88 protein-coding genes and 1 tRNA gene are annotated in these 105,090 nt (G+C 66.5%); 47 read left to right on the top strand and 42 right to left on the bottom strand.

All coding sequences use genetic code 11. From position 1 onward, the window contains the following. A partial coding sequence (locus B2747_RS12070; protein WP_291161073.1) for a hypothetical protein occupies positions 1 to 910 on the bottom strand: 910 nt, incomplete at its 3' end. Positions 911 to 1,018: 108 nt separating this feature from the next. Here B2747_RS12070 and B2747_RS12065 point away from each other — a divergent pair. After that, positions 1,019 to 1,264 carry a (4Fe-4S)-binding protein gene (locus B2747_RS12065; RefSeq protein WP_291161070.1) on the top strand — a complete coding sequence of 82 codons (246 nt, stop codon included), beginning with the start codon at positions 1,019 to 1,021 and terminating at the stop codon, positions 1,262 to 1,264. A gap of 1 nt (position 1,265) precedes the next feature. On the opposite strand, the gene msrA is transcribed toward B2747_RS12065, so the two are convergent. The 3 genes from msrA to B2747_RS12050 are packed head-to-tail and all read right to left on the bottom strand — an operon-like array spanning position 1,266 to position 3,065. Further along, entirely contained in the window at positions 1,266 to 1,778 is a 513-nt protein-coding gene (gene msrA, locus B2747_RS12060; protein WP_291161068.1) for a peptide-methionine (S)-S-oxide reductase MsrA, read from the bottom strand. Next, positions 1,771 to 2,280, bottom strand: a complete 510-nt coding sequence (gene msrB / locus B2747_RS12055) for a peptide-methionine (R)-S-oxide reductase MsrB (protein WP_291161064.1) — start codon at positions 2,278 to 2,280, stop codon at positions 1,771 to 1,773. Before msrB ends, msrA begins: the two co-directional genes overlap by 8 nt. 38 nt (positions 2,281 to 2,318) lie before the next feature. Beyond that, on the bottom strand, positions 2,319 to 3,065 hold the full coding sequence (locus B2747_RS12050; protein ID WP_291161060.1) for a copper resistance protein NlpE N-terminal domain-containing protein: 747 nt from the start codon (positions 3,063 to 3,065) through the stop codon (positions 2,319 to 2,321). A gap of 42 nt (positions 3,066 to 3,107) precedes the next feature. On the opposite strand from B2747_RS12050, the gene B2747_RS12045 reads away from it, so the two are divergent. Next, positions 3,108 to 4,688: a protein adenylyltransferase SelO gene (locus tag B2747_RS12045; protein WP_291161057.1), complete on the top strand. Its 1,581-nt coding sequence runs from the start codon at positions 3,108 to 3,110 to the stop codon at positions 4,686 to 4,688. A 30-nt stretch (positions 4,689 to 4,718) separates the two neighbouring features. Here B2747_RS12045 and B2747_RS12040 read toward each other — a convergent pair whose 3' ends face one another. Next, positions 4,719 to 5,276 carry a hypothetical protein gene (locus B2747_RS12040; RefSeq protein WP_291161054.1) on the bottom strand — a complete coding sequence of 186 codons (558 nt, stop codon included), beginning with the start codon at positions 5,274 to 5,276 and terminating at the stop codon, positions 4,719 to 4,721. Positions 5,277 to 5,308: 32 nt separating this feature from the next. After that, entirely contained in the window at positions 5,309 to 5,734 is a 426-nt protein-coding gene (locus B2747_RS12035; RefSeq protein ID WP_291161051.1) for a hypothetical protein, read from the bottom strand. 72 nt (positions 5,735 to 5,806) lie between these two features. Here B2747_RS12035 and B2747_RS12030 point away from each other — a divergent pair, with 72 nt between their 5' ends. The 3 genes from B2747_RS12030 to B2747_RS12020 are packed head-to-tail and all read left to right on the top strand — an operon-like array spanning position 5,807 to position 9,666. After that, a complete protein-coding gene (locus tag B2747_RS12030) occupies positions 5,807 to 8,122 on the top strand; it encodes a xanthine dehydrogenase family protein molybdopterin-binding subunit (RefSeq protein ID WP_291161048.1) in 2,316 nt (771 codons plus the stop codon). Beyond that, a complete protein-coding gene (locus B2747_RS12025) occupies positions 8,119 to 8,649 on the top strand; it encodes a (2Fe-2S)-binding protein (RefSeq protein WP_291161045.1) in 531 nt (176 codons plus the stop codon). The genes B2747_RS12030 and B2747_RS12025 overlap by 4 nt, the downstream gene beginning before the upstream one ends. Positions 8,650 to 8,658: 9 nt before the next feature. Further along, on the top strand, positions 8,659 to 9,666 hold the full coding sequence (locus B2747_RS12020; RefSeq protein ID WP_291161043.1) for a 3-keto-disaccharide hydrolase: 1,008 nt from the start codon (positions 8,659 to 8,661) through the stop codon (positions 9,664 to 9,666). Positions 9,667 to 9,826: 160 nt separating this feature from the next. Here the strand turns inward: B2747_RS12020 and B2747_RS12015 are convergent, their stop codons facing one another. Further along, entirely contained in the window at positions 9,827 to 10,477 is a 651-nt protein-coding gene (locus tag B2747_RS12015; protein ID WP_291161040.1) for a DUF4126 domain-containing protein, read from the bottom strand. Between the two features lie 57 nt (positions 10,478 to 10,534). Here B2747_RS12015 and B2747_RS12010 point away from each other — a divergent pair, with 57 nt between their 5' ends. Then, on the top strand, positions 10,535 to 11,068 hold the full coding sequence (locus B2747_RS12010) for a hypothetical protein (protein ID WP_291161037.1): 534 nt from the start codon (positions 10,535 to 10,537) through the stop codon (positions 11,066 to 11,068). Positions 11,069 to 11,111: 43 nt separating this feature from the next. Then, a complete protein-coding gene (locus tag B2747_RS12005) occupies positions 11,112 to 11,543 on the top strand; it encodes a DUF6524 family protein (RefSeq protein WP_291161035.1) in 432 nt (143 codons plus the stop codon). A gap of 38 nt (positions 11,544 to 11,581) precedes the next feature. Here the strand turns inward: B2747_RS12005 and B2747_RS12000 are convergent, their stop codons facing one another. Next, positions 11,582 to 12,250, bottom strand: coding sequence for a hypothetical protein (locus B2747_RS12000; RefSeq protein ID WP_291161032.1), 669 nt, complete (start codon positions 12,248 to 12,250; stop codon positions 11,582 to 11,584). A 211-nt stretch (positions 12,251 to 12,461) separates the two neighbouring features. Here B2747_RS12000 and B2747_RS11995 point away from each other — a divergent pair, with 211 nt between their 5' ends. From B2747_RS11995 to B2747_RS11985, 3 genes are read left to right on the top strand one after another with little or no spacing between them, the layout of a single operon-like run. Beyond that, positions 12,462 to 14,258 carry a trypsin-like peptidase domain-containing protein gene (locus B2747_RS11995; RefSeq protein ID WP_291161031.1) on the top strand — a complete coding sequence of 599 codons (1,797 nt, stop codon included), beginning with the start codon at positions 12,462 to 12,464 and terminating at the stop codon, positions 14,256 to 14,258. After that, positions 14,255 to 15,088 carry a Stp1/IreP family PP2C-type Ser/Thr phosphatase gene (locus B2747_RS11990; protein WP_291161026.1) on the top strand — a complete coding sequence of 278 codons (834 nt, stop codon included), beginning with the start codon at positions 14,255 to 14,257 and terminating at the stop codon, positions 15,086 to 15,088. The genes B2747_RS11995 and B2747_RS11990 overlap by 4 nt, the downstream gene beginning before the upstream one ends. Then, positions 15,085 to 16,773, top strand: coding sequence for a serine/threonine-protein kinase (locus B2747_RS11985; protein WP_291161022.1), 1,689 nt, complete (start codon positions 15,085 to 15,087; stop codon positions 16,771 to 16,773). The genes B2747_RS11990 and B2747_RS11985 overlap by 4 nt, the downstream gene beginning before the upstream one ends. Before the next feature lie 92 nt (positions 16,774 to 16,865). Here the strand turns inward: B2747_RS11985 and B2747_RS11980 are convergent, their stop codons facing one another. The 3 genes from B2747_RS11980 to B2747_RS11970 form a co-directional block, all read right to left on the bottom strand. Beyond that, complete coding sequence (locus tag B2747_RS11980) at positions 16,866 to 17,222, bottom strand: hypothetical protein (RefSeq protein ID WP_291161019.1); 357 nt, start codon at positions 17,220 to 17,222, stop codon at positions 16,866 to 16,868. A 101-nt stretch (positions 17,223 to 17,323) separates the two neighbouring features. Next, complete coding sequence (locus tag B2747_RS11975; RefSeq protein WP_291161016.1) at positions 17,324 to 20,746, bottom strand: Ig-like domain-containing protein; 3,423 nt, start codon at positions 20,744 to 20,746, stop codon at positions 17,324 to 17,326. A gap of 190 nt (positions 20,747 to 20,936) precedes the next feature. Further along, entirely contained in the window at positions 20,937 to 21,506 is a 570-nt protein-coding gene (locus tag B2747_RS11970; protein ID WP_291161014.1) for a sigma-70 family RNA polymerase sigma factor, read from the bottom strand. A gap of 82 nt (positions 21,507 to 21,588) precedes the next feature. Between B2747_RS11970 and B2747_RS11965 the strand changes: the two genes are divergently transcribed. Genes B2747_RS11965 through B2747_RS11950 form a run of 4 tightly spaced genes read left to right on the top strand, consistent with a single transcriptional unit; the run spans position 21,589 to position 26,090 of the window. After that, positions 21,589 to 22,743, top strand: a complete 1,155-nt coding sequence (locus B2747_RS11965) for a GIY-YIG nuclease family protein (protein ID WP_291161009.1) — start codon at positions 21,589 to 21,591, stop codon at positions 22,741 to 22,743. A gap of 3 nt (positions 22,744 to 22,746) precedes the next feature. Then, positions 22,747 to 23,427: a response regulator transcription factor gene (locus B2747_RS11960; protein WP_291161004.1), complete on the top strand. Its 681-nt coding sequence runs from the start codon at positions 22,747 to 22,749 to the stop codon at positions 23,425 to 23,427. A 6-nt stretch (positions 23,428 to 23,433) separates the two neighbouring features. Then, complete coding sequence (locus tag B2747_RS11955; RefSeq protein WP_291161001.1) at positions 23,434 to 25,026, top strand: sensor histidine kinase; 1,593 nt, start codon at positions 23,434 to 23,436, stop codon at positions 25,024 to 25,026. Beyond that, positions 25,023 to 26,090, top strand: a complete 1,068-nt coding sequence (locus tag B2747_RS11950) for a virginiamycin B lyase family protein (protein WP_291160998.1) — start codon at positions 25,023 to 25,025, stop codon at positions 26,088 to 26,090. The genes B2747_RS11955 and B2747_RS11950 overlap by 4 nt, the downstream gene beginning before the upstream one ends. A gap of 29 nt (positions 26,091 to 26,119) precedes the next feature. On the opposite strand, the gene B2747_RS11945 is transcribed toward B2747_RS11950, so the two are convergent. Together B2747_RS11945 and aroF are read right to left on the bottom strand one after the other, a co-directional pair. Next, positions 26,120 to 26,476, bottom strand: a complete 357-nt coding sequence (locus B2747_RS11945) for a chorismate mutase (protein ID WP_291160995.1) — start codon at positions 26,474 to 26,476, stop codon at positions 26,120 to 26,122. Beyond that, a complete protein-coding gene (gene aroF / locus B2747_RS11940; protein ID WP_291160993.1) occupies positions 26,473 to 27,519 on the bottom strand; it encodes a 3-deoxy-7-phosphoheptulonate synthase in 1,047 nt (348 codons plus the stop codon). Before aroF ends, B2747_RS11945 begins: the two co-directional genes overlap by 4 nt. Before the next feature lie 262 nt (positions 27,520 to 27,781). Between aroF and B2747_RS11935 the strand changes: the two genes are divergently transcribed. The 4 genes from B2747_RS11935 to hemJ all read left to right on the top strand — a co-directional run bounded on the left by B2747_RS11935 (position 27,782) and on the right by hemJ (position 33,362). Continuing rightward, the gene (locus B2747_RS11935) at positions 27,782 to 30,100 is read left to right on the top strand and encodes a prephenate dehydratase domain-containing protein (protein ID WP_291160990.1); all 2,319 of its coding nucleotides are present in this window, start codon (positions 27,782 to 27,784) and stop codon (positions 30,098 to 30,100) included. Between the two features lie 290 nt (positions 30,101 to 30,390). Next, complete coding sequence (locus tag B2747_RS11930; protein WP_291160986.1) at positions 30,391 to 31,488, top strand: hypothetical protein; 1,098 nt, start codon at positions 30,391 to 30,393, stop codon at positions 31,486 to 31,488. A gap of 31 nt (positions 31,489 to 31,519) precedes the next feature. Then, on the top strand, positions 31,520 to 32,902 hold the full coding sequence (gene hemN, locus B2747_RS11925; RefSeq protein WP_291160983.1) for an oxygen-independent coproporphyrinogen III oxidase: 1,383 nt from the start codon (positions 31,520 to 31,522) through the stop codon (positions 32,900 to 32,902). A 25-nt stretch (positions 32,903 to 32,927) separates the two neighbouring features. Then, the gene (gene hemJ / locus B2747_RS11920; protein ID WP_291160980.1) at positions 32,928 to 33,362 is read left to right on the top strand and encodes a protoporphyrinogen oxidase HemJ; all 435 of its coding nucleotides are present in this window, start codon (positions 32,928 to 32,930) and stop codon (positions 33,360 to 33,362) included. On the opposite strand, the gene B2747_RS11915 is transcribed toward hemJ, so the two are convergent. Further along, positions 33,343 to 34,173, bottom strand: coding sequence for a hypothetical protein (locus B2747_RS11915; protein WP_291160977.1), 831 nt, complete (start codon positions 34,171 to 34,173; stop codon positions 33,343 to 33,345). The genes hemJ and B2747_RS11915 overlap by 20 nt on opposite strands. 191 nt (positions 34,174 to 34,364) lie before the next feature. Here B2747_RS11915 and B2747_RS11910 point away from each other — a divergent pair, with 191 nt between their 5' ends. After that, complete coding sequence (locus B2747_RS11910) at positions 34,365 to 38,135, top strand: carboxypeptidase-like regulatory domain-containing protein (protein WP_291160974.1); 3,771 nt, start codon at positions 34,365 to 34,367, stop codon at positions 38,133 to 38,135. Positions 38,136 to 38,140: 5 nt separating this feature from the next. Here the strand turns inward: B2747_RS11910 and B2747_RS11905 are convergent, their stop codons facing one another. The 4 genes from B2747_RS11905 to B2747_RS11890 form a co-directional block, all read right to left on the bottom strand. Beyond that, on the bottom strand, positions 38,141 to 39,595 hold the full coding sequence (locus B2747_RS11905) for a carboxypeptidase-like regulatory domain-containing protein (protein ID WP_291160971.1): 1,455 nt from the start codon (positions 39,593 to 39,595) through the stop codon (positions 38,141 to 38,143). A gap of 9 nt (positions 39,596 to 39,604) precedes the next feature. Beyond that, positions 39,605 to 41,044, bottom strand: a complete 1,440-nt coding sequence (locus B2747_RS11900) for a carboxypeptidase-like regulatory domain-containing protein (RefSeq protein ID WP_291160968.1) — start codon at positions 41,042 to 41,044, stop codon at positions 39,605 to 39,607. A gap of 168 nt (positions 41,045 to 41,212) precedes the next feature. Then, a complete protein-coding gene (gene ahcY, locus B2747_RS11895; protein WP_343125898.1) occupies positions 41,213 to 42,688 on the bottom strand; it encodes an adenosylhomocysteinase in 1,476 nt (491 codons plus the stop codon). Positions 42,689 to 42,858: 170 nt separating this feature from the next. Continuing rightward, entirely contained in the window at positions 42,859 to 43,824 is a 966-nt protein-coding gene (locus B2747_RS11890) for an ArsR/SmtB family transcription factor (RefSeq protein ID WP_291160962.1), read from the bottom strand. 182 nt (positions 43,825 to 44,006) lie between these two features. Between B2747_RS11890 and B2747_RS11885 the strand changes: the two genes are divergently transcribed. From B2747_RS11885 to B2747_RS11875, 3 genes are read left to right on the top strand one after another with little or no spacing between them, the layout of a single operon-like run. Next, positions 44,007 to 45,293 (top strand): MgtC/SapB family protein, encoded by a 1,287-nt coding sequence (locus tag B2747_RS11885; protein WP_291160959.1) that lies wholly within the window; start codon positions 44,007 to 44,009, stop codon positions 45,291 to 45,293. After that, positions 45,290 to 46,090 (top strand): MlaE family ABC transporter permease, encoded by an 801-nt coding sequence (locus tag B2747_RS11880; protein ID WP_291160956.1) that lies wholly within the window; start codon positions 45,290 to 45,292, stop codon positions 46,088 to 46,090. The genes B2747_RS11885 and B2747_RS11880 overlap by 4 nt, the downstream gene beginning before the upstream one ends. Continuing rightward, entirely contained in the window at positions 46,087 to 47,100 is a 1,014-nt protein-coding gene (locus tag B2747_RS11875; RefSeq protein ID WP_291160953.1) for an MlaD family protein, read from the top strand. The genes B2747_RS11880 and B2747_RS11875 overlap by 4 nt, the downstream gene beginning before the upstream one ends. Before the next feature lie 98 nt (positions 47,101 to 47,198). Here B2747_RS11875 and B2747_RS11870 read toward each other — a convergent pair whose 3' ends face one another. From B2747_RS11870 to B2747_RS11860, 3 genes are all read right to left on the bottom strand, one after another. Continuing rightward, a complete protein-coding gene (locus B2747_RS11870; RefSeq protein WP_291160950.1) occupies positions 47,199 to 48,134 on the bottom strand; it encodes a universal stress protein in 936 nt (311 codons plus the stop codon). A gap of 168 nt (positions 48,135 to 48,302) precedes the next feature. Continuing rightward, positions 48,303 to 49,781 (bottom strand): phospholipase D-like domain-containing protein, encoded by a 1,479-nt coding sequence (locus tag B2747_RS11865; RefSeq protein WP_291160947.1) that lies wholly within the window; start codon positions 49,779 to 49,781, stop codon positions 48,303 to 48,305. A 6-nt stretch (positions 49,782 to 49,787) separates the two neighbouring features. After that, positions 49,788 to 50,246 carry a hypothetical protein gene (locus B2747_RS11860; RefSeq protein WP_291160944.1) on the bottom strand — a complete coding sequence of 153 codons (459 nt, stop codon included), beginning with the start codon at positions 50,244 to 50,246 and terminating at the stop codon, positions 49,788 to 49,790. A 45-nt stretch (positions 50,247 to 50,291) separates the two neighbouring features. On the opposite strand from B2747_RS11860, the gene B2747_RS11855 reads away from it, so the two are divergent. Beyond that, positions 50,292 to 51,467, top strand: a complete 1,176-nt coding sequence (locus B2747_RS11855; protein WP_291160941.1) for an MFS transporter — start codon at positions 50,292 to 50,294, stop codon at positions 51,465 to 51,467. Positions 51,468 to 51,486: 19 nt separating this feature from the next. On the opposite strand, the gene B2747_RS11850 is transcribed toward B2747_RS11855, so the two are convergent. Beyond that, a complete protein-coding gene (locus B2747_RS11850; protein ID WP_291160938.1) occupies positions 51,487 to 52,917 on the bottom strand; it encodes a M48 family metalloprotease in 1,431 nt (476 codons plus the stop codon). Between the two features lie 249 nt (positions 52,918 to 53,166). On the opposite strand from B2747_RS11850, the gene B2747_RS11845 reads away from it, so the two are divergent. Genes B2747_RS11845 through B2747_RS11835 form a run of 3 tightly spaced genes read left to right on the top strand, consistent with a single transcriptional unit; the run spans position 53,167 to position 58,136 of the window. Continuing rightward, positions 53,167 to 54,126, top strand: a complete 960-nt coding sequence (locus B2747_RS11845; protein WP_291160935.1) for a CsgG/HfaB family protein — start codon at positions 53,167 to 53,169, stop codon at positions 54,124 to 54,126. Continuing rightward, positions 54,123 to 55,373, top strand: coding sequence for a hypothetical protein (locus B2747_RS11840; RefSeq protein ID WP_291160932.1), 1,251 nt, complete (start codon positions 54,123 to 54,125; stop codon positions 55,371 to 55,373). The genes B2747_RS11845 and B2747_RS11840 overlap by 4 nt, the downstream gene beginning before the upstream one ends. A gap of 15 nt (positions 55,374 to 55,388) precedes the next feature. After that, on the top strand, positions 55,389 to 58,136 hold the full coding sequence (locus B2747_RS11835; protein WP_291160929.1) for an InlB B-repeat-containing protein: 2,748 nt from the start codon (positions 55,389 to 55,391) through the stop codon (positions 58,134 to 58,136). A gap of 116 nt (positions 58,137 to 58,252) precedes the next feature. On the opposite strand, the gene B2747_RS11830 is transcribed toward B2747_RS11835, so the two are convergent. Next, positions 58,253 to 59,029, bottom strand: coding sequence for a CsgG/HfaB family protein (locus B2747_RS11830; protein WP_291160926.1), 777 nt, complete (start codon positions 59,027 to 59,029; stop codon positions 58,253 to 58,255). Between the two features lie 51 nt (positions 59,030 to 59,080). On the opposite strand from B2747_RS11830, the gene B2747_RS11825 reads away from it, so the two are divergent. Beyond that, the gene (locus B2747_RS11825) at positions 59,081 to 60,964 is read left to right on the top strand and encodes a serine/threonine-protein kinase (protein WP_291160924.1); all 1,884 of its coding nucleotides are present in this window, start codon (positions 59,081 to 59,083) and stop codon (positions 60,962 to 60,964) included. An 80-nt stretch (positions 60,965 to 61,044) separates the two neighbouring features. On the opposite strand, the gene B2747_RS11820 is transcribed toward B2747_RS11825, so the two are convergent. Genes B2747_RS11820 through tssK (B2747_RS11810) form a run of 3 tightly spaced genes read right to left on the bottom strand, consistent with a single transcriptional unit; the run spans position 61,045 to position 66,718 of the window. Then, positions 61,045 to 64,590 carry an ImcF-related family protein gene (locus tag B2747_RS11820; RefSeq protein ID WP_291160921.1) on the bottom strand — a complete coding sequence of 1,182 codons (3,546 nt, stop codon included), beginning with the start codon at positions 64,588 to 64,590 and terminating at the stop codon, positions 61,045 to 61,047. Positions 64,591 to 64,613: 23 nt separating this feature from the next. After that, positions 64,614 to 65,321, bottom strand: coding sequence for a DotU family type IV/VI secretion system protein (locus B2747_RS11815; RefSeq protein WP_291160919.1), 708 nt, complete (start codon positions 65,319 to 65,321; stop codon positions 64,614 to 64,616). Between the two features lie 20 nt (positions 65,322 to 65,341). Next, positions 65,342 to 66,718, bottom strand: a complete 1,377-nt coding sequence (gene tssK / locus B2747_RS11810) for a type VI secretion system baseplate subunit TssK (RefSeq protein ID WP_291160917.1) — start codon at positions 66,716 to 66,718, stop codon at positions 65,342 to 65,344. A gap of 198 nt (positions 66,719 to 66,916) precedes the next feature. On the opposite strand from tssK (B2747_RS11810), the gene B2747_RS11805 reads away from it, so the two are divergent. Beyond that, positions 66,917 to 68,614 (top strand): hypothetical protein, encoded by a 1,698-nt coding sequence (locus B2747_RS11805; protein ID WP_291160914.1) that lies wholly within the window; start codon positions 66,917 to 66,919, stop codon positions 68,612 to 68,614. A 10-nt stretch (positions 68,615 to 68,624) separates the two neighbouring features. On the opposite strand, the gene tssK (B2747_RS11800) is transcribed toward B2747_RS11805, so the two are convergent. After that, positions 68,625 to 69,971, bottom strand: a complete 1,347-nt coding sequence (tssK, locus tag B2747_RS11800; protein WP_291160911.1) for a type VI secretion system baseplate subunit TssK — start codon at positions 69,969 to 69,971, stop codon at positions 68,625 to 68,627. Between the two features lie 231 nt (positions 69,972 to 70,202). Here tssK (B2747_RS11800) and tssB point away from each other — a divergent pair, with 231 nt between their 5' ends. From tssB to B2747_RS11740, 12 genes are all read left to right on the top strand, one after another. Further along, entirely contained in the window at positions 70,203 to 70,709 is a 507-nt protein-coding gene (gene tssB, locus B2747_RS11795) for a type VI secretion system contractile sheath small subunit (protein ID WP_291160908.1), read from the top strand. A gap of 3 nt (positions 70,710 to 70,712) precedes the next feature. Beyond that, positions 70,713 to 72,191, top strand: coding sequence for a type VI secretion system contractile sheath large subunit (gene tssC, locus B2747_RS11790; RefSeq protein ID WP_291160905.1), 1,479 nt, complete (start codon positions 70,713 to 70,715; stop codon positions 72,189 to 72,191). A gap of 59 nt (positions 72,192 to 72,250) precedes the next feature. Next, complete coding sequence (locus tag B2747_RS11785; RefSeq protein ID WP_291160902.1) at positions 72,251 to 72,733, top strand: type VI secretion system tube protein Hcp; 483 nt, start codon at positions 72,251 to 72,253, stop codon at positions 72,731 to 72,733. Between the two features lie 99 nt (positions 72,734 to 72,832). Continuing rightward, the gene (locus B2747_RS11780) at positions 72,833 to 73,534 is read left to right on the top strand and encodes a type VI secretion system accessory protein TagJ (RefSeq protein WP_291160893.1); all 702 of its coding nucleotides are present in this window, start codon (positions 72,833 to 72,835) and stop codon (positions 73,532 to 73,534) included. 31 nt (positions 73,535 to 73,565) lie between these two features. After that, positions 73,566 to 75,416, top strand: a complete 1,851-nt coding sequence (gene tssA, locus B2747_RS11775) for a type VI secretion system protein TssA (RefSeq protein ID WP_291160889.1) — start codon at positions 73,566 to 73,568, stop codon at positions 75,414 to 75,416. A 25-nt stretch (positions 75,417 to 75,441) separates the two neighbouring features. Further along, a complete protein-coding gene (tssE, locus tag B2747_RS11770) occupies positions 75,442 to 75,933 on the top strand; it encodes a type VI secretion system baseplate subunit TssE (RefSeq protein ID WP_291160886.1) in 492 nt (163 codons plus the stop codon). A 2-nt stretch (positions 75,934 to 75,935) separates the two neighbouring features. Then, on the top strand, positions 75,936 to 77,780 hold the full coding sequence (gene tssF / locus B2747_RS11765) for a type VI secretion system baseplate subunit TssF (protein ID WP_291160882.1): 1,845 nt from the start codon (positions 75,936 to 75,938) through the stop codon (positions 77,778 to 77,780). Between the two features lie 10 nt (positions 77,781 to 77,790). After that, the gene (gene tssG, locus B2747_RS11760; protein ID WP_291160880.1) at positions 77,791 to 78,792 is read left to right on the top strand and encodes a type VI secretion system baseplate subunit TssG; all 1,002 of its coding nucleotides are present in this window, start codon (positions 77,791 to 77,793) and stop codon (positions 78,790 to 78,792) included. An 83-nt stretch (positions 78,793 to 78,875) separates the two neighbouring features. Continuing rightward, the gene (tssH, locus tag B2747_RS11755) at positions 78,876 to 81,542 is read left to right on the top strand and encodes a type VI secretion system ATPase TssH (protein ID WP_291160878.1); all 2,667 of its coding nucleotides are present in this window, start codon (positions 78,876 to 78,878) and stop codon (positions 81,540 to 81,542) included. Between the two features lie 46 nt (positions 81,543 to 81,588). Next, positions 81,589 to 83,763, top strand: coding sequence for a type VI secretion system Vgr family protein (locus tag B2747_RS11750; RefSeq protein ID WP_291160876.1), 2,175 nt, complete (start codon positions 81,589 to 81,591; stop codon positions 83,761 to 83,763). 10 nt (positions 83,764 to 83,773) lie between these two features. Next, the gene (locus B2747_RS11745; protein ID WP_291160874.1) at positions 83,774 to 84,466 is read left to right on the top strand and encodes a DUF6931 family protein; all 693 of its coding nucleotides are present in this window, start codon (positions 83,774 to 83,776) and stop codon (positions 84,464 to 84,466) included. Positions 84,467 to 84,469: 3 nt separating this feature from the next. After that, positions 84,470 to 84,772 (top strand): PAAR domain-containing protein, encoded by a 303-nt coding sequence (locus tag B2747_RS11740; protein ID WP_291160873.1) that lies wholly within the window; start codon positions 84,470 to 84,472, stop codon positions 84,770 to 84,772. A gap of 97 nt (positions 84,773 to 84,869) precedes the next feature. Here B2747_RS11740 and B2747_RS11735 read toward each other — a convergent pair whose 3' ends face one another. The 4 genes from B2747_RS11735 to B2747_RS11720 all read right to left on the bottom strand — a co-directional run bounded on the left by B2747_RS11735 (position 84,870) and on the right by B2747_RS11720 (position 89,465). Beyond that, a complete protein-coding gene (locus tag B2747_RS11735; RefSeq protein WP_291160869.1) occupies positions 84,870 to 85,445 on the bottom strand; it encodes a hypothetical protein in 576 nt (191 codons plus the stop codon). Between the two features lie 109 nt (positions 85,446 to 85,554). Then, entirely contained in the window at positions 85,555 to 88,002 is a 2,448-nt protein-coding gene (locus B2747_RS11730) for a TonB-dependent receptor (protein WP_291160866.1), read from the bottom strand. A gap of 123 nt (positions 88,003 to 88,125) precedes the next feature. Beyond that, the gene (gene queD / locus B2747_RS11725; RefSeq protein ID WP_291160863.1) at positions 88,126 to 88,491 is read right to left on the bottom strand and encodes a 6-carboxytetrahydropterin synthase QueD; all 366 of its coding nucleotides are present in this window, start codon (positions 88,489 to 88,491) and stop codon (positions 88,126 to 88,128) included. Between the two features lie 68 nt (positions 88,492 to 88,559). Then, positions 88,560 to 89,465, bottom strand: coding sequence for a PEP-CTERM sorting domain-containing protein (locus B2747_RS11720; RefSeq protein WP_291160856.1), 906 nt, complete (start codon positions 89,463 to 89,465; stop codon positions 88,560 to 88,562). Positions 89,466 to 89,632: 167 nt separating this feature from the next. Here B2747_RS11720 and B2747_RS11715 point away from each other — a divergent pair, with 167 nt between their 5' ends. Further along, on the top strand, positions 89,633 to 91,561 hold the full coding sequence (locus tag B2747_RS11715; protein WP_291160853.1) for a tetratricopeptide repeat protein: 1,929 nt from the start codon (positions 89,633 to 89,635) through the stop codon (positions 91,559 to 91,561). On the opposite strand, the gene B2747_RS11710 is transcribed toward B2747_RS11715, so the two are convergent. Then, positions 91,444 to 92,085 (bottom strand): GNAT family N-acetyltransferase, encoded by a 642-nt coding sequence (locus B2747_RS11710; RefSeq protein ID WP_291160851.1) that lies wholly within the window; start codon positions 92,083 to 92,085, stop codon positions 91,444 to 91,446. The two genes, B2747_RS11715 and B2747_RS11710, sit on opposite strands and share 118 nt — an antisense overlap. Positions 92,086 to 92,145: 60 nt before the next feature. Between B2747_RS11710 and B2747_RS11705 the strand changes: the two genes are divergently transcribed. After that, positions 92,146 to 93,072: a hypothetical protein gene (locus B2747_RS11705; protein WP_291160849.1), complete on the top strand. Its 927-nt coding sequence runs from the start codon at positions 92,146 to 92,148 to the stop codon at positions 93,070 to 93,072. Between the two features lie 62 nt (positions 93,073 to 93,134). Here the strand turns inward: B2747_RS11705 and B2747_RS11700 are convergent, their stop codons facing one another. The 10 genes from B2747_RS11700 to B2747_RS11655 all read right to left on the bottom strand — a co-directional run bounded on the left by B2747_RS11700 (position 93,135) and on the right by B2747_RS11655 (position 101,155). Next, positions 93,135 to 94,034: an AraC family transcriptional regulator gene (locus B2747_RS11700; protein ID WP_291160846.1), complete on the bottom strand. Its 900-nt coding sequence runs from the start codon at positions 94,032 to 94,034 to the stop codon at positions 93,135 to 93,137. Between the two features lie 115 nt (positions 94,035 to 94,149). Next, positions 94,150 to 95,475, bottom strand: a complete 1,326-nt coding sequence (locus B2747_RS11695; protein WP_291160842.1) for an AAA family ATPase — start codon at positions 95,473 to 95,475, stop codon at positions 94,150 to 94,152. Positions 95,476 to 95,749: 274 nt separating this feature from the next. Continuing rightward, positions 95,750 to 95,822, bottom strand: a tRNA-Phe gene (locus tag B2747_RS11690). A gap of 101 nt (positions 95,823 to 95,923) precedes the next feature. Beyond that, positions 95,924 to 96,604 carry a hypothetical protein gene (locus B2747_RS11685; RefSeq protein WP_291160839.1) on the bottom strand — a complete coding sequence of 227 codons (681 nt, stop codon included), beginning with the start codon at positions 96,602 to 96,604 and terminating at the stop codon, positions 95,924 to 95,926. Between the two features lie 65 nt (positions 96,605 to 96,669). Continuing rightward, positions 96,670 to 97,203 carry a hypothetical protein gene (locus B2747_RS11680; protein WP_291160836.1) on the bottom strand — a complete coding sequence of 178 codons (534 nt, stop codon included), beginning with the start codon at positions 97,201 to 97,203 and terminating at the stop codon, positions 96,670 to 96,672. A 187-nt stretch (positions 97,204 to 97,390) separates the two neighbouring features. Further along, on the bottom strand, positions 97,391 to 98,233 hold the full coding sequence (locus B2747_RS11675; RefSeq protein WP_291160833.1) for a helix-turn-helix domain-containing protein: 843 nt from the start codon (positions 98,231 to 98,233) through the stop codon (positions 97,391 to 97,393). A 7-nt stretch (positions 98,234 to 98,240) separates the two neighbouring features. After that, complete coding sequence (gene queF, locus B2747_RS11670; protein ID WP_291160830.1) at positions 98,241 to 98,633, bottom strand: preQ(1) synthase; 393 nt, start codon at positions 98,631 to 98,633, stop codon at positions 98,241 to 98,243. Positions 98,634 to 98,708: 75 nt separating this feature from the next. Then, on the bottom strand, positions 98,709 to 99,632 hold the full coding sequence (locus B2747_RS11665) for a rhomboid family intramembrane serine protease (RefSeq protein ID WP_291160827.1): 924 nt from the start codon (positions 99,630 to 99,632) through the stop codon (positions 98,709 to 98,711). A 47-nt stretch (positions 99,633 to 99,679) separates the two neighbouring features. Further along, complete coding sequence (locus B2747_RS11660) at positions 99,680 to 100,762, bottom strand: D-alanine--D-alanine ligase (protein ID WP_291160824.1); 1,083 nt, start codon at positions 100,760 to 100,762, stop codon at positions 99,680 to 99,682. A 72-nt stretch (positions 100,763 to 100,834) separates the two neighbouring features. After that, positions 100,835 to 101,155 (bottom strand): hypothetical protein, encoded by a 321-nt coding sequence (locus B2747_RS11655; RefSeq protein ID WP_291160820.1) that lies wholly within the window; start codon positions 101,153 to 101,155, stop codon positions 100,835 to 100,837. A 203-nt stretch (positions 101,156 to 101,358) separates the two neighbouring features. On the opposite strand from B2747_RS11655, the gene B2747_RS11650 reads away from it, so the two are divergent. Genes B2747_RS11650 through B2747_RS11630 form a run of 5 tightly spaced genes read left to right on the top strand, consistent with a single transcriptional unit; the run spans position 101,359 to position 105,027 of the window. Further along, positions 101,359 to 101,799 (top strand): hypothetical protein, encoded by a 441-nt coding sequence (locus B2747_RS11650; protein WP_291160816.1) that lies wholly within the window; start codon positions 101,359 to 101,361, stop codon positions 101,797 to 101,799. Between the two features lie 41 nt (positions 101,800 to 101,840). Then, a complete protein-coding gene (locus tag B2747_RS11645; protein ID WP_291160814.1) occupies positions 101,841 to 102,401 on the top strand; it encodes an RNA polymerase sigma factor in 561 nt (186 codons plus the stop codon). Continuing rightward, positions 102,394 to 103,089, top strand: a complete 696-nt coding sequence (locus B2747_RS11640) for a hypothetical protein (RefSeq protein WP_291160812.1) — start codon at positions 102,394 to 102,396, stop codon at positions 103,087 to 103,089. The genes B2747_RS11645 and B2747_RS11640 overlap by 8 nt, the downstream gene beginning before the upstream one ends. Positions 103,090 to 103,100: 11 nt before the next feature. Beyond that, complete coding sequence (locus B2747_RS11635) at positions 103,101 to 103,793, top strand: hypothetical protein (RefSeq protein WP_291160809.1); 693 nt, start codon at positions 103,101 to 103,103, stop codon at positions 103,791 to 103,793. A gap of 34 nt (positions 103,794 to 103,827) precedes the next feature. Next, positions 103,828 to 105,027, top strand: a complete 1,200-nt coding sequence (locus B2747_RS11630; protein WP_291160806.1) for a hypothetical protein — start codon at positions 103,828 to 103,830, stop codon at positions 105,025 to 105,027. Positions 105,028 to 105,090: the final 63 nt, after the last annotated feature.

The following is a 105,090-nucleotide window of genomic DNA, read 5'->3' as shown; positions in this document are numbered from 1 at the left end:
CCCCTACAAGTGGGGGGATTACCCAAAGTTCCTCCTCGGCAACAGTTAGAATTTCGTATCTCTTCTCTTGATCCGCTTGATATGCGACAACGCAGGCCTCAACGAACTCGCAGTATTCTTTCGGACTTATGCCAAGCAATACAGGAAGCCACACTTTGGCGCAATGGTCCAGTTCGAGGAGTGAGCCAGAGTGCGAGTACTCCGGAAAGAATGCGTTTATCACCCGAGACGGTAACACATGAATCAAGAATGAAGAGGTAAAAGGATTGGTGCTAACCACCCAAACGTGGTTCTCTCGAAATCCACTATATCCGGATCCCCCAAGCCCAGGAATCAGGCGATAGAAGGTACCCGCCATTCTTGCTACGCGATCTCGGGTGGCAACCTCATTCCAAACCAGAACAAACTGGCCCTGGTGCTTTGCCCAATCGATGCTTGATGGCAGTACGCTACCGCAAAAGATGATCCGATCCACTCGACGCACAGGTGAACGGTTGACCCACATATATGAGAGATAGCTTCCGAAGCTGTGCGCAACCATTGACGGCCTCTCCATTCCGTTGGTGCCGTCGCCGACAAAAGCACAGAACTTTTCCACCTCGATCTGAAATCGGCGTCTTGAAAGAACCCACCCGAGGCAGGGCAACACAACGACTATTGACCAGTACAACCATGAGGCGTGAAGAGAGGGAGTGATAATGCCAAACGCGATCAAGAGAATCGACAACGCCATAACCCTCCACTCAATGGCTATGTCGAGTATCCGGATACCCCGAAAGTGCCCATGCTTGTATGGACGGCAATCAAAGAATGATGAAAGCAACTTCGATGCGCTTTCTTGCCAGTCACCATCGGAGTTAATTCCGTGCGCAAGTATAAGCGGCTTCTTTGATGGACGGTTATTGATCATGTCGACGATGTGGTTTTTTTGGAGCAATTGACTTTCGATCGTTCGGATCCTTTGTCAATTTCAACTCCTAAAGACTAGACTTGTCAACCACCGCCACTTGGAGATCGCATGGCCGACACTCCCGCTCCAACCGATCCGCAGGCCATCACCCGCGTTTACCCGGCCGGGCAGCTGGCCATTGAATGGCGCCAGGGGCTCTGCCAGCACAGCGGCAACTGCGTCAAGGCCAACGCCCGCGTCTTCAACCCCCGTCGAACACCATGGATTGAAACGGAACAGGCCACCGACGACGAATTGCGCGCCGCGGTGGCCCGTTGTCCCTCAGGGGCGCTCCGTATCCGGGAAGTCGGCTGAGTCAGCGCATCCAGTGGCAGGTGTAACCACCGGGATTCTTCTGCAGATAATCCTGGTGGTACCCCTCCGCCGTCCACCACCGCGCTTCCGGTACGATTTCGGTGGTGATGGGCTTGGTCCAGAGGCCACTCTGTTGCACACGCGCCTTCACACGTTCCGCGGTCTCACGCTGCGCCTCGCTGGTGTAGAAGATGGCGCTGCGGTACTGCGTGCCGAGATCGTTGCCCTGACGATTCAGCGTGGTAGGGTCATGCATGCGGAAGAACCAGTCTTCGAGCAACGTCTCGTACGTCAGCACCGTCGGATCGAACACGATGCGCACACTCTCTGCGTGTCCGCTCTTGCTGTCGTGCGTGTCGTGATACGTCGGGTTCTCCAACCAGCCGCCCGTGTAGCCCACCTCGGTCTCCAGCACACCGGGAATGTGACGGAGAATCTCCTCCATTCCCCAGAAGCAGCCACCGGCCAGAATAGCCACGTCGGTGACACGGTCACCCGCCACTGATTCAGCCATGGGCGCTGCCTCCTTCGAAGACCACACGATAGGCACCGTAACCGGCCGCTTCGAGTTCTGCGAGCGGAATGAATCGCAGTGACGCCGAGTTGATGCAGTAGCGCATGCCACCGGCCTCACGCGGCCCATCAGGGAAAACGTGACCGAGGTGTGAATCGGCGTGCTTGCTGCGCACCTCCACGCGCCGCATGCCGTAGCTGCGGTCTTCGACTTCAGTCACGTTGGGTGCCACCGGCTGCGTGAAGCTCGGCCATCCGGTCCCGCTGTCGAACTTGTGAATGCTGGCAAAGAGCGGCTCGCCGCTCACCACATCCACATACAGCCCCGCTTCGTGGTTGTCCCAGAATGCATTCTGAAATGGCGGTTCGGTGCCGCACTGCTGTGTGACGGCATACTGCTCAGGCGTGAGCGTGCTCTTGAGCGTGTCAGGTGACGGTTTGCCGTAGGGCGTGCCGGCATTGCCCGAACCACCGGCGTTCTGCTGAAGATCAGTGTTGGCCATACCTCTACAAGTCCAGGGGTTCTGAGGCAGTTCCCGGCTCAACGACAGCCGGGATTGGCCGATGGACCCACATAGGACACGATCTCCACTACGTCGCGGTCGCGCGGGCCTTCCATGTCAGCCGGCCGTTCGAGAAAGCGAGCGCGCACTTCCACCTGCTGACCACTGCCCGGTGGAAGCTTGGCGGCCAGAAACGCGCGTTCGAGCTTGCGGTAGTCACCACGCATGAGCACCGGATAGGTCTGTCCCGAACCGCATTCGCGGAAGGTAGGCGCATCGGCCATGTACTCGAAGGTGCCGGTGAACGCGGCCGGCTCGCGCAGGCTATTCATGGAGGCGGAGCGCTGCAGCGAATAGTTGAGCGACGAGGCAATCGGCTGACCCTGCTGGTCCAGCAGGGTGAGGGTATCGTCCCCCACGCGACGGTACAGGATGGGAATGCCGTTGTCGGTCTCGAGCGACACCACCGACTCGCTGAGTCGCCACCGCCCCATCGTCACCACGGGCGTGGTCGACTTGCCCTCATACGTCTGCGCGAGGCGATACACACTGTCGGGCCAGATGGCCAGCACGGTGCGGAGTCCGGAACAGTCCGCGCAGGGCAACGTACCCTCGTACGATGCCGGGGCCACCGCCGAAAGCGTGACCTCCGGAAACGGATTCACGGTCACCACGCTATCCGGAACGTTGGACTTGGACTCGCCACCGCATGCGGCCACCAGCAGCACACTCGCCAACGTCAGCCACGCGGCCGGGCGCGCGCGCAGGGAAGCAGAAACGGTCATGACCATCAGGATCTCCGATGTGGGGAGGCTAGATTGCACCACGTGACAACTTCACTCCGCCCCCTCGTCTTCGACAACCGCTTCGTGCGCGAACTGCCCGGCGACCCGGACCCGGTCAACACGCGCCGACAGGTGCTGGGCGCGGCCTGGAGCGCCGTGGAGCCCACGCCCGTTGCCGCGCCCTCGCTGCTGGCGCACGCGGCCGACGTGGCCGAACTGGTGGGCTTTGCCCCTGGCGATCCCATCCACCCCGACTTTGCGCGGGTGTTCGGTGGCAACGCGCTCATGCCCGGCATGCAGCCCTACGCCGCCTGCTATGGTGGCCACCAGTTCGGGCACTGGGCCGGTCAATTGGGAGACGGGCGCGCCATCACGCTGGGCGAGGCGCTCAATGCCCGCGGCGAGCGCTGGGAACTGCAGCTCAAGGGCGCCGGCCCCACACCGTACTCGCGCACGGCCGACGGACGCGCGGTCCTGCGCTCGAGCCTGCGCGAGTTTCTCTGCAGTGAGGCCATGCACCACCTGGGTGTGCCCACCACCCGCGCACTCAGTCTCGTGCGCACGGGCGACGTGGTGCTGCGCGACATGTTCTACAACGGCAACGCGGCGCTCGAACCCGGCGCCATTGTCTGTCGCGTGGCGCCCTCCTTCATTCGCTTCGGCAACTTCGAGATCTTTGCGGCACGCGACGACGTGACTCTGCTCACGCGCCTCGTCGATTTCACCATCGCACGGGACTTTCCGCATCTCGAAGGCGAGGCGAGCGCCAAGCGGGTTGCCTGGCTACACGAGGTAGCCGAGCGCACCGCGCAGCTCATGGTGCACTGGATGCGCGTGGGCTTCGTGCATGGCGTCATGAACACCGACAACATGTCCATCCTCGGGCTCACCATCGACTACGGGCCTTACGGTTGGGTGGACAACTTCGATCCGGGCTGGACACCCAATACCACCGACGCACAGGGTCGACGCTATCGCTTCGGCCAGCAGCCGCTCATCGCGCAGTGGAATCTGGTGCGATTGGCCGAGGCGCTCATCCCCGTCATTCCTGACGAGGCCACGCTGCAATCGGCCATCGACCACTACGCCACGGTGTACGCGCGTGAGTACGAGGCCATGAACCGCGCCAAGTTCGGACTGCTGCCGGGCGACGCGGAGGCTGACGACATTGTGCGCGAGGGCTACGCGCTGCTCTACGACGCAGAAATGGATTTCACGCGCTTCTTCCGCGCGCTGGGCAACGTGGACAACGTGCTGCCGGATGGTGATCCACTCCGCGCATTGGGCGACGTGTTCTACGATGACGCACGGCGCGACGCGGCGCGCGAACGTCTGGCTGCCTGGCTCGCGAAATGGCAGCGCACGGTGAGTGCGCAGTCTCGCTCAGTCGCCGAGCGACGCGCCGCCATGCATGCTGTCAATCCATGGTTCGTCCTGCGCAACTACGTGGCGCAGCAGGCCATCGACGCCGCGACCACCGGCGACGATGCACTGGTGCACACACTGCTCGAGGTAATGCGCACACCATACGTGGAACAACCAGCCCATGCCGCGCTGGCGGAGCGGCGGCCCGACTGGGCGCGTCACAAAGCTGGCTGCTCCATGCTGAGCTGCAGCTCCTGACCTGCGCGACTGCGGCGCCGGCCGCCATGGCTACATGGCGGTTCGGCGGGCCTGCGCCGCCCGCACGGCGTCGATGAACCGTGTGGCGTCCTCTTCGGTGAAGGCCCCACCGTTGCTCTTGCCGTTGCTGATGGTGTTGGCGCTGTCGCCGTTGCTGGACTTGACCTTCACGTTCGGACCGCCGTCCACGTCGAAGCGCAAGTTGCCGCTCTCGTAGCGCAGATTGGTGACGTTCTCGGCCGGCACACGTATCGAGATGCCAAGCGCGGCGTTCACGGCGGCGCCCACGGCATTGCCAATCATCGCACCCAGACGACCGGCATCGGCGGCCTCGTTCTGAATGTCACTCCGCACCGCCTGCCTGACACTGTCGGACATCTGAATGACCACCGAATCGCCGATGACCGCGAGAATCAGCGCGCCATCGGTGCTGGTGATGCGCACATCGCCGTCCGCCAGAGGCTCGGTGGCAGTGGAGTCGCCGGCGAAACTGACGCGTCCACCACGGTCACTTCCGCATCCCCCCACGCTGAACGCCGAAAGGACCACACCAAGAATCAACCAGTTGCGCATCGTCGAACGCGACATCGTTGTATCCGGCGTAAGAGGTGAACCCGCCACTACGGAGTCTTGCCCGCCATTTCGATCTGATTCTGGCGATCGAGCACCACGGCCACGAACTGCAGTGCATCGGCCTGGCGGAAGGTGGCCCCCTCCTTGCCGTCACCCACCTCGAACATCTTCATGCCGATGCCCTTGATGTCGAAGCGCAGACGGCCGTCCGCGTAGCGCACATTCTCGATGTGCGTGGCCGGCACACGAATGGTGCTGTTTTCGTGAAACACATGCACGGAATCCCCGATGATCTCCAAGGCTGTGCGACCGTCGGTACTCACGATCTGCACATCATCCGGGGCCAGCACCTGGGTGCGCTCGGCAATGCGCGCAGCCGCCTCGGCCACCTTGGTCTGTTCGTCCTTGCAGGCGGAGAACGCGGTCAGGCTGAACAGCACAAGGCCAGCAGAAAGGCGGCGGGACACGGTCATGGCAGGATATCGCAGCGAAAAGGAAGGATCGGTGGGTGCCGGACGTCGCGTCGGCCTCCATCTTCCTTGAATATGAGACGACGGACCTTCCTGCTGACAGGGCTGGGCGCCACCGGGGCCCTGATTCTGGGCTGGTCGATCTCGCCGCCGCGCCAACGGCTGCGGGCGGGACACACGCCGTCCCTCGAGCCCGGCTATGTGGCGCTGAACGGCTGGCTGGCGCTGGCCCCCGATGACACGGTCACCATCATCTCGCCCAAGAGTGAGATGGGGCAGGGCATCCACACAGCCCTGGCCATGATCGTGGCCGAGGAGCTGGACTGCGACTGGAGCCGCGTGCGCACCGTGCCCGCCCCCATCGATCGCATCTACCACAACGTGGCGGCCGTGGTGGACGGCCTGCCACTGCACCCCGACGACGAGCATACAGCGCCCGCGCGCGCCCTGCGCTGGTTTGCGGCCAAGGCGGCGCGTGAGGTGGGCCTGATGATGACCAGCGCGTCGTCGAGTGTGCGCGACGTGTGGGACGTGGCCCGCGATGCCGGCGCCACCGCCCGTGCGCAGTTGCTGGCCGCCGCCGCTGCACGGTGGAACGTCCCGGTGGCCACGCTGCGCACCGAGCGGGGTTACGTCGTATCGGGCACCACCCGCGCGCGCTATGGTGAACTGGTCGCGGATGCCGTGCTGCAGCGTCCCACGCAGGTGCAGCGCAAGGATCCCGCCACCTATTCGGTGGTGGGGCAGACGCGTGTGCGACTGGACGCGAAAGACGCGGCCACGGGGGAACTGCAGTTTGGCATGGATCAACTGCCGGCAGGCACGCGCTATGCCGCGGTGATCATGCCGCCGGTACTGGGCAGTCGCGTGCGCGCATATGACGGCGAGGCTGCGCGCGCGCGCCCCGGTGTGCGCACCGTCGTGCCGCTCCCGGGTTCGGACTATGGGGATGCACCAGGCGTAGCCGTGGTGGCAGACAGCTGGTGGCAGGCGCAGCAGGCACTGAGCGCGCTCAACGTGCAATGGACCGACAGCCCGCACGCGGCGCTGTCATCGGAGGGCATTCGCACCACACTACGCAGTGTCGCGCGCAACGACGCCGGACTGCCACACCGCTTTCGCGGCAATGCCGAGGACGCGTTGCAGGCGGCCCACACCGTGCACGAGGCCACGTACGATGCGCCCTATCTCGCGCACGCCACCATGGAGCCGCCCAACGCCACGGTGCTGGTGACTGACACCGCCGTGACGGTATGGACCGGAACACAGATGCCCGACGTCACGCGTCGTGCCGTCGCCGAGGTGCTGGAGCGTGACGAAGCGCAGATCGTCGTGCACCAACGACGGCTCGGCGGCGGCTTTGGCCGTCGACTCGAGGCTGACGTGGTGGCGCAGGCGGCGCGCATTGCGGCCGCAACACCCGGTGTGCCGGTGTGCACAATCTGGTCGCGCGGCGATGATCTGCAGCACGACATCTATCGACCGGCATGCGCAGCGCTGTTGCGCGCCGGCCTGGATACATCCGGGCAGCCCACGGCCATCACGGCGCAAACGGCGTCGCAGTCTCCCTTCAAGGCCTTCTCGCGTCGCGTGAAATTTCCGTGGACCACACACACGCCGGATCGCACGGCCGCCGAAGGCCTTTGGGATCAACCCTACGAGTGGCCGACACTGCGCGTGGGTCATCGCGAGCTCGAGTTCCCCGTGCCGGTGGGACTGTGGCGCAGCGTGGGGCATTCGCACCATGCGTTCTTTCTCGAGTCGTTCATCGATGAACTGGCCGAACGCGCGGGCAGCGATCCACTGCAGTATCGACTGCGTCTGTTGCAGCGACACACACGGGCGGCCCGCGTACTCGAAACGGCGGCGCGCGAAGCCGAGTGGTCGGATGCACCGCGCCGCGCCCCCGACGGCCGCCCCGCGGCATTGGGTCTGGCCTTGCACGAGGCGTTTGGCACCGTGGTCGCGCAGGTTGCCACGGTGTCGGTATCGGATACCCTGCAGCTTCGAGTACACCGCGTGGTGGTGGCGGTCGATTGTGGTGTGGCCGTGCATCCCGATGGCGTGCGCCAGCAGATGGAAGGTGGCGTGGTATTTGGTCTCACGGCCGCGCTGCACGGGGCCGTTCCCATGGAGGCCGGACGCATGACGCCGCGCAACTTTCACGAGTATCCGTTGCTGGCTCTGCGCGATACCCCACACATCGACGTGCACATCGTGCCAAGCGGCGAAACACCGGGTGGGGTGGGCGAACCGGGCGTACCGCCCATCGCGCCCGCCGTGGCCAATGCGCTGGCGCGATTGACCGGTGAACGCCTCCGCAGCCTGCCACTGCGCCCCACACGCTCATCACGCTTTGTGGCCCGGGAAACGGAGCAGCGGCCAACATGAGTCAACCTGTCGCTCACACCGTGCTCGTGAATGGCGAGCGGCACAGCGTTACCGTGCAGCCGGAGATGCCGCTGCTCTGGGTATTGCGCGAAGTCCTGCAGTTGCCGGGCACACGCTTTGGCTGCGGCATGGCGCTCTGCGGAACCTGCACCGTGTGGCTGGACGGTGTGCCATCACGCGCCTGCGTCCTGCCCATCGGCCGCGTTGGCACGCGGCATGTCGTCACCATTGAAGGCCTGCACGCGCCCGTGCACACCCCCGAGGTGGCACGCGTGACGCACGCCGTGGAAGCGGCGTGGACCGATGGCAACGTCGCGCAGTGCGGCTACTGTCAGTCGGGTCAGGTCATGACCGCCGTGGCGCTGTTGCGCGACAACCCTGCACCCACCGATGCCGATATCGATCGGGCGTTTGACGGGGTACTCTGCCGCTGTGGTACGTCGCCCCGCGTTCGCGCCGCCGTACGTGCGGCGGCGTTGTCGGCAGCCGAGAGTCTCAAGACCGATGCCCCTCCCTCCTCCACCTGACCAATTCGCATGCGTTACTCTGCCCTGCGGCGCGCCAGCCAACTGCGTCGCGCTACATGCACCGGCGTTCTGCTGACAGCAACACTGATGGCTGGCGTACCGACGACGCCATCAGTGCTGGAGGCACAGGCACCCGCTTCGGCCAGCGCCGCGGTCATCGGTCGATGGGATCTCACGGTCGAAGGTGACGGTCGACGCTATCCGTCGTGGCTCGAAGTCACGTTGTCGGGCAATCGCACGTTGGTCGGCCGCTTTGTCGCTGGTGGCGGCAGCGCCCGGCCCATTGCGCGCGTGAACGTCGACGGCAGCACCCTGCGCTTTGCCATCCCTCCACAGTGGGAAGCCGGTACCAATGATCTGCAGATGGAGGCCACGCTCAGCGACGATCGACTGCAGGGCACCCTGACCCTGCCCAATGGTGCCGTGCATCGCGTGAACGGCACGCGTGCGCCGGTGCTGCGACGCAACGCGGCACCGGTGTGGGGCCAGGAAATCGTGCTCTTTGGCGGAACCGCCATGGACGCGTGGGAACCCCTGCCCGGTGCGCGCAACAACTGGAGTGTGGTGAACGGCCTGCTCACCAATGCACGCTCTGGCGCCAACCTCGCCACGAAGCAGCGTTTCACCGATTTCCGCCTGCACGTGGAGTTCCGCTATCCCAAGGGTGGCAATAGCGGCATCTATCTGCGCGGCCGCCATGAAGTGCAGATCGAAGACAGCGGTGCGCAGGAGCCGTCATCGCTGCATCTGGGTGGCGTCTACGGATTCCTCGTACCCAATGAGAACGCGTCACGCGGTCCCGGAGAGTGGCAGACCTTCGACATCACACTTGTCGGTCGACGCGTGACCGTGGTGCTGAATGGCAGAACCATCATCGCCGATCAGACCATTCCGGGCATTACGGGTGGGGCGCTCGACAGCAATGAAGGTGAGCCGGGGCCCATTTACCTGCAGGGCGATCACACGGCGGTGGAGTTTCGGCGGATTGTTCTGGTGCCAGCTACCGGTTCGCGGTAGTCCGCCGGCGTCGTTGGAACAGAAGGTGTGAGGATAAGAGGATCCGGGGATTGGAGGGGCGGGCGTCGGGGACTCCAGTTGTACGGGGCCCCCGACGCCCGCCTCTCTGATCCCCAGATCCTCTTATCCTCACACCGTCAGTTCTCCAACCCTCCAATCCTCAGCCAGGCCCCCTCGGCACCCGCGGCCTCGCCCCCGGTGTCACCTCGTCTGCCGCACCCGCCCGCAGTCCACCACCTCGGCCAAACACCACACCGTGCACGCGCCGTGTGAAGAACACGAGCAGGAGCAGCACGGCCACCAAGGTCAGCAGCGGCAGGAAAATCGCGAGCGCGCTCGTGACCACCGCGCTTACCAGCTCGAGTGCCGACACCACGGGATTGCCAAGGCCTCCGGTGAGCGTGGTGCTCTTGAAGCGCGTGAACACCGTCGCCCCCTGCGTCATCCCGGCCGCACCGCCGGCCAGCACCACGGCGGTCCACTTGAGCACCGGTGGCAGGTCCACCACCACGCTGGCGGCCGCCAGCATGCCGGCAGCCACCGCCGTTGGCGTGGCAATGACGTCGAGCAACTGATCGAGCCACGGCACCGAGTAGGCGCCGACCTCGAGAATCGTGGCCGTGCCCAGTGCCGCCAGCGCCGGCGTACTGGCCAGCCATACGAACCCCGGTGAGAGCTCCAACACGCCGGCTTTTGCAGCCACACCGGCGGCCAGCAACGGCACGAACATCCGAAATCCGGCCGCTGCCGCCAGACCGAAGCCCACGGCGATACCCAGCACCGCCTCCCAGGGAATGACCGAAAGGTCCATGGCGAACGCTAGCACCTCACCGTTCCGCACGCGAATGTCCGGTGCTAGGCTCCTGTCATGCGACTGCTGGGATGGCTTTTCTGGGCGACACTCTCGCCCATCCTCTTCATTCAACTCCTGGGCATCGGGGCGCCACTCGAGCAGCCTGGTGTGCCCTGGGGCATTGTCAGCCTCGAACTCGCCTTCACGGCGTCGCGCGCGTCAGAAATTCTCGGCATCTGGAAGAGTGCCGGTGTATCCGAAAGCGCGCTCGTCAGTCTGGGTGTCGACGGCGCTTTTCTCGTGGCCTACCCCATGCTGCTCTTCACCAGCCTGCGGCTGCTGCTCACCCACGCGGTACCGACGCCGGCGCCACTGCACCAGACGGGTGCCCGACTGGCCTGGGCCACGCTGGCCTGTATTCCGCTTGACGCGCTCGAGAACCTGCTGCTCTGGCGTCTTGTCGTTCGCGGCGTGGCGCAAGATGTCTCGAGCTCAACCGTCCTGCTTGCCGGAATCGCCGCAAGCCTCAAGTTCTTTCTCATCGCAGCGGCCATCGTCTGGATGGTCGCCGCGCTGCTCCAATGGCGCCGGGCCCGATCGGGCGCCTGACGCGACAGCGCGAGCCACCCTTTGTCACTTTCCTCAACGACTCATGGCCAACGGACCCGGATTTGGCGGCATCGCAGCCCGTGCAGTGAGCGCTCTCGTGCTCGTGTTTGCCACCTACAATCCTGAAGGCCTGTCGTTTTATCACTGGGCCATCGCCCCGCTGCGCACCGGTGTCAGCACCTCGGGCCCGACTTCGCTCAAGTTCCTGCTCGGGCTCGCGCTCATGGGCGGCTGGGCCGTGTTCCTCAATGCCACGCGCCGCTCCATCGGACTCGGCGGCGCGTTGCTCGTGCTGGCCATCTCGGGTGGGCTGGTGTGGCTGCTGATCGACGTGGGCATCGTGAGCGCGCGCTCCTCACGTGGCATCACGCACGTCGTGCTCATCTGCACCGCACTGCTGCTGGCCGTTGGCATGAACTGGTCCCATCTCTCGCGACGACTGAGCGGCCAGGTGGACATGGACCCGAGCGAGTAACTCCTCACGGCGGCAACGCATCGGGCCGTCTCAGGCCACTACTTGCCGAGACCGATGGCGAGGCCCGCGCGCAACACGAGATTCTGGCCGGTGCCACTGGTACCGGCCACGTTCGATTGACCGAATCCCGGCACGTTCACCAGCACGTCGCCAAAACGAATGACTCCGTAGGTAGCGCCCAGGTCGAGATTGACACGCGGCGAGAGACGCACCAGCAGACCGCCGCCGGCGTTGACCTGGGCACCACTGGCCTCGGCGTTCACATCCAGCACCGACACGCCATCACTGAGGGTGAAGTCGATGGTTTGCTGCAGATAGGCGAGTCGCGCCGACAGATAGGGTGCGACACGACTGCTGCCAATGTCGACCACCCGACGCGGTTCGATGAATGCGCCCTGCAACATGACGGTCTGTCCATCGAAGCCCGCGCCCGTGGTGCCGTGGCTCGACGCCTGCCCGCCAACCCCGAATGACCAGACGCCCGGTGTGAAACGCAGCTGCACTTCGCCGCCAAGGCCGGCCTTGAGTCCTTCGTACGCGTCGCCGAACACACCCACGTGCAGTCCGGATGCCTGCACGGACCACCGTTGGGCCGACTGAGCCTGCGCCGCCCGCAGCGGCAGCGTCGTCAGCAGTCCGGCGACAAGGAACGCCGTGGCGTGAAGTGCTGAGGACAGCGGACGACGAAACGGACGGCAGCGCAGCATGGACAGCTCCTGATTGGTCGGGCGGCGTGAGGAACCTCGAAGTGGACAGCGACGGGAATGGGGACTGTCCGCTTCAACACGCGCAGCCCCGCGCCTTCGTGGCTCATGAGCCGGAATGCGCGCCGCCTGCGCGTGGTGAAGTGATGCCCGTTGCGCGGGCCTTTCCTTCCGCTCGTTCACTCGCTCGTCAGCCGCCCGGAGACCACCACCCATGGATCGCGTCGTCCTGCACCACCTCAGAGGATCGAAAGCCAATCAGCGCGAGGAGTTTCCTCTCGCCAACGTCCGCACGCTGACCTTCGGCCGCGACCCCTCGTGTGAGGTGCGATTCGATCCCGACCGCGATGATCTCGTGGGACGTCAGCATGCCCGCATCAGTCGCGATGGCAGCGATCCGGCGCGCTTTGTGCTCAGTGATCTTGCCAGTCGCAACGGCACCTTCGTCAACAAGGTGCGTCTCATGGGCGAGCACGTCCTCACACCCGGCGACGTCATTCAACTTGGCGCCGGAGGTCCGGAGATCGAGTTTGATCTCGATCCCCGGCCCGCGGGGTCCGTGAAGGCCACACGCATTGGCAGCTTTGAGGTGGTGGAGACACGACTGGGTGCGCCTGCGGTCGGCATCGCTGCCGGTGCAGCAGCTGCGGGAGCCGCTCCAGGAGGCGCTTCGGGTGGCAAGCACGATGGCGGATCAGCGCAGCCAGGCGCCAAAGGCCAGCCCGCGCCGGGCGCCGTTGGCAAGGCCACGGTGGAGCGGCTCATCGGCGAGACCCGCTCGCAGTCTCAGCGCAACATGCTGCTGGGTATGGCTGGGGTGCTTGTGGTCGCGTTGGGCGTGGTTGGCTTCAATCGCTGGCAGACCGCGCAGGAGCTTGCATCCGGCACGGCCGCAGCGGCGAGTGGTCTCGACAGCCTGCGGCGCGAGGGATCGCGCGCCAACGCGTTGTCTCAGCAACTGCAGCCCGCCGAAATTGCGGCGCGCAACGCACCAGCCATTGTGCAAGTGGACTTCAGTTGGAAGCTCACTTACCGCGGGACGGGCGGTCAGGTGTATCACCGCCTGGTTCCCAACGAGTATCGCGTGAAGGGACAGAAGCGCCGCATCCTCGACAATGGGCAGGATGTCGTGCCGGCATACGTACAAGTGCAGAACAGCATCGAGCCGGCCCTCACGCTCGATCAGTATGCGGGACGCCCCATTGGCGTGAGCTCACGCGGTTCGGGCTTCGTGGTGTCGGAGAACGGCTTCATCCTCACCAACCGCCACGTGGCCTACAATTGGCAAACCTGGTATCGCTTTGATGCGGAAGACGTGGGACCACTCATTGATCCCAGCTCCGGTCAGCCAATGCTCGACGCCAGCGGTCAGCCCATCATCACCCGGCCTCCGCAGCAGTGGATTCCCTCAGAAACGCGGCAGGCCGGTCCCAAGGGCGACATCGGCGATTTCCAGGCGCGGGTGGAATATCTGTACGTGCGCTTCCCCAAGGACCCTACGCCCTTTGAAGCCAGCAACGTGCGCCCCTCGCAGCGACACGACGTGGCGCTCATCAAGGTGGACGCCCCGCAGGCGCTGCCGTTCGTCACCATGTCGGACACCTACGATCAGACGCGTCAGGGCGATGCCGTGACAGTCATGGGATATCCGGGTGTGTCAGAGGAGGTCATCACGGTCATCAAGTCGCGTGACATGTTCAACCGCGAGATGCAGCAGCGCACGCTGCCTGATCCCACGTTGTCGGCCGGCAACATCGGCAAGATTCTGCGCGCCGCCGATGCCGAAGTGCGCGATGGGTTCATGACCTACGCGCCAAGTGGTGACACCTACCAGCTCACGATCAATTCCACCGGCGGTGGCAACAGCGGCGGGCCCATGTTCGATGTGTCGGGCAACGTCGTCGGCATCTACTTCGCAGGCAAGACTGCCGATGTGCAGGTGTCGTTCGCCATCCCCATCCGCTACGGCATGGAACTGCTGCGGATCGGCGACCCGACCACGCAGCGATGAAGCCGGCTGACGCCATCCGGCGCACCAACGACCAATGGCGAGTGGCGGCCCTCGGGCGGCAGCGGCAGTATCACGCCGCGGCCGCCACCGACGTGGGCTGCGTGCGCAGCATCAACGAAGACGCGGTCGCGCTGCGCGTGGACAGCCGAGCCGATGACCTGCAGGGGCTGGCGGTGGTGTGCGACGGCATGGGAGGACATGAGGCCGGCGAAGTGGCCGCGTCGCTCGCTGTCGATACCATCGTGCAGACGGTGCAGCGCGCGGTCGAAGAACGGCAGCAGACCTGGCCCGCCACGCTCGTCGAGGCGCTACAGGCCGCCAATGCACGCATTCGCGAGGCCAGTCGCAAACAGCCCTCGCAACAGGGCATGGGCAGCACCTGCTGCGCGGTGGCGCTGGTGGATGGTGCGGTCTGGTGCGCACATGTGGGTGATACGCGCTGCTACCTGCTGCGTGATGGCGACCTGCTGGTCATGACGCAGGACCACTCCGCGGTCATGCATATGGTGCGTCAGGGGCTGTTGTCCACCGATGACGCGCGCCAGCATCCCGACCGCAATGTCATCTCGCGCGCGCTCGGCAGTCAGGATGCAGTGGCCGTGACGGCCTGGACACATCCCGTGGCGCTGCGCCACGGCGATCGGTTGCTGCTGTGCACCGATGGCCTGTACGATCTGGTCGCGCACGACGCACTCAGCCGTGTGTTGGCGGCGGCGGTCCCGACGGCGGAGCGCGCCGCACAGCTCGTCGCCCGGGCGCGCGAGGCCGGGGGGCACGACAACATCTCCGTGGTCATCATCGATGTCGTCGACGAGGGCGTCACGCCATGATCGACCGGGTGGTCGGCAACTACCAGATCGTGCAACGACTGGGAGACGGTGGCATGGGTACCGTGTACCGTGCGGTCGACCGTCTGCTCGAACGCGACGTGGCCATCAAGGTGCTGCGTCCGGAACTGGGCCACCGCGAGGATCTCGTCGACCGCTTTCTCAGTGAGGCCCGCGCGCTGGCTCGTCTCAATCATCCGCACATTGCCATCCTGCACGGCCTTGAACGACATGACGGCGAGCTGCACATGGTCATGGAGTTCGTGCGCGGCGAAACCCTCGAGCAGCTCGTCGAGCGCAGTGGGGCCTTGCCGTGGACGCGTGTGGTGGCGTGGTGCATGGAGGCGCTCGATGCCCTCGATCATGCACACGACATGGGTGTTGTGCACCGCGATATCAAGCCGGCCAACATCATGGTCTCGAGCGCGGGCGTGGTGAAGGTCATGGACTTCGGCATTGCGCGCCTCCGTGGCCAGCATCGTCGCACGCAAACGGGACATACCGTCGGTACGCCTCTCTACATGGCGCCCGAGCAATTGCGTGGTGAAGAGGTGGATGCCCGCACGGATGTGTATGCCATGGGCGCAGTGTTGTTCGAACTGGTCACCGGCCGTGTGCCGTTCGAGGCCGATTCCGACTATGCGCTGATCCTGCGCAAGCTGCAGGACACACCGCCGCCGTTGCAGAGTCTGGTGCCTGGCACACCGGCCGTGCTCAATGACATCGTGCAGCGTGCCATGCAGCATGAACCCGATGCCCGCTTCCCCACGGCACAGGCGTTCAGCGAAGCACTTGAGCGCGTGCGAGCGGAGTACACGGTCGCATCAGGGCATACACCGCCTGCGTCAGGCACTGCGGCGGCGGCCGCACCGCTGGTGTCGACGAGTGCGGCGGCTTCACGACCGGGCCTGCTGGCCCGCATCCCTTTGTCCGCGCTCCTCGCAGCCTGTGCCGTCCTCGCGGCTGGTGTGGGCTATCTGGCCATCGCACCAGCTCCAGCTCGATCAGTCGATGGCGCATCGCTAGACGAGGGCAGCGCCACCGCAACGCGCACGCTCGTCGACCCAGACCCGCGGGCCCTCATGCCGCAGCGCGACATCACCGGTCGACTCATTGGCGAGGGGTCGGGCGCCGTGACTACGCCGTTGCCGCCACCACGCAGCGAACCGCCGCCCCCGGTGCGTGGCGGAGAGCAGACGCCGCCATCGCGCACCGCACCGGTTCGACCGCCAACGAAGCCACCAGTGGCGGTGCCAGACCCGACACCGGCCCCAACGCCGGTGGAATCCGCGGTGACGGGGGAGCGTGAGTCGACCCGATTGGCGTCGCGTGAGGCCCCCACGTTGTCGGCCGCCGAATCGGCGGTGCGCATTCGCGGCGCGGTCAGTGATGCGGTGGGCGTGCTTGGCACGCGCGATGGCGCGGCGCGTCTGCTGCGTGGCGATGCGAGAGACGCATGGCTGGCGCTCGCCAGTGAACAACGGATCAGCGCGAGTGTGAATGGCGACGCCGACGTGGCGCTGAACGGCAACGAGGCCACTGCCGTCATGCCACTCACCGTCACGGTGCGCTCACCCTTCGGTGCCAACCGACGGCAGAGCGCACGCGCACAGGCCGAGCTCTCGCTGCGCAACGGCACCTGGCACGTGACCAGCGTACGACTCCTGGATGCCGTAACGCTGCGCTGACCGCCGCAATACCCCAGGGCCCGGCACCGATGTTCTGGTGCCGGGCCCTGTTGTTGTGACCATCATGGTCCGTGGTGGAAGCTCGCCGACGTTCAGCGACGCTTGGCGGCGGGTCGCGGCGCGGACGGCAGCGGCGCCCAACCCTTGGGTGGTGCAACAGCGGCCGCCGCATCAGAGGGCTTGCGTGCCGGCGACGTCGCCGATTTGGTCTTGCTGCGTGCGCCGGCGGAGGGCCCAGCGCCCTTGGCCTTGGTGCGTTGCAGCACCAGCGCATTGACGGCGTCCAGCGACGCGTCCTGCGACGCGTCCTGCATGGCGACGGCAGACCCAGGCCCCGCGTCCGCCCGGCTCTGCGCCGCGGCCGGAGCCGCAGCGCAGAGGGTCAGCAGCATGACCGGTGTACATATGCGCATGGCCCATCGACGTGACGTGGCAGAACCTATCGACATGCGTGTCATACCGTCTCCCTTGGTGGCGTTGCGAGCTGTGTGAGCAAACCGGAGTATGCGACTGTCCGGACGAAGGCTTGCACGAAGGACTGAGGAGGTGTTCATCGGCGCAGTGCTCCGCGTGCCAGATCCACTTGCAGCGGCACGCTGCGCACACCGGTGGACACCAGCACCTCGAGAGCGTTGGTGTCACCCAGGGGTTCCAGGTCCAGCGCACCCCGTCGCGCGATGGCGAGGATCTCACCCGAGGTTCGCGAGCGGACCATCACCGCGGGTACGTCAGCGGCAGACCACGCAATCGACGCCGTGGCTCCACGCCGCCGCAGTGACATCAGATCGGGGAGCTCGCTCACGGCATGCCGAGCCCCACGCGTGGACCGGGCCACACCGTTGCGCTCACGAACCACCAGTTGGGCGACGCGCTCCTGCAGGGCCGGCGCCACCGGCACCGCCACGACAAAGGCCTCCGATCCTTCTTCGCCGTCCTCCACGCGATAGGGATCAAAGCCCCACCGGAACAACACGACATCGTTGGCATCACGGCCCTCCACCTCGTAGCGACCATTCGTCGCGTTCGTGGCGGGAACCGTCGTCACCGAGAATGCCGGGTCCACGGTCACCACGCCACGCGATATGGCACCGGACACCATGAGCGTACTTGTGGACGCCATGCGTGCACCATTCGGACTCGCGAGACGGTTGTCGAAGACCTTGCGATAGTTGTACGCACTCACCCACTGGTTGGGGCAGTAGGTCATGATATCAGTGCCGGTGGGCGGCTTGAGCACGTTGCCAAAGAACGTGTCCATGCCCCACACGCCAGCGCGACCATCCGCAAACGGATAGTTGGGATCGGGCCCGGCAGCGCCACCACAGGGGGCGTGACGCAATCCCAGCACATGCCCCATCTCGTGCGCGAACGTAATGCGTGCTTCCTCGGCGCCAAAGTCGGAGAACTCATCCACGCCGATGGCCGTGCGCGCCGGAATGCCGTTGGCCAGGCCAAGCACACCGCTCGTGCCCTGCGTGCGCAGGAGGCCATAGTAGAAGTCGGCGCCACCTTCGATCTGACGCAGGATCTCGATGTCGCGCACCAGACGGGCCCAGTCATCGAAGCCCTGGGTGGCCACCGTGTAGTCGATCATGAGCGGCGTGCGCACCGTGGCGTTCACCGCAGCGAGTGGCCACACCACACGGAGCGTGTTGAACAGCGAGGTGGTGGCCTGCGCCAGCGGTCCGTTGCGAGCCTGCTGCACCGGAATCATGCGAATGTTGAACGGCGGCATGTTGACCACCGTGAGCGGCAGCGGCTGACCGTTCTGCGGATACAGATTGTCGCTCTCGCTTGCCTCGGCCAGCAGGTTGTCCGGATCCACCTCGGCCACGATGCCCATGCCTGGCTTCACCACACTGGCCGGAATGGCGATGTTGGCCGAGCAGCAGCTTTCGTCCGGCGCCAGCGTTGGTGTGGCCATGCCCGTGTAGGTGCCAACCACTGTGCCGTTCTGCACCACGCGCAGCCGTACGGCAGCCTGCGGAGCACCGGACACACTCGCGCGCACAAAGACGCGCGCGACAGCCTGGCGGTCCGCCACCAACGGGACGCGACCATCCAGTTGCTGCACCGCCTGCACCAGATACACGGCAGGAATGTCGAGGTTGGGACCCGCGCCCGACGTGCCGACCGTGACCGTGGCAAAGCCGCTGCGTGTGGGATCGGCAACCGACGTGGCCGTGATGCGTGCGCTGCCCACCGTGATACCGCGAATCACGCCCTGTGGCGTCACGCTCACCACATTGGCATCGCTGCTGCTCCACGTCACCGCCGTGTTGGCCGACCCGCTCACATTGGCCGCCAGTTGCTGCAACTGTCCGGGCTGCATCGACAGGGAGCCCGGCGTTACCTGCACTTGTACGTTGGTGGGAGTGGGCACCACCACGGACAACCGAAACGCCCCCGTCTCGCCGGCATCGTAGGTGGTGACGTTCACGATATAGGCACCGGCTGGCAGCGTGGCCACCGCACGCGCGTTGGTGGTGCCAGGTCCCAGATCGTCGTTGGAGGCCACCACCGCACCACTCTGTCCGTTCTGCACGATGAGAAACGCATCCACCGCCGTACTCGTCATCTCAACCTGCACCGTGGTCTGCTGGTTGAGAATCAGTCCGTAGCGCTGCAGATAGCGCGGTGCTCCGCCTCCTTCACTGAACGCGCAGTCATCACGCGTGAGCACGCCGTTGATGACCTGCCCCACTTCGATGAGTCGATTCACGCCGCACGGATCGATCGCCACCCGGGCCGACAGCGCGTACGCACCCGTCTGGCCCGGATACGCCCGCGCGAGCACCGTGTAGCGGCCCGGATCGAGCTGCACCTCAATGCGTGCATCGTTGCCGTTGCCGCTGTCGTCATCCTGCGCCACGACCCGCTCGGCCTCATCGAGAATCACGGCTACCGCGTCGACCGCCGAGCTGTTCATGTCCACGCGGTACACACCGCGACTCGTCACCGTGAGATCGTAGCGATCTTCAAGACTGCCATCGTTCTGCCGACAGGCATTGAGATCGAGCGTTGCATTCACTGTGGCCGGCAAGGACAGCGCGCGACCCACCACACAGGCAGGGGGCGCCGGCAGCAGCGACAGCTGATACGAACCGAACGACCCGGCGTCGTAGACGTTGGCAAGAATTTCATAGCGACCGGCCGGCAGCGTGCGCAGAATGCGCGAGTTGCGCCCGCCACCACCATCGTCATCCTGCACCACCACCCGACGCGCGGAATCCAGTACGAACACGTACGAGTCGATCTCGCTGCTGTTCATGAGGATCTCGACCTTGGTGCGCGTCGTCAGCGTGAAGCCGAAGCGCTGTACCGCCGTGCTGTCGGCCAATCGGCAATCGGTGGCGCGCAGGGCGCCCGAAATCGGTTGGCTCAGCGTGATGGTACGCACCACCGAACAGGGGTCGGGCGCCACGACGATCACGGCCGATCCCGACACGCCTTCACTGGTTGCAGTGATCGTGCTCTGTCCTGGTGCCACCGCGCTGACCACGCCACTGGCACTCACTGTCGCCACGGTGGGTGCCGACGAACTCCATTGCAGCGGACGATCTGTCAGTTCCCGTCCATTGTTGCTGCGCACGCTGGCGGCCAGCGTGATCGGCGCCCGTCCCACCACCAACTCGGCGGTAGACGGCGTGAGCGAGATGCTGACCACCGACGAGCGCACCGTGACCGTGCCGCTACCCACGATGCTCCCGGCCGTCGCCGTAATGGTGGCGGTTCCGTCACTTACGCCGGTGACGAGTCCGCTGGCGGACACCGTGGCCACTGCCGGATTGCCCGAGTTCCAGACCAGGTTGCGCCCCGTCAACGCATTACCATCTGCGTCGCGCGCCGTGGCCGTCAGGTTGCTGGTCTCACCGGGCTGCAATTGCAGCGTCGCTGGAGAGATGCTCACCGTGGCGATGGCCTTGGGTCCGGAGGAATCTCCACACCCCGCAAGGACCATCAGGGCGGCCATACCAGTCCATATGGTTGACCATCCACTTCGTTTGCCTCTATCCCACGGCGTCATGGGTGCTTCCCGGTTGAGGTTCAGGACTGAGCCGGGTGGCGTCGATGAGCCACACAGCGGGTCTTCCTGACACGCGTAGCGCCGCCGGGGATTGGCTCATTTCATTGAACGGGACCTACCGGACGGGACGGCCCCCTCAGCGCATGTCCATTTCCCGCTGCAGAAACGCCTTGGCAAAGGTCCAGTCGCGCTTCACCGTGGCGGGCGAAATGCCCAGCACCTCGGCCGTCTCGTCGATGTCGAGTCCGCTGAAGAAGCGCAGTTCCACCACCCGGGCCTGACGCGGCAGGGCCACCGCCAGACGATTGAGGGCATCGTCCAGCGCCAGCAGGTCCACCGAGCGCTCGCTGTGGTCTGCGACCGACTCATCGAGCGTGACCCGCTCGCCGCCCTCACGCTTGGCGGCCCGCGCACGGCGCGCGTGATCCACGAGAATGCGCCGCATGGCCTGCGCCGCAATCCCATAGAAGTGCGCGCGATTCTGCCAGGAGACCTGCTGCTGCCCCATGAGCCGCATGTACGCCTCACTGACCAGCGCCGTGGGCTGCAGCGTGTGGTCCTCGCGCTCGCGGCGCATGAAGTGCACCGCCAGCGCATGCAGTTCATGGTATACCAGCGGTGCCAGCTGGTCAGACGCACCTTCCGCGCCCGCCTGCAGCGCTTCCAGCAGACGGGTCACCTCGTGCGTCGATTCCGGTGCAGTCACGGCGGGACGGGTGGGAGGGAGGGGGAGTGTGACGAGAAGCTAACCTTGGCGCGGCGATGCGGCACGCAAGTACCTTGACCGGATGACCGAGCCCACGGTCCGCCTCCACGGTCGCCCCCCGCAGTCCACGCCGGCGCAGCGCAAGCAGCTGCGGGCGCTCGTGCGCGAGTCCGTGCAGAACCGGCCCGGCGTCTACCGCATGCTCGGCCCCACGGGCCTGGTCATCTACGTAGGCCAGTCGCGCGTGCTGCGCACCCGCCTCCTGTCCTACTTCCGCGCCAAGGGCCGGCGGAACAAGGCCGCGCGCATTCTGCGGCACGCGTTCCATATTGAGTGGGAGTACACGAACACCGAGTTTGGCGCCCTGCTGCGCGAACTGCGCCTCATCAAGCAGTATCGCCCGCACTTCAACAGCATGATGGTGGCCGACGACTGGCCGCGCGCCTACGTGGCGGTGACCGGCGGTGCGGTGCCCGGGCTGCGCGTCGTGCCACGCTCCGACGACCCACAGGCTGAAGCGCTGTTCGGCCCATTCCGCCGCGTGGCACAACTGCGCGACGCCGTCCGCGCGCTGGCTGAAGCCACCGGCCTTCGCGACTGCCTGATCGAAGAAACCGTTCGGGTCACCGGCAGCACGCGCACTCTGCCGCTCTGGTTCGCCGGTGAACGACCCCAGGCGCGCGGCCGAACGCGCGCTCCCGGCTGCCTGCGCCACGACCTCGGCACCTGCGCCGGTCCCTGCATCGGGGCCGGCGACGCGGCGGGCTATCGCGCGGCCGCCCACGAGGTGCGCGACCTGCTCGAAGGACGCAGTGATGCGCCCGTGCGCCGCCTCGAAGACGCCATGCAGCAGGCGGCGGAGTCCCTGGCCTTCGAGCAGGCGCGGGTGCTGCGCGATCGATTGGCCCTCGTGCGCTGGCTGCACGACCGCGTCCAGCACTTCCACGCCAACATGGAGCGCCTCACGTTCGTTTATCGAAGTGCGGGGCCGGACGAACGGGAATGGCTGTACCTCGTCCGACGTGGCACCGTGCGCGCCGAGCTGCCCGCGCCGCAAACCCCGGAGGAGCACGCGGCCCTGGAGCAGCTCATGCAGCGCGTGTTCAGCGGCCCCGACGCACAGGGTGCCGACATTCCCACTCACGATCTCGACGAGTTCTATCTCGTGGCCAGTTGGTTCCGCCGTCGACCGCTCGAGAAGCGGCGCACCGCAGCGCCTTCACGCGTGAGGAGCTGAGGCGTGCGCCTGCTCGTGGTGGAAGACGACCCGCAACTCGCCCGCCTGGTGGCGCGCGGGCTGCGCGAGGAATCATATGCCGTCGACACCTGCGCAGATGGTGAGGCCGCCATCGCCCAGTCCGCACTCAACGCCTACGACGCCATCGTGCTCGATGTCATGCTGCCGGGTATGGATGGCTTCGAGGTGCTGCGCACGCTCCGCGCGCGCGGCAATGCGGCACCGGTGCTCATGTTGACCGCACGTGATGCCGTCGCCGATCGTATCGCCGGTCTCGACAGCGGCGCAGACGACTATCTCGTCAAGCCCTTCGACTTCGGCGAGCTGCTCGCGCGACTGCGCGCGCTGCTGCGACGACCCGACGGGCTGCAGCCCATGCGCGTGGAAGTGGCAGATCTGGTGGTCGACTTGCAGGCGCACACGGCGCAGCGCGCTGGCGCGGCCATTCCGCTCACGGCCAAGGAGTACGCGCTGCTCGAATTGTTCGTGCGCAACGTGGACAAGGTGCTCTCGCGCAGCGCGATTGTCGCCCACGTGTGGGATGACAACCACGACCCGTTCACCAACGCGGTTGAGGTGTACGTGAATCGCCTGCGCGCCAAGATCGACCGCGCGCCCTTCACACCCCTCATCCACACCAGGCGCGGTCTGGGCTACGTGTTCTCCGCCACACCGCCGGCCTGAGCACCCGTGCGCGCATCCATTCTCACGCGCCTCACGCTGTGGAATGCCAGCGTGCTGGCCTGTCTGCTGGTGCTCTTTGCGGCGGCGGGATGGATTACACTCTCGCGCGCTGTCTCGCAGCGCACCGCCACCACGGTGCGTGAGTCGGCGCGCGCCGTGGCCGGCGCCATTGTGGCCGAACGCCGAGCGGCCGCCGCACGTGGTGACGTGGAAGAAGTGCCCGGCGCCTACGAACGCGCCGCCTTGCGCGAGATGCGCGTTGGAGATCTCGACATCTTCATCACTGCCGATGCCGCGGATGCTGCCGATGACACGGCGTCCATCAGCGGCATGGAAGTCGTGGCCGCACGGCAGCCGCGTACCAGCGACGCCCCGGTGGTGCAGGTACCGCCTGGCTTGCGTGCCGTCATGGACAGCGTGCGCGACGAGCGCGCGCGCGGCCTCCTGCCCGACAGCGTCGTGGCCATTCGCCGCGCGACGCAGGGAGACTCGATGTATCGCGTGGCGCTGCTGCGCGTGGAGCCGGAACCGGACAATCGCGAGGATGAACCACCGCTGCTTGTCGCCGTCATGCTGTCCGAGGCTGAAGACCACGCGCTGCTGCGTCAGGTGCGCACCGCGCTGCTGCTGGCCATTCCGCTCGCGCTGCTCGTCTCCATTGCGGCGGGCTTTCTGCTGGCGCGCCGCAGTCTGGCACCGCTCGAGGCCATCGTCGCCCGTACGGCCACTATCACCGCCGCCAACCTCGACGAGCGTCTGCCCGTTGTGAATCCGCACGATGAACTCGGGCGCCTGACACACATCATCAACGGCCTGCTCGAACGCGTCGATCGCGCCTTCCGTGCGCAGCGGCAGTTCATGGCCGATGCCTCGCACGAATTGCGCACACCGCTCGCCATTGTGCGTGGTGAGGCCGAGGTCACGCTGCGGCGCGCGCATCGTGAAGAGGCCGAGTATCGCGAGGCGCTGGGCATCGTGCAGGCCGAGTCGCTTCGCCTTTCACGCATTGTCGACGACCTGCTGCTGCTGGCCCGCACCGACGCCGGCGGTACCCTCATCACACGGCGCCCGGTAGCAATCACCGAGCTCGTGCTCAGTGTGCTGCGCAGTCTGCGCACGCTCGCCGATGCACGCGGCCTCACCCTGCAGGCGGACATTGACGCTACGCTGGCACCCGGCAGCGACGATGTGGTACAGGGTGACGACGCGCTGCTGCGTCGCCTGCTGCTCAACCTGCTCGACAACGCACTCAAGCACGCACCAAAGAGCAGCACTGTGCAGCTCGCCGTGAGCGCAGCCGCGCCGGATCTGACGCGGGGGGTGCGGGTACGAGTCAGCGACGTCGGCCCTGGCATCCCCGCAGCGCTGCGCGATCGGGTGTTCGAGCGCTTTGTGCATGGCGCCGCGCTCGCTCCCACGTCGGCGCCACCGGCAGAGCCTGAAGCTCTGCCGGTGCAGACCGGCGCCGGTCTAGGGCTCGCCATTGCCCAGGCCATCGCCACTGCGCACGGTGGTCGTATCGTGTTGCTCGACCGGCCCGTCGGCACCACGTTTGATGTGCTGTTGCCGCTCGATCCCACCCCCGGAGGTTTCGCATGACCCGCGCGCTTCGCCTGCCTCTCGCATCGCGTTCTGCCGCATTCGGCGCATGGCTGCTCGCCTGCTCCGTTGCTTCCGTTGCGCACGCACAGACGCGCCCCGCCGCTGGTGCCGACACGGTGGCGCTCACGGAATGGGACGTGCCCTGGGGCGCCGCCGATCGCCCGCGTGACCCGAGTGTGGCGCCCGACGGCCGCATCTGGTTTGTGGGACAGGAGGGCAACTATGTGGCGCGCTTCGATCCGGCCTCAAAGAAGTTCGAGCGCTTCGAGATCGACCCCGGCACACATCCGCACACCGTGGCCGTCGACCCCACGGGCGACGCGTGGTATGCGGGCAACCGCAATGGCATGATCGGTCGCATCGATGGCAAGACGGGCAAGATCACGCGCTATCCCATGCCGGAAGCTGCCGCCAAGGATCCGCACACCATTGCCTTTGATCAGAAGGGCAACCTCTGGTTCACGCTGCAGTTCAGCAACATGGTGGGCTTCCTCGACAAGGCCACGGGCGTGGTGAAGCTGGCCACCGTATCCACACCACGCGCACGCCCCTACGGCATCGTGCTCGACAAGGCCGGCCGCCCCTGGTTCAACCTGTTTGGCACCAACAAAGTCGGCACCATCGACCCCGTTTCCATGCGCGTGCGCGAGTATGTGCTGCCCGACGAGCGCGCGCGCGGGCGCCGCATTGCACTCACCACCGACGGCGGCGTGTGGTATGTGGACTACTCACGCGGTTTCCTCGGCCGCCTTGATCCGGTGAGCGGCGCCGTGCGCGAATGGGCCATGCCGGGCGGCGCCACCTCGCTGCCCTACGCCATGACCGTCGACGACAATGATCGCCTCTGGTTCGTGGAGACCGGCAGTCAGCCCAATCGCCTCGTGGGCTTCGATCCGCGCAGCAACGGCTTCATCGGCATCACCGAACTCGGGCCGCGCATGCCCAACACCGTGCGGCACATGGTCTTCGATCCGAAGACGCGCAGCATCTGGTTCGGCAGTGACCGCGGCACGATTGGCCGCGCCGTCGTACCCAAGGCGGGCATCAAGCCCATCGGCTGAGCGCGCGTGTCATCACGCAGTCCCAGACATCAGAGATATTCGTCATGATCTGACGGCTCGCGCCGCGCGTTGACCTCCAGTTGCGCGCGGCGCGACATCGCCAGAATGCTCCAATACAGACCGCGGATGTCGCGGTCCGGCAATCCCAGATGGCGCGCCGTCCGGGCGGCGCGCGATACCACGGCTACTTCGCGCGCCGGATCAAGAATGGACTGGCCCACCTGCTGCTTGGCGTCCGCCATGGCCCGCGCCAACGCCATACGACGCGCCAGCGCGGCCACGATCTGATCGTCCACCTGCTCCATGGCGGCGCGCAGGGCGGGCACGCCGTCGTGCGGACCGTCGTGCGGACTGCCGTGCACACTGTGTTCGGCCGCGGGCATCATGCGAGCATGCCCTCACGCCAACCACAGCGGCGGCCCACAGCCTCCGCCACCGCGCGCACCTGGGTCATCATCTCGCCAAAGGCACCGTACTCGAGACTCTGCTCGCCATCACTCAAGGCATGCGCCGGATCGGGATGCACTTCCACAATCAAACCGTCGGCGCCTGCGGCCACGGCGGCCAGTGCCAGCGGCGTCACCAGATGTGCGCGTCCCCCGGCATGACTTGGGTCCACCAGCACGGGCAAGTGTGTTTCGCGCTTGAGCACCGGAATGGCCGCCACGTCGAGCGTGTTGCGCGTGGCCGTTTCGTAGGTGCGAATGCCGCGCTCACACAGCATCACATCCCCGTTGCCCTGCGCCAGCACGTACTCCGCCGCCATCAGCAGCTCGGTGATCGTGCCGGAGAGCCCGCGCTTGAGCAGCACCGGACGCTGCACTCGACCCACTTCGCTCAGCAGCGCGAAGTTCTGCATGTTGCGGGCGCCGATCTGCAGCACGTCGGCATAACGCGCCACCAGTTCCACCTGCCGCGGGTCCATCACCTCGGTCACGACTGGCATACCCGTGCGCGCCCGGGCCTCGGCCAGCAATTCGAGACCGGCCTCGCCCATGCCCTGAAACGCGTAGGGACTCGAGCGGGGCTTGAACGCACCGCCACGCAGCACGCGGGCACCGGCCGCCTGCACGGCATCGGCGGTGGCCAGCAGCATCTCGCGGCCCTCCACGCTGCAGGGGCCGGCCATCACCACGACCTCCTGTCCACCAACGACCGTGTCCGCCACGTCGCCCAGGTGAATGGCCGTGTTGGCCACCGAGAACTCCCGTGAGGCCAGCTTGTATGGTTTGAGCACGGGGATGACGCGCTCCACGCCCTCGAGCTGCGTGAGCCCGTGTTCGCCCAGACGACCCTCTTCGCCAATGCAGCCCACAATGGTGCGCTGCGCGCCGCGCGAGACATGGGCGCGCAGTCCTGCCTGCTCGACGTGCTCGACAATCCGGTCGAGTGCGTCCGGCGTGATGCCGGGGGCGGTGACAATGATCATGCAGTCCTCGTGTGGTGGCCCGTTGCCGGGCGGTGGTGCTCCACGAGGGCCGTGCGCGCGAACCCCGAAACGACCGAGGCCCGTGCAGTGCACGGGCCTCTCGGTGTCGCGGCGGTGGTGACGAATCAGCGCACGCCAAACATGCCGGGGCCCATGCGGGTCGGCATAAAATACCAGTAGCGGCTGAAGGGGCTGGGCGCGGCGTGATGCGTCATACCTGAATGCCTACGGCATGACGGCGCGTCTGTCAATATGTTCTAGCATGACTTCGGGCCCCGAACCTCGTGTTGCCTTCCAGGGCGCCTATGGCGCCTTCAGTGAACTCGCCATTGCCCGCCAGTGGCCCGATGGGGCCACGTCCGTTCCCTGTCGCAGCTTTCCCGACGCCATCACCGCCGTGGTGCAGGGGGACGCGGACTATGCCGTCATCCCCGTGGAGAACGCCATCGTGGGGCCGGTGCGAGTGGCGCTCGATGCGCTGGCTGCCGCGGGCGCCGACGTGGTGGTGCGCGGTGAACTGCGGGTGCCCATTCACCTCTGCCTCATGGCGCCGCCGGGCGCCACGCTGGCCGGTCTGCGCGACGTGCGCAGTCACGCGGTCGCGTTGGCGCAGTGCCGCATCTTCTTTGCGCGCCATCCCTGGCTGCAGTCGGTGCCCCACGAGGACACCGCCGGCGCCGCGCGTGACGTGGCCGCGCAGCACGACCGCAGCCTGGGCGCCGTGGCCGGCGAGTCCGCCGCCGCCCGCTACGGACTCGAAATCATTGCCCGCAACATCGAAGACGTCCCCGCCAACTGGACGCGGTTTCTTGTGATCAGTCGCAACGCCAACACCTCGCGTGACACCGTGAACACGATGCGAAACATTGCGGGCACGCTCGCACTACTTGCCGGCAGCCTGCTCGCGGCGCCGGACAGCGCACAGGCGCAAACTACGCCCGCCGCCTTCTCTGCCATCACGCGCAGTGTGCACAGCGGCATCAACGGGGATCGCGCCAAGTCCACCGTGGCCTTTGTGCAGCAGTTCTACCGCCTGCCGGGCAATGAGGGCTTCGACGCCGCCATCGACACCGTGGCCGCACTGCTCCGCGCCGCTGGTTACGTGGAGGAAAGCTCGGCACCCGCAGCCGCGCGGCTCGTATACCGCATCGAGTCGCGGCCCATGCGTGATCCGGCCTGGACGCCGCTTGCGGCCTCCATCACGCTGGATGGCCAGAGCGCCCCTCTGCAAGCGTTTGCGCGCAATCTCAACATGATTGCCGCCAACTCCATTGCCACACCACCCGGTGGCGTGCGCGCAGAACTGGTGCACGTGGGCATTGGCGCTGACAGCAACTTCGCACGTGTTCCCGTGGCGGGACGCATTGTCTTCACCACCGGCAATGCGCGCGTCGTACTCCCGCGCGCGCTCAAGGCCGGCGCGCTGGGCGTCATTGCAGCGCAGACGCTGCCACCCATCAACCAGCAGGAGCGCAATCGGCACGCCATCCAGTTCTCCGGCATCGCGCGCGACACGCTGCAGCCGGGCTGGCTGCTCTATGCCTCACGGGCCACGCGTGACTCACTGGAAGCGGCCATGACCCGTGGTCCTGTGCGTGTACACGTCGAGATCGACGTGCGCATCGCGCGTCGCCCTGAGCGCACACTCATTGCCGAGGTGCGTGGTCGCACGCAGCCGCAGGAACGCTTCGTGTATTCCGCCCACGTGCAGGAACCCGGTGCCAACGACAACGCGTCAGGTGTGGGCGCTCTGGCGGAAATGGCGCGGGTGGCGGCCGATCTCGTGCGACGCAATGTGGTCACACCGCAGCGCACAGTCACCTTCCTCTGGGGCGACGAGATCAGCTCCACCGATCGCTACATCAAGGAAGACTCGCTGCGCCGCACCGGCATCAAGTGGGGCATGTCACTCGATATGGTGGGCGAGAACACGGCCACCACGGGTGGCACATTTCTCATCGAAAAGATGCCCGACCCGTCGGCGGTGTGGGTGCGTGGCGAAGATCAGCACAGCGAATGGGGCGGCCGCCCGTTGGCCGAGAAGGACATTCGCGCCCACTGGTTCAACGACTTTGTGCGCAATCGCTGCCTCGACCGTGCGCGTCAGGCCAATTGGGTGGTGAAGGCCAATCCCTTCGAAGGAGGCAGCGATCACACGCCGTTCCTGCGCGCCTCCATTCCGGCGGTGCTGCTCTGGCACTTCACCGACCAGTTCTACCACACCGACCTCGATCGCATCGAACATGTGAGCAGCGCCACGCTGGCCAACGTGGGCGCCTGCGCGCTCACCACGGGCCTGTTGCTGGCCGAGGGTACGCGCGAGGTGGCGAGTGCGGCGCTGGATGAACTCGTGGCCACCGCCCAGCGCACGCTGGCGACGCAGGCGGCCCTCTCGCGCGACACCCTGAGCCGCGGCGGGTCGCTCGAACACGAGCAGCACATTCTCAGCGTGTGGCGTGACTACTACCTCGGCGCCATCGATCGCATTCCCGAGATCGTGGTGGGCCCCGTCAACCTCACGACGGCGCTTGACCGTGCCCGGGCGCAGGTGCGGGCGGCGGTGCCGGTGCTCGCGAGGTAGTGGCGACACACAGGCGGGAGTGTGCGCAGCGGATCCTTTGAACAGCTCACGCAGAGAAGAGGAGCACGCAGAGGGCGCAGAGGAGTACCTTGTATTCTTTCTTCAAACTGCTGTTGATCCGTGCTGTTTCCGCTGCATCCGTGTCATCCGCGACAAGGCAGTTCAACCCCGACCGCAGTTCTCTGCGCCCTCTGCGAACTCCTTCCCTCTGCGTGAGCTGTTGACGATCTCCGCGTAACACCGACGGTCCGGCAATGCGGACCATCCGTCGCCCAAGCGTTCTGACTGCCATGTACAGCACCTGCCTGTTCTGCGCTGACCCACTGGGTCGCAATGACGTCTTCGAGCACTTTCCCGTTGGACGCCGGCTCGCGTTTGACGCGGCCCGCGGCCGCCTGTGGGTGGTCTGTCCGTCCTGCGCACGCTGGAACCTCTCGCCGCTCGACATTCGCTGGGAAGCCATTGAAGAGATGGAGCGCAGCTACCGCGATACTCGCACCCGTGTGGCCACTGAACACATCGGGATGGCACAGCTTCCCGATCGCACGCGACTCATTCGCATTGGTCAGCCGCTCCGGCCGGAGTTTGCAGCATGGCGCTACGGACAGATATTCAGGGAGCGCCGCCGTCGTGAGAACTTGTGGTACGGGGGTGCGCTGGCTGTGGCCGTCGCCGGCGTCGGACTGGACGTGGCCGTGCCCGGCCTACTGGGAGGAATCACCCTCTACAACGGCGTGCAGCTCGTGAGTACCGGCCGCACGCTTCTCCAGCGCCACCGCCCCCGCGTACCCGTACGCCTTGAGAACGGACGCACCGTGCGCCTCTCCGCCGCCAGCGCCGCACTCGCACGTTTCCGACGCGACGCCGAGGGTCAATGGTACCTGCGACTACACCATGCCGACTATCAACCCACCGGTTCCCTGCTGCGCACACTCGGCGTCACGCATCGACGGTTGGCCGTCGGCACATACAGCGACGTACACGGCCCGGAAGTCTTTCGCTACGCCGCGAACATGCTGCCACTGGTCAACAGTACGGGCGCCGAAAATGACATGATCACTGAGGCTGTGGAACGCGTGACGAACGTGGCGGACCCCAAGGCCATCCTCGAACACGTGGCACTCAGGCGCGCGCTTGACCCGAACAACCTCACGGTCTTCTCCGAGATGCCCCCTGCGGACCGACTGGCGCTGGAAATGGCGCTCCACGAAAACGACGAACGCCGCGCCCTCGAAGGCGAACTGGCCGAACTCGAAACCCGCTGGCGTGAAGCCGAGGAACTCGCCGCCATCGCCGACAACCTGCTCGTGCCGGCGGCCATCTCCGAGCGCCTCGCATCACTGCAGTCAGACAAACCCTCACAGCCGCCGGGGGCCGCCGCCGACTGAAAGCCACACCCTCATGGGTCATACTGGCGGCATGACCACACCCATGGCGCAGGACCTTGCCGCCCTGCAGGAACACGAGCTGCGCGATCTGGCCCAGCGCTACGATGTCCCGGGCCCACGCTACACCAGCTACCCCGCGCTGCCCGACTGGAGTGGCAGCTTTGGTCCCGCCGAATGGGAGCAGCATCTGCAGCAGCTCGCGGCGCCCGATGCCTCGGTGGCGCTCTACGTGCATCTGCCGTTTTGCCTGGCGCGCTGTCTCTACTGCGGCTGCAACGCCACCGTGACCACGCGCGACGAAGTGGTCGACCGCTATCTGGCGCGGCTCGCGCGAGAAATCGCCTGGGCTTCCCGCGCCATCGGCGCGCGGCCAGCCATCAGCGCCATGCACTGGGGCGGCGGCACACCCAACTTCCCCAGTCTGCCGCAGCTCGAACGGTTGGTGGGCGATCTGAGTACCGCGTTCGACTTGAACGACAACACCGAGCGCTCCATCGAAGCCGATCCTCGCCTCGTCACGCGCGAGCAGCTGCGTGGACTGCGCGCCCTGGGCTTCACACGCATCAGCTTCGGCGTGCAGGATCTCGATGCCGACGTGCAGCAAGCCATCGGGCGTGTGCAACCGGAGTCCCTCGTACGCGACGTGGTGGCCATGGCGCGCGACGAAGGCTTTACTGGCATCAACGTCGATCTCATCTACGGCCTGCCGCGGCAGACCCGCGACAGCTTTGCGCGCACCGTGGACAGCGCCATCGCATTTGGCGCCGATCGTCTGGCCTGTTTTGGCTACGCGCACGTTCCCTGGATGCGCGCCCATCAGCGGCGCATTGACGAGCGCCAGCTTCCCAGTGGCACCGAGCGCATGCTGCTGTTTCACGACGCCGTGCTGCGTCTGGTCCAGGCCGGATACGTGTGGCTGGGCTTCGACCACTTCGCCCGCCCGAACGATCCGTTGGCTGTGGCGGAGCGCGAGGGTGCGCTGCATCGCAACTTCATGGGCTACACCACGCGGGACGGCGAACACTTGCTCGGCCTTGGCGTGAGCGCCATTTCTGAAGTGGCCGGTCGCTTCGTGCAATCGGACAGTGCACTGGGCGCCTGGCAGCGCGCCATCGACACCCATCAGGTGCCCATGGCCCGCCGGCATGTGCAAAGCCGCGATGATGCCTGGCGAGCACGCGCCATCATGCATCTGCTCTGTCAGGCTGAACTACCCGACCGACTCTGGCAGGACGACGCGGAGCTGTTGACCACCGCCTATGCGCCGTTTGTCGAGGACGGCCTGTTGCGCCGTGAGGCCGATGGCTGGCGGGTCACCACCCGTGGGCGTTTTGTGTTGCGCAATCTGGCCTTTCCGCTCGACCCGCACCGCCGCACGGCGCCCTGCGCCCTGCAGTTCTCGCGCGCGGTGTAGAGGACGTCGCGATAGATTGGCGGACATGTCTTCCGCCTATTTGTGGGTCAAGGCCTTTCACGTCGTGGCCATGGTGGCCTGGTTCGCCGGGCTGTTCTACATCTTTCGGCTGTACGTGTATCACGTCCAACAGCGCCACGAGCCAGCGGTCGTGAACACGCTGGTCATCATGGAACGGCGTCTCATGCGCGCCATCATGGCCCCGGCCATGATCGTGACCATCGCGCTGGGCAGCACCATGCTGGTCATGCAGCCGGCCTTGCTGCGCATGCCATGGATGCATCTCAAGTTGGGCGCAGTGGTGCTGCTGCTGGCGTACCACGGGTTTGCATCGGTCACCCGCAAGCGCTTTGCGCGCGGCGACTACTTCCTCAGCGAAACCGCCTGCCGCGCCATCAACGAGGTGCCCACGCTGTTGCTCATCGCCATCGTCGTGGCGGTCATCGTGCGCGTTCCGTAGCGGCGGGCACGAGCACCTGCCGCAACATGGTGCTTTCGTTCAGCATGGTCTCGAGCTGCAGCAGGCGCGCCGTCTCCTTGCCAATCCACACATACGACTCGCGGCCGCGCCCAATGACCAGCTTCACCACCCACGCCGCCTCACCGTGCAGCGTGGTCTGTCCCGTCACCTGCACCTGATAGCGCCGCACACCGGCGTCCACATCGTAGGCCGCAAACTGCGCCGTGTAGCCTATCGCCAACGGCAACGCGCGAAGGACCAGATCCCAATTGCCGGCATCAAAGGCCGCCACCGGGAGCGTGGTGTCGATGGGCACACCCGGCACATCCTGTGGCGCCAGACTGCCGCGCACACGCCGCCCAGAGAACTCCAGCAGCACGCGACGATTCTGCTGCTGACTGCGGCGCCTCAGAGGTGCGAGCCCCGGCTCGGCGGAGTCCGTGGAATCGGTGAGCTGCAGCGTGCCGCGTTCGGTGGTGAGCGTGCGCCGGAGCATCGGCACAGACGCGGTCGAATCGTGCACCAGCACATCCCGCAAACGGCCCACCGGGATCTCGTCGCCATCGCGAAACAGGGTCAGCGCAAACACCTGAGTCCCTGCGGCCAGCCGCTGCGCACGCAGGGCAGTGTCACCTGGCACGATCATGGTGACCGTGGCCTGTGCAACCGAGGGACTCGCTGACGCGGCGCCCGTTGCCCCCTGTCCCGACAGAGGCCGGTTCATCCCACTGCTCACCAGACCCAGCACAAAGGCCCCGCGGCGCAGCATGCGCCAACGTCGCGTGTTCCGGTCCGGGTGAGTATGGCCCATGTCGAATGCTCACCTGCGTCCCGGGCCGCCGTCAACGTGCGGAGGAATTTGTCGCGGGATTTGCCGAATCGCGTAAACCCAAACACGGTCCAAGGCTGTCTGTGAAACAGCCCCCGGGCTGCATCCGCATTCTCTGTCGAGCCCCGTCCCAGCCTGCAACTTTTCCGACGGCCCGTCCGTCGTGAGCCAATATGTATACCTTTCTCCGCACCTGTGTCCGTGGGGCCGCTATTGGCCTGCTCTGTGTCTTCGCCGCCCGGCCGCTTGCCGCCCAGGGGGCCGACGTGGTCCGTGGCCGCGTCCTCGACGACTCGGCCCGCGCGCTGCCCGGCGCGGCCGTAGCCATCACGCGCGGCCCCGACCGTCTGGTACAGACCACCACCACCGACTCGAGCGGTCGCTATAGTCTGCGCTTCGACCCGGGCACGGGCGACTATCTCGTGCACGTGTCGGCGCTGGGTTTCCGCAGTGCACGCCGGCGCGTCGAGCGTCAGGGCAGTGAACGCGAACTCGTGGCCGACTTCACCATGGCGCGCGACATGGCCGCGGTACTCGCGGCCGTAAACGTGCGGGCCAATCGTGCCGTCCGCGCCTCGGCCATTGTCGCCAACGCCACGTCGCCGGAAGTTGGTGCCGCCGAATCGTGGAGTCAGGGTGTGCAGGGCCGCGTGAGTCCAAACGCGGCCGGCAATCTCAACACCATTGCCGGCACCATGCCCGGCGTCGTCATGACCGCAACCGGCCCCAGCATGCTCGGCGCCGACGTGTCGTCCAATCTCACGACACTCAACGGCATGGCGCTGCCCGGCGGCCAGCTGCCGCGCGCCGCGCGCGCCGACGTCCGTGTAACGGGTGCGACGTTTGATGCCACGCGTGGTGGCTTTGCCGGGGCCAACATCGACGTGCGCCTCGCGGCCGGCGATCGCAACTTCCAGAACCGCAACGCCTACCTCACGCTCAACGCGCCACAGTTGCAGGTCACCGACGCCGTGGGACGTTCATTGGGTCTCACCAACGGTGGCTTCCGCGCCAGTGTTGGCGCCGACGGTGAAGCCATTCGGCGTGTGCTCACCTACAACATGGCCCTCGACGTGGGGCGGACGGTCAGCGACCCGTCCACACTCGTTGGCGGCAATCGCGACGCGCTGTTGCGTGCCGGGCTCTCGCCCGACTCCGCGCTGCGGGTGCAGTCGGCCGCGGCCGGCATTGGTCTGCCCGTGTCCGGCAGCGGCATTCCCGGGTCACGTGTGCAGAACAGCCTCACCTGGCTCGGTCGCCTTGATAATGTGCGCGACACCCTGCGCACGCTCACGCTGACCTCATACTTCGGTCGCAACAGCGAAGGCGCGCTGGCCTTCGGTCCGCTCAGCGCGCCGGCGGCAGGCGGCGAACAGTCGCAGCTCACCATGGGCGCACAGTTCGTGCACGCGCAGTACGTGGGCAGGAGCTACACCACGCTCATGCAGAATCGCGCCGCCGTCAGCCGTGTGCGCGACCGCACCACGCCCTACGTGAGTGCGCCGGGCGCCACCGTGCTGGCGCGTTCTGCCTCCGATGCGTCCACCAGTGACATCGTACCGGTGCAGCTCGGCGGCAATCCGCAGCTCGTGACCAATGACTCGCGCTGGACGGCCGAACTGGCCAACGAGATGACGTGGAACGCCGTGGGCCGTCGGCATCGCTTCCGCACGTCATTGTGGGGACGCTATGACGGTCTGACACAGGAAGGCGTGACCAACGCGCTGGGCCAGTACACCTACAACTCGGTGGCCGATCTCGCCGCCAATCGGCCGGCGTTTTACTCGCGCACGCTGCTGCAGCCCGTACGTGATGCCTCTACCTACAATGCGGCCGCAGCATTTGCGCATCAGTGGAATCCGTCGCGCTACTTCAACACCATCGTGGGCGCGCGTGTCGAGGGCAGCGCCTTCGGCGAGGCCCCACCACGCAACACGGCACTCGAACAGGCGCTCGGTGTGCGCACCGGCATAGCGCCCTCGCGCGTGCGCGTCTCGCCGCGCGCCGGCTTCACCTACACCTACAATCGTCAGCGCACCAACGGCCAGGGCACCATGGGCACCGAGGTGGGCACTTTCCACCGCACCCTACAGGGTACCTTCCGCGGCGGCATTGGCGAGTTCCGCGATCTCTATCGTCCCAACCTGCTGACCGACGCCATGGTGGGCGCGGGCCTCGCTGGCAGCACGCTCTCGCTGGCCTGCGTGGGCAGTGCCGTGCCCATCCCCGACTGGAACGCGCTCACCAGCGGCAATGGGGCGTTACCCAGCACCTGTCTCGATGGCTCGGGCACACTCGCCGAGCGCGCACCGAGCGTCTCGCTCATCGATCCCAACTTCGACGTGCCACGCAGCTGGCGCGCCAGCCTCGGTTGGGCCAGCAACGTGAAGAGCTTCCTGCTGCGCCTCGATGGTCTCGCGTCGTATGATCTGGCGCAGCCCGGCACCGTGGATGCCAACTTCGCGGGCACTTCACGCTTCACACTGGCCGGCGAAGGCAGTCGCCCCATGTTCGTGACTCCGGCCGCCATCGATGCGGCCAGCGGCGCCGTGTCCGCGCGTGAATCGCGGCGCAGCAACGACTATGGCCGCGTGGCCATGCGCACCAGCGACCTGCGCGGCTACGGCGGGCAGCTCACCGCCACCGTGCAACCCGAAATCTTCCGTGGTGCAGCCGGTCCGCCACCGGTCATGTTCACCTTCGGCTACACGTTGCAGGAGGTGCGCCGACAGTATCGCGGTTTTGATGGCGCCAACTTCGGTGATCCGACGCTCAAGGAGTGGGCGGCTGGCGTGAACGATGCGCGGCACGCCTTCGTGGTGCAGGCCGGCGCCAACATTCCGCGGGTCGGCGCGCTCACGCTGTTCACACGCATTCAGAGTGGGTTGCCATTCACCCCCATCGTGCGTGGTGATGTGGACGGCGACGGACGCAGCGGTGACCGCGCCTTCATCCCCACCACGTCGGGCGGCGACGCGGCCACGGCCGCGCAGATGCAGGCGCTTTTGGCCTCGGCGCCATCCAACGTGCGCAACTGCCTCGAGTCCCAGCTGGGTCGCGTGGCGGGCCGCATGAGCTGCCGCGGGCCGTGGACGCAGAGCATGAATCTCATGTTGCAGCCAAACATCGGACGCATTCGTGGACGCAACGCCAGCGTCAACGTGGTGTTCGAGAATCCGTTGGCCGGTGTCGACCAGCTGGTGAACGGCGCCAATGGTCTCAAGGGTTGGGGTGCGCAGGCCCTGCCCGATCCCACGCTGCTCATTCCGCGGGGCTTCGATGCGGCGTCACAGCGTTTCCGTTACGACGTCAATCCGCGCTTCGGCGACACGCGCGCCTTCCGCACGCTCTCACGCACGCCGTTCCGCGTGGTGCTGGATGTGACGATGGACCTGTCCGTGCCCTACGACCTGCAGCAACTGCGTCGGGCCATCGAACCGGTGCGCACGCCCGACCGCCGCGGCTGGACACGGCGTGGCGTGGACTCCATTGCCGATCTCTATCTGCAGCAGACCTCCAACATCCACCGCCTGCTGCTGGCCGAGAGCGACTCGCTCTTCCTGACTCGTGAGCAGATCAATCGCCTGTTGGTGACCGACTCGGTGTTCAGTGCCCAGGCCCGCGATCTCTACTATCCGCTCGCGCGCTTCCTGGCCGAGCAGCCCGATGGCGTGGCCGGCAAGGCAGCGCTCGACAGCGTGCAGGCCACCACGCGCGCGTACTGGAGACTGTTCTGGGCCCAGGTGGACACGGCGGTGCCGGTGCTCAATCCCCAGCAGCGCGATCTGCTGCCCATGATCCAGAACATCGCCAGTGTGCCCAAGGAGCGTCGTGAGAATGCGCAGTGGCGCTTCGGGTACCCCGTTCCCCTGCGTCACAACCGGCCACGCGTGGGCGGCGAGCCGGGCGGCGGCAACGTGTCCATCACGCGCGGCGGGCCGTAACGGGATTAGAGTCGCCCGGTCCAGATCACGATGGTGCCGCACTCGTTGCCGACGCGCATGAACTCCGGGGGCGGTGAGGTCAGTCCGGGATAGACCTCGACCGCACGGATGGTGCGTGCATATACCCATTCGTCGATCATGCCGCGTCCCATGCTCGGGATAATCCGCATGCGGTCGATGAACACGTCGGGCACGCAGGGAAATCCTGCTTTGCCACGCATCAGGATGGCGGTACCTTCACGCCGGTGTTCCAGACGGATGCCCGGCATGGCCATGAAGATGTCGCTTGCTTCAAACGGTTGGATACGATCGATCTCGTCAGGCCCCCGAAAGTAGCCGGGGTACTGACGGCGCCGTTCGTCGAAGGCTCGAAGTTCCGGAACAAACAGGAGATCACGCATGGCGCGCGTACGCACCGTGTCCAGCGTCACCACACGTTCCAGCGTGGTCTCCAGCACCGTCTGAGGTTGGTCGGCAATGTCCACAAGAAGTCGCGACGCGCGGAAGCCGAGCGCGCGCACTTCCACCGTGTGTGTGCCCTCGGGCAGGTCGCGGAGCTGCCACGCGCCGCTGGCGTCACTACGCGCCGTCCGGTCGCTGCCCCACACGACCACCGACACGTCGGGCAGCGGATTGTTGCCTGGCCCGACGACGCGGCCCTGCAGCACACCGTCCCCTCGACGTTTCGGCGCCGCGTCGCTCATTGAGTCGGTCGCCGCTTCTATCACATGGCGTACCGGGCCCACCGTGAGATCCAGCTTCGCCATGCCGTGGTCCGCCACCACCATTTCCACCGTGCCCGTGGTGTCGGTGCCGCTGATGCCGCGCACACGGACCGTGCCGCCCGCGGGCACACCGCAGGCGGTGTAGCTGCCGTCGGTGCGTGCGTTGACGGTGAGGCGCCGCGGCGTACGCTGCATGCCCAGTCCGTCGGCCACCGCAATGGTAAGATCCACCCACTGCACGTCGACCTGACCGGCTGAATGGTCGGCGGTATCCCGCGGCCCATTGCTGGCGGCGCTGCCATGCAGCCGACGCAGACGGCCGTGCAGGAATCCCGTGTCCTCGCCGGGTACCGCGTCGCCGCAAACCGTGCGCACCAACACGCGTGGCGACGGCACAGCCAGGGTGACCCGCTGCTCACCAGTGCCTGTGGTGCTCACCGAGCGCGAGAGCTGTTCGATGCCCAGCGAATCGAGACGAGGGTGCATGACTACCACGGCCCAGGTACCGGGCGGCATGCTGTCGAGACTGAAGCGCCCCTGATCATCGGTGCGTATCGAACGACTGACTGCAGGGTCCTGCACCATGGCCAGTTGTACAAAGGCCGAGGCCAGTGGTCTCGACGCGACGCTGTCATACACCGTGCCACGCAGGCGTCCCTGCGCCGAGGCCATGGTGGTCGTCAGCGCGAGCAATGCCGCCAGCGTTGCTGATTTCCGCAGGAAGTCTCCCATCATTTACCGGCTTCAGCGCCGCCCAGTCCAGATGACAATCGTGCCGCAATCATTGCCGACCCGGAGAAACTCTGGTGGCGTGCCGGTGAGCGCCTGATACACCTCCACTGCTCGCACCTGGCTGAACAGTACCCATTGATCGATGAATCCACCGTGCACGTTTGAGTTGACACGCTGTCGGTCGATCACGAGATCTGGCGTACACGGCTCTCCCGTGGTTCCCCCGCGCAGCAGAATCTTGTTGCCCATGAACAAGCTCTTCTGCATGGACGGGATGATGCGAATGCCGGGGACGCTGCTGAAGAGATGCGCCGCCTCGAACGGCATGATCCGATCAATCTCCTCGGGCCCGCGATAGGTGCCGATGCCGATCTTTCGACGCTGCTCGAACGCGCGGATGTTGGGTTCGAACAGCGACTCGCGCAGCGCGCGTGTGCGCACGGTGTCGAGTGTGACGGTGCGATGCAACGTAACGATCAGGTCGTTGCCTGCACTCGCGTCACCGATGTCCACGATCTGTCGCTCGGGCTGATAGCCGAGGGCGCGTATCTCCACCGTATGCGTGCCGGTTGGCAGTTGCCGCAATTGCCAGTACCCCGCCGAATCGCTGCGCGCGGGCGACTCGGCGCCCCACACGACCACGGCCACATTGGGCAGCGGCGCACCACCGGGTCCCGTCACACGGCCCCGCAGCGTGCCCAGTCCCCTTCGCACCAGCTGCGAGTCCACGGACACGTGCGTGACGGCGCCCACCGCGAGATCCTGGCGCGCGATGCCGTGCTCCGGCACCACCAGCTCCACGATGCCCGTCGAATCGCGGCCGGAGAAGCCGCGAACGCGCACCGTGCCGCCCGGCGGCAACCCACAGACGGCAAACGCACCATCGGGTCGGGCCGGCATGACTTCGCGCCTCGGCACCCGGGTCACCCCCACCCCACGCGTCACCGACACCATCATGTCCACCCAGCGCACCTCCACCAGACCCAATTGCGCCGTATCGGACGCGCCCGGCAAACGGCGCAGTCGGCCATGCAGATAGCCCGCCGCATCGCCGGTGGCGCTGTCCCCACAAGCCTCGCGCACAAGACGCCGCGCTGACGGCACGGCCAATGTCGCGCGTTGCTCCCCTCGCTCACCTACGCTCACCACTCTGGCGAGCTGCTCGATGCCAAGCGAGTCGATGCGCGGATGCATGGCCGCCAGCATCCAACTGCCTGGCTGCAGACTGTCCACGCGGAAGCGACCCTTGTCATCGGCGCGCACCGAGCGACTCACGCTCGGATCGGACACCATCGCCACCTGCACGAAGGCGGACGCCAGCGGCTTGCCCGCCACGCTGTCGAAGACCACACCGGACAATCGGGCCTGCGCGGCAATCGGCGCCGCACTTGATAGGGACGCGCCAACCGAGGTCAGCAGAACCAATGGTACCCACTTCACGTGCCGTGGCATTGTGTACTCCTGGGGAGGGAAACTGCGGAGGGAATTTCGTCCCCCTACCCACCTGGGACGGGGCAGTTCCCTGCCCCGTCCCGTTCCCGCAGTTCCCGCAAGTGCCCCGCCTGCAGTCCCTTCCCGCAGTTCCACCTTACGCGGTCACACCTTACGCCACTCTTTGGTTCAGTATTTGTAGTGGGCGGCCTTGTACGGCCCATTCACATCCACGCCAATGTAGCTCGCCTGATCCGCCGTCAACGTGGTCAACTTCACGCCCAGCTTGTCGAGGTGCAGTCGCGCCACCTTCTCGTCGAGGTGCTTGGGCAGCGTGTACACCTTCTTCTCGTACGACTCCGCTCGCGCGTGCAGCTCGAGCTGCGCCAGCACCTGATTGCTGAAGCTCGCGCTCATCACGAAGCTCGGGTGGCCCGTGGCGCAGCCCAGATTCATGAGACGGCCTTCGGCCAGCACCAGAATGGAGCGCCCGTTCGGCAGCACGAACTCGTCATACTGCGGCTTGATGTTGATGCGCTTCATGCCTTCGACCTTCTTGAGACCGGCCATGTCGATCTCGTTGTCGAAGTGGCCGATGTTGGACACGATGGCCTTGTCCTTCATGCGGCTCATGTGTTCCACGGTGATGACGTTCTTGTTGCCCGTCGCGCTCACGAAGATGTCGGCCTGCTCCACAATGTCTTCGAGCGTCGTGACCTGATACCCTTCCAGCGCCGCCTGCAGCGCGCAGATCGGGTCGATTTCCGTGATGACGACACGCGCGCCCTGACCCTTGAGCGCCTGCGCGCAGCCCTTGCCCACGTCACCGTAGCCGAGCACCACCACGATCTTGCCGGCCAGCATCACGTCGGTCGCACGATTGAGGCCGTCCACCACCGAGTGACGGCAGCCGTACAGATTGTCGAACTTGGACTTGGTGACGGCGTCGTTCACGTTGATGGCGGGGAACGCCAGCGTGCCGGCCTTCTCCATTTCGTAGAGACGGTGCACACCCGTGGTGGTCTCTTCCGACACACCACGAATGCCCGCCAGCACCTTCGTCCAGCGGCCCGGATTCTTCTGCTGCTCCACGCGCAGCAGGTCGAGAATCACGCCCCACTCTTCCGGCTCGTTGTCGCTGTCAAAGCTCGGCACCGTGCCCGTCTTTTCGTACTCGGCGCCCTTGTGCACCAGCAGCGTAGCGTCGCCGCCGTCATCCAGCAGCAGGTTGGGGCCCGTGCCGTCCGGCCACATCAGCGCCTGCTCCGTGCACCACCAGTATTCCTCGAGCGTCTCACCCTTCCACGCAAAGACCGGCGTGCCCTTGGGGTTGTCCACCGTGCCTTGCGGACCCACGGCCACGGCCGCCGCCGCATGATCCTGCGTGGAGAAGATGTTGCACGACACCCAGCGCACGTCGGCGCCCAGCGCGGTGAGCGTCTCGATGAGCACCGCCGTCTGCACCGTCATGTGCAGCGAACCCATGATCTTCGCGCCCTTGAGCGGCTGCGACGCGCCGTACTCCGCGCGCAGTGCCATCAGGCCCGGCATCTCCTGCTCGGCGAGACGGATTTCCTTGCGACCCCACTCCGCGAGCGAGAGATCGCGCACGGCAAAGGCGGGACGGTCGAGTGACGTCAGCAGCGCGACGCCGTGTTCGGTCATGACGGAAGTGGACATGGAGAAGTATGGAGATGAAGGACCGTGGTACCGATGAAACGAACGTATTGAACCGATCAGTTTCGAGTTTTGCGTTGGAGTATCGAGTCGAAAGTGACCTACAACTCGAAACCTGAACTCAACACCCGGAACTGATCAGTGAAGAAGCCAGACGATCACGCTAGAACCAGACTGGGCGCCGGTACCGCGACCGCCGTACAACTGAACATCGCCGGCCCACTGGCCGCCGCATCAACCGGCAATGCCGTGTAGCGAACGACCTCAAAGCCGGCTTCGTGCAACCAGCGCTGCAACTCCTGCTCGGAGAAACCCAGCCACATGTGGCCCATGGTTTCCCGGTATCGCTCCTGCGCATGCGGACGCATATCGGCAATGAGCACACGCCCGGCGGGTCGCAGGACTCGTTGCACCTCGCGCAGCGCACGCAGCGGGTCCGGCACGTGATGCAGCACCAGCATCAGGACCGCGACATCGAGCGTGTGATCATCGAGTGGCAACGCCTCGAGTGCGCCGTCATGCAGCTGCACATTGTGCAGACCCGCCAGTCGCGCACCGGCGGCCGACAGCATGGCCGGCGACGCGTCCACGGCATGTACCGTGTGCACATGCGGCGCGAGCGCGGCACTCAGAGCGCCGGTACCGCAGCCCAGGTCACCCACCACCCACGTAGGGTCGAGCAGGGCCAGCAGCGCACTCAGGTCCGCGCGCGCACCAAACATTTCGCTGCGCAGCGCATCCCACTCGGCGCTCGCACTGGCAAAAAACGACTGCGTGGTGCTGCGCCGCGCCTGTACCACGGCATCCAGTCGCGCCGCGTCCTGCAGCGCCACCGGCGTGTGCACAAAGGCCTCATGCACCAGCGTCCACAGCGCCTGCATGCGCGCATTGAGCGCCGAGTGGAGGCGGTACCAGCGGCTCGCCCCCTCGGCCCGCGAGGCCACCCAGCCCTGATCGAGCAGGATCTTGAGGTGACGGCTCACGGTGCTCTGCGGCAGCTGCAGGGCCAGCGCCAGCTCGCCCACCGTGAGCTCCTGCCGCTCCAACGCCGCCAGCAGCCGACCCCGCGTAGGGTCGGCCAACTCGGTCATGTGGTCGTGGATTGGCAGCCGGGGCGCGGTCATGCGGCGGAATATATCCGACTATCCGGATAAAAGGATAGCCCCGACCCCGACCCAGACCCCGACCCCGACCCCGACCCCTGCCAAGACCCCGACCGCAGTTTCGCCCGCCGTTTCTTCCCGCCCCACACCTTACGTCATTCCCCTTACGCTTTTCTCCAAACCCCGACTGTAGTTTCCAAGGTATGCTGGACCTCGCAATCGCCGGGCATTTATTCACCGCCGTGCTGATCGGACTCGCCGTCGGCATTGAACGGGAATGGTCCGGTCACACCCACGGCCCGGACGGCCGCTTTGGCGGCGCCCGCACCTTTGCCCTGCTCGGGCTGGTTGGCGGGTTTGCAGGCTGGTTCCTCCGTCTGGACTACGCCCTGATCGCGGCCGTCCTGATCGGCGGCGCCATGTTGTTTGTGGTAGCCGCCTATCGCGCCGCCATGCAGCGCCCCGGCACCACCCCCGACAGCACCACCGAAGTCGTAGCCCTCGTGGTGGTGGCCATGGGAACCACCGCCGGCCTCGGCTTCCGCACCATGGCCAGCGCCGCCGCGGCCCTCGTGGTACTCCTACTGGCCGAAAAGTCCAAGCTCCAGGAGATCCTCGCCAAGGTCGCGCCCACTGAAATGCGCGCCGCCCTGCAGTTTGCTGTGCTGGCGCTCATTGTCCTGCCCCTCATTCCCGACGGCGCCTTCGGACCCTACGACGCCTTCCGTCCGCGGCAGCTCTGGATCGTCGTGCTCGTGTTCTCGGCGCTCAACTTTGCCGGCTACATCGCGCGCCGCGTCATCGGCGAAACCCGGGGCCTGGCCGTCACCGGTCTGCTCGGCGGACTCGTGTCGTCCACTGCCGTCACCCTCACCTTCAGTCGCCGCAGTCGCGACGACGAATCCCTCGCGTTGCCCCTCGCGCTCGGCGTGGTGGCCGCCTGCACCGTACTCGTGCCACGCGTGCTCGTCATCTCCGCCATGCTGCAGCCCGCCGTGGGTCTGGCCGCCATCACCATCCTCGGACCGTCCTTTGTGGCCGGGCTCTCGCTCATTGCCTTTGTGTTGTGGCGCGAGCGCAGTACGCGCCCCGGCGCATCCGCGCCGCGCGACGGCGTCGACGCCGCCCTTGGACAGAACCCGCTTGGTCTGGCATCGTCGCTGCAAATGGCCGTGGCCTTTCAGGTCGTGCTCTTTGCCATTGCCTGGGTGCAGCGGGCCGCCGGCGAAACCGGTGTGCTCGCGTCGGCCACCCTGCTGGGCCTCACCGACGTCGACGCGCTGACCGTGTCCATGGCGCGCTACGGCAGTGTGCCGGAGCAGGTGCCGGTGGCCGCAGCGGCCATGGGTATTGGCGTGCTGTCCAACACGGTGCTCAAGGGCAGCATGGCGCTTGTGCTTGGTGGGGCGCGCTACCGCCTGCATGTGGCCGGTGGACTGGCCGTGCTGGCCGTGGGGCTGGTGCTCGGTCTCGCGCTGGGATGGCCATGAGCACGGCCGTCACGCGTGGCATCAGCAACGTCGGACGTCTTGCACGACGTCTGCTCGAACCCGTGGGCGCCGGCGCGCACTTCACGGGCGAAGTACTGCGCGCGATGCGCGAGACACGTGAATGGGTGCCCGAGTTCTCCACCCACGCACGCACGCTGGGTGTGGGGTCACTGCCCATCGGCATCTTCATTGCACTCTTCACGGGCATCGTGCTTGCCCTGTTGGCCAGCTACAGTGTGGGAGACATGGTACCACCGTACTTTGTCGGCACGCTGGTGCAGAAGACCGTCACGCTCGAGCTCGCACCGGTGCTCACCGGCCTCGCACTGGCGGGCCGTGTGGGGGCCAACATTGCCGCCGAGCTGGGCACCATGCGTGTCACGGAGCAGATCGACGCACTCGAGACGCTCACCTTCGACCCCATGAGTCATCTCGTCGTGCCACGCGTGCTGGCCTCGGCACTCATGTTTCCCATGGTGGTGGGCGTGGCCATGGTCGTGGGACTGATCTCGGGCTGGCTGGCGTCGTTGTCGCTGCTCGATCTCTCCACGCCGCAATTTCTCAAGGGCGTGCGCATTTTCTTCCAGGATTTCGACGTGCGCTACGGCCTCGTCAAGTCTGCAAGCTTCGGAGCCGCCGTGGCGCTCATTGGCTGCCGTGCGGGGCTCACCACCATGGGTGGCGCGCAGGGTGTGGGCCGCAGTGCCACACGCGCCGTCGTCATTTCCGCCGTCATGATTCTCGTGCTTGACGCGTTCTGGGCCCTCGTCTGGCTCACCAACCGTTCCCTGCGATGACCTCTCCAAAACGCATCAGCGATTTTGTCGTGGGCCTCACGGTCATTGTGATCACCGTCGTGCTCATCGGTGGCACGCTCTGGCTCAAGCAGGCCGACCTGGGTGGCCGCACGCGCCATCTCACCGTGCGTTCGCGCGACGTGGGTGGCGTATCGCTTGGCAATCCCGTCGTCATTCGCGGCGTGCGCGCCGGCCGCGTGGAAGCCATCGCTCTGGGCGACAACGACTGGGTGGTGCTCAAGTTGGGCATCGACCGCAGTGTCGACCTGCCCGCCGATCCCATCGTGCTGCTGGCCGCCTCCAGTCTCTTCGGCGAGTGGCAGGCCACCGTCATGTCGCGCGACGGCATTCCCAACGACCGCGAACTGCGTGCCGCCATTGCCGAGGCCCGCACCACCAGCGACACCTTGGCGGGTGCCGTGCTGCCCGACATTGCGCAGCTCACGGCCGTGGCCGGCCGCATTTCCGGCGACGTGGCCAAGGTGGCCGAGCGGGTGCAGGTGGCCTTCGATGACGAGGCGGCCAAGGAACTGCGTGCGTCCATTCGTAACGTGGCCGAGCTGTCCACCGAGCTGGCGCGCACCATCAAGGTGCAGTCGCGCAATCTCGATCGCATCAGCACGGACGTGCAGTCCGGTCTCGAAACCGTGAACAACGCGGCGTTCAAGCTCAACGCATTCTCCTCGCGTCTCGACTCCGCCACCAGCCGCGGCGAAATCCAGGCCATTGTGGGCAACACGCAGAGCGCCGCCAAGGAACTCGCCGCCACCACGGCCTCACTGCGCGACATCACTGCACGCCTCGACCGCGCCGAGTCGCAACTATCGCGCGCCGTGGCGCGGGCCGACACCGTGTTCGCCAAGGCCAACAGCCGTGACGGCACCATCGGTCTCATGCTCAACGATCCGGCGCTGTATCAGCAGAGCGACTCGCTAGTGCGTGAGCTGCGCGTGCTCATCGCCGACATCAAGAAGAATCCGCGGCGATACATCAACGTGCGGGTGTTCTGAGCGTCAAAGAGGGGTCACCGCGCAGCGAGGGTTGAGGCGAGCCATACCATGCGGTGGCCTTTGTTTGTGTGCCTGGGACCTCGCGCGCGCACCCCTACTCATTCGGTCTCGCGAGCATTCCCCGGCACCGCCAGCACGCCGATCTTCGCCGTCCGCAGCACCTTCGTGGCCACGCTGCCCACCAGGATGCGCTCGTACAGGCTGTGCCGCTGCGTGCCCACCGCCAGCAGTTCGGCGTTCACCTGCTGCGCATACGCCAGCAGACTTGGCGCCGGATCGCCGCGCAGCGTGACCGTCTCCACCAGCACGTGGTCCGGCACATCGAGCTGCGCGCGCACCTGCTCGAACAGCGGCGGCAACGTGCGCCCGTAGTCGGCATCCCAGGCCGCCCACTCCGACGACGGGTGTTCAAACCGCGGCCGCACATGCACCAGCGTGAGTTGCCCGCCCGGTGGCAGCAACTGCAGCGCCATGTGCGCGGCCTGCACGCTGGCCACGCTGAAGTCGAGCCCCACCACGGCGCGCACCGGCTGCGACGGGAAGGTTGGCCCCACCGCCAGAATCGGCACCCGCGACTCGCGCAGCGTGGCCAGCGTGGTCTCCGTGCCGAACAGCCGATCGAGCGGATTGTGCCGCCCGATGCCCATCACGATGACCGTGGCATGCTGCTGATCGGCGGCCATGGCCAGCGTGCGTGCCGGCGAACCGATCAGCGCATGAATCGGCCAGGCCGGGTCGCCCGACGCCGACACCGACACCTCCCGGCGCAGGTCGTCCAGCAGATGCTGCCGCCGCACCTCGTCCAGCGCCGGCGGCACCGGCAACACATCCACACCCGCCGCCACACCCGGCACGGGCTCGCTCACACCAAGGATGGCGATCTCGCCCCCATACGCACGCGCCGCCAGCCGCGCGGCATTGAACAGCGCGTCGCTGGAAACCGACGTGCCGTCACTGGCCACGAGAATGGGACCACCGACGGCGGTGGCCAGAGGAGAGGACGAACGCACGGCAGCACGCTGAATGGCGGACATGAACAACCCTCCTGGTGCAGCACACCAGTTGGCGCATCGGGTCCACCACCTGCCTTCGGCGTTTTGACCCCCGACACGCGACACAGTGCAGAGGGTCGCACTTTTCCAGCCGTTCCTCTATCGGGGAGAGACACGCCAATCGTCAGGGATTCCCGCACACGACATGGACTACAGCGCCCACCGCATGGCCCGCGCCCCAGCGTCCAGCAGCCTGTGCCCCAGACCCCGCGCCTCCCAGTCAGAAGCGACAATCTCCACACTGTCCGCCACATCCTCCAGAAAATCCTCCGCCAGTTCACCCGCAAATCCCTCGTCGAACACCAGCACATTGCACTCCGCATTCAGCCAGAACGATCGAAAATCCAGGTTGGACGACCCGATCAGTCCCACGACGTCGTCCACCACCAGCGTTTTGGCGTGCAGCGTGGCCGCCGCATATTCGTAAATGCGCACCCCCCGCTTGAGCAGCATGCCATAGGCGCCATGCGCCGCGTGCCGCACCAGCGGCACATCGGTGCGCGCACTGGGCAAGAGCAGCCGCACATCCACACCGCGCGCGGCCGCGGCCGCCAGCATGCGCAGCGCCCGCGTGGGTGGCGCGAAGTACGGTGTCGTAATCCACAGCCGCTTGCGCGCGCCACCCACCAGCGCCGCGAGAATGGTGAGCGTCTCGCGCTGCGCCCGACCCGGACGAGGATCGAGCACCAGCACCGACGGCTCGTCACCGTCTGGTGTGCCCGTCTCACCCAGCGGACGCCGCACCAGTCGGCCCCGTGTCCGATCACGACGACGCGCCAACCGCCGCGCCAGACGGCTCTGCACCTGCCATTGCACGCGTGCACTCAGCGCCCGCGCACTGAACGGCCGCTCGACACGCGGGGGGCCATGCACCACGCCATCGGCCCAGCTCACGTACTCGAGGCCCGGGAGCGGCTCGCCGCGCGCGCGGTCCCAGCCCTCGGCAAACACCGCCGCCAACTCCTCGGCCACCGTCCCACGCAGCTCGACCGCCGAATCACGCCACGCGTCATGGTGCCGCCGAATACTCGACCCGTACTCTTCGGCGATGTTCATGCCGCCGGTGAACGCCACGCGTCGATCCACCACCAGCAGCTTGCGATGATCGCGGCGCAGTGCCTCGAGCGGATGATGCCAGAAGCGATGAAAGTGCCGCACGGCCACACCGCCTGCGGTGAGCCGATCCCAGAAGCGCTCGCGCGTTGTGAACGACCCCACCGCGTCGGCCAGCACACAGACGCGCACACCGCGCGCTGCACAGGCCAGCAGCGCCGTCTGCACCGCTTCGCCAATACGATCGTCGCGCAGGATGTAGGTCTCCACCAGCACCTCGCGCACGGCCGACGCAATCGCTTCACCCATGCGCGCGAACGCCGCTTCGCCGTCGGCATAAAGCGCGACCGGTGGACTGGTATGCATGGGTCCACCATCGATGCGCTGCACCAACGCACGAAATGCCGGGTCGGACACACCGTCCGGCAGTTGCCGCGCCACGCGCAGAGCCTTCCACGCGCGCAGCTCACGCGGAACCCGTCTGGTCTTTACCAACGCCGCGCTTGACGCTGCCTTCGCATCGGCCGTCGCCGTGGCGTGTGCATTCGCGCTCACATTGTCATTCGTGTCAGCCATCACGCTTCACGCGAGACCGAGTTCCTGCGTGAGCGCGCGCACGCCGGCCAGCGTGAGACCGTCCTCCTCGAACACCAGCACGCCCACCAGCGCGCGACTCACATCATCGGGCAGACGGTCGGCGCGAAACACCTGCACCACGGGCCCGGCACGCATCGCGTCGCCCAATCGGGAAACCGCCCAGTCGGGCGCCAGCGTTGGCTCGGAGTCAAAGCCGTCCATCAGCACCCGTGGCAGAGTGGTGGCGCTGCCCCCGCGGTACACCACAGCCGGATGCCCGGGGCCCAGGCTGCGCTCGAACAGCACCTGCCAGGCCATGGGACGGGCGCCCTCATACCGTGTGCCGGCCGCCAGTACCACGCGGGGCGACTTGGTCAGCACATGCATGCGCTGCACCGCATCCTGCAGGTCGTCGAGAATTTGCGCCGAACGCGCGGGATCGGGACTGCCGGGAGCGGAGGTCATGCCCCAATCTTCGCGCTTACGCTCGCCTCAGCCACCCCTCCGCCCGTGTTCACGCTTTTCCTCGTCGTTTTTCTCGACCTGATCGGCTTCGGCATGATCATCCCGGTGTTCCCGTTCTACGCGGAGCGCATCGGGGTGGCGCCGTCGTCGGTCATCTTCTTCCTCGGGCTCTACTCGGTGGGGCAACTGGTCGGCGCACCCCTCTGGGGCGGGCTGTCCGATCGCATCGGCCGACGCCCCGTGTTGCTGGCCACCCTGTTGGCCAACGCGGCCGCCTCGTGGATGCTGGCCTACGCCGACACCGGGCTCACGCTCGCCATCTCGCGCATCATCTCCGGGCTCGCGGCCGGCAACATCTCCACGGCCTACGCCTACACCACCGACATCACCACCGACGCCACCCGCCCCAAGGCCCTCGGCCTGCTCGGTTCGGCCTTCGGCATGGGCTTCATCCTCGGACCGGCTCTTGGCGGACTCCTGGCCGGCAATGCCGACGACGGGTCCTCCATGGGCCGCGTGGCGCATGCCGCCGCCCTGCTCTCTCTGCTGGCCTTTGCGCTCACGGTCTTTCGCCTGCCCGAATCCCTGCCGCCCGAAGCGCGTCGCAGCAAGACCAGCACACGTCAGCCGCTCTCGGCGTACTTCCGCCGCCCCATTCTGCGCGATCTGCTCTTTGCCACGCTCGTCGTAGTCGCGGCCGTAGCCATCTTCCAGAGCACCATGGCCCTGTTCGGTGCCGAACGATTGGGCATCGGGCCACGCACGCTGGGCTGGGTCTACGGCATTACGGGCGCCATCTCCGTGTCCATTCAGGCCGGCGTCATTGGCCGGCTGACGCAACGCTTTGGTGCCCCGGCCCTCGCGCAGTTTGGCACGGTCATGATCGCCCTCGGCCTCGCCGGCATTCCGCTCGCACAGTCGGTGTTCTGGCTTTGCGGCACACTGGCCCTCTTTGCCGTGGGCTCGGCCTGCTTCAACCCCAGCATGAGCGGCCTCGTGGCCGCTGCCGCCGAGCCGCACGAACGCGGCGGGGTGCTGGGCGCACACCAGGGCGCCGCCTCGCTCGGGCGCGTGGTGGGCCCCATGGTGGCCAGCGGCGTGGCCCAGTTGGCCGGACTCACCTGGCCCTTTGTGGTCGGCGCCGCCGTGTGCGTGCTGGGCACCGTGCTGCTACGCGCCGCCCTCCGCGCGCCGCACCATCAGCACGTCACCTCCGGCTGACGAGCGAGCGCCGCGCCGCTTACGGCGTCACGCCACCTACCACGCGCTTCACCACGGTCCCCGACGGCAGCGTCGTCGCCGCCTCCACGCCGTTGATGATGTACACCTGCTCGGCCGGGATGCTGCTCGGATAGCGCTGCACGAACTCCTGCGCCGTCATGCGCTGCGGCAGCGTCATCAGTTGCACCTTGGCCGGCTGCACATTCAGCACCGCCTGGTCGGTCACCGGGCGGAACGAACGCATGGACGCCTCGAGTTCGGGACCACGCTGTCCCGCAACCGCCGGCACGGTGAGCCCCAGTAGCAGGTAGGTCTGATTGCGATGCGCCACCGCCACCACCAGTCCGTTCAGCACACCGGATTCGGTCTGCGCATCAAAGCTGGCCTGCGCCGACGCCAGCCCATTGACCGAGTTCTGCGACGTCTGTTTGACGGTGATGCCCTGCTGCTGCACGAAGCGCGACACCGCGGCCGCCGGTGTGCCCTCGGCCAGTTGCAGCACCATCTGCGCCTGCTGATCGGGACTCAAGCCCACCACGGCCTCCGGCTGATTGGCTGTGCGCCAATTGGCCGGGAAGTCGAGCTGGAACTGCAGGTCCGGATGCAGAAAACGCACGCCCTTGAAGTAACCCTGACGCGGATTCTCGCCGAACACCATGCCGTCGAGCAGCTTGAGATAGCTGTCGCGGTTCACCGTCAGCCCCTGCAACTCCGCCGGCGGCGTGGCCGCAATGCGCTGCTCGGCACGCTGCACGCGATTGCCCGGGTCGGGGTGCGTGCTCTGCCACTCGGGAATGCGACCCGCGCCGCCGCTCAGGCGGCCGAGCGTGGTGAACACCTTGGGCGACTCGCGCACATCGTACTTGAGTGCCAGTGAGTACTTGAAGCCCAGCGCATCGGACTGCAGCTCGTCATCGCGTCCGAACTTGAGGAACAGCAGGGACGCGCCCGTGCCCAGCACATCACCGTACTTGGCCACGGTCGACGAAAAGATGCTCGCGCCCACGAGCCCAATCTGCGCCAGCTGCGCCTGACTCATTTGCGCCACCGAATGTTTGGCCGTCACGTGCCCGATCTCGTGGCCAATGACTTCGGCCAGTTCGGCCTCGCTGTTCAGATGCGTGAGCAGCCCGCGCGTGACAAAGATGAACCCGCCCGGATAGGCAAAGGCATTCACGGCCGCGTCGTCGAGCAGATGAAATTCCCAAGGCAGCGACGGACGTTCCGACTGCGCCGCCATGCGCACCCCGATGCGTTTGACCAGCGCCTCCGCCGGGGTGCCGGCCAGTTCTCCCACGCGCCGCACATCGTTCTGTGAGGCCTGCTTGCCCATCTGGATTTCCTGCGCTTCCGACACCAGGGACAGCTCGCGACGTCCCGTCACCGGATTCGTGGCGCAGGCGCCCAGCAGCAGCGAGACGCCGAGTGCCGTCATGGTGACGAGTGTCACACGGCGGGCCGGAAGGGACACGGAACACGACATCGATGGCGGCAAGGAACTCGGCATGGCATCTCCCACCGGACAGAGGTTACGGGAAGGTTATGCACTTCCCGCACGCTTCGCTTGATTCTCCACTGGCTATATCACACATTCGCACGATTGCACCGATTGAAGAATCGCGTGCAAGCCGGTGCCGACGCACGTCGGCCCCCGACCTTGTCTCTCACCAAGCTGCCAATGCGACTGCGCCCGCCGCGCATGCATCCGCGTACCGCCCGCGCCTGGTACGCCCCAGCCTTCCCGGCACTCGCCGTGCTCGTGGCCGCCTGCAGCGGCCCGCGCGCCAATCCCGCGCCCACCCCTGCCGCCGCCGATGCCCAGGCTCTGGCCGGCGAAGCGGGCCGACTCAGTGCCCGCGGCACCGTCGGCGTCCCGCCCTTCGCGGCGCCCACCAACGACACCACACTCACACCGCTGGCCTTCGCGCTCGCCGACCTCGTCTCCACCGACCTCTCGCGCAGCAAGTCCGTGCGCGTGGTCGAGCGGGCGCGCTTCGGCGAAGTACTGCGCGAACTCGACCTCGCGGCTTCCGGCCGCGTTGACTCGGCCACCGCGCCGCGTGTGGGCAAGCTGGTGAGCGCCGAGAAGCTCGTGTTTGGTTCGGTGCAGGCCATGCCCGGTGGCAACACGCTGCGCCTGGGCGCGCGCATCGGCGACGTGGAACGCGCGACCGTCACGCAGGCCGTGGACGCCAGCGCCCCGCTCAATGAAATCCTGGCCGCGGAAAAGGCCCTGGTGCTGCGGTTGTTCGAGTCGCTAGGCGTGGTGCTCACGCCGGCCGAGCGCGCCGAGGTGGAGCAGCAGCCCACCAAGAGCGTCGCGGCCCTGCTGGCCTATGGCAAGGGCATGCAGCGCTTCTACGACGGCGACTTCCGCGGTGCCTCGGCAGCCTTCCGTGAGGCGCAGCGACTCGACCCGTCATTCCGTCAGGCCCGTACGCGCGAACTCGATGTGCGCGCCATCGGCGCCATCGGCACCGGCTCGCCGGTGCTCGTGCCCGGTGTGCGCCCGCTCGACGGCGCCATCTCCAGCACGGTCGACCGACTCAACCGTCCGCTCGACCTCATCACCAACGTGTCGCGCGCCGTGAGCTCGGCTCTCGATCCCTCGTTCCCGGCGGCGCAGGCCACCGTCATCATCACCATCATCCGCCCATGACCTCGCCTACGCTTCACACCCGAGGCATCGGCGCGCTGGCCGGCTGCGTGCTCGCGCTCGGCCTGCCGGCTGCTCTCTCGGCCCAGGATCGTCTCATTGGCACCGGCATCATTGCCGCCGGCGCCACCGCTGATGTCATTTCGTTTGGCGGCGTCGGCTTTCAGCAGCCGGGCGTTGGCGGACGCGACTCCATCCGTCTGCGCAGCATCGAGCAGTTCTCCGTCCCCGTGAGTCTGGCCCTGCCCATCGGCACAGCCTGGACGGTGGACGTGCAGTCGGCCTTCTCGTACGCGCGCCTGACCTACGATCCCAAGCTTGGCTCGGCCGGCTCCCGCACAACATCCACGTTGTACGGCCCCACCGACGTGCGTGTACGCGCCACTGGTCGCCTGTTCAACGACGCCATCACGTTCACGGCCGGCGGCAATGTGCCCACCGGCAAGACCGAGCTCACCAACAGCAACCTCACCGTGCTGCGCGCCATTGCCGCTCCGGCGCTGGGCCTCGGCACGCCGCCCGTTGGCGCGGGCCCCAGTGGCACGGTCGGTCTCGTGGCCGCCAAGCAAGTGCTCGGTTGGGCGGTGGCCATCGGTGGCTCGTACGAACTGCGCGGCACCTATCAGCCCATCGCCGCCATCGCGGCGGGTTCGCCCTCGGTGGACTTCCAGCCCGGCAATGTGGTGCGTGGCTCCCTCGGTCTTGATCGCCTCATCGGCGGTCATCGCGTGAGCCTCACCGGCGCCGTGGACGTGTTTGCTGACGATGAGCTGCGCAATCCGGCCGCGGGCAGTGCGGCGGCCCCGCTGGCCACCGTCACGCTGGGTCCGATCTACACCACCGACGTGCAGATCCAGTTTGCCGTGCCGCGCGTGCGTGAATTCGTGCTCTGGGGCTCCAACCGCTTCCGCACGCGCTACGAACGCGATGGCCGCGAAGTGGCCGGCACCAGCGGCAACTACTTCGACGGTGGTCTGCGCACCAGCATTCCGCTCTCGGGTTCCACCGACCTGCTCTTCACTGGTGATGGCCGCATGCACTCCGGCCTGGCCATCAATCAGGGTCTGGCCACGTCGGGTGTCATCAGCGGCGGCGGCACGCTCGGTCTCGTGCACCGCGCCGGCACCTTCACCATCCAGCCGTACCTCCGCGCGCAGGGCGGTCAGCTTCGCCCGCGCATCACCGGCACGGCACCCCGGACTGCCTTCTTTGGCGGCACTGCGGGTCTCGTCATCGCGACCCGGTTCTAATCGCCCATGCCAACCATGCTTCCTTTCCGCCTGACGCGCGTGCTGCGCCCCGGCGCACTGCGCCTCGGCGCGGCCTGCGCGATGTCCGCGCTGCTCAGTGCCTGTGCCGGCGATAACGACGTCGTCGCCCCGGGCACCGACCAGCCCGCCCGCGTCGCCTTCTCCATGGCGGTGCAGGCCAACACGGCGCAGACCGCGCAGGTGCGGGTCAGCGCCCGCTATCTCCTCGCGGCCGGCGGCACCGTGCCGCTGTCCACGCAGACCATCGCACTCAATACCGCCGGTAGTCAGCAGGTCCCCATCGGGCTCGACCTCGCCAACTGTCTGCGGGACGCCAATCGGGCCGGCCTCTCCGGCGCGGTGGCCAGCGATGAGTGCGTGGTCGAACTCGAACTCGAGCTGTTGCTCGACGGACTGAGTGTTGATCGCCAGCGCATCGGGCCCTTCTCGCTTCGTCCGGGTCAGACCAACACGGTCACCGACCCCATCCCGCTCACCGACATCGCCAACATCACGCTCACCGCGCCGCCAGCCAATGTAGTCGGGCCGGGTCAGCCGTTGCGTGTGGAAGTGGCGCGCACCATGGCCCTCACCGCGCAGATCACCAACGGCGCGGGTCAGACGGTCACGGGTCGCACCCCCACCTTCAGCAGCAGCGCACCCAGCGTGGCTACGGTGAATGCGGCCGGTGTGGTGACCGCGGTCGCACCGGGTGTCACGCGCATTGTGGCCGAAGTGGGCAACCGCCTCGCCTCCGTCGACGTGCGCGTCGTGCCGCAGCCGCAGGTGCTCACCATTGCCTCGTCGGGATTCAGCGGCAACGGTACGCTCACCTCGGCGCCCGCGGGCATCAACTGCACCATCAGCGGGCAGCAGGCCACGGGCGCCTGCAGCTTCACCTTCCCCGGCGATCAGTCGGTGGTGATCACGGCCACACCGGCCTCAGGCAGTGAACTGGTGGGCTGGGCGGGTGACTGCGCCGGCACGCAGGGCGCCGCCTGCACGGTGAACATGAATGCGGCACGCAACGTGGGTATCGTGTTCCGCGCGCTGCGCACGCTGCGCCTTACCGGCAGCGGCTCGGGTCTGGGCACCATCAACGCCGATCAGGGCGGCATTCTCTGCGTGTCGCAGGGTGGCACCACCACCGGCACCTGCAGCGGCACGTTCGTCGAAGGCGCCGTGGTCACGCTGTCGGTCACGCCGGCCGGACAGAGCATCTTCCGCGGTTGGAGTGGGGACGCCTGTTCGGGCAGCACCGCCACCACCTGCCAGGTCACCATGAACGGCGACCGCACGGTCAACGCGCGCTTCGAGGCACCGGTCACGGTGTCCATTCGTGGCACGGGTGAGGGCCGTGGCATCATCACCTCCACGCCGGCCGGCATCTCCTGCAACCTCGTGGGAGCCAGTGGCCAGGGCGCGTGCACCGCGCTCTTCAACGAGGGCACCAGCATCACCCTGTCTGCGGCAGCGCTCTCGGGCAATTCCTTCCGTGGCTGGGGCGGCGACTGTGCAGGCCAGGTGGGCACCACCTGCGTGCTGCCCATCACCGGCACGCAGCGCAATGTGACCGCGCAGTTCGATCCGCCGGCGGTCATCACCGTCGTGCCCACGGGCACGGGTGACGGTCAGGTGTTCGCGGGCAGTGTCATCAGCTGCCTGCGCGCCAACGGCTCCAACAGCGGAACCTGCAGCGCCACCGTGCCCAACGGCACGACGCTCACGCTCACCGCCATCCCGGACGGCGAGAGCAACTTCAGTGGCTGGACCGGCGCCTGCAGCGGCACGGGACTCTGTCAGGTCACCGTCGATCAGGCCCGCACGGTCACCGCGGTGTTCACGCGCCGCCAGGTGCTGCTCACGCTCAACCTCGCCGCCGGTTCGCAGGGCGGATTCGGGTCGGTGTCCACGAGCAGCGGCTTCACCTGCACGCTCGCCGAGGGCGAAAGCAGCCGCCAGTGCACCACGCTGGTGGACGTGAGCCGCAACCTCACGCTCACGGCCTCGCCGGGTGTCGACCAGACGTTCTCGGGTTACAGCGGCGCCTGTGCCTCGAGCTCGGTGACCTGCACGTTCATCGTTACGCAGAACGCCAGCGTAACGGCCACGTTCGGTCCGCCCACGGGACTTATCTCGGTGAGCCCCGAGTCGAACAACACCGGTACCGGCACCATCCTCATCGATGACCCGATGGAGATGTATTCCAACGGCATCGACTGCACATTCACTGGCACGACCGTGCAAAGCGGCAGTACCTGCGTGCAGTCCGTGCCGGGTGGGACGAGCGTAACACTCCTCGCCCTGCCGCAAAGCGGACAAAGCTTCGCGGGATGGGGCGGGGCCTGCGCCTCGTTTGGCAGCAGTTCGTCCTGCACGCTCACGGCCAACGGCAACGTGGAAGTCACGGCCCGCTTCATTCCCGTGCCGCCCGTGACGATCACCGTGACGCTCTCGGGTTCGGAAGGCGGTATCCTCGCCATCAGCGGCAACAACTTCTCGCCAAGCTGTTCGCGCGCGCAGGGCGACAACAGTCCCACGACCATCTGCAACCTGTCCGTCCCCAGTGGAGCGGGCTTCACCGTGTTCCTCAACGGCTTCAACGGCGCGAACGGATTTTTTGGCAGCGGGTCCATCTGCGCCATGAGCAGCAGTCCCTGCACCGATTACGCCATCACGGGCGTGAACACAACGTCGACGATCAGCGCCACATTCTTCTCGCCGGCGTCCAACGTGCGGTCCAAGGTCCGCAAGGGGACATGACCTCCAGGTCATGACGAACTGACCACAACCAGACAGGGTACGACAAACGGGGGTGATCCGAGTGGATCACCCCCGTTTGTTTTTGTGTTCAGCCGGTCACGCGTTCTGCGCCGTACTTACTCCTTTGTGCCGCGCTCCAGACTGGCCAGCAGCGTCTTGGCCCGCGCGTTGTCGGGATTGGCGGCCAGCGATTCCTTGTAGAGCGCAATGGCCTGCGTGTTGTTCTTGCGATCCTGCTGCTCGAGCGCGCGGCTCAGCAACATCATGGACTTGAGCTGATTGGGTCCCTTGGCGCCAACCGCCGCGCCTTCCTGCACGCCGGCTGGCACCGCGGGCAACTTGAGCCCCGCGTTCAGCTTGGCACCCAGCTGTGACAGCAGCTCCAGCATGTTGTCGGCCTTGCCCGTCACGGTCGCGGCGTACTCCAGCTCGGACGTTTCCGTGTTGATGGCTCGCACGTCCATGCGCATGCGCTCCTTGGGGTCGATCACGAAACTGCCCATCAGCATGTGCAATGCGCCGAGCGTTTTGCCGATCTTGGCGGCGGTTTCCTTCTCCACCCGGCCGCTCGCCCCCAGGTTCTGCTCCTCGAGCAGGGCCTGCAGGCGGTCGCGCTCCACCACCCGGATGTTCGTGTTCGCCGCCAGCTCCGTAATGAGCATTTCGGCCAACCCCTTGCTCAGCGGCGCATAATCGGCATTGTTCGCCAAGGCCCCGTTGGTAAAGTACATCACGGCCACGGTCGGCTTCCCGCCGCTTCCCTGGGCCGACACGACACCCGCGGTTGAGGTCACGGCCAGCAGGGACAAGCCCAGACCGGGCAAACGCAACCTGCGCGTTACGGGCGCCATCAGGGCCCGACGCATGCGGCGGGACAGCAGAGAGACGGTCATCAGCATATTCTCCGTTGGGTGATTCCCCGGAACATACCGCATTTCCCCAGCATGCCCAAAGTCTGCCCCGTTTGCGGGACCAGCTACGCCGATTCCAACATCTTCTGCCCCGCCGACGGCTCCACGCTGCGCGCGGCAGATCCTGAAGGCGACCTGATCGGGTCGGTCGTTGCCGATCGCTACCTCGTCACCGACCTCCTCGGCGAGGGCGGCATGGGCAAGGTGTACCTTGCCCGCCATGTGCGACTGCCCCTCCAGGCTGCCATCAAGGTCCTGCGGCCCGAGTTGCTCAAGGATCCGGCGTCCGTGGCCCGCTTCAATCGCGAGGCCGCCAATGCCAGCCGCATTGAGCATGAGCGCGTGGCGCGCGTCTTCGACTTCGGTGAGACGGGCGATGGCCTGGTGTATCTGGCCATGGAGTATGTGAGCGGGGACACACTCAAGAATGTGCTCGCCAAGTCCGGGCCGCTCTCACTCGAACGCACCGCACGCATCATCCGCCAGGTCGCCGACGGCCTCGACGCCGCGCATCGCCTCGGCATCGTGCACCGTGACCTCAAGCCCGACAACATCCTCGTCACGGTGGATGACGCGGACGGCAGCGATCGCTGCAAGGTTGTGGACTTCGGCATTGCCAAAGCCATCGGCAGCAACGAAAAGGAGTCCGGCCTCACGCGCACCGGTTTTGTCGTCGGCACGCCCGAGTTCATGAGTCCCGAGCAGTTGCTCGGCAGCGACATCGATCATCGCAGCGACGTGTACGCGCTGGCTCTTGTGGCCTATCAGTGCCTCACGCTCGACATGCCGTTCGACACCAACACGCCCGACCGCGGCATGACCGCGCGGCTCGTGTCCACGCCGCGTCCGCTCATTACCGTCAAGAACGACGTGCGCTGGCCGGCTGCACTGCAGCAGGTGTTTGACCAGGCGCTCGACAAGGATCCCGCCAAGCGCACCGCATCCGCCGGCGCATTGGCCAAGGCCTTCGAAGCGGCCATCGTTGCGCCGGTGGTGGCGGCTCCCGCTGCGCCGCCCGCGGCCGCAAGGCCAACGCCAGCCGCCAGCGCCGAATCAGTCCTCGAGAAGGTTGACACCCCGGGAGCGGCCCGCGCCATCCACACGCTCGATCGCGACGACATCGAAAAAGCGCGCCGGAGCAACAAGGGCAGCAAGCCCACGCCGGCCGCGTCGCGACCTGCGGCGTCTGCTGCAAAGGCCAAACCCACACCGTCTGCCGCACCGCGTGTCGATGTGCAGGTACCGCGCCGCAGCTTCCGGCTGCCGCGCTTTGCCCTGCCGAGCTTGCCGGTGCTCCTGCTGGCTGGTGCCGGCTGGTGGTGGTTCACCAAGCAGCGCGCACCGCGCGCCAGTGACGTCGATCGTCTGGTGAACTCTGCCTCGCGCACCGCCGACCAGCTGCTCAACGAGGCCAAGCAGGCCGCGCGCTCGGTGCAGCAGTCGGGCGCCGCCACAGGCGCGACCACACCACCTGCGGCCAATCCGGCAGGCGCCAGCGCCGCGCCGTCAGCCGCACCGTCAGGCGCGCCAGGCAACACGGCGCCGTCGGGCACAGAGTCATCGGCGACCAACACCGATCGACCCGCCGCGCCAAGCGCCCCGACCGGTCGCGCCATTTCGCCGCTGGGGCAGGCCGCCCGCACGACGCTCGACAGTCTCACCAAGGCGCTCGACCCAGGCAGCGCCAATGACGACGATGCGCGCTCGGCCATTCCCGCATTGCGCAGCGTGCTGCTGCGCCTGCCAACACCGGAAGACAGCACCTGGGCCTACATCCGCATAGCCGAGGCGCACCTGCTGCTCGACGAGGTGCGGCCGGCCTGCACGGCGTTGCGTAGCGCGCGTGGTACCGCGCGCACCATGAATCAGGCCGACATCATTACGCGATACAGCGGGCAGTTGGGCTGCGCGCAATAGAGCGCGCGGCGTTGATCACATGACAACGGGCCCGATGCCAAGTGCACCGGGCCCGTTCGACGTTTCGAGGTCGTACGTGCCTACTTGGTCACCTGCGCCACGCAGCTCATGCGTCCCAACCAGCCACGCGTGAGCACATTCGACGCTTCGCGGCGAATGGCCTCGAAGCTCACGCGCACCGGTTCCGCGTCCTTGCCCGTGGCATTCCACGTCACACTCGCTCCTTCGAACTGATCGGCGGCGGCCACGAGGCGGAAGATGGCCCAGTCACCACCACCCTGCCGCACCGTGATGGGCTTGTTCTTCTTGAACTGCGCCTGTAACTGCGCATCACGCCCGTTGGTGGCCGGCCATACCACTTCGTTCTTGAAGGACCGCTTGTCGAAGCGCGCTTCCTTGCCGTTGTTGCGCAGGATGAGCAACGGCGTGTTGTCGGTAATGACGCCACTCGCCAGCCAGCGCACCTGCGGCGTACTCGGATCTTCGGCAAACAGCGCCGCCGACACCTCAGCAGCACGATTGAAGAAGTCCACGAAGCTCTTCGAGAGTTCGAGCTTGCCGCCCGTCTTGGCCACCCAGGCGTTGCCCTGCTTTTCGAGATAGGGCTGCAGGCGCTCCTGCTGGAACACCCACAGTTCACCCTCACCCGGCGCAAGAATGGCCTTTACGTCAGCCAGGCTGGCATCGGCGGTGGCCGACGGGTTGAACGGGAAGCGGCCGGTGAGCTGATCGACACGCGCGCAGAAGGCGCGACCGCGTTCGTTCAGAATGGCCGCTTCCGCAGCCGCACCGCCACCACCACCACCACCACCGCCACCTCCTGCCGCCGGCGCGGGCGCCGCTGCCACCACGCGGCGCGACGGCGGACGCTGACTCGCCGCGGTCTTGAGCACCGCTTCCGCACCCGTAATGGGCGCGAGCAGCAACTGCTCCACCGGTGACGCCAGCGCACCACCCACACTGCTCACGTCAAAGTTCTGCGACACACGCTTGGCTGCCACGCGCGCCTTGGTCACATCACCCGCCGCCATCTGCGCCGCCTGCACCAGCGCCTGCGTGCTCGGCGTGTCCGTGGCGGGCGGCATGTTGGCCACCTGCAGCAGCGCGCCCTGCAAACCAAGCAGGCCATCCATGTACGGCTGATTCTTCTCCGACACGAACTTGTCGGTGATCTCGGGCGGCGTGACCGCGTGCACCGGTTGAAACGCCACGCGCATGAGCGAATCCACCGCCGTGTTCACGGCCACGGTGCGCAGCACCTGCAGCATGGGCGACTGCACACCGGCCAACTTGTCGAGTCGTTCGGCGGCATCCTTGACGGTTGACGGACGCACTACCGTGGTGGCCTGCACCACCTGACGCCAGGTGCGTTCGTAGTCTTCACGGTACCGCACACGCAGCGAGGTCACGACCGAATCGCGATCGAGTGAACGCGCGGCCGTGGCATCACCCACCACCCAGGTCTCACCCTGGAAGTAGCGATCGGCGTTGCGGAAGGCATCATTCATGAACGTCGCGCCCGCTGACGAAAACGCGCCCGCCACTTCAGCCGTCGTGGTGAGCACGCCCGGCTCCTGCGGAATCTTGATGGCCGGCACCTGCTTGTTGGCCGCGCCCAGCATGTTCACGTAGATCTGCTCGGCGCCCGTGAAGCGCGAGAGAAAGTCGCGCGCATGCGATACCACCGCCGCGTCGGCGGCACGTGGATACGGATTGGTTACCGGCAGCGTGGCGGCATAGTAGCGGAACTGGCGGTCAGCCAGCTCCGTCACGCTCGCATCGGTCTCGAGTCCACGCTGCCAGCTGCGCAGCAGCACCGGGGCCAGAAAGTCCGCGGTGCTGCTGTCGGCCGTCGTGGTGGTGATGAGATACGCCTTGAGCCAACCGTAAGTGGTGGCGTAGTCGTTGTTGGCCGTGGGCAGATCGGGCAGTGCCTTGAGCGAGTCGTTGAGCGCGGTCCAGGCATCGGCAAAGAGCTGTTTGCGGAAGCCCTCAAACCATACAGGCCGCGCGGCATCAACCAGCGCGGGGCCACGCCACAAACCAAAGCGCAGACGCAGCGGCGGCCCCGCACTGTCGAACTGCTGCACACTGTCCATCAGCGCACGCAGCGCATCCAGACGCGTCAACGCTTCCTCGCTGGGAAACGCCACCGTGCCGGGCGCCGACTGCACGGTGGGCAACGCCGCCACACCGGCTGCGGCCTCCTGCACCCGAGACTGCAGGCCACGATTACCGAGCCACGAAGTGGTGACGCCCGCCAGCAGCAGCACCGTGGCTGCGATGGCCGTCCCGAGCATCACGCGCCGTGTGCGCTGCACCCGCACGCCGCCACGCGCCACCGAAGCCGCGCCGCCGTCGGTCATCACGACCTCGCGCAGCAGCCGGTCGAGGAACACCCACTCGGGCACCTTGCGCGCACTCGCGGCCGCATTCGCCACGGGCGCCGCAGCAGCCATGACGGGCTGACGGAAGATACCGGTCGCATCCGACGCCGACGGCATGGCGGCGGCCGCAGCGGCCGGCGCCGAGGGCGCCACATCGCGCACGAGCACGGGACGCGCGCCGGTAAAGTAGAAACCGCGCAACAGAGGGCTCGAGCCCAACTGCGTGGGCCGGCACAACTCGAGCAGGAAACTCGACACCACCGGCTGCAGCTTGCGCAATTCGCGCGGCAACTCATACGACGCATAGCGCCGATCCACCTGCGCCTCGCGTCCCAGCACATCCACGCGGCGCGTGCCCAGCGAGTCCACGAGATCGGCAAACGCCCGGTCCACACGAGGGGCCAGGCGTTCGGCGTAGTTGCCGGAATCGGCGGCCGCATCAAAGGCAAACGACGCACCGAGTGGCGCGCGCAGTTCGTCCTTCGTGAACACGCTGGCCCAGGGCTCGAAGTGCGGGATGCGGTCCATCTTCGTGAACAGCACGTACACCGGCAGTGCCAGGCCGAGCTCACGAGCCGTCTCCGCCAACCGCTGCCGCATGGTCTGCGCGAGACGCTGCAACTGTTCCCCGTTGCCGCCGGCATAGAACAGATCACAGGGCACACACACCAGCGCGGCACGTGGCGCCGCGGCGCCCTTGCCCACCGCCGCCGCCACGCGCGGCGCCCGCAGCGCGCGCACGACCTTCGCAAAGCGTGGTGCATCACCCAACAGCGCGCTGCTCAGTTCGGTGAACAGCGTCTGCTGCATGGCCCAGACATTGGCCGTGCGGGTGCTCGGCGGGACTTCGTTCACACCAGTGGGCGCTTCACCCGCCAGCAGTTCCGGATCGCCACCCGAGCGTGAAATCACCGTCGTCTTGGCGCTGCCCTCGGGGCCCAGCACCAGCACCATCGCGCGCGACGCAAAGCTGCCTCGTGGCAGCCGCGACCGCGCGCCACCGATGGCCAGCAACACATCGTCTCCCGGATCGAGCACCGGCTCCTGATCCTGCGGACGCAGATACCACAGCAAGGCGCCGGCCAGCACGAGACCCAGCAACACAAACGCGATGCGCAGCACCCACGTTTGTGTGGGGTCCAGCGTGGTCGTGCGTTCGATGACAACAATGAGCAACACCATCAACAACAGGGCGGCCGCGGCCAGCACCCAGCGCAGATACGGCTTGCGTTCAGACATGAGCGTGTGGGGTCCGGGGCGGGTTAGCGGAGAGCGGTCGTCGACGCGGGCGCGAGGGCGCGCACGTCCTCGGTGCCACGGCGCAGCGACCACGCATAGGTGCCCCACAGAGCCAACAGCAGCACCACCGTGGTCAGTGCCCCAATGCCCAAGGGCCGCAGCCACGGGTCGCGCGCATCGACAGCGTCTTGCGGAGGACGCCAGGCCGGCGCCAGATCCCCATCGTGCTGCCTGAGTCGTGCCAGGCGTTCCGCCACGCGCGTGGTGTAGGCGTGCAGCGTGCCGTGGTCGCCCGCGCCAAACTTGCCGCGAAAGCCCAACAGCAGGCAGAGCTGATAGACCTCCAGCAACGCGGCCAGCTCTGCGCCGTCGGGCCTCGCAAACAACTGATCGATGTGCTGGAAGAACCACTCGCCGCCCATGTGGCCGCCGAAGAGTTCGTCCTGCAACGGGCGACGCGCCCAATCAGCCAGCGTGGCCATTCGCGCGTTCAATACGGTTTCGTCGAGAAAGGCCACCACCGCGAAGATGGCCAGTCGCGCGTCCTGGGTACTGAATCCCATGGCCAACGCATCCTGTTCGGCGCGCGCGAGCAACTGCATCATCTGCGCACGAAACGCGGCGCCGTCGGGGACCTGCTGGCGTTCGGCGCGCAATCGCACCACGGCGGTCAGCGGTTCCTGCAGCGCGGCAGCCAGGCGTCCGGTCGCCATGGCGGAAGGGAGTGTCACGGCAAAGCCTCAGAGACTGTTCAGGAAGGCAGCAGCAGCGCCAGTTCGACGTACGCACCAGGCAAGGCGTCGGGGACATACACGCCCACTTCCCGACTTTCGGTGAGTGCCTGGGCGCAGGGCCCGGCGAGCGTCAATTCGAAGTAGGTCAGGTCGGGCTTTGGTGCGAGGCCGCCTGGCGGCATCGGCACATGCTCGGTGGCCAGACCATTGAAGGCGCGGCGCACGAGCTCCAGCACGAACTTGGTGGCGCAGGTCTTGGTCAGGCGCTGCACCCGGTCGATGAGGTCGGCGCTGCCCACATCGGCGCGCACCGCGAGAAACCATCGCACGCCCGGCTCGAAGCAACGCGGGTCGGTCAGCACGCCGGTATGCAGCACATCACTCACGCGCTGCAGCGGCAGCACCACCGCACGGGCCGAGATCACCACGTCGAGATGCTGACGCAGCGCGCGCTCGAGCGCGTCGAATGTGTCGGTCAGCGCATCGTGATCGTAGCGTGGCACGTCACGGGGATGGCTCGACATGGAGAAGGTGCACAGGGCACCGGCCAGTCGCGCCAGCTCGGTGTAGAGCTGCTCGGGATGCGCGCGCCGTGTGAGCAGCAGGTGACGAAGCGGCGCATCGGCCGAACGCACGGCATGCAGCAGCCAGCGCGTGGCCAGTTCGTTGCCCACGTAGGCCGCGGCTCCACCGGCCGCTGTCGCCGTGGCCTGCACCAGGGTGGCGGCCAGCCCTTCACCCTTCGCCTCCACCAACCCGACGATCTCGCGCGTCAGTGAAAGCAGTCGTTCACTCGCCGAGAGGTGCAGGGTGGGCGGTACAAAGCGCGCATCGAGCTGGTACTGTCCGCGACCGTCGCGCACGATGCGCAGCAAGGGCAGCAACACATGGTCGGCAGGCAGCGCGTCGTCGAAGTGCAACTGAAAGTTGCGGGACGCGAACTTGACCGGCACCGGGTCATCGCCCGTGGACTCGTCGACGACGATGTCTTCGTCCACCCGGAATCGCGCCTCACCGCCAAACGTCGGGTCTACCAGATTGGCGCTGTCGGCGCGCCAGGGCGGCAGCGTGAGATACACCACGTGCGCATCCCGCGTGGGCGAGAAGTGCGCGGCAACATCGAGCGGCGCCGGCGGACTGTCGGCGTCAGGCAGGTGAAAGACCGTCCCGTCGGGCAGGGTGCCCCGCGCCGACAACACGGCCAGCGCCCCATTCTGCAGGGCGTCATGGTCCACCTGGAGCGCGGCCAGGCCATACGCGAAAGGGTGCAGCACCGTAAGCGCGCGGGCCATCTGGTCTTCGTGATAGCGCCGCTGGGCCTGAAAGTGCTGCGGAGTGAGGTGCATGCCGTCCTCCCACACCACGCGGCGGGCGGGCGGTGACGTCAGCGGCACGGACACGACTCCGGAACGACGGGCAAGAGACACTCCATGGCACAGGCGAGACGAGGCGGGGCGAACAGAGACTCGGCGGGACCAGCGGGGCGAACCACTGGAGAGACGGCAGCACACACAGGACGCGCACGGTCCGTTGCGCGTGACCAGCGCGGCGTGAACAATTGAAGAATACATCGGCGTGACGGTTGTCGCGTCGTGGCCGACGACGCCCTTCCCACCGACCGCCTCGACATGAGCGACGATTTCAATACCCGGTACCGCCTGCTCAAGTGTGTGGCCGTGGCTGACGGCATCCGCACGCACAATGCGCAGGAGCTGGCCACCGGCCGCGTGGTCATGGTGCATCTGGCCGACGCGGCCGGTCCCGATGATGTGGACCGCCTGCGAGTGCAGCTCAGCCGGCTTTCGGGACCGGACAAGAACCGCATTCTCGAGACCGCCACGCTGCCGTCGGGTTTTGCGATTGTGACCGAGTTTCTGGCCGGCCTGCAGTCGTTTCCCGGCTGGCTGTTGGCCAAGGCGGGTCCGGTGGCGCCGTCGGCACCGGCGGCACCGGCGGCACCGGCGGCACCGGCCGCTGAACCGCCCGCGGCGTTTTCTGTACCTGTCGTGGACGAGGAAATCAGGCCACGAACGGAGCAGTTACAGGACACTTTGCGGGCACTTGCAACCCCGCCGCATGCAAACGAGGCCGTTCCGACTGAGAGGACCCCAGTAGCCCCGGCCCCGGCAGCGCCAGCACCTGGCGCGTTCACGCAGATGTTTGGTGCCCCGTCCGTTCCGGCACCCGAACCCGCGGCTCCCGTTGTCCCGGCTCCTGTCGTACCAGCTCCCGTCGTACCGGCTCCCGTCGTACCGGCTCCCGTCGTACCGGCTCCCGCTGTTTCACCGCCTGCCGCCGCCCCGGCCCCCGGCGCCTTCACCCAGATGTTCGGTGCCCCGTCGGTTCCGGCACCCGAACCCGCCGCTCCTGCCGTTCCGGCTCCTGTCGTCCCGGCTCCCGCTGTTTCGGCGCCAGCCGCCCAAGCGCCCGCGGCGCCTGCCGCCCCCTCCCCCGAGCCCCCGAGCCTGCGGATTTCCCAGGTCGCACCCGTCATTATCCCACCACCCCGTTTCGACACGCCGCCCCAGCCGGCTCCCGCTGTGCCGGCCCCAGGCGCGGCAGCACCCAGCGTGCCGTCGGCTCCAATACCTCCTGCGGCGGCGCCAGCCACCGCGCCGGGCGAGTTCACCCGCATGTTCTCCGCGCCGTCCACGGCAGCGCCCATGCCGGCCACCATGCCGCCCTCACCGGTGGCGCCGCCGTCTGCCCCACCCGCAGCGCCGTCATTCCACGCCCCAGTCAGTTCACAGCCGAACCAACCATCCAGTTGGAGTCCGGCTGCGCAGCAGCCCTCCCCACTGTTCGGCAACCCGCCATCAGCACCAGCCGGGACGGCGCCGGCCGGCAGTTACGGGGCCGCGCCGCTGCCTCTTTCTCCCCCGCCAACCGCTCCGGTCGCCCCAGTCACCCCATTGGCCGCGCCCATGCCTGGCATGGGTGAACCGCCCTCCATTCTGCCGCCGCCCATTTTTGCGCAGGGTGGCAGTGCCACCCCCCTCTCTCCGCTGGGCGGCGCGGCCCCCCCAGCTTCTGCGCAGGGGCCGAGCGATTTCACGCGCATGATCAGCCGCGCCCCGGCGCCGGTTGTGGCCGACGCACCGGCGGCGCCCGCCAAGCCGGCCGCCGCGGCGCCGGCCAAGCGCCGTGTGCCCATGGCGCTCATCCTCATCGTCAACGCAGTCATTCTGCTGGCGGTCATTGTGGTGGTATTTGTCCTCCGCAAACCGGTCCCCACCAAGCCCACACTGCCGTCGGCTCCCAAGGTCTCGGCGCCCCAGGTCAAACCATAGACCGGCTGATCTAGCGCAACACGATCACCAGCTCAAAGCGCGCGTCCACCAACTCGGCCGGCACATACACCGCCAGATTGCGCGCCCGCGCAATGGCGTCCCAGGCCGCGCCAGCCTTGCGGATGGCGAAGTATTGGAAGTCCAGCTTCACCGGGACGGCCGGAGGCGGCGCGGACACGTGCGCCAGCTCGATACCCGGCAGCGCCTGGCGGATCAGGGTGTCAACCACATCGGCCGACCCCACCTTGCAACCCTGCAGCACCTTGGGAATCAGCTCCTGCTGCCGAAGGGGCGCCGACACGGCCAGAAACCACTGCGGCGCCTCCAGCCACTGCGGCTGATCGAGCGCCACGGCGTGCAGGGTGGGCCGGACCGCCTTGAGCGGCAGCGACACCGCACTGTCCACCACCGCGCCGTCGAGCAGGGCGTAGAGCCGACGCTCGAGCTCCGCAAACCCGTCACCCAGCCGCAGGTGGTCGTAGGTGGGTAAGGTGCGCGCATCGGCCTGGGGCGCGAACGCCGAGAGGGCACCCACCAGCGCCAACATGGCCTCCCACAACTGCGCCGGATGTCCGCGCCGCACCTCCTGCAGGTGGCGGATAATGGGCAGGTGCGTGTTGATCGTGTACAGCAGCCAGAAGCTGCCCACGTCGGCCACGGAGAAGTCGGCCAGATCCTGATTGCGCTGACGGCGACTGCCCGACAGGGCGGCGCTACGCGCCGACAGCCGTTCCACCAGACGCCGGGCCAGCGCGACGAGCCACTCGTTGGCGGCCACGTCGAGCAGAGGGGGCACGTAGCTGCGATCAAGGCCGATCTCACCGGTCGACGATCGCTCGAGCCGGGCAATGGGCATGGTCGTGTAGCCCTCAAGGCTCTCCCCCTCCACAATCAGGCGCAAACTGGGCGGCGCCACCTGGATGGGCCGCTCCGTCAGACCGGTGGTCTCGTCGCGCACCAGATGCTCGGCCGCCTGCCACCGCGTGGGGAGCGCATCACCCAATGGTGCCACATTGCGGGCGCCGGGCCGGTACTCGGGCACGGCGATGAACACCTGCAGATAACGTTGATCCGGCGCAAAGATCGAGTCCACGCTGCGCGGTGGTGGGGTTGGACCGGCCAGCGGCGCATCGAACAGCAGCCCGTCGGGAAAACGACCGGCCACGGCATGGACTACCAGGGTGCCGCCCGGCAGCGCGTCGAGATCGAACTGCACCGCACTCAGGCCCCACGGGCAGAAGGCCAGGGCACCCACCTGAAACGCGAGCGCGTCTTCATGATGCCGATCCTGCGCCTGCAGGTGATGCGGGGTCAGCAGTGTCCCCTTGGTCCAGAGCACGGGTGGTGTATGACGCATGCTGCAAACGTATGCGACGCACCGCGGCCGCGTGAGAGCCGAATCACGATCCATTGCCTGGTGCGCATGTCACGGCATGGCACAAGCGCGGTCACGTGGACGGCCAAATCCCCGCCGTTTGCTTGACTTTGTGCGTCACGCGCTCAACACTTGCGAGTCTCGCCGACGACGGTGGTCAGCGGCGAGCCCTTCCCATCCCTTCCGCCCTGCCCAACCGCGCCGGAGTCTGTAATGCCTGAGAGTACCCAGAAAAAGCTGGAGCGTGTTCGTCCGCCCCGCATTCAGATCTCGTACGAAGTCGAAACCGGCGGGGCCATCGAGATGAAGGAGCTGCCCTTCCTCATGGGCGTGCTCGGCGATTTCAGCGGCCACGTCACCGAGCCGCTGCCGCGTCTCAAGGATCGCAAGTTCGCCGAGATCACGCCGGACAATTTCGACGACACGCTGGCCAGCATGAAGCCGCGCCTGCAGTTCGCCGTCGAGAACAAGCTCTCCGACGATCCCGATGCGCCCAAGCTCGGCATCGAGCTCAACTTCCGCAGCATGGATGATTTCGCACCCGACGCCGTGGCGCGGCAGGTCAAGCCGCTGCGCGAGCTGCTCGAGCTGCGCGAAGAGCTCTCGAACCTGCGCGCCAATTTGCAGACCAACGAGAAGCTCGACGAGGTGCTCCAGGACACCCTCGGCGACAAGGACAAGATGGCCAAGTTGAAGGCCGAACTCGGATTGGAGAGCTAAGCCGTGGCTGACGCACAGCAGCAGGCGGCACAGGCCGTCACGACCGACGCCGAGCTTTCGCTGCTCGACCAGATCGTCGAGCAGGGCAAGATGGGCAAGGATGCCGAAGCGAAGAGCAAGGGCAAGGACCTTGTCAAGCGCTTCGTCAGTGAGGTGCTCGAAGGCGCCATCACCATCAATCGCGACACGGAAACGATGATCAATGCGCGCATCGCGCAGATCGACCATCTCCTGTCGCTGCAGCTCAACGAGATCCTGCACCACCCGGAGTTCCAGAAGCTCGAGGGCTCCTGGCGCGGCCTGCAGTATCTCATGAAGCAGAGCGAGACGGGCACCATGCTCAAGATCAAGGTGCTGAACGTCTCCAAGAAGGATCTGTTGCGCGATCTGCAGCGCGCGCCCGAGTTCGACCAGAGCGCGTTGTTCAAGAAGATCTACGAGGAAGAGTACGGCGTCTTCGGTGGTACGCCCTTCGGTGCCATGGTGGGCGACTACTACTTCGACAAGAGCGGTCAGGACATCGAGCTGCTTGAGAAGATCTCCAACGTGGCCGCGGCCGCGCACGCGCCGTTCATCAGTGCGGCCGACCCCACCATGCTCAGCCTCGAGAGCTGGTCCGAGCTGGACAACCCGCGCGACCTCGCCAAGATCTTCGACAGCACCGAGTACGCGAAGTGGAAGGGCTTCCGCAACACCGAGGACTCACGCTACGTCGCGCTCACGGCGCCGCGCATGCTGGCGCGTGAGCCCTACGGCAGCGCCACGGTGCCCATCGAGGCCTTCAACTACGAAGAGCGCGTCGACGGTACCAACCACGATCACTACTGCTGGACCAACTCGGCCTACGCCATGGCGGCCAACGTCAACAAGGCGTTTGCCATGTACGGCTGGTGCGCGTCCATCCGCGGCGTGGAGAGCGGCGGCCTGGTCGAGCAGCTCCCGGTGCACAACTTCCGCACCGAGTCCGGCGAAATCGCGATGAAGTGCCCCACCGAAGTGCAGATCACCGATCGCCGCGAAAAGGAACTCGCCGACCTCGGCTTTGCGCCGCTCGTGCACCAGAAGGGCACGGCCAACGCCGCCTTCTTCTCCGTGCAGTCGGCACAGAAGCCCAAGGTCTACGACGACCCGGCCGCGTCCTCGAGCTCGCGCATGTCGGCGCAGTTGCCCTACATCTTCGCCACCTCGCGCTTCGCGCATTACCTCAAGGTGATGATGCGCGACAAGATCGGCGGCTACACGTCCAAGGATCAGATCCACGGATTCCTCAACCGCTGGATCCAGAACTACGTCGCCGCCGCGGGTTCGAGCCCGAGCGTCATGCAGAAGAAGCCACTCTCCGATGCCCGCATCGATGTCGTGGAAGTGGCCGGCAAGCCCGGCGCCTATCGCGCCGTGGCCTTCCTCAAGCCGCACTACCAGCTCGACGAACTGGGCGTCTCCATGCGCCTCGTGGCCGATCTGCCGCAGCCGGCCAAGTAAGCGTTGTTCCCGCAGTCCCCTGAGTCCACGAATTCATCACCACACGTGCCGGAGGCTACATGGCGATCTATCTGAAGTTCGACAAGGAAATCAAGGGTGAGGTTACCGCGGAAGGATTCCCGGGCCAGATCCAGGTTGGTTCGGTGCAGTGGGGCGTCGGCATTGGCGTGTCGTCGGTCACCGGCAACGCCAATCGCGAAGCGTCCATTCCGAGCTTCTCGGAAGTCACCATCACCAAGACCACGGACATCTCGTCCACGCCGCTGTTCAAGGAAACCTGCGGCCGCGAGAACTTCACCTCCGCCACGCTCAGCTTCACCACCACGGCGAAGGGCAATTCCAATCTCGTCTTCCTCGAGATCAAGCTCGAGAACGTGATCATCTCCGGCTACTCGATGTCCTCGGGCGGCGAAGGCCGTCCCACCGAGTCGCTGTCGCTGAACTACACGAAGATCACGATGAAGTACATGCTCGACGAGAAGGGCACCCTCGCCGCCAAGGCGCCCGAGGTCGCGTGGGACCTGGCCACCAACAAGGCCTGATCTCCGCAGGATTCCCCACGGCCCCGTCGGTGCGATTCGTCGCGCCGGCGGGGCCGTGCCGCCCTTCCCCCTGTCGATCGCCCTCGGGCCGTGGAACCGATGTCCGTTCAATCCCTCTTCGCTGCCGGCCGTCTCAAGGACGCCATCGACGCCCTCGGTCAGGAACTGCGCAGTCACCCCACTGACCCGGCACGCCGCGCCTTCCTCTTCGAACTCTGCACCTTTGCCGGTGAGTGGGAGAAGGCTGGGCGACAGCTCGATGTCATTGCGCAGGCCGGCGAAAAAGCCGAAGCCGGCACACTGCTCTATCGGGCCGCGATCATGGCCGAACGGGTGCGCGAACACATGTTCGACACCGGCGACTTCCCCACCGGCGACGTACCCGACACCATCAGCGGCACACTCAACGGCCAGCCCTTCTCGTCCATCCGCGACGCAGATCCGCGCATCGGCGCGCGCCTCGAGATCATGGCCGGCGGTCGCTATCTCTGGATTCCCTTCGCACATCTTGCCGGCGTCACCATGCAGGCTCCCGCGCGGCTGCGCGATCTGCATTGGGCACCGGCTCACGTGGCCGTTGGCCCCGGCATTCGCGATCAGGAACTGGGCGAGGTGCTGTTGCCCGCGCTCACCCCGGCGGCCTGGCGCCACAGCGACGACGAAATCCGTCTCGGACGCGCCACCGACTGGGAAGAACTGCCAAGTGGCGACTTCGCACCGGTTGGCCAGAAAGTGCTGATCGTCGACGATCGCCACGTGCCGCTGCTCGACGTCCGCGAACTGCGCTTCAGTACCACCTGACCTTTCCCTCCGCTACTCTCCCCCGCGCCGCATGCCCATCAACGCCGAATTGGTCAGCTCCTGTCTCGCGCCCATTTCGCCGGACGCACCGGCCGGGGCCGATCTGCGCTACGACACGCGCCTCGACGCCATCAAGGAAGCCCGTCGCGAGGAGAATCTGCCCGGTGCGGAGCGCAAGGTCGCCGACTGGGCCAGTGTGGTTGCCCAGTGCTCCGCCCTGCTGCAGAAGGAAACCAAGGATCTGCAGCTCGCCGCCTGGCTCAGCGAAGCCCTCATGCGCCGTCAGGGCTTCGGCGGACTGCACACCGGGGTCGCCATCACGCGTGGTCTCATCGAGCAGTTCTGGGACAACGTCTTCCCGTTGCCGGAGGACGGCGACCTTGAGCTGCGCGTCGGTCCGCTGGAGTGGATGGGCAGCAAGCTGGCCATACCCGTCCGACTGACCCCGGTGGTCGGGCGCTTCTCGGCCGCCGACCTCGAGTCCGTGCGTGGCATACCGACCGAGCTCGAAGCCAAGGGCGACAGCGACGCGCGCGCCGCCCGCGAGTCGGCCATTGAAGAGGGCCGGCTCACCCCCGAAGATTTCGAGGCCGACACGGCGGCGCTCACCAAGGTGAACCTGCGGGTGACCCTGGCGGACATCGATGCGGCGCTGGCCGAAATCGTGGCGCTGGAAAAGATCAGCGACGAAAAGTTCGGGCGCGATGCGCCGTCGTTCGGTTCGCTGCGCACGGCGCTCGATGAACCGCGTCGTGCGGTGCAAGCGTTGCTCGCCCAGAAGCTCGAGCTCGACCCCGATCCGGTGGAGGAGATCTCCGCCGAGGGCGATGGCTCGGGCAGCGACGCCGGTGAAGCGGATGGACCGCTGTCTCCCGAACCGACCAGCGCCCGCGATGCCGCCCAACGCATCGGGGTGGTGGCACGCTGGCTGCGCCAGCACAACCGCACCAACCCCGCACCGTACCTGTTGCTGCGCGGGTTTCGCTGGGGCGAGTTGCTGGCCCAGGCGCCCGAACTCGACCCGCGATTGCTCGAAGCGCCGCCCACGGCGCTTCGCACCAAGCTGCGCACGCTCTATCTCGACGCCAAATGGCCGGAGCTGCTTGAGCAGGGCGAGTCGCTCATGGCCACCGCCGCCGGACGCGGTTGGCTCGACCTGCAACGCTACGTGCTCACCGCCGCCGTCAATCTCGGCAGTGAATACCACGCGGTCACCGTGGCCCTGCGACAGGAATTGCGAGCACTCCTGCGCGCCCTCCCCAACCTGCCACGCATGACGCTCATGGACGAGACGCCCACCGCCAACGACGAAACGCGGGCCTGGATTGCAGAGGAGGTCATGCCCGAAGACGACAGCACGTCGGGCGCCGACGCCGCTTCGGCCGATGGCGACTTGCTGCCCTCGGATGGCGCCGAACTCGTGGCGGCCGCCCTCGTGGAAGATCTGGCCACCGCCCAGCAGGGCGGACTGGCGCGCGCACGCACGGTGCATCCGGCGACGCGCAGCGGACCCGATGTCTTCGGCTCCGCCATGTCCGAGGTGCGCGCCGGTCGTCCACACCGCGCCATCGAACTGCTGACCGCGGAGCTCAACCGCGATCCGTCGCCACGCGGCCGCTTCCTCCGCCAGACACAGATTGCCTACGTCATGGTCGAGGCGGGGCTCTTCGATGTCGCGGAGCCCATCCTGCAGCAGCTCATCGAGCAGATCGACGAGCAGAAGCTGGAGCGCTGGGAAAGCGGACCGTTGGTCGCGCAGCCGATGGCACTCATGCATCGCGTGCTCGAGAAAACGCAAAGCAACAGCTCCGAGCAGGAACGACTGTACCTGCGCGTCTGTCGCCTCGACCCCATTCAGGCGCTCGCGCTCAAGGCGGGATGATGGGCGCGGCTGCCGGTGATCGCTGATGGCCCGCACGGAGCTTGATCGCGCCGTTCTCGGTTCGGTGCTCGACCGCCTCACCGACGACGCCCCACGCGAACCCTCCGATCCGCACCTCTCACGCGAGGAGTCGGCGCGGCGCTTCCGACAGTCGGTACTGAGAGATCTCGACTGGCTGCTCAACACGCGCCGCACGGCCGTGGTGGCGGACCGCGAGGGCGAAGTGCACGAGTCGGTCTATGAGTTCGGGCTGCGCGATTTCTCCGGACTCTCCACGTCAACGGCCGATTGGCGCCAACGCCTGCTCGACGACGTGCAGGACGCCATTCGTCGCTTCGAACCCCGTCTTGCCAACGTCAACGTGGAACTCAGTGATGCCAGCGCCAATCCGGCCACGCATCAAGTACGCTTCGTGATCTCGGCCACCCTGCTCATGGATCCGAGCCCGGAACAGGTCGTGTTCGACACGCTGCTCGAGGTGGCGAGTGGCACGTACCAGGTGGAAAGTCAGGACTAGGCATGTCGAGCGATTTGCTGCGCTATTACGAACGCGAACTCACCTACCTGCGCAAGCTGGGCGGTGAATTCGCGCGGCGGTATCCCAAGGTGGCGGCCCGCCTGCAACTCGAGGCCGGCCGCTGCGAGGATCCGCACGTCGAGCGCCTGCTCGAGGGCTTCGCCTTCCTTTCCGCACGGGTGCATCGTCGCCTCGACGAAGACTTCCCCGAAGTCTCGCAGGCCATGCTGGAGATGCTGCATCCGCAGTTGGTGCGGCCGCTGCCCTCCATGAGCGTCGTGGAAATGACGCTCGATCCGGCACAGGGGCGCCTGCCCGAAGGATTCCGTGTGCCGCGTGGCAGTGTGCTGCACACCCGCACCGTCGACGGCATGCCCTGCGTGTTTCGTACGTCCTACGACACCACGCTCTGGCCATTCACGGTGCAGGCCGCCGAGTGGACGACGCCCGATCGGGTGGGAGCTGGCGCGCAGGGCCGTGACGCCGTGGCCGCCGTGCGGCTCGAACTGCGCGCCTTTGACGGCGTGCGCATTGGCGATTGCACGCTGGATGCGTTGCGGGTGCATCTCACCGGCGACGCGGTCGTAGCCGATACGCTCTACGAGCTGCTCGCCAATCACACCGTGCAGGTCGTCGTACGCAATCCCGATCGCCCCACGCTCTCGCCCATCATGCTCGGCGCGGCGGCCATCAGCCCCACGGGATTCGACGAGCAGCAGGCCATGCTGCCGCAGCCCTCTCGCACCTTCGCGGGATTCTCGTTGCTGCAGGAGCTCTTCGCGTTCCCCGAAAAATTCCACTTCGTCGACATCCTCGGCGTCGGTGAGGCCATTCGTCGCCTCCAGGCCGTGGATCGTGTGGAAATCGGTCTGCTGTTCAGCAGCTTCGAGCGCACCGAGCGCCGCCAGGCCATCGAGGTGGGGCTGTCGGCGCGCACCTTCCGCATCGGCTGCACGCCGGTGGTGAATCTCTTCACCCAGTCGGCGGAGCCCATCCTGCTCACCGAGCGCAGCTCGGAATATCTGGTCGTGCCGGATGCCCGGCGCCGCCTGGAAATCGAAGTCTGGTCGGTGGACGACGTCACGCTCATCGAACACGAGCAGCAGCGCACGCGCATCGTCCCGCCACTGTACTCGCACCGCCATCGCCGCGACGACGAACACGATGCGTTGTTCTGGTCTGCCACGCGTCGACCCGCCCCGTGGCGCACCGACGACGGAACCGAGGTCTACCTCGGCTTCACCGATCTCACCGGATCCGTGCGGGTGCCCGACGTCGATGTGGCGTCGCTCCGCGTGACCTGTCACAATGGCGATCTGCCGAGCCGACTCCCTTTCGGCGCCGATGAGCGCAGTGACTTCGAGCTGGTGAGCGGCGGACCCTTGCGGCGCATCACCGCCGTCACCAATCCCACGCGCTGCGTGCAGCCCGACCTCGGCTCCTCGCTGCTCTGGCGCATGATCTCCACGCTCTCGCTCAACCATCTCTCACTCACCGATGAGTCGGCCGACGCGCTGCGCGAGATGCTGCGTCTGCACAACGTGCCCAACGGCCTGAGTGCCGAGCGACAGATCGACGGACTGGTCGGCGTACGCAGTGCCCCCACCTTTGCGCGCGTGGCCGCGCCGCACGGCATGGCCTTCGCGCGCGGCCGGCGCATCGATCTCGAGTTCGACGAAGAGCAGTTCCCCGGTGGCGGCATGTTCCTGTTTGCCAGTGTGCTCGATCGCTTCTTCGCGCTCTACGCCAGCATGAACAGCTTCACGCAGGTGGCCGTGCGTTCGCGGCAGCGTCGCCGCCCCGTGGTGCAATGGCCACCGCGCGCTGGCTGGCGCCAGCTTCTGTGAGCACCCCGCCATGACGCGCTCCACCGCACCGCTCCGGCAACTCGAGGATCAGGCGCCTGGCATGGCGTTTGTACAACTCGTGCGCCTGCTCACGCGCGTTAGGCCCGACCGGTCACCGCTTGGCGGCTGGGCCGATCCGGCGCACGAAGCGGTGCGGCTCGCGGTGCCGCCTTCGCTCACGTTTCCTCCGAGTGAAGTGGCCGCCCTGCGCGTGCCGGAAGATCCCAACGCGCCGGTGGAAGTGGATGTGCGCTTCTTCGGCCTCACCGGGCCGCAGGGTGTGCTGCCGCACGTCTACACCGTGCATGCACTCACCCGCTCGCGTGCGCGTGACACGGCCTTCCGCGACTTTCTCGATCTCTTTCATCACCGCGCCCTCTCGCTCTTCTATCGAGCCTGGGAATATCACCGCCCTGCGGTGGCGGCCGAGCGCGGCGATGAAGATCGCCTGCTGCATCACCTCGAAGACGTCGCCGGACTCGGCACCGCCGGAGTGCGCCGGGCCAGTGGTGACCTCGCCGACTCGCTCGCCTATTACAGCGGCCTGCTGGCGCTGCGTACGCGCCCGGCCCTCGGGCTCTCGCAGCTCATCGGCGACTACTTCGATATCCCCGTAACGGCCGAGCAGTTTGTCGGCGAGTGGCGTCCCGTCCTGGATGGCGGTCAGGTCGCGCTGGGCGACGACGGCCCGGATGGCCGTCTCGGTTCAGCGGTCATCGGGACCGCCGTGTACGACGCGCACGCCCGCGTGCGACTGCATATCGGCCCACTCACCCGCGCGCAGTTCGACGCCTTGCTTCCCGGTGGCCGTGATCATGGCCGACTGTGTGAGCTGGCCCGTCTGTATGCCGATGATCAGGTGGGCGTGGATGCCAGACTGCAGTTGCGCAAGGACGATGCGCCGCAGGCTGCACTGGGCAGTACCGGCACGCCTCGTCTCGGCTTCGGCACCTGGTTGCGCTCGAAACCGGCCACCCGGGATCCCGACGATGTACTCCTGACGCTCTGTTGACGGCACGCTCTCTGCAAGCGTACCGGCCCGCCACTCCCCTGTCTTCCTCTCTCCTTCCCGCCGCCTGATTCCGTGGAGCCATCATGTCCGTGAACCTTCGTGGCCTCATCGCCAAGCTCAACGCCCCTTTGCGCAGCGCCGTCGAGGGCGCCGCCGGCCTGTGCCTGTCGCGTACCAACTACGACGTCGAGATCGAGCACCTGCTCATCAAGCTGCACGATGCCACCGATACCGACCTCGCCGTCACGCTCAAGCACTTCGGCGTCAATCGCACGCGCTTCGCGGATGATCTGGCCCGCGCGGTCGATCGGCTGAAGACCGGCAATGGACGCACGCCCTCACTCAGCACCTCCCTCGTGAACGCGCTGCGCGAGGGCTGGGTGATTGGATCGGTGGAGTATGGCGCCCCGCGCGTGCGCACTGGTCACGTGCTGCTGGCCCTGCTCACCGTGCCCGAGCTGCAGCGCATGGCCATGGACATCAGCAAGGAATTCGAGAAAGTCCCGGTCGACGTGCTCAAGAAGGACTTCGTCACCATCACCTCGTCGTCCACCGAAGCCTCGGCCGAAATCGGCAGCATCGATTCCGTGGCTGCGGGCGCAAGTGCGTCCGGCGGTGGCGGCGGTGCGCCCAAGGCCGGTGGCCGCACGCCCAATCTCGATCAGTACTGCGTGGACCTCACGGCGAATGCCAAGAGTGGAAAGATCGATCAGGTGCTGGGCCGGGACTTCGAGGTGCGACAGGTGGTGGACATTCTCACACGTCGCCGGCAGAACAATCCCATTCTTGTGGGCGAAGCGGGCGTCGGCAAAACGGCCGTGGTGGAGGGTTTTGCGCGTCGGATCGTCGATGGCGATGTGCCGCCGCCGCTGCGCAACGTGCGTCTGCTGTCACTCGACCTGGCCATGCTGCAGGCAGGTGCCGGCGTGAAGGGCGAATTCGAGAATCGCCTCAAGGGTCTCATCGAAGAGGTGAAGAACTCGCCGACACCCATCATTCTCTTCATCGACGAAGCGCACACCATGATTGGCGCCGGTGGGCAGGCAGGCCAGAACGACGCCGCCAACCTGCTCAAGCCCGCGCTCGCGCGTGGTGAACTGCGCACCATCGCCGCCACCACCTGGAGCGAATACAAAAAGTTCTTCGAGAAGGACCCGGCCCTGTCACGCCGCTTCCAGCTCGTGAAGGTCGAGGAACCTACCGAAGACGTGTGCTGCATCATGATGCGCGCCGTCGTCCCGTCGCTCGAGAAGCACCATGCGGTGCACATCCTCGACAGCGGCATGGAAGCCGCCGTGCGGCTCTCACATCGCTACCTCGCCGATCGCCAGCTGCCCGACAAGGCGGTCAGCGTACTCGACACCGCCTGCGCGCGTCTGGCACTTGGCCAGAGCGCCACACCCGGGCCCGTCGAAGACTGCAAGCGCATTCTCGACGACCTTGCACTGCAGGAACGCGTACTCACGCGCGAGCAGACCGCTGGTGCCGACCACAGCGAACGCCTGGCCGGCATTGCCACCCGCCGCACACAGGTTGAAGCCGATCTGGCAGCGCTCGAGTCGCGCTGGCTCAAGGAACGGGATCTCGTCGCGCGCATTCTCGACATCCGCGGCCGCCTCGTCGCCGAAGCGGCCAATGCCGATCAGACGGCCGCCGACGCACTGCGCAGCGAGTACAACCAGGCCATGGGAGAACTCGAGGCCCTGCAGGGCGAAGAACCGCTCGTGCGCCCCTTCGTCGATGCGTCCATCGTGGGCGAGGTCATCTCCGGCTGGACGGGCATCCCCGTCGGCAAGATGATGAGTGACGAACTCGGCACCATGCTCGAACTCGAGAAGCACCTCGGTGCGCGCGTCATCGGACAGGATCACGCGCTGGTTGACATCGCACGTCGGGTGCGCACCAGCAAGGCCGGCATCGAAGATCCCAACAAGCCCAAGGGTGTGTTCATGCTCGTCGGGCCGTCGGGTGTGGGCAAGACGGAAACCGCCCTCGCACTGTCCGACATGCTCTTTGGTGGGGAGCGCAACATCATCACCATCAACATGTCGGAGTTCCAGGAGGCGCACACCGTGTCCACGCTCAAGGGCTCGCCGCCGGGTTACGTGGGCTATGGTGAGGGTGGCGTGCTCACCGAGGCTGTGCGTCGCCGGCCGTACAGCGTCGTGCTGCTCGACGAAGTCGAGAAGGCACACCCCGACGTGCTCGAGCTGTTCTTCCAGGTGTTCGACAAGGGTGTGATGGAAGATGGGGAAGGACGTCAGATCGATTTCAAGAACACGATCATCATCCTCACCACCAACGCCGGCACCGAGTCCATCATGAAGCTCACGGCCGATCCGGACACCATGCCGTTCCCGGATGCCATGGCCAAGGCGCTCAAGCCGGAGCTCGATGCGGTGTTCAAGCCGGCCTTCCTCGGCCGCATGGTCATCGTGCCGTACTACCCCGTGCGCGACGAGAATCTCAAGCAGATCGTGCGGCTCAAGGTCGGCAAGATCGCGCGCCGCTTGCGCGAAGTGCACCGGCTCGAACTGCAGCACGACGAAACGCTCATTCAGCAGGTGGCCGCGCGCTGCACCGAGGTCGAAAGCGGCGCCCGTAACGTGGACAACATCCTCAGCAATACGCTGTTGCCGGAAATCTCGCGCATGCTGCTGGCCTCGATGGCTGAGGGACAGCGTCCGATGGCGCTGCGCGTGGGCGTGAGCGATACCGGCGACTTCACGTACGACACCGTGGTCGCGTGATCGCCACTTTCGGCGGTCGGTCCGGTCTTTCCCGGAGGCTCGTGGCATGACGTACACCCAGGCCAATCGGCCGTACAAGATCACCACACCACTGGGCAACGATGTGTTGCTCCTCGCCGAGTTCACCGGCGAGGAGCAGGTCGCGTCGCTGTATCGGTGGACGGTCCGTGCATGGAGCACCAAGACGACCATTGCACCGAGTGAGCTGCTGCTCAAGGCGGTGTCGCTGTCGCTGCAGTTGCCGGAGGGTGGCCAGCGAACCGTACACGGCGTCGTCAGCCGCTTTGCGCAGACGGGCAGCGCGCGTGACGATCTTGTCGAGTACGAACTGGAGATCGTTCCGCCGCACTGGGTGCTGGCGCTGGAGGAGAGCTTCGAGATCTTCCAGAACAAGAGCGTGCGCGATATCTGCGGTGATCTGCTCAAAGGCACGCCCTTCGAGTGGAAGCTGGTGCGTACGCTCGATCCGCGGCCCTACTGCTTCCGCTATCGCGAGAGTCGCTGGGCCTGCGCATCCCGATTGCTCGAGCAGGAAGGCATCTGGTACCGCTTCGACAACAGTGGCAGCGAAGCCAAGCTGGTGCTTGCGGATACCTCGGCGTCGGCGCAGCCCGCTTGGAACACCGCACAACTGGTGTTCGACACTGACGCGCGCCGCGAAGGGCGGCTCATGGGCCTTACCATGCAGGCCACGCCATTTGTCGGCGAGACCCGTGTGCGCAGCGCCAGTGAGTTTCTGGCCACGCGCAATGTCGGCAACGTCGTGGCCAGTGGCGGTGAGTTCAAGCCGCCCGCTGATGCCAAGGCCTACCTCTTCGAACAGCAGCTCACGGCGCACCGCAGCGGCATCACGCACAGTGGCGGTGACTCGGCCTCTGACGCCAGCAAGCTGCCCGATGATACCAAGGTCTACGCGCGGCTCCGCCAGGAGCAGGCCGAGTCGCTGGCCGTGGTGTACCGTGGCACCAGCACCTATGTCGGTCTGCAGAGTGGTGCCAAGACCAAGGTCACCGCGCATCCGGCCGCGGCGCTCAACGTGGAACTGTTTGTTCTCGGCGTGACGCATCGCGGCAGCAACGGCTCTTACTTCAGTGGTGGCGGGCAGGCCAGCTACGAGAACAGCTTCGAGGCCATTCCCGCCGGCACGCCGTACCGTCCGCCACGACGCACGCCCTGGCCGCGCGTGGCTGGCTCACACGTGGGCACGGTGGTGGGCCCCGAGGGCGAGGAGATCTACACCGACAAGCACGGTCGGGTGCAGGTGGTCTTCAAGTGGGACCTCGACGACTCCAGGAAGCTCGATCGCTCCTGCTGGATCCGCGTGGCGCAACCCTTTGCGGGCCAGAACTTCGGCGCCGTGTTCCTGCCACGCATCGGCCACGAGGTCATCGTCGATTTTCTCGACGGTGATCCCGACAATCCCGTGGTGGTGGGCAGTCTCTACAACGGAGCCAACCTGCCACCGTGGAAACTACCCGACAACAAGACGCAGAGCGGCGTGCGCACCAAGAGCACGCTCAAGGGCGGCGCCGACAACTTCAACGAGCTGCGCTTCGAGGACAAGAAGGGCGAAGAGCTCGTCTACGTGCAGGCGGAGAAGGATCTCACCACGCTCGTCAAGAACGACGAGACGCGTGACGTCAGACACAATCGCACGACCACGATCACGAACGACGACGTGCGCACGGTGAAGGAAGGCGTCGACACGCACACGATCGAAAAGGGCAAGCAGACGATCACGGTTGCCGACAACGATCGGGAGATCTCCGTGGCCAAGAACCAGATGGTCACGATCGGTGAGAACCACACCGTCAGCATCGGCAAGGATCAGACCACCGACATCGGGGAGAACGACACCACGACGGTGGGCAGCAACCTCGAACTAACAGTCGGCAGCAATGCCTCCATCACAGTCGGCTCCAATCAGGAAACGTCGGTGGGCAGCAAGCGCACCGAGACGGTCGGGGCCGACGCCAAGGACACGATCGGGGGCAAGTACGAGATCAAGGTGGACGGGTCGGCGATGACCGTCACATCGGCCATGAAGATCGAGCTCAAGGTGGGCGGCAGCAGCATCATCATCGACATGTCCGGCGTCACCATCAAGGCGCCCATGATCAAGATCGAAGGGCAGGCCATGGCCCAAATCAAGGCGCCCATGACGCAGGTGAACGGCGATGCGATGGTCATGATCAAGGGCGGCATCACCATGATCAACTGAGGCGCCGACCATGACGACTCCTCCGGTCATCGCTCCCGATCCGCTCGCTGCCTGTCCGCCGCTCCTGCGCTGGCTGCTCGAGCGCGCGGCGCCCGATGATGACGCGTTGGCCCTGCTCGACCCGCGTCAACCACTCGAAGCCCTGCAGACCACCTGGTCGGCGAAAGGCTTGCACACGTCTGTCATTCGCCTCATCGCCAGCGTGCTGCCCGCACGCGAAAGCATCTGGTGGGCATGGGTGTCCGCGCGTTATGCCACACAGGTGGTCGGTGGCAAGGCGGCAACTGCAGCGGTACACACGGCATTGGCGGCCGTTGAGCAGTGGATTGTTCGGCCTGATGACGACGCCCGCCGCAACGCGTGGGACACTGGCAACGCTGCAGGTCTCGACACACCGGTGGGCATGGTGGCCGCAGCCGTTTTTCTGAGCGGCACGACGGTGGCACCAGCAAACGTTCCGCCCGTTCCGCCACCACCCGGTGCCGCGCTGCCACTCATATCTGGTGCCATTCTCATGGCGGCAGCAGCCAACAGTGAACCCGATCAGGTCGAGGTCACCATGGCCGCCTTCGCGGCGCAGGGGCTTGAGATCGTCAAACGCCTCGGCGGCTGGGATGCGGCCCTGCAGTTGGCGCACGACACCCACCAACGACTCGCGCACGACTACGCGCAGGCCACCGCGCCTGCCGCACGGGGGAAATAGGCCATGAGCATGCCCGCCGCGCGCATCACCGACATGCACGTCTGCCCCATGCAGACACCCGGTGTTCCGCCCATTCCCCACGTGGGTGGCCCGATCGTCTCACCAGGTGCCCCCACGGTCATCATCTGTGTCATGCCATCGGCCACACTCAGCAGCACTTGCGTGTGTGTCGGTCCGCCCGACGTCGTCATCAAGGGCTCGGCTACGGTGCTGCTCTCCAACATGCCCGCCGCACGCCTCGGTGATTCCACCGCGCACGGCGGCACCATTGTCGCCGGCGCACCAACCGTGCTGATCGGCGGCTAGACGCCCTGTTGAGAACACACAACCCGAAACCAGAACACACAACCCGGAACTGATCAGTTTCGAGTTGTGTGTTCAGGTGTCGAGTAATGGGTTGCAACTAATTCGCGATCGTGAAGTTGAACGTCACGTCGATATCCGTCTCACCCTGGCACGACGTGCTCGAACCGTTCTTCGGTGCGTCGTCGTAATGGCAGAGCACCACGCGGGTCGTACCGGCCGCGGATGTAGCGCCCACCGCCTTGGTGAACGCCAGACCAAGCGGGCGACCCTGCGGGTCGCGGTCCGTGGTCGTGATCGTCACGCCGCTGCCAGTCACCGTGTAGTACACCCGGTGCTCGTTGGCCTCTTCCTCCACTTCCTCCGTGATGTCTTCCGGCGGATTCACCAGACGGTTCTCGAACTTCACCGTGCCCGTGTAGCTGGCACCACGCACCAGCGCCAACGCGCCCACCTGGGCGCTCGGCGCGCCTGGACCGTTGCCGTCGGCGTCTTCGATGAACGCGGTGAGCGGTGCACCGCCATTGGCCGGGGTCAGCGTGAGCGTCACGCGCGAGATGACTTCCTGCTCGCCACCGGGCGCCGTGCTCGATTCACCACAGGCCGCGAGTCCGAGGCCGACGAGACCAAAACCGCTGTACGCCACCAGGCGGCGCATGGACTGGCTGTTTGTCACGGGACTGCACTCCATCGTGCGAGGGTGGGATGACAGCGTGCGCACTCGCCCTCATCGAGTGACACGCGGGACGGCATGTCGGCGGTGGTACCCCACAGCCTTCGAGCAGTCAGAACGGCATGGTGATCCGCAACACCACATCGCGGCCCGCATCGTTCACAAACAGCCGATACCGACTCAGATAGTCACGGTATCGCGTGTCGAGCGCGTTGTTCACACTCAGCGACACGGTAGTCGCCTGACCAAACAGCATTACGCCGGTTGCGCCCGCGTCGAGCGACAACAGCGCGTAGCCCGCCGTCGGCAGCGTATACACCGTGCCCGAGGGCACCCCGTCCTGCTGTCGCACCAGCAGTGTGCCCACGCCGAGATGCCACGTGCCGAGCAGCGAGCGTGTGCCAAGCCACCGCGCCGACAGGTTCACACGATCGGCTGGCATATCGAACAGCGGCTCTCGCGTGTCGCGATTGTGCCCGCGCACCAGCGTCCCATTGGCCGAAAGTTGCAGACGGGCGTGTGGCAGGTAGCTGCTGCTCAGCTCGAGACCACGAAGGCGCGCCGGCGCCTGCGCATAGCGATAGCCGGGAAACGTGCCCCGCAGTGTGAACACCGGTTCCGACGGCTGCAGATAGATGAAACCGTCAATGGTGTTGGCATACGCGGCCACGTCTGCCTGCCAACGCGTTCCGCGGTGACGCAGACTCGCCTCTACGCCCCCGCTCACTTCCGCACTGAGCGACGCATCGCCCAGCTCGTATTGCGCCGTACCGTGGTGCACGCCCTGCGCATAGCGCTCGTTCACGGTCGGTGGACGCCACGCACGCGCGACACGCAGTGATACATCGAGCCCATCGCGCAGCAAGTATGCCGCGCCGAGTGAGCCCGAAACGTTTCGCCAGGACTTGGTGCCGGCAGGACTGCGAATTCCGGCATCAGCGTAGGCCAGCGTCGTCTGCGAAATCATGTCGCCGCGCAGACCGGTGAGCAGCGAGAACCGGCCGAGACCCAATTCTTCCTGCGCATAGAGCGCGCCCTGCCAGAGATCGTAGCCGGGAATCAGAAAGGCCTTACCCAATGTCTGATTGCCCTGCGCCACCGCACTCGTTCCCACCGTTCCGCGCCAGCCATGCCAGCGCGCATGTGTCCACCGCAGATCGAGCGAGTTGGTGAACAGCTTGAGATTGAACGCGGGCTCGTTGCGAAAGCGCAGCGGGCCGTTATTGTCATACTCGCGGCGGTGATTGTACTGGAGTCCGTACACCAGCTCGAGCTCCTGATCACCGGGCAATGCAAATACCGTTCGCGAACGCAGCGTGGTGTGCGCCACACGCTGACTCGGGCGGCCAATGGCATACGAGAATGCCGAATCCCGCGGCTCGGTGCGCATCGCGCGCTCGAGATCCTCGAGATTGCCCACATGCGCCTGCCGCAGCACACCCAGCTCCGTGGAGAATCGGCTGAGTGACAGCTCGCTGCGTCCCCACACGCGACGTACCCCGAGCGCGAGACTGCCATTGAGTTCGCGGAAGCCTGTATTGCTCAGGTAGTAATCGGGCGCCGCGCCGTTGCCGGCCATGCGCGTGGTGAGACGCAACCGATAGCCGGTCGTACCGATGCGCGGCAGCGAGAGATCGGCACCTTCGAGACCCACGGACAGCGCACCCTGGCGACTGTTGCTGAAGGTGTTGAGCGCCACATTGCCACGCAGATGTCCCGTGTCAGGCAGGGCCGCGTGATCCACACGTACCACGCCACCAAGCGCGTCGGGTCCGTACAGCACCGTGGCGGCGCCGCGGACCACCGTCACGGCATCCGCGTTGAAGCTGTCGATGTTCGGAGCATGCTCGGTGCCCCACTGCTGATCTTCCTGTCGCAGGCCGCCATTCATCACCAGCACGCGTTGCGAGTTGAGCCCGCGGATGACCGGCTTCGCAATGCTCGGCCCGAACTGCACCACGGCTACACCCGGCAGATTCTTGATCGTCTCACCCAGCGTCTGCCCACGCGTGCTGGCCAGCGCGGCCGCATCAAGCGTGGACGTCGCCGCCACGCGCCCGAGACGCTCCGCCAGCGTGTCCGCGCGCACTGCCACTTCCTGCAGCACCGTGGTCGCCACACTGAGGTGCACCGTCAGCAGACGGTCGGCCTGAGTCAGGTCCACCACCTCGGTCCATGGAGCAAACCCCAGGGCTCGCACACGAATGCGCACGCGACTCGCGGGCAAATCACGAAAGTCGAATCGGCCGTTGCCATCGGTGCGGCTGCGTGACATCCGCGCCTTCGCTTCGGCCGTCCACTCCACGGTCACCTCGGCATCACGAAGCGGACGACCGGAGATCGAGTCTTCGACAATTCCATGCAGATGCCGGCGATCACCGTGCGGCGCCTCCTGCGCGCCGAGTGAGGCTGTCCCGCGCAACTCCCCCGCGCTCCACAGCGTCCGCCAATCCAACGACAGCACCGGTCCGAGGCCCAGCAGCAAAGGCACGAGCGCCACCCGTCTCAGGGTCTTGCCTGAGAACGCTGGAAGGTGGCGGCTGCCTGAGAACTGAGACATCCATTCAAGCTAATGAGAACTCGCGATCATTCAAGGACTTCCGCCGTACCCGACCCTGCCCCGTCACCGCGTCAGCTCATCAACTCGCGCCGCCTGAACGGGACCGGCGGAGGTCCCCCTGCTTCACCCCCGGTACTCACAGCCCGACGTGCAGGTCTCCTGCACAATCACCGCACTCAGGTCGGGAAGCTGTGGTTTGAGACGGTCCCAGATCCAGACCGCGAGACGTTCGCTGGTCGGATTCTCGAGCCCGGGGATGTCGTTCAGGTAGTGATGATCCAGCTGCTCATAGATCGGCTTGAAGATCGCCTTGATGTCAGCGAAGTCCTGCACCCAGCCCAGCTCGGGATGGAGCGCACCACGCACACGCAACTCGATCCCGAACGAATGACCGTGCAACCGGGCACACTTGTGTCCCGGCGGCACGTTGGGGAGGCGGTGCGCCGCCTCCACCGTGAAGCGCTTGTAGATCTCCGTAGGTCCGCTCATGCCCTGAAGCTATCGGTGACCGGACCGCCGTGCAGGCTCTGCCGAGCAGGCTCTGCCGTCCTCAAACCTCAGGCCCGTGCACGCCGCAGACGCATGGCACCCACCGCCGCCGCCACGAAGAGCAGAATGGCCGACGACGGTTCTGGCACCGGCACCGGCGCATTGCCGAACACCGCGTACTGCACATTCGCCGCGCTGCGAACAACGAAACCACTGCTGATCACATTGCCGTCCGCATCCAGCCCTTCAATGAGCTCCACACCCGCCGTGTTGAGAAAGTCCGCGCGCGCGCCGCGACCCACACAGTCGTAGATCCCGCAGTTGGTGCGATCCTCGTCGTAGGTGGGCAGTGGCAGATGCGCGCGGGCCCTGAGGGCGATGCCGAAGTCCACACGCCCGTTCTCCACGGTCATGGTGAAGGTGGTGCGCTCCACCCGCAGCGTGGGCGCCGCCGGGAAGCCCCAGCCAATGCCACCCGTGGGCGCCGAGCCGTCAATCGAGATGGTGTGTACCGGCTCCGAGCCGCCGTGATACACCGACAACGCACCGTATGACGTATTACTGCCCGTCACGCCGCCATGCAGAAACAGCGAAAGACGAACGGACGTCGGCACAACCTGACCCTCGAAGGTCAGTCGATCGTACAGCATGGCCTGCGCCCACGCGTCGACTTCGTCTTCTGCCTGGTAGCGCTGGTCGGTCACCCGCGCTTCGGCGTGCAGCAACCCATCATTGCCCACCGAGCCGCGCACGGTACCCGCCGTGCCGGCGCCGGTGCACGACCTCTCGATCGGGCCGGCCGACGTAACCTGGCAAGCGACGGTCCCGTTGAGATACACCCGCCCGGAGACCTGACGATACGACTGGGCCTCGGCACGCGAGCTCACCAGCGCCGGCGCGAGCAGCACTGTACACCACAGCAACTGCATGGCACGGCGCACGCGAAACACACCACGCGCATCGGTCGGGGACACAAGGCCGTTCACAGGGGACGAAGAGCGGAGACTGCGCATATGCACCTCAGTGCCGCGGCGTCGCGACACGGTTGAATGGGACGAATCGCCGCGTGGTCGACGTCGTGTCGACGGTCCGGCGTGTCCCCTCTCAGCGACGGGCGCACCGCTCGCGTTACATTCGGGATATGTCGCACCGGTTTCGCCACCTTCGCCACCTGTTGGCTGTGTCGGGCCTGCTGGGTGTGAGTGTTCTCGCACCGCACGCGCTCAAGGCTCAGGAATTCGTGCGCCAGCAGGTGCTCGTTGTCCCATTTGTCAGCGACAGCGTGGCCGGCGAAGACGCGCGCAACGTTGGCCGGGACATCGCCGATGCCGTTCGCGATCGTCTGGGAGATCGGCTCAACAAACGCGAAGCCGAAGTGCTCGGCGCCTATCATCTCAATCTGCTGCTCAAGCAGTCGGACTATGCGCGCAGCACGGTGCTCAACGACACCGAGCTGCGCCTGGTGGCCACCAAGTTGCGCGCCGACGAAACCATTACCGGCACCGTGGTGCGGGAAGGCGGCAAATGGGTGGTACGCGCGCGCCTGGCCCGTCTCCGCAATTGGCACATTGCGCAGCCGCTTCCCGTGGTGCGAGCCATCAGCGCCCGTGCAGCCGGCGAAGCCGTGGTGAGCGAAGTGCTGCGTGCCCGCGCCCAACTCATACCACTCAGGCGCTGCGAGAATGCGCTCGCCGGCGGTGATCGCGCGACGGCGGCGCGCGAAGCCGAACGCGCCGTGCGCGCCTATGGTGATGCCACCATCGCACGAAGCTGCCTCATTTCCGCGTTGCTCGATGGACGCACCGGCGCGGACTCCGTGCTGCAGGTGGCCGACGCCGTGCTGGCGCGTGACTCCGCCAACGTCATTGCCAACGTCGCGCGTGCGCAGGCCCTCGAAACACTGGGGCGCCGGCTGCCGGCCGCCAGCCAGTGGGCGCGCGTCTACACCACACACGGCGACAGCATTCCCGTCGGCATCATTGCCGTGGAAGGATTGCTGCGCATGGGCCAGGCACAGGAATCGCTCGACAACGCACGTACGCTGCTGCGGCGCACCGGACCCAACGCATCGCTGCGTCGTCTCTCGTTTCGTGCCCACGCCTCACTCGGCAACTGGAAGGACGCGGCCATCATTGGCGACTCACTCGAAAACGAAGACGAAGTCTTTCGTACCGACTCGAGTTACGCCACGCGCTACGTGGAATCGCTCAGACAGACGCACGACTCGTTGGCCTCGCTTGAATTGGTGGTGCGCAACGTGCGCCGCTTTCCCGGCGACGCGCGGCTGTACCTGCAGTACGTGCAGATCCTGAACGGCGAACAGACCGTCGCGCTGCCTCGCGCCCTCGCACGATTCCCATCAGCGCCGGAGTTCCCGCTCCTGGTGGCCAGCAACGCGCGACGCAGCGGCAATCGCGGAGAAGCCATTCGCGCCACGCGTGAAGCACTGCGCCGCGACAGCGCATTGTTCCAGCCCTACCTTGCGCTGGCCGAGTACTATCTCGAAGAGCACGCAGTGGACAGCGCGGTATCGGTGCTGCGTCGTGCACCCCGCACCGCCGATGCGGCGGAGATGCTGCGCAGCTATGCCATTGCACGTGGCCTGGGCCTGCTGCGAAGCAGCGGCGACTCCGTGCGCCGCGAACAGGAAGCGGGGGTCGCGCTGGTCGTATTGGCCGATACCATCGCGTCCCGCGCCGATTCGCGCGCCTATGTGGCGGCCGCTTCACTACAGCTCGCGCGCAATCACCTGGTGGTGGCTAGCCGCACGCGTTCCTGCGCCGACCTCGAGCAGTCGGAGACGACACTGCAACTCGCAGCGCAGGCCATAGACAGCGGATTGGGGAGCGACCAGAACGTCAGCGAGATCGTCACGGCGTTCGAGGAGATGCGCAAAGCCGTGGAGCAGGCGCGGCCCATTCTCTGCAAGTCCGGGATCGACAACGACAGCGGTCAGACGGTGATCAGGGGCACGTCGGGTGCGGCATCCACCGGCAGCAGTCCCAGCACGCGCGGATCCGGCGCGACCTCAATGGCGCGCCCCACGGCCGTGAACCCCGCGCGCAGGTAAAAGCGCAGCGCCGACGGATGATCGAGCGTGCAGGTGTGCACGTGTACGCGCGTCATGCCGGGCATGCTCCAGGCCATCTGCAACGCCTGTGACATCAGCCACTGGCCCAGTCCGCGCCCAACCAGGTTCGGCGTGACACCAAGGAAGGCCAGTTCACACTGACCAGGCACGCGAAAGTCGAGTTCGAGCAGGCCCAAGGCAGGTGAGGGCGGCTCGTTCGCCTGCTGCGTGGCAACCGCCAGTGCATGCACCGCTTCGTCATCGAGAATCGCACGCAGCGTGTCATCGTCCATGGCCAACCGCGAGAACCAGAGCCAGGGCGCGCCCACCTCGGCGAACAGACGGCGGTATTCAGGGAGCGATGCACCGCGCAGTCGGCGCAGCACCGGCGCAGGAGATGGTGAGGTCGGCGCCCCTGTGGCCGGGCGCTCGCACATCTCCAGTCGCGTCACCACGCTCGCCACGTGGCCGGCGGGCACCAGGTGATAGCCAGGAGCGAGAGTCGCAGCGTGTGAGGGGATCATGCCGTAAACGTGTGCGGCACGCGGCATGGCGTCCATGCGTGCGGGCGACGAGTTTGCAGCATGACCGATTCGCTGCCCCCGGCTTCCCCCCGCTCCCGCATGGTCCGCCGTCTGCTCATCGCTGTCTCGGCCCTGCTGGCTGCAGGCCTCGGGTCGGCCTGCGCGGGTGCGCCGCCTGTGGCAGAGGTGCCCGTACCCGACGTCTCGCCGGTACAGGTCGCCGTCGATACCGCAGCGCCGACGCCCGCAGACGGCATGAGCGCAGACTTTCACGCCCGGTTTGCCCGCAACGACGTGCGCGCGCGCGCCATCGTGTACTGGATGCAGTGCACCGCCACCGTGGCTCGGCTGCGTGCCGAGGGACGCTTTGGCCCCGCAGCCCGCGCCCCACGGGCCATCCACTGCAGCCGCACGTCGGACGGGGTGCCCATCGGTGGCGTGTTCGATATCGACAGCAGTTTTGCGCGTGTACAGCGGCTCGGCCTGGTCCGTCTCGATGGCGCGAGGCCCGCGTACACCGATGCCGTGGACACCACCGCCATCGCGGCGGCCTTTCATCTCGCGCGCGACGTGCACCGGCAGGTGAACCGCAGTTGGACCACAAAGAAGCGTCCGTTCTCCGTGGTGCCCATTGCCACGCCTGCACTCGAGGCCTGGGTCATACCACGGGCCACCAAAGCGCGCAGCTATGTCGTGGGTGGTGACATGGGTTTTGCGCGCGCGGCAACGTCCGACTCCCTGCAACTCCTCGACGATCACAGCGCCACCTGGACCCAGCTCAACCTCACCGCATCCGGGCCCCTGCGTCTGTTCAGCAGCGTGCGGGATGTGGCCGCCGTGACAGACCTGGTCACAGCACGCTGGTACGCCGAACTTGGACGCGGTGTCTCGCTCAGTACCCCGGCTGCCGTGAGCACGCTGGAGGCCGGCTTTGACCCGGCCACCGGTGCGCGCCTGGTCTGGCGGCACACACCGGTCACCAAATAGCTGCTCTCAGCGCACCGACATCAGCACACCGGATTCAGCGATGCGGATGCACCGAACCGGATTCAACCAACCGGTACGAGCAGGTCGGTGCGCCACTCCGCCTTGGGGGTAGTGCGCATGTCCGTGCGGTAGATCTCGAGCGCCGGGCCTTCTGCCAACGCATGACCGCTGGACGGCAGCGCCTCACCCATGAATCGCGACCATACATCGCCCAGCGTCTCGTATCCGCCCATGTGCGTGTGACACGCGTAGTCGCCACCGGCAATGCGCTGTTCCTCCAATCCCTCGGGCATGGCAATGCCTTCGGGAATGGAAATACCCGCCCGTGAGCGCAGCTCCTCGGCCGCCTTGCCTTCCGGGTCGTCGTCGTAGGTGGCCACCATGAGGGCGCCGGGGTGCGTGAACAGGCCCGCGCGACCCGCAAGTGCCCCAAGCCGCTCGAACGCCGCACCGATCTGATTGAAGGGGCCCGTGTGCACCACGGTCGCGAGGCGCAGCGGGGGAAGATGCTCGATGTGAACGTCCATGAATTGACCTCCCGTATTGCGGGGGATGAACACGGTCGTGATGTCGGCGGTGTCGAAGTGAAGACCGCTCGGCGCGGTCAGATGTGCACGTGCACGCGGGTTCTGCCGGAACGCCGATGGCGCTTCACCAAAGGCCGTGCGGAAGGCCCGCGTGAACGCTTCGTGGGTTTCGAAGCCGGCACCAAACGCCACCTGCGTTACCGCGACCTCGGTACTCTGCAGCAGGTGCGCGGCACGCTCCAACCGCAGGCGACGCAGCAGCTCCAGTGGCGTCTCGCCCACCATGCCGCGGAACACGCGGTGAAAGTGAAAGGGCGACAGATGTGCGAGAGCGGCCAGTGCAGCGAGATCGGGGGCGCTATCCAGCTGCGTGGTCAGGTGACGCAACACCCGCGTCACCGCGCTCAGGTAAAAGGCGTACGTGTCCGGCTTCATGCGGTGAAGCTGTCAGGAGTGCCAAACGGCCGCTTGATTCGCCTTGCGCATTTTTGCGTTGCTTCGGCATGACGAAGGCCGTAAGGGCGTAGATCCGTCGTGCGGCGCCGGCGACTCAGGTCTGCGCCAACGCCACGCTGACCGCGCCGTCCGCCACCTGATAGTACACGCTGCGCCCGTCGCGCCGGTGCTCCGCTATCACACCTGAAAGCAACAGACGCTTCACGGCCTTGCTCGCGCCAGCCTGTGTCAGGGCACCGGCGGCGCGCGCCGCCACATCGGTAACACGGAATTCCGTTGGCCACGGCTGTCCGCCAACCACACGCACGAGATGGGTGAAGTCTTCGGCCGACAAGCGATGCGGAACAACGCTGGCCTGATAGCGGGCGGCGACATGCGCGATGATATCGCCGGCGCTCACCGTGCGTCCCGGCGCGCTGATGGCGTGCTGCTGCACCGCCAGGGCCAGGAGGTTCAGAAAGCCGCGCAGATCGCCGCGAAAACGTTCGTACAACGCAGCCGCCACCTGCGGATCCACTGGCGGCGTGAAGCGGAGGCCGGAGCGCAGATGCGCGTATCGGCGCCTCAGCAGGTCAGCCACGTCAGCAGGCGCCAGCGGAGGCAGATGCACCGTGAGCGGAATGATGCTGCTGACCTGCGTGGAGCCACCGAAGACGGTCCGTTCAATTCCGGTGGCCCCCACAAACACCCAATGCGCGAAGTCCGCGAGCAGGGTATCGCGCACCTGCTGCATGAGGTTCGCGGCCGCCTGTGCAGCCGTGGTGGAGAGATTCTCCAGGTTGTTGACGTGAAGCAGCAGGCGGCGCGTGCCGTTGCGGGACAGGCGACGGAATGCCTCCGTCACCTCCGTAGTCAGTGCCGTGTGCTGCACCTCCGCCGGAATGCGAACGGCCTGGGACTGGACACCAAAGCCGCCCAATGACACACCACCAGCGACGCTGTCTTCTCCCATGATCAGGCGTCCGACGCGACGCCAGAATGCGTCGTCCTCGGCCTGCTCACTCGCACGGGAGGATGTGGCGGGTGCGTGAGGAATGGACGACGTGGCTGCTTGCTCTCCAGCGCGCATTTGCAGCAGGACCCGAAGCACCTCGGCCTCGAAGTGCCGAGGCGTCATGCCACTGACCACGCGCACCGGCGCCGCGTGGGTGAGGACGCCCTGGCCAGCCAAGGAGGCTTTGAGTCGATTGACCAGGCTCGTCTTTCCCACGCCAGGACCGCCGGTGAGAATGGCTCGGGAGCTGGACGCTCCGACCACCTGACTGCCGATCAGTCGGAGTTCAGCAGTTCGGCCAACGAAGAGGCTGATCGGGTGCGTGGACCTTGAGCTGTCGGCAGGATCGAGCGCCGCCTGAAAGAACGGGTCATCCGACAGACCGAATGGAGTCCATGGACTCGAAATGAGGTAGGAATCGGTCACGGTGACGACTGGGAAGGGTTGTGGTACTCCCCATAATAACCAATTGACATACCAGAGGTTATCATTGATATGATAACCAAGACAAGAAGTCTGGTTATTATCAGATACATAACCCAAAGAACACTTTGCGGTTATTATGATAGGCAAGAGTGAGTCCGACACCATCGAGGCCCTGGCAGCTCGCTGCCAACGGTGTGTCTCGCCGGCGCGCTGGCCAACCCGGTAACGCAAAACGGCGCCCCGACCACAGTCAGGGCGCCGCTCGCTATTTCAGTGGCTAGGGACGGAATCGAACCGCCGACACGCGGATTTTCAGTCCGCTGCTCTACCAACTGAGCTACCTAGCCGAGCCGGACCCGCCACGAGAGCGGCGAACCCGGAGTCCCGCAATATATCCGCCCCCAGCCCAAAGGGAACTGGCGGTTGCCCGACTTCGCTGCGTGGCCGCCTATTTGGCCCGCGCCACGCTCGACACGTGGGCGTTGATGGCGTGATTCATCCGGACGCCGAATACCCCGTCGGGCTCCACCTTCGAGCGCGGCAGCGCGGCAGCCTCTGCCCCGTTCACGAGGAATCGCACCGTGGCGCCCTTGGCCTCCACACGCAGCACATTCTTCACCGCGTCCTCACCCTGCTGCAGCGCAATGGCCGGCAGCGGCGTCCACTCCGTCAGCGAAACGGTCTGCTCCCCGCGACGCTGCTTCACCAGGAAGCGCCCGTCGTTGCGCAGCAGAAAGTAGGTGTAGCGCTGCCCCGCCCCGCCCAGATCGGCGCCGCCAATCAAGAGCCCGTAGCCCTCGCGATCGCGGCCCTTGGTGGGGAACAGAAAGATCGTGCTCTCCACCGAAAAATCCCCACGCACACTGCTGTCCGGGTGCCAGAGAATGGCGGCCGACCCACCGGTCGTGGCGTGAAAGCCGGGCGTCATTTGCACAAAGCTGATCGAGTCGGCCCCATGGCCGGCGTGCTCGCCCTTGTCGTAGCGCACCTGCCAGCCGATGGGACGCTTGCCCTCGTTGCCCCCGGTCTTGTGCTGCACCTGCTGGGCGGACAACGAGCCGGCACTCACCGCGCTCATCGACGCCAGGAAACCCAACCCGCACACCACCCCGCGGAAATGCCTCGCCATGCGGTCCTCGTGAAAGTGGACTTCCACAGTAGCGCCAAATGAGGCGTCCCGTCAGAGTATGGTCTCTACGGCTTACGCGTCAGCGTAAACTCCAGCGTCTGCCGCCAGCTCTTGCCGCCGTCAGTCGAGACCTCGCCCACCTCCCGCCAAGCCCCAGTTGGGGTCCGGGAAATGGTGTAGCGCGTACGGCTGCCATCCGGCGCGTCAAAGCCCCAGATCATGCCGTCGGCCCCATGTAGTTCGATGCCAAACTGCTGGGCCTGCCCGGTACCGCTGGCAGAAAAGAACAAGTGCTTGCCGGTGATGGCATCGAAGGTCAGCAGGCCCGCCGCCGCGAACACCGGCCGCTCGGGACCCTCCTGGCCCATGCGCATGGAGCCGCGGCCCTGAATGAGCAGCACCGTGTTGTTGGCCGACCACTGCACCGTTTCCCGCTGCGTCAGCGTCATGTTGCGCCCAGCCGCCGACACTGTGGCCGGCCCCTCCCACTCACCCACCAGCCACGCGAAGCGCGCCATGCCGTCCTGCGCCTGCTTCTGCGCCGCCATCCGCGGATCCGCCCCACGCGGATCGCCCTGTGCTTCAAGGGCCGAGCCCATTGCCAGACTCAGAATCGCCGCTGCCATCCGATTCGCCAACCGCTTCGTTATCCGCCGCATCATCGCCTGCTCCGGCCAAAGGTGAATGTCCTCAGCACCAGTCTGCCTTGGGCGGTGCACTCCGTCTTGAACAATCACGCCAATGTGAGGAACCCATGTGCGAACACGAAGGCGGACGCCCGTCGCGTCACTCCACCAGTTCGTGCGCGATCTGCGACAACCAGGCCTTGAGCGCCGTGGGTGACAACTGCGCGTATTGCCGCACCTCACGCGCCAGATGCGCCTGATCGGCGTAACCCGACTCCGCCGCCACGCCGGACCAGCCCACACGCTCGTCCAGCGCGTCATCGATCGTGCGACGCAGCATGGCCCGCGCCCGCCTCAGCTGCGCGAACTGCTTGGCCGTCAGCCCCACAGCCAGCACGAAGCGGCGCTGCAACGTGCGAAGCGCCACGCCGGACGCCGCCGCCACGTCAGTCATGGGCGCCTGTCCGCTGCTCGTGACGAGATGATCCACCGGACGCGCCACCGCGTCATCCACCAGACCGCGCGATGCAGACCGGCGCGCGAGCACACGCGCGGTTTGCGCGGCCACCCAGCCATCGAATGCGGCATGCACCGCGGCGTCGCCCTGCGGCAGCGCCGCCTCCACCGCGCGCGCGAGACTGTCGGCGGATGCCCCCACCACCTCGGTCAGCATGGGGCTCACATCACGCAGCGATGCCGCCGGCACCCCCAGCACCGCTGCGCCGCTCTCTGCACGAAAGCGGATGCCCACATAGCGCGTGCCGGGCTGCACCGGCACATCCTGCGGTGCGCGCGTTATGCCACGCACTACCGTCGCCACCACACGCCACGTCTCACCAATCGGCACGCACACGGCCAGCAGCGACACGCAGCCATCCGGCCACACGCGATGCACAAACCCCTCGTGCGGCAACGCGTGCACATCGAAACGCCAATACGCAGACACCACCGGGGGCGTCTGTGGCCCCGGTGGTGTCTCCTGATACGACAGCGGTGCAGACACGAGCGACTTACGCCGCCTGGTACTTCGCCGTGATGATGCTCTTGAGGCCACCGCGCACGTTGAAGTCACCCACCACCGTCATGGCCTGCGGCTGACAAGCCGCCACCAGATCGTCGAGGATGCGATTCACCACGCGCTCGTAGAAAATGCCGTCGTTGCGGAAGCTCCAGAAATAGAGCTTGAGGCTCTTGAGCTCGAGGCAGCTCGCGGCCGGCGTGTACGTGATGCGAATGGTGGCAAAGTCCGGCGCGCCACCCTCCAGCAGTTTGAGCTCCGCCGCGTCCGTCTCCACGCCACCCAGGGGGCACAGCGACGTGAACTCGTCGGTCTCCATGTAGATCTCATAGGCCCGATCCGCGTAGGGATTCGGGAACGTTTCCAGCAGTTCAGGCTTGGGCATGGCTGAAAACTAACGCGGCCCCGTCAGGGGCCGCAGGGCGTACATGGGGGCCACGACACGGCGCGGCCGGCAACCTCAGTTGCCACGCAGTCGCCGCGACCACTCGTCCAGCAAGTTCCGCTCGGCCAGAGTGAGACTGTCCATGCCTTCCGCCGCGATCTTGTCCAACACCGCATCGAGGGCCGTGGCTGGCTCCGGCACCACGGCCGCCGGCGCGCTCTGCGGCTTCGGCACCGTTTGCGGCGGGCGCGTGCGGGCCATGGCGGCCTTGCTCTGTGCTACGATGTCGTCCACCTCGCGCTCACGCGGACGGGCCGACGACTTGGGCACCGCGCGCGGAGGCTCGTCGCCATAGTCGGGCGCCGGCGCAATGCGATTACGGAAGCGGCCCAGACTGCCCGCGCTCGGCGCGCGCAGGTACACCCAACCCGCAATCATGCCGCCGATGTGCGCGGCGTAAGCCGTGCCGCCCAGGCTGCCCGCGTTCACCACGGCCATGGTGATGTTGATGAGCGCCATGAACACCACCAGCCAGCGCACCTTCATGGGCACCACGCCGAAGAACAGCACTTCGTCATCGGGCCAGCGCGAGGCATAGGCCACCGCCACACCGAGGATGGCCGCCGAGGCGCCAACGAGCAGACCACCGCCCTGCTGGAACATGGCGTGGAAGGCCCAGCCCCCGAGGCCGCACCACAGGTAGTACCACGTGAACGTGCTCGCACCCCATGCGGCTTCCACACGCGGACCGAACAGCCACAGCGTCCACATGTTGAGCAGCAGGTGCATGAGGCCCCCGTGCACGAACATGTAGGTGCCCAACGTCCACATCGCGCCGGATGCCACGTCACCCGACGCATAGCCGAACCAGCGGGCCATGTTCGCGTCGCCCACCAGCGTGGCCTGCACGAAGTACACGCCCACGCACAACCCGATCAGCCAGTAGACGGCGCTCGGGGAGCGGGGAGAGTCAAACTCGTCGTAGGTGACGTACGCCATGGCGATGGGACGGTGCCGGCACCGCAACGGGCGCCCGGTGGGGACGCTCAGGACGGGCGCGAGTGATGCGACGAAGCGAGGGCCAACTGCACGATGCGTTCGCAGAGGTCCGGAAACAAGACACCGGCAGCCGCTGCGGCCTGCGGAATGAGACTGGTGGGCGTCATCCCCGGCAACGTGTTGGCTTCCAAACACCAGGGCTGGCCTGATGGATCCAGACGGAAGTCAATGCGTGCATAACCGCGCAGCTTGAGCGCCGAAAAAGCCCGGCGCGCCTGATCAGCCAGCTTGGCTTGCACCTCCGCCGATAGTTCGGCTACGAACTCCCGCGCCATGCCCGGCGTGTACTTGCACTCGTAATCGTACAGCTCCTTGACCGGCTGGATCTCGATCGTCGGCAGCACCGCGTCGCCCAGTATGCCCACCGTCAGCTCCTGGCCCGGCACGAAGCGCTCGATCATCACCTCGTCGTCGAACCGGAATGCTTCCGCGACCGCCGCCGCCAGTTCGCCGGGTTCGCGCACAATGGACAGCCCCACCGTGCTGCCCTGCTTGCTGGGCTTGACCACCACCGGCCAGTCGAGATGACGGCCCACCGTATCGGGGTCGAGCGCCGAACCGTCGGCAGGCGCCATCAGCCAGTTGGCGGTCGCCACGCCGGCTGAGCGCAGCACCACCTTGCTCAGGTGCTTGTCCATGGCCAGCGCGCTCGCCAGGTGCCCGCTGCCCGTGTACGGCACCCCGACCATGTCCAGCAGGGCCTGAATGGTGCCGTCCTCGCCCTGGCCGCCATGTAGCGCCAGAAACACACAGTCGGCACCGGTGATTTCCGGGCGCGTGCCCAGTGAGGGCGACAGGGATCGCGCGGCCAGGCCCGCCAGCGCCTCCAGTGACGGCGGCGCGCTGCCCACACCGGCGGCCAGTAGCGCCGCCTCTGTTTCCCGACTCAGCACGCCCTCGGCGGGGTCGAAACAGGTCACCGAATGGCCCTTCTCCCGCAGCGCCACGGCAATGCGCAGGCCGCTCGAGAGCGAGACATCGCGTTCGGCGGACACGCCGCCGAGCAGCACGGTGATGCGAAGGGGGGACGTGGCGGCCGATGCCGCAGCAGACGGGGAAGGCGAAACCATGCGCGCAACTTAGCGCGCGCCGGTCGCCCTCGCAGACGGCGACGCCAGGCACATCACCAACGGGGACGCCAATTACGAGGCGGGGGTCTCCGCCAGCACAAAGGCCACAAGGCGCTCCAGCATGGCCGTGTCGGGAATGCGGGACCACTCCTCCAGCACGATCAGCCGATCCCAGGGGTCGATGGTCACGTGACGCCCGGTGGTCGGGGCGGTCGAATCGACGGCCAGCCAGGCCTGCCACAGCGTCATGCCGTGCACATTGAGCACGATGCCGTGTGCGTCTTCCCAGGTGGAGGGACGCGGGTCCGCGGCAAAGGCGGCCAGACAGCCGCGCTGGTGGTCGCGCAGGGGTTCGCCGAGGACGTCGGTGAACCGGTCGAGGGCGTCAATCATGAACACTAACAGGGGGAGCACCCCACGGTGGCGTCGTCGCCCCGCGCGCGGTTTCGCCACATGTGGCAAGGGGGAGACGGGGGACGAATCGGCTTCGTCACGAAATTCCGGGGCCAGGTGGACCCTCCGCTGTGACACGCTCCGATCGGGGCAGGTACAGCAGGGCACGGATCGAATCACCTGTTTCCCGGAGTTCCTGTACCATGCGACGTACCACAACCCGGCTCGTGCGCGCCGTGACCGCCCTGTCCGCTCTCGGACTGCTGGCGGCCTGCAGTGACTCACCCGCCGGCAACGTGCTCGCGGACGAATCGGACACCCCGTCTCCCAACCAGGGGATTGTGGCCGGCACGCTCGAGGTGAAGGCCCAGCGCCCCACCCTCACGCTGCGCAACACCACCGAACTGGTGGTGGGCTACATGGTCGTGGACAAGGACCAGATGGTGATCGCCCTGTATCCGCCATGCAACACGCAGTGCCCCACACTCGTACAGGGCGCGAGTGTTCAGGTGCCGTACAGCCAGATCGGCGGCTATACGGCGCAGTCAACCGAAGCGATCGTGATGTGGTGGACCTATCGGCGTCAGGCCGACGGCTCGCTGCGTCCCGAAAGCGCCGTGCAGACGACCCGGATCCGTCTGTAAGCTTCACTGGCTCCATCTCCCGCTGAATTGTCATTACTCCCGTGCAACCCCTCGACGCCGGAACCCTTCACCTCGTGCTGATGCAGGCGCGGCAGGGCGATCGCACCAGTTTCGCCCGGCTGGTGGAGCATTACTATCCGCGCGCCCTGCGGTTCGCGATGCAGATGTTGCATCATCGGGAGGATGCGGAGGAGGCCGTGCAGGACGCCTTCATCCGCGTGCATGACAACCTGGCACGGTTCCGCGAGGATGCGCCTTTCGATCCGTGGTTCTTCCGCATTCTCGGGAACCGTTGCCGCACGCTCATGGCCAAGCGCAAGCGCCGTCATGAAGTGCTGGAGTACGGCGACCTGCCGTACGACGCTGCGAGTGAGGACAGTGCGGACATTCCCGACGCCGGGTTTGCGCGCGACGTCCACGCTGCTCTGGCATCCCTGCCACCTGAACAACGCGAAGCCTTTTTGCTCCGCCACGTGAACGACATGGACTACGAAGAGATGGCCATCGTGACGGGCGCCAAAGGCTCCACTCTCCGCATGCGAGTCAAGCGCGCCATCGATACGCTGCGTGTGCGCCTCCGTGAGGGAGCGATCCATGAATAACCAGACGCCTTTTGGTCCCGGTCTCGAACCGGGCGCCGACGATGATCGCCTGCTGCGCCAGGTGCGCGCGGTGCTCACGCCCATGCCCGAGGTCGATCGTCGGGCCATCGCCGACATTCTCAACGCCGTCGCGCACCGCAAGCGCACCCCCTGGCAGCGCTTCGTGGCGCGCCTCGAACCGCTGGCCGAGTGGTGGCAGTTCTCGGTGCCGCCGGTGGCGCGCGGCGCGTCTTTGGCCGCTGGTGCACTGCTCGTGGGCTTCATGGCCCGCGGCGTCATCATGAGCCCCAACGCCAGTGTGGGGGTAGCACCCACGCTGGCCGTGCAGACGGACAGTCAGGCCACGGTGCCCGTGGCCGACCCCATGCGCACCACGTTGCAGACCGTCGAAGGCGGCGCCGATGTGTCCGCGCTCCGCATTCCCACACAGTTCGTGCTCGACGCGCGGGACGTGCCCACCGCCAGTCGCGTGAGCATCGTCGGCGATTTCAACGACTGGGACGTGAGCAACGCGCCACTCGTGCTCGACCGTGGTGTGTGGTCGGTCACCGTACCGCTCCCGCCCGGCCGCCACGTCTACTCCTTCGTGGTGAATGGCGAGACCTGGGTGGCCGATCCGCGCGCCGCCGAGGCCACCGACGCCGACTTCGGTCGCCCGGGTTCGGTCATCATCGTGCAGAATCCGTGAGGACCCGACCCATGATTTCCCGGACATTCCGCCGCCGCAGCCTGGTATGGCTCAGCGGCCTGGCGCTCACGGCCCTGCCCGTTGCCTCGCCGGTGCTCTTGGCGCAGGACGCCACGCCCTTCGACGCCATCGGCGACGACGACGCCCGCACGGCCCTTCGCACCATCATCGCCGACGCGGCCGCCCGCGGCCTGCCCACGGCCCCGCTGGTAACCAAGGTGCGCGAAGGCCTGGCCAAGAAGGCCACCCCGGACCGCATCCGCACCGCTACGTCGGCATTGGCCGATCGCCTGGCGCTCGCCGCATCGGCCCTGGCCCCCACCCGTTCCAACGATGAACTGGCGGCGGCGGCCGACGCCCTGCAGGCCGGCATTCCGGTGGCCACGCTCCGGGATATGCGCAAGCTCTGGCCCGGCAAGCCACTGACCGTTCCACTCGGCGTCCTGGCCGAAATGGTCCAGTCGGGGGTGTCCAAGACCGTCGCCACCCGCCGCGTTCGAGAGCTCCTGGTCAAGGGCGCCACCGGCGGCCAGTTCGCCTCGCTGGGCGTCGAGGTGCGCAACGATATCGCGTCGGGACTCGCGCCGGATGCCTCCATGGAGCTACGCTCCAAGGGTGTCATGTCTCTACTCAATTCGCAGGCTGCCGGCTTGTCCAACGGACTCGCTCCGGCAAACGTGCCGCCCCGTCCGCGCAACAAGTAAGGTCTCCTCCTCGGTCAGTCGCGTCATCACCAGGATGACGCTGCTGGCCGCGCCATGGTGTGCACCGCTGACTCCCGCGCGTGCGCAACCGCTGCTTCCTCAAGGCACGCTCGCCTGGCTCGATGCCGGCGGCGCACGGGTGCAGCAACCGCGTAGTGCATTGCGCAATGCCGGTACCATGGGCGGTGGCGTGTGGCACGGCCGCTCGCGGTGGTCCATCGCCGCCGAGGGCGCCATCACGCTGGCTGACGACAGTCTCGCGGCCGCCCAGTGGGTGCTGCGCACCTCGTTCGCACCGGCCACACGGCTGCGCACGGATCTCGATCTGGTGTCCACCACCAACGGCCTCGCCTGGCCTGGCAGCACCAGTGGCTCGCGCAGTGCCGCCGCGCGGCAGAGTGTGTTGCTCGGACCGGTCACGTTGCACGGCAGCGCCGGTGTGGGCCGCACCGATCGCTACCTCATGTCCACGCGTGGTCATGCCTTCGCGCTCGGCAGTGACGTGCAGCGCGTGATCGGCCGCAGTGTCTGGCAACTTGGCGTGTCCGGTCAACGCTCGTTCACCGACGACTGGATGCTCATGGAGGCCTCCGGCATCGTGCTCGAGCGCGAAGTGCCGGCTTACACCCTCGACGATGTCGGCGTCGATCTCGCGTGGCGCATGTCGCGCTGGTCCTTGAGCGCCTCGCGCAGTTGGCGACAGGGTGCCGGCGCCACCGTTGGTCGCGCCGATGGCTTCAGCATCACCGCCGGATGGCAGCTTTCACCCGCATTGCTGCTCATGGCGCAGGGCGGTGAACAATTGGCCGACGTGGTGCGCGGGGTACCGCAGGCTCGCTATACCGGCGTCGCGTTGCGCTGGAATCCGTTGCGGGTGCAGGGGGTGCAGCGCGCAGCGCGCGGCTTTGCCGATGCGCGCTCACTCTCTCCCGATGTGGTGCCCGACCTGCGTGGCGATGAAGTGGTACTGCAGCGGCGCGAAGGACGTGGTGTATTGACTCTCAGCATCACCGCCGCGCCCGACGCCGTGGTGGAAGTGGCGACCAGCACGAACGAATGGACGCCCGTGCGTATGCGCTACGGCCCCTCGGGTTTCACGCATGTGCTCACCCTGCCCTCCGGCACACACAAGGTGGCGGTACGCATCAACGGCGGGGATTGGCGCGCGCCACGCGGGCTGGTAACCGTGGACGACGAGTTCGGTGGGCGGGCAGGATTGGTGGTGGTGCCGTAGCGTCGTCAAGGATTGGAGAGAACAGAAGGTGTGAGGTTCGGAGGATCCGAGCAGCTGTCTTGA

Origin of the sequence: Gemmatimonas sp. UBA7669, from assembly GCF_002483225.1 — a bacterium.
In the GTDB taxonomy this organism is placed as follows: domain Bacteria; phylum Gemmatimonadota; class Gemmatimonadetes; order Gemmatimonadales; family Gemmatimonadaceae; genus Gemmatimonas.
Note: the sequence above shows the minus strand (reverse complement) of the source record. Positions and strands in the feature narration are given on the sequence as shown.

Bases quoted from the DNA above. Each gene is read 5' to 3' on its own strand.
- B2747_RS12065 (WP_291161070.1), top strand. From the start codon at position 1,019: ATGGCCGACACTCCCGCTCCAACCGATCCGCAGGCCATCACCCGCGTT.
- msrA (WP_291161068.1), bottom strand. From the start codon at position 1,778: ATGGCTGAATCAGTGGCGGGTGACCGTGTCACCGACGTGGCTATTCTG.
- msrB (WP_291161064.1), bottom strand. From the start codon at position 2,280: ATGGCCAACACTGATCTTCAGCAGAACGCCGGTGGTTCGGGCAATGCC.
- B2747_RS12050 (WP_291161060.1), bottom strand. From the start codon at position 3,065: ATGACCGTTTCTGCTTCCCTGCGCGCGCGCCCGGCCGCGTGGCTGACG.
- B2747_RS12040 (WP_291161054.1), bottom strand. From the start codon at position 5,276: ATGTCGCGTTCGACGATGCGCAACTGGTTGATTCTTGGTGTGGTCCTT.
- B2747_RS12035 (WP_291161051.1), bottom strand. From the start codon at position 5,734: ATGACCGTGTCCCGCCGCCTTTCTGCTGGCCTTGTGCTGTTCAGCCTG.
- B2747_RS12030 (WP_291161048.1), top strand. From the start codon at position 5,807: ATGAGACGACGGACCTTCCTGCTGACAGGGCTGGGCGCCACCGGGGCC.
- B2747_RS12025 (WP_291161045.1), top strand. From the start codon at position 8,119: ATGAGTCAACCTGTCGCTCACACCGTGCTCGTGAATGGCGAGCGGCAC.
- B2747_RS12020 (WP_291161043.1), top strand. From the start codon at position 8,659: ATGCGTTACTCTGCCCTGCGGCGCGCCAGCCAACTGCGTCGCGCTACA.
- B2747_RS12015 (WP_291161040.1), bottom strand. From the start codon at position 10,477: ATGGACCTTTCGGTCATTCCCTGGGAGGCGGTGCTGGGTATCGCCGTG.
- B2747_RS12010 (WP_291161037.1), top strand. From the start codon at position 10,535: ATGCGACTGCTGGGATGGCTTTTCTGGGCGACACTCTCGCCCATCCTC.
- B2747_RS12005 (WP_291161035.1), top strand. From the start codon at position 11,112: ATGGCCAACGGACCCGGATTTGGCGGCATCGCAGCCCGTGCAGTGAGC.
- B2747_RS12000 (WP_291161032.1), bottom strand. From the start codon at position 12,250: ATGCTGCGCTGCCGTCCGTTTCGTCGTCCGCTGTCCTCAGCACTTCAC.
- B2747_RS11995 (WP_291161031.1), top strand. From the start codon at position 12,462: ATGGATCGCGTCGTCCTGCACCACCTCAGAGGATCGAAAGCCAATCAG.
- B2747_RS11990 (WP_291161026.1), top strand. From the start codon at position 14,255: ATGAAGCCGGCTGACGCCATCCGGCGCACCAACGACCAATGGCGAGTG.
- B2747_RS11985 (WP_291161022.1), top strand. From the start codon at position 15,085: ATGATCGACCGGGTGGTCGGCAACTACCAGATCGTGCAACGACTGGGA.
- B2747_RS11980 (WP_291161019.1), bottom strand. From the start codon at position 17,222: ATGTCGATAGGTTCTGCCACGTCACGTCGATGGGCCATGCGCATATGT.
- B2747_RS11975 (WP_291161016.1), bottom strand. From the start codon at position 20,746: ATGGCCGCCCTGATGGTCCTTGCGGGGTGTGGAGATTCCTCCGGACCC.
- B2747_RS11965 (WP_291161009.1), top strand. From the start codon at position 21,589: ATGACCGAGCCCACGGTCCGCCTCCACGGTCGCCCCCCGCAGTCCACG.
- B2747_RS11950 (WP_291160998.1), top strand. From the start codon at position 25,023: ATGACCCGCGCGCTTCGCCTGCCTCTCGCATCGCGTTCTGCCGCATTC.
- B2747_RS11945 (WP_291160995.1), bottom strand. From the start codon at position 26,476: ATGATGCCCGCGGCCGAACACAGTGTGCACGGCAGTCCGCACGACGGT.
- aroF (WP_291160993.1), bottom strand. From the start codon at position 27,519: ATGATCATTGTCACCGCCCCCGGCATCACGCCGGACGCACTCGACCGG.
- B2747_RS11935 (WP_291160990.1), top strand. From the start codon at position 27,782: ATGACTTCGGGCCCCGAACCTCGTGTTGCCTTCCAGGGCGCCTATGGC.
- B2747_RS11930 (WP_291160986.1), top strand. From the start codon at position 30,391: ATGTACAGCACCTGCCTGTTCTGCGCTGACCCACTGGGTCGCAATGAC.
- hemN (WP_291160983.1), top strand. From the start codon at position 31,520: ATGACCACACCCATGGCGCAGGACCTTGCCGCCCTGCAGGAACACGAG.
- hemJ (WP_291160980.1), top strand. From the start codon at position 32,928: ATGTCTTCCGCCTATTTGTGGGTCAAGGCCTTTCACGTCGTGGCCATG.
- B2747_RS11915 (WP_291160977.1), bottom strand. From the start codon at position 34,173: ATGGGCCATACTCACCCGGACCGGAACACGCGACGTTGGCGCATGCTG.
- B2747_RS11910 (WP_291160974.1), top strand. From the start codon at position 34,365: ATGTATACCTTTCTCCGCACCTGTGTCCGTGGGGCCGCTATTGGCCTG.
- B2747_RS11905 (WP_291160971.1), bottom strand. From the start codon at position 39,595: ATGATGGGAGACTTCCTGCGGAAATCAGCAACGCTGGCGGCATTGCTC.
- B2747_RS11900 (WP_291160968.1), bottom strand. From the start codon at position 41,044: ATGCCACGGCACGTGAAGTGGGTACCATTGGTTCTGCTGACCTCGGTT.
- ahcY (WP_343125898.1), bottom strand. From the start codon at position 42,688: ATGACCGAACACGGCGTCGCGCTGCTGACGTCACTCGACCGTCCCGCC.
- B2747_RS11890 (WP_291160962.1), bottom strand. From the start codon at position 43,824: ATGACCGCGCCCCGGCTGCCAATCCACGACCACATGACCGAGTTGGCC.
- B2747_RS11885 (WP_291160959.1), top strand. From the start codon at position 44,007: ATGCTGGACCTCGCAATCGCCGGGCATTTATTCACCGCCGTGCTGATC.
- B2747_RS11880 (WP_291160956.1), top strand. From the start codon at position 45,290: ATGAGCACGGCCGTCACGCGTGGCATCAGCAACGTCGGACGTCTTGCA.
- B2747_RS11875 (WP_291160953.1), top strand. From the start codon at position 46,087: ATGACCTCTCCAAAACGCATCAGCGATTTTGTCGTGGGCCTCACGGTC.
- B2747_RS11870 (WP_291160950.1), bottom strand. From the start codon at position 48,134: ATGTCCGCCATTCAGCGTGCTGCCGTGCGTTCGTCCTCTCCTCTGGCC.
- B2747_RS11865 (WP_291160947.1), bottom strand. From the start codon at position 49,781: ATGGCTGACACGAATGACAATGTGAGCGCGAATGCACACGCCACGGCG.
- B2747_RS11860 (WP_291160944.1), bottom strand. From the start codon at position 50,246: ATGACCTCCGCTCCCGGCAGTCCCGATCCCGCGCGTTCGGCGCAAATT.
- B2747_RS11845 (WP_291160935.1), top strand. From the start codon at position 53,167: ATGCATCCGCGTACCGCCCGCGCCTGGTACGCCCCAGCCTTCCCGGCA.
- B2747_RS11840 (WP_291160932.1), top strand. From the start codon at position 54,123: ATGACCTCGCCTACGCTTCACACCCGAGGCATCGGCGCGCTGGCCGGC.
- B2747_RS11835 (WP_291160929.1), top strand. From the start codon at position 55,389: ATGCTTCCTTTCCGCCTGACGCGCGTGCTGCGCCCCGGCGCACTGCGC.
- B2747_RS11830 (WP_291160926.1), bottom strand. From the start codon at position 59,029: ATGACCGTCTCTCTGCTGTCCCGCCGCATGCGTCGGGCCCTGATGGCG.
- B2747_RS11825 (WP_291160924.1), top strand. From the start codon at position 59,081: ATGCCCAAAGTCTGCCCCGTTTGCGGGACCAGCTACGCCGATTCCAAC.
- B2747_RS11820 (WP_291160921.1), bottom strand. From the start codon at position 64,590: ATGTCTGAACGCAAGCCGTATCTGCGCTGGGTGCTGGCCGCGGCCGCC.
- tssK (WP_291160911.1), bottom strand. From the start codon at position 69,971: ATGCGTCATACACCACCCGTGCTCTGGACCAAGGGGACACTGCTGACC.
- tssB (WP_291160908.1), top strand. From the start codon at position 70,203: ATGCCTGAGAGTACCCAGAAAAAGCTGGAGCGTGTTCGTCCGCCCCGC.
- B2747_RS11785 (WP_291160902.1), top strand. From the start codon at position 72,251: ATGGCGATCTATCTGAAGTTCGACAAGGAAATCAAGGGTGAGGTTACC.
- B2747_RS11780 (WP_291160893.1), top strand. From the start codon at position 72,833: ATGTCCGTTCAATCCCTCTTCGCTGCCGGCCGTCTCAAGGACGCCATC.
- tssA (WP_291160889.1), top strand. From the start codon at position 73,566: ATGCCCATCAACGCCGAATTGGTCAGCTCCTGTCTCGCGCCCATTTCG.
- tssE (WP_291160886.1), top strand. From the start codon at position 75,442: ATGGCCCGCACGGAGCTTGATCGCGCCGTTCTCGGTTCGGTGCTCGAC.
- tssF (WP_291160882.1), top strand. From the start codon at position 75,936: ATGTCGAGCGATTTGCTGCGCTATTACGAACGCGAACTCACCTACCTG.
- tssG (WP_291160880.1), top strand. From the start codon at position 77,791: ATGACGCGCTCCACCGCACCGCTCCGGCAACTCGAGGATCAGGCGCCT.
- tssH (WP_291160878.1), top strand. From the start codon at position 78,876: ATGTCCGTGAACCTTCGTGGCCTCATCGCCAAGCTCAACGCCCCTTTG.
- B2747_RS11750 (WP_291160876.1), top strand. From the start codon at position 81,589: ATGACGTACACCCAGGCCAATCGGCCGTACAAGATCACCACACCACTG.
- B2747_RS11745 (WP_291160874.1), top strand. From the start codon at position 83,774: ATGACGACTCCTCCGGTCATCGCTCCCGATCCGCTCGCTGCCTGTCCG.
- B2747_RS11740 (WP_291160873.1), top strand. From the start codon at position 84,470: ATGAGCATGCCCGCCGCGCGCATCACCGACATGCACGTCTGCCCCATG.
- B2747_RS11730 (WP_291160866.1), bottom strand. From the start codon at position 88,002: ATGTCTCAGTTCTCAGGCAGCCGCCACCTTCCAGCGTTCTCAGGCAAG.
- queD (WP_291160863.1), bottom strand. From the start codon at position 88,491: ATGAGCGGACCTACGGAGATCTACAAGCGCTTCACGGTGGAGGCGGCG.
- B2747_RS11715 (WP_291160853.1), top strand. From the start codon at position 89,633: ATGTCGCACCGGTTTCGCCACCTTCGCCACCTGTTGGCTGTGTCGGGC.
- B2747_RS11710 (WP_291160851.1), bottom strand. From the start codon at position 92,085: ATGATCCCCTCACACGCTGCGACTCTCGCTCCTGGCTATCACCTGGTG.
- B2747_RS11705 (WP_291160849.1), top strand. From the start codon at position 92,146: ATGACCGATTCGCTGCCCCCGGCTTCCCCCCGCTCCCGCATGGTCCGC.
- B2747_RS11700 (WP_291160846.1), bottom strand. From the start codon at position 94,034: ATGAAGCCGGACACGTACGCCTTTTACCTGAGCGCGGTGACGCGGGTG.
- B2747_RS11685 (WP_291160839.1), bottom strand. From the start codon at position 96,604: ATGGCGAGGCATTTCCGCGGGGTGGTGTGCGGGTTGGGTTTCCTGGCG.
- B2747_RS11680 (WP_291160836.1), bottom strand. From the start codon at position 97,203: ATGGGCTCGGCCCTTGAAGCACAGGGCGATCCGCGTGGGGCGGATCCG.
- queF (WP_291160830.1), bottom strand. From the start codon at position 98,633: ATGCCCAAGCCTGAACTGCTGGAAACGTTCCCGAATCCCTACGCGGAT.
- B2747_RS11665 (WP_291160827.1), bottom strand. From the start codon at position 99,632: ATGGCGTACGTCACCTACGACGAGTTTGACTCTCCCCGCTCCCCGAGC.
- B2747_RS11660 (WP_291160824.1), bottom strand. From the start codon at position 100,762: ATGGTTTCGCCTTCCCCGTCTGCTGCGGCATCGGCCGCCACGTCCCCC.
- B2747_RS11655 (WP_291160820.1), bottom strand. From the start codon at position 101,155: ATGATTGACGCCCTCGACCGGTTCACCGACGTCCTCGGCGAACCCCTG.
- B2747_RS11650 (WP_291160816.1), top strand. From the start codon at position 101,359: ATGCGACGTACCACAACCCGGCTCGTGCGCGCCGTGACCGCCCTGTCC.
- B2747_RS11640 (WP_291160812.1), top strand. From the start codon at position 102,394: ATGAATAACCAGACGCCTTTTGGTCCCGGTCTCGAACCGGGCGCCGAC.
- B2747_RS11635 (WP_291160809.1), top strand. From the start codon at position 103,101: ATGATTTCCCGGACATTCCGCCGCCGCAGCCTGGTATGGCTCAGCGGC.
- B2747_RS11630 (WP_291160806.1), top strand. From the start codon at position 103,828: ATGACGCTGCTGGCCGCGCCATGGTGTGCACCGCTGACTCCCGCGCGT.